The organism is Marivita lacus (genome assembly GCF_014637725.1).
Classification (GTDB): domain Bacteria; phylum Pseudomonadota; class Alphaproteobacteria; order Rhodobacterales; family Rhodobacteraceae; genus Marivita; species Marivita lacus.
This window is the reverse complement of record NZ_BMFC01000013.1, coordinates 1-98012: the sequence shown is the minus strand read 5'-3', so window position 1 is coordinate 98012 and position 98012 is coordinate 1. Positions and strand designations below refer to the sequence as shown.

At 61.8% G+C, this 98012-nt stretch carries 109 protein-coding genes and 3 pseudogenes; 57 read left to right on the top strand and 55 right to left on the bottom strand.

Features of this window, described 5'->3' with window-relative positions:
- The coding region (locus tag IEV82_RS24075) for an IS3 family transposase (RefSeq protein WP_373285222.1) at positions 1–96 on the top strand (96 nt) is incomplete at its 5' end.
- A 57-nt stretch (positions 97–153) separates the two neighbouring features.
- Here the strand turns inward: IEV82_RS24075 and IEV82_RS19130 are convergent.
- The 3 genes from IEV82_RS19130 to IEV82_RS19120 all read right to left on the bottom strand — a co-directional run bounded on the left by IEV82_RS19130 (position 154) and on the right by IEV82_RS19120 (position 3091).
- Positions 154–1815 carry a thiamine pyrophosphate-dependent enzyme gene (locus IEV82_RS19130; RefSeq protein ID WP_188483683.1) on the bottom strand — a complete coding sequence of 554 codons (1662 nt, stop codon included), beginning with the start codon at positions 1813–1815 and terminating at the stop codon, positions 154–156.
- Between the two features lie 429 nt (positions 1816–2244).
- Positions 2245–2499, bottom strand: coding sequence for a hypothetical protein (locus IEV82_RS19125; protein WP_188483682.1), 255 nt, complete (start codon positions 2497–2499; stop codon positions 2245–2247).
- A 163-nt stretch (positions 2500–2662) separates the two neighbouring features.
- The gene (locus IEV82_RS19120) at positions 2663–3091 is read right to left on the bottom strand and encodes an RrF2 family transcriptional regulator (protein WP_188483681.1); all 429 of its coding nucleotides are present in this window, start codon (positions 3089–3091) and stop codon (positions 2663–2665) included.
- Positions 3092–3172: 81 nt separating this feature from the next.
- Between IEV82_RS19120 and IEV82_RS19115 the strand changes: the two genes are divergently transcribed.
- From IEV82_RS19115 to IEV82_RS19100, 4 genes are all read left to right on the top strand, one after another.
- Entirely contained in the window at positions 3173–3328 is a 156-nt protein-coding gene (locus IEV82_RS19115) for a hypothetical protein (RefSeq protein WP_188483680.1), read from the top strand.
- A 2-nt stretch (positions 3329–3330) separates the two neighbouring features.
- Positions 3331–3732, top strand: a complete 402-nt coding sequence (locus tag IEV82_RS19110; RefSeq protein ID WP_188483687.1) for a group III truncated hemoglobin — start codon at positions 3331–3333, stop codon at positions 3730–3732.
- A gap of 254 nt (positions 3733–3986) precedes the next feature.
- Positions 3987–5138, top strand: coding sequence for a copper-containing nitrite reductase (gene nirK, locus IEV82_RS19105; protein ID WP_188483679.1), 1152 nt, complete (start codon positions 3987–3989; stop codon positions 5136–5138).
- 71 nt (positions 5139–5209) lie between these two features.
- Positions 5210–6019: a formylglycine-generating enzyme family protein gene (locus IEV82_RS19100; RefSeq protein WP_229747925.1), complete on the top strand. Its 810-nt coding sequence runs from the start codon at positions 5210–5212 to the stop codon at positions 6017–6019.
- A 24-nt stretch (positions 6020–6043) separates the two neighbouring features.
- On the opposite strand, the gene IEV82_RS19095 is transcribed toward IEV82_RS19100, so the two are convergent.
- The 3 genes from IEV82_RS19095 to IEV82_RS19085 form a co-directional block, all read right to left on the bottom strand.
- Positions 6044–6370, bottom strand: coding sequence for a hypothetical protein (locus IEV82_RS19095; protein WP_229747924.1), 327 nt, complete (start codon positions 6368–6370; stop codon positions 6044–6046).
- Positions 6371–6549: 179 nt separating this feature from the next.
- Complete coding sequence (locus tag IEV82_RS19090) at positions 6550–6708, bottom strand: CBS domain-containing protein (protein WP_188483677.1); 159 nt, start codon at positions 6706–6708, stop codon at positions 6550–6552.
- A 305-nt stretch (positions 6709–7013) separates the two neighbouring features.
- A complete protein-coding gene (locus IEV82_RS19085) occupies positions 7014–7448 on the bottom strand; it encodes a pseudoazurin (RefSeq protein ID WP_188483676.1) in 435 nt (144 codons plus the stop codon).
- A 101-nt stretch (positions 7449–7549) separates the two neighbouring features.
- Between IEV82_RS19085 and IEV82_RS19080 the strand changes: the two genes are divergently transcribed.
- On the top strand, positions 7550–8245 hold the full coding sequence (locus IEV82_RS19080) for a Crp/Fnr family transcriptional regulator (protein WP_188483675.1): 696 nt from the start codon (positions 7550–7552) through the stop codon (positions 8243–8245).
- A 3-nt stretch (positions 8246–8248) separates the two neighbouring features.
- On the opposite strand, the gene IEV82_RS19075 is transcribed toward IEV82_RS19080, so the two are convergent.
- Positions 8249–9436, bottom strand: a complete 1188-nt coding sequence (locus IEV82_RS19075; RefSeq protein ID WP_188483674.1) for an NnrS family protein — start codon at positions 9434–9436, stop codon at positions 8249–8251.
- A 165-nt stretch (positions 9437–9601) separates the two neighbouring features.
- On the opposite strand from IEV82_RS19075, the gene IEV82_RS19070 reads away from it, so the two are divergent.
- A complete protein-coding gene (locus IEV82_RS19070; RefSeq protein WP_188483673.1) occupies positions 9602–10333 on the top strand; it encodes a Crp/Fnr family transcriptional regulator in 732 nt (243 codons plus the stop codon).
- 8 nt (positions 10334–10341) lie between these two features.
- Here IEV82_RS19070 and IEV82_RS19065 read toward each other — a convergent pair whose 3' ends face one another.
- Positions 10342–10560 carry a hypothetical protein gene (locus IEV82_RS19065; RefSeq protein ID WP_188483672.1) on the bottom strand — a complete coding sequence of 73 codons (219 nt, stop codon included), beginning with the start codon at positions 10558–10560 and terminating at the stop codon, positions 10342–10344.
- 138 nt (positions 10561–10698) lie between these two features.
- On the opposite strand from IEV82_RS19065, the gene IEV82_RS19060 reads away from it, so the two are divergent.
- Genes IEV82_RS19060 through IEV82_RS19035 form a run of 6 tightly spaced genes read left to right on the top strand, consistent with a single transcriptional unit; the run spans position 10699 to position 15586 of the window.
- Positions 10699–11151 carry a c-type cytochrome gene (locus IEV82_RS19060; RefSeq protein ID WP_188483671.1) on the top strand — a complete coding sequence of 151 codons (453 nt, stop codon included), beginning with the start codon at positions 10699–10701 and terminating at the stop codon, positions 11149–11151.
- 9 nt (positions 11152–11160) lie between these two features.
- Positions 11161–12513, top strand: coding sequence for a cbb3-type cytochrome c oxidase subunit I (locus IEV82_RS19055; protein WP_188483670.1), 1353 nt, complete (start codon positions 11161–11163; stop codon positions 12511–12513).
- Positions 12510–13307, top strand: a complete 798-nt coding sequence (locus IEV82_RS19050) for a CbbQ/NirQ/NorQ/GpvN family protein (protein ID WP_188483669.1) — start codon at positions 12510–12512, stop codon at positions 13305–13307. Before IEV82_RS19055 ends, IEV82_RS19050 begins: the two co-directional genes overlap by 4 nt.
- Before the next feature lie 5 nt (positions 13308–13312).
- Complete coding sequence (locus IEV82_RS19045; RefSeq protein ID WP_188483668.1) at positions 13313–15199, top strand: nitric oxide reductase activation protein NorD; 1887 nt, start codon at positions 13313–13315, stop codon at positions 15197–15199.
- A 1-nt stretch (position 15200) separates the two neighbouring features.
- Positions 15201–15377: a hypothetical protein gene (locus tag IEV82_RS19040; RefSeq protein ID WP_188483667.1), complete on the top strand. Its 177-nt coding sequence runs from the start codon at positions 15201–15203 to the stop codon at positions 15375–15377.
- A 47-nt stretch (positions 15378–15424) separates the two neighbouring features.
- Positions 15425–15586, top strand: coding sequence for an NnrT protein (locus IEV82_RS19035; RefSeq protein ID WP_229747926.1), 162 nt, complete (start codon positions 15425–15427; stop codon positions 15584–15586).
- Between the two features lie 332 nt (positions 15587–15918).
- Here IEV82_RS19035 and IEV82_RS24065 read toward each other — a convergent pair.
- The 16 genes and pseudogenes from IEV82_RS24065 to IEV82_RS18955 all read right to left on the bottom strand — a co-directional run.
- A pseudogene (locus IEV82_RS24065) lies at positions 15919–16158 on the bottom strand (NnrU family protein); the annotation flags it as partial.
- A 313-nt stretch (positions 16159–16471) separates the two neighbouring features.
- The gene (locus IEV82_RS19025) at positions 16472–16930 is read right to left on the bottom strand and encodes a hypothetical protein (protein ID WP_188483665.1); all 459 of its coding nucleotides are present in this window, start codon (positions 16928–16930) and stop codon (positions 16472–16474) included.
- A 27-nt stretch (positions 16931–16957) separates the two neighbouring features.
- Positions 16958–18487, bottom strand: coding sequence for a pyridoxal phosphate-dependent decarboxylase family protein (locus IEV82_RS19020; protein WP_188483664.1), 1530 nt, complete (start codon positions 18485–18487; stop codon positions 16958–16960).
- A 135-nt stretch (positions 18488–18622) separates the two neighbouring features.
- Positions 18623–19687 carry a dipeptidase gene (locus IEV82_RS19015; protein WP_188483663.1) on the bottom strand — a complete coding sequence of 355 codons (1065 nt, stop codon included), beginning with the start codon at positions 19685–19687 and terminating at the stop codon, positions 18623–18625.
- Entirely contained in the window at positions 19684–20424 is a 741-nt protein-coding gene (locus IEV82_RS19010; protein ID WP_188483662.1) for a gamma-glutamylcyclotransferase, read from the bottom strand. Before IEV82_RS19010 ends, IEV82_RS19015 begins: the two co-directional genes overlap by 4 nt.
- A complete protein-coding gene (locus IEV82_RS19005; RefSeq protein ID WP_188483661.1) occupies positions 20417–20956 on the bottom strand; it encodes a GNAT family N-acetyltransferase in 540 nt (179 codons plus the stop codon). The genes IEV82_RS19010 and IEV82_RS19005 overlap by 8 nt, the downstream gene beginning before the upstream one ends.
- 1 nt (position 20957) lies before the next feature.
- Entirely contained in the window at positions 20958–21296 is a 339-nt protein-coding gene (locus IEV82_RS19000) for a cupin domain-containing protein (RefSeq protein ID WP_188483660.1), read from the bottom strand.
- A gap of 31 nt (positions 21297–21327) precedes the next feature.
- Complete coding sequence (locus IEV82_RS18995) at positions 21328–21750, bottom strand: ester cyclase (RefSeq protein ID WP_188483659.1); 423 nt, start codon at positions 21748–21750, stop codon at positions 21328–21330.
- Between the two features lie 5 nt (positions 21751–21755).
- The gene (locus tag IEV82_RS18990) at positions 21756–21905 is read right to left on the bottom strand and encodes a hypothetical protein (protein WP_188483658.1); all 150 of its coding nucleotides are present in this window, start codon (positions 21903–21905) and stop codon (positions 21756–21758) included.
- Positions 21902–22186: a hypothetical protein gene (locus IEV82_RS18985; RefSeq protein ID WP_188483657.1), complete on the bottom strand. Its 285-nt coding sequence runs from the start codon at positions 22184–22186 to the stop codon at positions 21902–21904. Before IEV82_RS18985 ends, IEV82_RS18990 begins: the two co-directional genes overlap by 4 nt.
- A 49-nt stretch (positions 22187–22235) precedes the next feature.
- Positions 22236–23042, bottom strand: a complete 807-nt coding sequence (locus tag IEV82_RS18980; RefSeq protein WP_188483656.1) for a methyltransferase domain-containing protein — start codon at positions 23040–23042, stop codon at positions 22236–22238.
- The gene (locus IEV82_RS18975) at positions 23039–23425 is read right to left on the bottom strand and encodes a nuclear transport factor 2 family protein (RefSeq protein ID WP_188483655.1); all 387 of its coding nucleotides are present in this window, start codon (positions 23423–23425) and stop codon (positions 23039–23041) included. The genes IEV82_RS18980 and IEV82_RS18975 overlap by 4 nt, the downstream gene beginning before the upstream one ends.
- Before the next feature lie 57 nt (positions 23426–23482).
- Positions 23483–23839: a YybH family protein gene (locus tag IEV82_RS18970; protein ID WP_188483654.1), complete on the bottom strand. Its 357-nt coding sequence runs from the start codon at positions 23837–23839 to the stop codon at positions 23483–23485.
- On the bottom strand, positions 23836–24267 hold the full coding sequence (locus tag IEV82_RS18965; protein ID WP_188483653.1) for a hypothetical protein: 432 nt from the start codon (positions 24265–24267) through the stop codon (positions 23836–23838). Before IEV82_RS18965 ends, IEV82_RS18970 begins: the two co-directional genes overlap by 4 nt.
- A 157-nt stretch (positions 24268–24424) precedes the next feature.
- Positions 24425–24757: a GYD domain-containing protein gene (locus tag IEV82_RS18960; RefSeq protein ID WP_188483652.1), complete on the bottom strand. Its 333-nt coding sequence runs from the start codon at positions 24755–24757 to the stop codon at positions 24425–24427.
- 122 nt (positions 24758–24879) lie between these two features.
- Positions 24880–26376, bottom strand: a complete 1497-nt coding sequence (locus tag IEV82_RS18955) for a winged helix-turn-helix domain-containing tetratricopeptide repeat protein (protein ID WP_188483651.1) — start codon at positions 26374–26376, stop codon at positions 24880–24882.
- Positions 26377–26622: 246 nt separating this feature from the next.
- On the opposite strand from IEV82_RS18955, the pseudogene istA reads away from it, so the two are divergent.
- Together istA and istB are read left to right on the top strand one after the other, a co-directional pair.
- Positions 26623–27727 (top strand): annotated as a pseudogene (istA, locus tag IEV82_RS18950) (IS21 family transposase); the annotation flags it as partial.
- A gap of 46 nt (positions 27728–27773) precedes the next feature.
- Positions 27774–28539, top strand: a pseudogene (istB, locus tag IEV82_RS18945) (IS21-like element helper ATPase IstB).
- A 279-nt stretch (positions 28540–28818) separates the two neighbouring features.
- On the opposite strand, the gene IEV82_RS18940 reads toward istB, so the two are convergent.
- From IEV82_RS18940 to IEV82_RS18930, 3 genes are read right to left on the bottom strand one after another with little or no spacing between them, the layout of a single operon-like run.
- Positions 28819–29427, bottom strand: a complete 609-nt coding sequence (locus IEV82_RS18940; protein WP_188483650.1) for a MotE family protein — start codon at positions 29425–29427, stop codon at positions 28819–28821.
- Complete coding sequence (locus tag IEV82_RS18935) at positions 29424–29783, bottom strand: hypothetical protein (protein WP_188483649.1); 360 nt, start codon at positions 29781–29783, stop codon at positions 29424–29426. The genes IEV82_RS18940 and IEV82_RS18935 overlap by 4 nt, the downstream gene beginning before the upstream one ends.
- 9 nt (positions 29784–29792) lie before the next feature.
- Positions 29793–30290 carry a flagellar basal body-associated FliL family protein gene (locus tag IEV82_RS18930; RefSeq protein ID WP_188483648.1) on the bottom strand — a complete coding sequence of 166 codons (498 nt, stop codon included), beginning with the start codon at positions 30288–30290 and terminating at the stop codon, positions 29793–29795.
- Between the two features lie 121 nt (positions 30291–30411).
- Here IEV82_RS18930 and fliF point away from each other — a divergent pair, with 121 nt between their 5' ends.
- Genes fliF through fliP form a run of 4 tightly spaced genes read left to right on the top strand, consistent with a single transcriptional unit; the run spans position 30412 to position 33636 of the window.
- Complete coding sequence (gene fliF, locus IEV82_RS18925; RefSeq protein WP_188483647.1) at positions 30412–32016, top strand: flagellar basal-body MS-ring/collar protein FliF; 1605 nt, start codon at positions 30412–30414, stop codon at positions 32014–32016.
- Complete coding sequence (locus tag IEV82_RS18920) at positions 32013–32615, top strand: FliH/SctL family protein (protein WP_188483646.1); 603 nt, start codon at positions 32013–32015, stop codon at positions 32613–32615. Before fliF ends, IEV82_RS18920 begins: the two co-directional genes overlap by 4 nt.
- The gene (locus IEV82_RS18915) at positions 32608–32904 is read left to right on the top strand and encodes a FliM/FliN family flagellar motor switch protein (protein ID WP_188483645.1); all 297 of its coding nucleotides are present in this window, start codon (positions 32608–32610) and stop codon (positions 32902–32904) included. Before IEV82_RS18920 ends, IEV82_RS18915 begins: the two co-directional genes overlap by 8 nt.
- A gap of 3 nt (positions 32905–32907) precedes the next feature.
- Positions 32908–33636, top strand: coding sequence for a flagellar type III secretion system pore protein FliP (fliP, locus tag IEV82_RS18910; RefSeq protein ID WP_188483644.1), 729 nt, complete (start codon positions 32908–32910; stop codon positions 33634–33636).
- A 2-nt stretch (positions 33637–33638) separates the two neighbouring features.
- Here fliP and IEV82_RS18905 read toward each other — a convergent pair whose 3' ends face one another.
- The 6 genes from IEV82_RS18905 to sfsA all read right to left on the bottom strand — a co-directional run bounded on the left by IEV82_RS18905 (position 33639) and on the right by sfsA (position 38910).
- A complete protein-coding gene (locus IEV82_RS18905) occupies positions 33639–34529 on the bottom strand; it encodes an extensin-like domain-containing protein (protein ID WP_188483643.1) in 891 nt (296 codons plus the stop codon).
- An 8-nt stretch (positions 34530–34537) separates the two neighbouring features.
- A complete protein-coding gene (locus IEV82_RS18900) occupies positions 34538–35449 on the bottom strand; it encodes a prephenate/arogenate dehydrogenase family protein (protein ID WP_188483642.1) in 912 nt (303 codons plus the stop codon).
- Positions 35446–36531 carry a histidinol-phosphate transaminase gene (gene hisC / locus IEV82_RS18895; protein WP_188483641.1) on the bottom strand — a complete coding sequence of 362 codons (1086 nt, stop codon included), beginning with the start codon at positions 36529–36531 and terminating at the stop codon, positions 35446–35448. Before hisC ends, IEV82_RS18900 begins: the two co-directional genes overlap by 4 nt.
- Positions 36532–36611: 80 nt before the next feature.
- On the bottom strand, positions 36612–37298 hold the full coding sequence (locus tag IEV82_RS18890) for a hypothetical protein (RefSeq protein WP_188483640.1): 687 nt from the start codon (positions 37296–37298) through the stop codon (positions 36612–36614).
- Between the two features lie 11 nt (positions 37299–37309).
- Positions 37310–38101, bottom strand: coding sequence for a type I methionyl aminopeptidase (gene map, locus IEV82_RS18885; protein WP_188483639.1), 792 nt, complete (start codon positions 38099–38101; stop codon positions 37310–37312).
- Positions 38102–38193: 92 nt separating this feature from the next.
- Positions 38194–38910, bottom strand: a complete 717-nt coding sequence (gene sfsA / locus IEV82_RS18880) for a DNA/RNA nuclease SfsA (RefSeq protein WP_188483638.1) — start codon at positions 38908–38910, stop codon at positions 38194–38196.
- Between the two features lie 46 nt (positions 38911–38956).
- Between sfsA and IEV82_RS18875 the strand changes: the two genes are divergently transcribed.
- The 4 genes from IEV82_RS18875 to IEV82_RS18860 are packed head-to-tail and all read left to right on the top strand — an operon-like array spanning position 38957 to position 41898.
- Positions 38957–39679, top strand: coding sequence for a competence/damage-inducible protein A (locus tag IEV82_RS18875; RefSeq protein ID WP_188483637.1), 723 nt, complete (start codon positions 38957–38959; stop codon positions 39677–39679).
- Positions 39676–40413: a GNAT family N-acetyltransferase gene (locus IEV82_RS18870; RefSeq protein WP_188483636.1), complete on the top strand. Its 738-nt coding sequence runs from the start codon at positions 39676–39678 to the stop codon at positions 40411–40413. The genes IEV82_RS18875 and IEV82_RS18870 overlap by 4 nt, the downstream gene beginning before the upstream one ends.
- A complete protein-coding gene (locus IEV82_RS18865) occupies positions 40410–40982 on the top strand; it encodes a peroxidase-related enzyme (protein WP_188483635.1) in 573 nt (190 codons plus the stop codon). The genes IEV82_RS18870 and IEV82_RS18865 overlap by 4 nt, the downstream gene beginning before the upstream one ends.
- The gene (locus IEV82_RS18860; RefSeq protein ID WP_188483634.1) at positions 40954–41898 is read left to right on the top strand and encodes an OmpA family protein; all 945 of its coding nucleotides are present in this window, start codon (positions 40954–40956) and stop codon (positions 41896–41898) included. The genes IEV82_RS18865 and IEV82_RS18860 overlap by 29 nt, the downstream gene beginning before the upstream one ends.
- A gap of 55 nt (positions 41899–41953) precedes the next feature.
- Here the strand turns inward: IEV82_RS18860 and IEV82_RS18855 are convergent, their stop codons facing one another.
- Positions 41954–42607, bottom strand: a complete 654-nt coding sequence (locus IEV82_RS18855; RefSeq protein ID WP_188483633.1) for a peroxiredoxin — start codon at positions 42605–42607, stop codon at positions 41954–41956.
- A 129-nt stretch (positions 42608–42736) separates the two neighbouring features.
- On the opposite strand from IEV82_RS18855, the gene IEV82_RS18850 reads away from it, so the two are divergent.
- Positions 42737–44176, top strand: coding sequence for an aldehyde dehydrogenase family protein (locus IEV82_RS18850; protein WP_188483632.1), 1440 nt, complete (start codon positions 42737–42739; stop codon positions 44174–44176).
- A 109-nt stretch (positions 44177–44285) separates the two neighbouring features.
- Here the strand turns inward: IEV82_RS18850 and IEV82_RS18845 are convergent, their stop codons facing one another.
- The 7 genes from IEV82_RS18845 to IEV82_RS18815 form a co-directional block, all read right to left on the bottom strand.
- Positions 44286–44930 (bottom strand): RluA family pseudouridine synthase, encoded by a 645-nt coding sequence (locus IEV82_RS18845; protein WP_188483631.1) that lies wholly within the window; start codon positions 44928–44930, stop codon positions 44286–44288.
- 43 nt (positions 44931–44973) lie between these two features.
- Positions 44974–47418, bottom strand: a complete 2445-nt coding sequence (locus IEV82_RS18840; protein WP_188483630.1) for a GcvT family protein — start codon at positions 47416–47418, stop codon at positions 44974–44976.
- A 105-nt stretch (positions 47419–47523) separates the two neighbouring features.
- Entirely contained in the window at positions 47524–48396 is an 873-nt protein-coding gene (locus tag IEV82_RS18835) for a homocysteine S-methyltransferase family protein (protein ID WP_188483629.1), read from the bottom strand.
- The gene (locus IEV82_RS18830; RefSeq protein WP_188483628.1) at positions 48393–50831 is read right to left on the bottom strand and encodes a GcvT family protein; all 2439 of its coding nucleotides are present in this window, start codon (positions 50829–50831) and stop codon (positions 48393–48395) included. Before IEV82_RS18830 ends, IEV82_RS18835 begins: the two co-directional genes overlap by 4 nt.
- Positions 50832–50841: 10 nt before the next feature.
- A complete protein-coding gene (locus tag IEV82_RS18825) occupies positions 50842–51465 on the bottom strand; it encodes a LysE family translocator (RefSeq protein ID WP_188483627.1) in 624 nt (207 codons plus the stop codon).
- Between the two features lie 3 nt (positions 51466–51468).
- Positions 51469–51873 (bottom strand): GFA family protein, encoded by a 405-nt coding sequence (locus IEV82_RS18820; protein ID WP_188483626.1) that lies wholly within the window; start codon positions 51871–51873, stop codon positions 51469–51471.
- Positions 51873–52445, bottom strand: a complete 573-nt coding sequence (locus tag IEV82_RS18815) for a helix-turn-helix domain-containing protein (RefSeq protein ID WP_188483625.1) — start codon at positions 52443–52445, stop codon at positions 51873–51875. The genes IEV82_RS18820 and IEV82_RS18815 overlap by 1 nt, the downstream gene beginning before the upstream one ends.
- Positions 52446–52627: 182 nt before the next feature.
- Between IEV82_RS18815 and IEV82_RS18810 the strand changes: the two genes are divergently transcribed.
- Positions 52628–53158 carry a hypothetical protein gene (locus IEV82_RS18810; RefSeq protein ID WP_188483624.1) on the top strand — a complete coding sequence of 177 codons (531 nt, stop codon included), beginning with the start codon at positions 52628–52630 and terminating at the stop codon, positions 53156–53158.
- Positions 53159–53501: 343 nt separating this feature from the next.
- Here the strand turns inward: IEV82_RS18810 and msrC are convergent, their stop codons facing one another.
- Positions 53502–53960, bottom strand: a complete 459-nt coding sequence (gene msrC, locus IEV82_RS18805; protein WP_188483623.1) for a free L-methionine (R)-S-oxide reductase MsrC — start codon at positions 53958–53960, stop codon at positions 53502–53504.
- A gap of 2 nt (positions 53961–53962) precedes the next feature.
- Positions 53963–55126, bottom strand: coding sequence for a thiolase family protein (locus tag IEV82_RS18800; protein WP_188483622.1), 1164 nt, complete (start codon positions 55124–55126; stop codon positions 53963–53965).
- 93 nt (positions 55127–55219) lie between these two features.
- Here IEV82_RS18800 and IEV82_RS18795 point away from each other — a divergent pair, with 93 nt between their 5' ends.
- From IEV82_RS18795 to IEV82_RS18785, 3 genes are all read left to right on the top strand, one after another.
- Complete coding sequence (locus tag IEV82_RS18795) at positions 55220–55558, top strand: STAS domain-containing protein (protein WP_188483621.1); 339 nt, start codon at positions 55220–55222, stop codon at positions 55556–55558.
- Positions 55539–55985: an ATP-binding protein gene (locus tag IEV82_RS18790; RefSeq protein ID WP_188483620.1), complete on the top strand. Its 447-nt coding sequence runs from the start codon at positions 55539–55541 to the stop codon at positions 55983–55985. The genes IEV82_RS18795 and IEV82_RS18790 overlap by 20 nt, the downstream gene beginning before the upstream one ends.
- A 301-nt stretch (positions 55986–56286) precedes the next feature.
- Positions 56287–57864, top strand: a complete 1578-nt coding sequence (locus IEV82_RS18785; protein ID WP_188483619.1) for a gamma-glutamyltransferase family protein — start codon at positions 56287–56289, stop codon at positions 57862–57864.
- A 57-nt stretch (positions 57865–57921) separates the two neighbouring features.
- Here IEV82_RS18785 and IEV82_RS18780 read toward each other — a convergent pair whose 3' ends face one another.
- The 3 genes from IEV82_RS18780 to IEV82_RS18770 form a co-directional block, all read right to left on the bottom strand.
- Complete coding sequence (locus tag IEV82_RS18780) at positions 57922–59292, bottom strand: glutamate--cysteine ligase (protein WP_188483618.1); 1371 nt, start codon at positions 59290–59292, stop codon at positions 57922–57924.
- A 63-nt stretch (positions 59293–59355) separates the two neighbouring features.
- Positions 59356–59886 carry a hypothetical protein gene (locus IEV82_RS18775; RefSeq protein WP_188483617.1) on the bottom strand — a complete coding sequence of 177 codons (531 nt, stop codon included), beginning with the start codon at positions 59884–59886 and terminating at the stop codon, positions 59356–59358.
- Between the two features lie 64 nt (positions 59887–59950).
- Positions 59951–60682 carry a 16S rRNA (uracil(1498)-N(3))-methyltransferase gene (locus tag IEV82_RS18770; RefSeq protein WP_188483616.1) on the bottom strand — a complete coding sequence of 244 codons (732 nt, stop codon included), beginning with the start codon at positions 60680–60682 and terminating at the stop codon, positions 59951–59953.
- A gap of 12 nt (positions 60683–60694) precedes the next feature.
- On the opposite strand from IEV82_RS18770, the gene ubiA reads away from it, so the two are divergent.
- Genes ubiA through IEV82_RS18750 form a run of 4 tightly spaced genes read left to right on the top strand, consistent with a single transcriptional unit; the run spans position 60695 to position 64345 of the window.
- Positions 60695–61660: a 4-hydroxybenzoate octaprenyltransferase gene (gene ubiA / locus IEV82_RS18765; protein ID WP_229747923.1), complete on the top strand. Its 966-nt coding sequence runs from the start codon at positions 60695–60697 to the stop codon at positions 61658–61660.
- Between the two features lie 59 nt (positions 61661–61719).
- Positions 61720–63636, top strand: a complete 1917-nt coding sequence (locus IEV82_RS18760; RefSeq protein WP_188483614.1) for an OmpA family protein — start codon at positions 61720–61722, stop codon at positions 63634–63636.
- Positions 63623–63949 carry a hypothetical protein gene (locus tag IEV82_RS18755; protein WP_188483613.1) on the top strand — a complete coding sequence of 109 codons (327 nt, stop codon included), beginning with the start codon at positions 63623–63625 and terminating at the stop codon, positions 63947–63949. The genes IEV82_RS18760 and IEV82_RS18755 overlap by 14 nt, the downstream gene beginning before the upstream one ends.
- A gap of 54 nt (positions 63950–64003) precedes the next feature.
- The gene (locus IEV82_RS18750; protein WP_188483612.1) at positions 64004–64345 is read left to right on the top strand and encodes a cupin domain-containing protein; all 342 of its coding nucleotides are present in this window, start codon (positions 64004–64006) and stop codon (positions 64343–64345) included.
- Positions 64346–64454: 109 nt separating this feature from the next.
- On the opposite strand, the gene IEV82_RS18745 is transcribed toward IEV82_RS18750, so the two are convergent.
- Positions 64455–64775, bottom strand: a complete 321-nt coding sequence (locus IEV82_RS18745) for an HNH endonuclease (RefSeq protein ID WP_188483611.1) — start codon at positions 64773–64775, stop codon at positions 64455–64457.
- A gap of 91 nt (positions 64776–64866) precedes the next feature.
- On the opposite strand from IEV82_RS18745, the gene IEV82_RS18740 reads away from it, so the two are divergent.
- The 4 genes from IEV82_RS18740 (at position 64867) to IEV82_RS18725 (ending at position 70114) form a co-directional block, all read left to right on the top strand.
- Positions 64867–66195 (top strand): mechanosensitive ion channel family protein, encoded by a 1329-nt coding sequence (locus IEV82_RS18740; protein WP_188483610.1) that lies wholly within the window; start codon positions 64867–64869, stop codon positions 66193–66195.
- Positions 66192–67373, top strand: a complete 1182-nt coding sequence (locus IEV82_RS18735) for a BaiN/RdsA family NAD(P)/FAD-dependent oxidoreductase (protein ID WP_188483609.1) — start codon at positions 66192–66194, stop codon at positions 67371–67373. The genes IEV82_RS18740 and IEV82_RS18735 overlap by 4 nt, the downstream gene beginning before the upstream one ends.
- A 66-nt stretch (positions 67374–67439) precedes the next feature.
- Positions 67440–69467 (top strand): NADPH-dependent 2,4-dienoyl-CoA reductase, encoded by a 2028-nt coding sequence (locus IEV82_RS18730; RefSeq protein ID WP_188483608.1) that lies wholly within the window; start codon positions 67440–67442, stop codon positions 69465–69467.
- Between the two features lie 86 nt (positions 69468–69553).
- Positions 69554–70114: a type 1 glutamine amidotransferase domain-containing protein gene (locus IEV82_RS18725; RefSeq protein WP_188483607.1), complete on the top strand. Its 561-nt coding sequence runs from the start codon at positions 69554–69556 to the stop codon at positions 70112–70114.
- Positions 70115–70168: 54 nt separating this feature from the next.
- On the opposite strand, the gene IEV82_RS18720 is transcribed toward IEV82_RS18725, so the two are convergent.
- On the bottom strand, positions 70169–70612 hold the full coding sequence (locus IEV82_RS18720; RefSeq protein WP_188483606.1) for a DUF4399 domain-containing protein: 444 nt from the start codon (positions 70610–70612) through the stop codon (positions 70169–70171).
- Positions 70613–70824: 212 nt separating this feature from the next.
- On the opposite strand from IEV82_RS18720, the gene IEV82_RS18715 reads away from it, so the two are divergent.
- The 7 genes from IEV82_RS18715 to lpdA all read left to right on the top strand — a co-directional run bounded on the left by IEV82_RS18715 (position 70825) and on the right by lpdA (position 79931).
- Entirely contained in the window at positions 70825–71730 is a 906-nt protein-coding gene (locus IEV82_RS18715; protein WP_188483605.1) for a LysR family transcriptional regulator, read from the top strand.
- Between the two features lie 143 nt (positions 71731–71873).
- On the top strand, positions 71874–72662 hold the full coding sequence (locus tag IEV82_RS18710) for an exodeoxyribonuclease III (RefSeq protein WP_188483604.1): 789 nt from the start codon (positions 71874–71876) through the stop codon (positions 72660–72662).
- 148 nt (positions 72663–72810) lie between these two features.
- A complete protein-coding gene (locus IEV82_RS18705) occupies positions 72811–73065 on the top strand; it encodes a DUF6356 family protein (RefSeq protein ID WP_188483603.1) in 255 nt (84 codons plus the stop codon).
- A 2-nt stretch (positions 73066–73067) separates the two neighbouring features.
- On the top strand, positions 73068–73859 hold the full coding sequence (locus tag IEV82_RS18700; RefSeq protein ID WP_188483602.1) for a class II glutamine amidotransferase: 792 nt from the start codon (positions 73068–73070) through the stop codon (positions 73857–73859).
- Between the two features lie 322 nt (positions 73860–74181).
- Positions 74182–76842, top strand: coding sequence for a pyruvate dehydrogenase (acetyl-transferring), homodimeric type (gene aceE / locus IEV82_RS18695; protein WP_188483601.1), 2661 nt, complete (start codon positions 74182–74184; stop codon positions 76840–76842).
- Positions 76843–76861: 19 nt separating this feature from the next.
- Positions 76862–78133 carry a dihydrolipoyllysine-residue acetyltransferase gene (gene aceF / locus IEV82_RS18690; RefSeq protein WP_188483600.1) on the top strand — a complete coding sequence of 424 codons (1272 nt, stop codon included), beginning with the start codon at positions 76862–76864 and terminating at the stop codon, positions 78131–78133.
- 13 nt (positions 78134–78146) lie between these two features.
- A complete protein-coding gene (lpdA, locus tag IEV82_RS18685) occupies positions 78147–79931 on the top strand; it encodes a dihydrolipoyl dehydrogenase (RefSeq protein WP_188483599.1) in 1785 nt (594 codons plus the stop codon).
- Between the two features lie 53 nt (positions 79932–79984).
- Here lpdA and IEV82_RS18680 read toward each other — a convergent pair whose 3' ends face one another.
- A complete protein-coding gene (locus tag IEV82_RS18680) occupies positions 79985–80638 on the bottom strand; it encodes a ChrR family anti-sigma-E factor (RefSeq protein ID WP_188483598.1) in 654 nt (217 codons plus the stop codon).
- Positions 80639–80645: 7 nt separating this feature from the next.
- Entirely contained in the window at positions 80646–81224 is a 579-nt protein-coding gene (locus IEV82_RS18675; protein WP_188483684.1) for a sigma-70 family RNA polymerase sigma factor, read from the bottom strand.
- Between the two features lie 192 nt (positions 81225–81416).
- On the opposite strand from IEV82_RS18675, the gene IEV82_RS18670 reads away from it, so the two are divergent.
- From IEV82_RS18670 to IEV82_RS18645, 6 genes are read left to right on the top strand one after another with little or no spacing between them, the layout of a single operon-like run.
- The gene (locus IEV82_RS18670; RefSeq protein ID WP_188483597.1) at positions 81417–82715 is read left to right on the top strand and encodes an NAD(P)/FAD-dependent oxidoreductase; all 1299 of its coding nucleotides are present in this window, start codon (positions 81417–81419) and stop codon (positions 82713–82715) included.
- Positions 82712–83467: a DUF1365 domain-containing protein gene (locus IEV82_RS18665; RefSeq protein WP_188483596.1), complete on the top strand. Its 756-nt coding sequence runs from the start codon at positions 82712–82714 to the stop codon at positions 83465–83467. The genes IEV82_RS18670 and IEV82_RS18665 overlap by 4 nt, the downstream gene beginning before the upstream one ends.
- Positions 83467–84699, top strand: a complete 1233-nt coding sequence (locus IEV82_RS18660; protein WP_188483595.1) for an MFS transporter — start codon at positions 83467–83469, stop codon at positions 84697–84699. Before IEV82_RS18665 ends, IEV82_RS18660 begins: the two co-directional genes overlap by 1 nt.
- A gap of 4 nt (positions 84700–84703) precedes the next feature.
- Entirely contained in the window at positions 84704–85270 is a 567-nt protein-coding gene (locus IEV82_RS18655; protein WP_188483594.1) for a DUF3833 family protein, read from the top strand.
- Entirely contained in the window at positions 85267–85998 is a 732-nt protein-coding gene (locus IEV82_RS18650; RefSeq protein WP_188483593.1) for an SDR family NAD(P)-dependent oxidoreductase, read from the top strand. Before IEV82_RS18655 ends, IEV82_RS18650 begins: the two co-directional genes overlap by 4 nt.
- A gap of 60 nt (positions 85999–86058) precedes the next feature.
- Entirely contained in the window at positions 86059–86376 is a 318-nt protein-coding gene (locus tag IEV82_RS18645) for a DUF3775 domain-containing protein (protein ID WP_188483592.1), read from the top strand.
- A 3-nt stretch (positions 86377–86379) separates the two neighbouring features.
- On the opposite strand, the gene IEV82_RS18640 is transcribed toward IEV82_RS18645, so the two are convergent.
- Entirely contained in the window at positions 86380–87633 is a 1254-nt protein-coding gene (locus IEV82_RS18640; RefSeq protein WP_188483591.1) for a DNA polymerase IV, read from the bottom strand.
- Positions 87634–87699: 66 nt separating this feature from the next.
- Between IEV82_RS18640 and IEV82_RS18635 the strand changes: the two genes are divergently transcribed.
- Positions 87700–88098, top strand: coding sequence for an NUDIX domain-containing protein (locus tag IEV82_RS18635; protein ID WP_188483590.1), 399 nt, complete (start codon positions 87700–87702; stop codon positions 88096–88098).
- On the opposite strand, the gene pyrF is transcribed toward IEV82_RS18635, so the two are convergent.
- A complete protein-coding gene (pyrF, locus tag IEV82_RS18630) occupies positions 88083–88799 on the bottom strand; it encodes an orotidine-5'-phosphate decarboxylase (RefSeq protein ID WP_188483589.1) in 717 nt (238 codons plus the stop codon). The genes IEV82_RS18635 and pyrF overlap by 16 nt on opposite strands.
- A 105-nt stretch (positions 88800–88904) precedes the next feature.
- On the opposite strand from pyrF, the gene IEV82_RS18625 reads away from it, so the two are divergent.
- The 4 genes from IEV82_RS18625 to IEV82_RS18610 all read left to right on the top strand — a co-directional run bounded on the left by IEV82_RS18625 (position 88905) and on the right by IEV82_RS18610 (position 93179).
- Complete coding sequence (locus IEV82_RS18625; RefSeq protein ID WP_188483588.1) at positions 88905–89324, top strand: hypothetical protein; 420 nt, start codon at positions 88905–88907, stop codon at positions 89322–89324.
- Positions 89321–89569, top strand: coding sequence for a LytR C-terminal domain-containing protein (locus IEV82_RS18620; protein WP_188483587.1), 249 nt, complete (start codon positions 89321–89323; stop codon positions 89567–89569). The genes IEV82_RS18625 and IEV82_RS18620 overlap by 4 nt, the downstream gene beginning before the upstream one ends.
- A 134-nt stretch (positions 89570–89703) precedes the next feature.
- A complete protein-coding gene (gene clpB, locus IEV82_RS18615; protein WP_188483586.1) occupies positions 89704–92319 on the top strand; it encodes an ATP-dependent chaperone ClpB in 2616 nt (871 codons plus the stop codon).
- Positions 92320–92522: 203 nt separating this feature from the next.
- Positions 92523–93179 (top strand): MT-A70 family methyltransferase, encoded by a 657-nt coding sequence (locus IEV82_RS18610; RefSeq protein ID WP_188483585.1) that lies wholly within the window; start codon positions 92523–92525, stop codon positions 93177–93179.
- 66 nt (positions 93180–93245) lie between these two features.
- Here IEV82_RS18610 and IEV82_RS18605 read toward each other — a convergent pair whose 3' ends face one another.
- The 3 genes from IEV82_RS18605 to IEV82_RS18595 all read right to left on the bottom strand — a co-directional run bounded on the left by IEV82_RS18605 (position 93246) and on the right by IEV82_RS18595 (position 95252).
- On the bottom strand, positions 93246–93980 hold the full coding sequence (locus IEV82_RS18605; RefSeq protein WP_188483584.1) for a BglII/BstYI family type II restriction endonuclease: 735 nt from the start codon (positions 93978–93980) through the stop codon (positions 93246–93248).
- A 155-nt stretch (positions 93981–94135) separates the two neighbouring features.
- Positions 94136–94621, bottom strand: coding sequence for a fasciclin domain-containing protein (locus tag IEV82_RS18600; protein ID WP_188483583.1), 486 nt, complete (start codon positions 94619–94621; stop codon positions 94136–94138).
- Positions 94622–94808: 187 nt separating this feature from the next.
- Complete coding sequence (locus IEV82_RS18595; protein ID WP_188483582.1) at positions 94809–95252, bottom strand: DUF302 domain-containing protein; 444 nt, start codon at positions 95250–95252, stop codon at positions 94809–94811.
- Between the two features lie 275 nt (positions 95253–95527).
- Here IEV82_RS18595 and rpiB point away from each other — a divergent pair, with 275 nt between their 5' ends.
- The 3 genes from rpiB to msrQ all read left to right on the top strand — a co-directional run bounded on the left by rpiB (position 95528) and on the right by msrQ (position 97627).
- Entirely contained in the window at positions 95528–95968 is a 441-nt protein-coding gene (gene rpiB, locus IEV82_RS18590) for a ribose 5-phosphate isomerase B (RefSeq protein WP_188483581.1), read from the top strand.
- 135 nt (positions 95969–96103) lie between these two features.
- A complete protein-coding gene (msrP, locus tag IEV82_RS18585; protein WP_188483580.1) occupies positions 96104–97009 on the top strand; it encodes a protein-methionine-sulfoxide reductase catalytic subunit MsrP in 906 nt (301 codons plus the stop codon).
- A 3-nt stretch (positions 97010–97012) separates the two neighbouring features.
- The gene (gene msrQ, locus IEV82_RS18580; RefSeq protein ID WP_188483579.1) at positions 97013–97627 is read left to right on the top strand and encodes a protein-methionine-sulfoxide reductase heme-binding subunit MsrQ; all 615 of its coding nucleotides are present in this window, start codon (positions 97013–97015) and stop codon (positions 97625–97627) included.
- Positions 97628–98012: the final 385 nt, after the last annotated feature.

Below are 98012 nucleotides of genomic sequence, written 5' to 3'. Positions count from 1 at the left end.
GACTACATCGAGCGCTTCTACAATCCCAGGCGACGCCATTCCAAACTGGGCTACCTAAGCCCCATGGCGTTCGAGGACCGAGCTATGCAAACCTAACCCTGTGTCCACGAAATCGGCAGCAGGCCAGAAGTTCTCTCTGCAAGCTGAAACCTCTTAAGGAGAATAGGGGACATCCGGGCGCAAGATGAGCGGCCAAGGATTTGTCTCCTCCTCCAGGTCAGCCTGCACCTCTATGAGTGTTGGGACATCCTCGGCAATAGCTCTTTCCAGAAGCGGCTCAAGCTCCGCGGGCGAACCGACACGACACCCTTTCACGCCATTCGCTTCAGCAAGCTTCACATAGTCGACACCGGGCAAGTCACTTGCGATCGTTCTGCCGGCAAAGTTTGTGATCTGATCTCGTGCAACATTGCCGTAAGACCGATTGTTGAACACGATCGCCACAACGCCTATCCCATGTTGCGCTGCCGTTGAAAGCTCGGACGCCGCAAACATGAACCCGCCATCCCCAAGGATGGCAACAACAGGTTTGTCCGGGCAACCAACCTTTGCGCCAAGCGATGTCGGATAGGCAAAGCCCAAATTTCCCTGATAGCCGGAGGTAATATACGTTCGAGGTTCGTAGACGGGCCAAGCGAAATACGAAGCATATCCTGTCTGGCACATGTCCTTCACAAGGATGCCATCCCGCGGCAACACCTTGCGGATGACATCAAGATAGGAGACCTGCGGCTGAATCTTGCTCACCAAGTTCGCGGCCCGTTCACGTGCATCTGTAATCCGCTTGCGATTACTCGATTTGGCGAAGCCTTCAGCCACAAGGGCATCCCTGATGGCCGAAGCGCCAATTGCGGAATCGCAAACGATACCGGCATCTGGCTTGAGCCTCAGCATTTCCTCCGGTTCAATGTCGATGCGGATCAGCTTTCGCGGCGCGGTAATCCGGTCGGAGGCATCCATCATTCCCCGCCACCGCATGGCCTGCATTTCGCATCTCGACCCAATGCCAATCAGGACATCTGTGTCGCCCCACAATTCATAGGCTTCCACCGAACTGACGCTGAGCGGATGATCCGCCGGGACAATGCCGCGTCCGCCACGGAACGCTGTCACCGGCGCATCAAGCATCTCCGCCAGAAAAAGCACTTCAGACCGCGCATGCTGTGCGCCTGAACCCACCATGATCATGGGGCAGTTGGCGCTTTTCAGAAGCGCAACTGCTTGAGCGATGGTCGTTGGGTTAGGAGGGTTTTCATGTGAGAACCAAGCATCCTCGCCATCAGTAACCGGCCCTTCCTGAGCCATCGTGTCCCAGCACATTTCCAATGCAACTGGACCGGGTCGCCCCGTGTTCATCCGATGGAACGCTTCATCGACCAAGTGTCTTGCTGCAGTGGCATTGGGAATGCGTTCGGCCCACTTGATGAAGGAAGCCAACGTTGCGCGCTGATCCGGGATTTCATGCAGGTGCCCGCGTCCGCGGCCCAGGAACGGAGATGGGACTTGGCCCGTTAGCAACAACAATGGCGCGTTAACAGCGACGGCCGTGCAAAGGGCAGCACCCGCATTTAGCACGCCGGGACCGGGTACAACCGAGAAGACCCCAGGCCGACCCGTTGCTCGCGCGTAGCCCATGGCCATATACGCCGCCGTTTGCTCGTGTCGGGGCCCAATAACTCGGATGGAAGTCTCGGCGTTTTTAAGCGCATCCATTAACGGGTAGGTTTGGACACCCGGCAACGCGAAGACCGTATCAACTCCATGTGCCAAAATCGCGTCAACAATTGCTTCACCACCTGTCAGCGTTCTTGTCATTTCTGTATCTCTATCGCTTTGGCTCGGTTGGATCTTTCAAATGCTGAAACCTAGACTGCCGCTATTATGTCTCACAACCGTTTCTTGCAGACCAGTGAGACGAATGTCCGAGAATTTGCCACTGTACCTTATGTACTGCTCTGCAAATGCTAGCCCATGCCAGTGCTTCCCGTCCCCAGAGGTTCAATTTCTATACAGGCTCGCAGTTGACCTCATATGCGCAATGGCGTCAGCCCCGGAGCAGTATATGACAACGTCACTGACGGCCCTCCGCTCATCGGCTTCAGGTGGCAGATTGCGGAATTTTACTCCGCCACATTCAGATCATCAGACCGTTTCAGTGGGCATTTTGTCTCCGGGATTCACATTTGAACACTTAGCCCAATTCGATCATCACTTCGCAGATCACGCAGCCGGGCGCGGCAGCAGTCATAATTCGCATGAAGGTGTTGCCCGCCGCGACTTCAACTGGAATTGTCCGGCAAAAGGAGCTGGGTCAGTACATTGCGTAGATGGCGACCATCTGTCGGGTTGCGCCTCGTCAGCCGCTCCAGTGGCGATGGCGTCGTCCATATCCTCGAGGCTAACCGCCATGCTGCCCGAATGCGTCAGAGCGCCTTCCAGGTCCGCCACCGACCCGATCTTCAGCAGCCTGACTTCGTCTTTCATCACGACATAGCGCAACCATTTGTTTCCGAGAGACCCAGTGCGGCCGCACGTTTCGGGGTAGCGTGGTTTCCCCCTTGGTCGTTGCAGTCGATCTTACATCTCTGATTTCCTTACTTATCCAAAGCTCTCCTTCTCAAATCACTGGCCTGCTTCACAAATCAAAACTTCAATCAGCCCGTCACGTTTCAAGCAATACGGCAAGTGCGCTGCGGGAGCGGGTCACGTCGGCGAGCGTGTAGCGATCCAGAGTCGCAAAGAACGCCTCTTGCGCTTGGGTCAGCGGATCGCGCAGCCCGCAGGCGGGCAGGATAAGACAGGACCTGTTGGCTCCAAAGCACTCGACAACTGGGTCACCGCGCTTCATCGCCCGGACGACCTCACCGATACTTGTCTCGTCAGCTCGGCGGGCCAGACTGAGCCCGCCGTTGCGCCCCCGCGCCGAGACTACGAAACCGTCACGCGCAAGTTGGGTTGCGACCTTGGAGAGGTGGTGTTCCGACAGCCCGAACAACGCGGCGATCACTGAGGTTGGCACGCGATCCGGCGCGCGAACCGCCAGTGTCATCAGCACGCGCAGGGCGTAATCGGTAAACTTGTCCAGTTGCATATCACAAAATTAGCATTTGCAATGCGCAATTGAAAGGTTCATATAATGCGCATTCAAAACACCTATTAAAGGAAGAAACCCATGACATTGTCCGAAGCTTTTCTCTGGCCGGGAACGAAGGTCTGTGAACATCTGGGGGTCGACCCCGAGGGCGAAGCGGGCCTCATCCGATGGATGGTCAACACGCTCGTCTACCTTATCATCAGTCTGGCCGTCGTTTGGATCGTCGTGGCGTGACCATGACGCCGCGCATTCCGGTCACAGTAGAGCAGATCGACCGGGTCGTGTCGAAGTTCTACGGGCGGGTCCGGGCGCATCCCGCACTTGGCCTGATCTTTGCCGCGCACGTCGCGGATTGGCCCGCGCATGAAGAGAAAATCGGCCGCTTCTGGCGCAATGCCCTGCTGCTCCACCACTGCTATGACGGTAACCCGATGCAGATCCACAGGACAGCCGGCAATGTCAGGGCACAGCACTTTTCTGTCTGGCTGTCCCTGTTCGACTCTGTGCTTGACGAAGAATTGCCGCCCCCTTTGGCCACGGCCTGGTCTTCACTGGCACACCGGATCGGCCGCGGGTTGAGCTATGGGCTGCCATCCGACGACGGAGAGGACGAGGTGCCGCGTCTGGGTCAGGCATAAACCGGCAAAGCCCCGGCGCTCACTCATGACGGCATGAGAATCGGGCTCGCCGCCGATGGAGAGCGCCGACCACCAAACGTGGCTTCACGCTGATCAAGCACAATGCCCCATACACCTCACGCACAATATTTCCGACCGGAGGATGGTGGCACCTTTTGCCCCCGGTTGCTCGCAACGTTGTGGTATCGCAACGACGCAGAGTGGGCCAAGGCGCAAGCATCCGGGAGAACCTGAAACCCCGGAAGGAACACCAGATGCTCACCCGACGCGCCGCACTCATGGGGGCCGCATTGGTTGCCGCCTCACCCTATGTGATCAAGACATCCGCCGCGGCCGAAGAGGTGATGGACACCTCGGACGCAGCGCCGGTCGATCTGTCCAGCATGACCCGCCGCAAGGTGAAGCTGCTGGCTCCGCCTTTCGTGCATGCCCATGAACAGGTGGCGACGGCTGCACCGGAAATCGTCGAATTCGAGATGAAGATCGTGGAGAAGGAGCTTCAGGTCGACGAGGACGCTTGGATCCGGGCGATGACCTTCAATGGTTCGGTTCCCGGTCCGATGATGGTCGTGCATGAGGGCGATTATGTGGAACTGACCCTGTTCAATCCGCCGGAAAACATGATGCAGCACAACATCGACTTTCACGCCGCAACCGGCGCGTTGGGCGGCGGGTCGCTGACGCTGGTCAATCCCGGTGAAAAGACCGTACTGCGGTTCAAAGCGACGCGACCAGGGGTGTTTGTCTATCACTGCGCACCCGGCGGTCCGATGATCCCGTGGCATGTGGTGTCGGGCATGTCTGGCTGCATCATGGTGCTGCCGCGCGACGGGCTGAAGGATCATTTGGGCGCACCCGTGTCCTATGACCGGATCTATTACATTGGCGAGAACGACTTCTACATCCCGCGCGGCGAGGATGGCACCTACATGCGGTTCGAGGATGCCGGCGAAGGCTATTCCGACATGCTGGCGGTGATGAACGGCCTGATCCCGTCGCATGTGGTGTTCAACGGCAAGGTCGGCGCGCTGACCGGACCCGACGCACTGACTGCGGAACAGGGCGAAACCGTGCTGTTCGTTCACAGTCAGGCCAACCGCGACACCCGCCCGCACCTGATCGGCGGGCATGGCGATCTTGTCTGGGAAACCGGCAAGTTCAACAACCCGCCGGAGCGGGATCTGGAAACCTGGTTCATTCGCGGTGGGTCGGCGGGGGCGGCGCTTTATACCTTCCTGCAACCGGGGGTCTATGCCTACGTCAACCACAACCTGATCGAGGCGGTCAATCTGGGTGCCACGGCGCATGTGGTGGTTGGTGGCGACTGGAACAACGACCTGATGGAACAGGTGGTTGCGCCGGTCGAATATGATGTCGCCTACGAGGGACGGACAGCCCTGCCATAGGGGAAATGGGCAAAGCGTTGCATGGCGGTTCCGGTTCCGGGGCCGCCTTTCTCCTGTCTGGAATGATCGCCATGAAATACCGGATCACCCTTGCCTCTGTCGCCCTTGTGGCTGTTGCCGGCGCAGCCCTGCTGTGGCTGCGCGCGCCCGAGCCCCTGCCCCTGCTGCAAACCGTGCAGATCGCCGCAGGACCGCAGAATTACAGGCCCGCGGGGGAATACCGGCAAGGCACGCGGATCATCGATGCCCCGATGCGCACGCAGGACGCCGCCGCGCTGGAGATCATGAAATTCCACGTCACCGAGGCAGAATACGCCCGCTGCGTTGCCCGGGTGGCCTGTGCCGCCGCGCCGACGACCGGGCGCGCCGACCTTGCGCAGACGAATATCAACCACGGCGACGCCACGGCCTATGCTGCCTGGCTTTCGGACCGCACGGGGCAGCACTGGCGTCTGCCGACCGACGCCGAATGGATGCGCGCCGCCGCCGAACGGGGCAACGACGACGGCTTTGCCGTCGACGCCAACGGCGATGACCCGTCGCGCCGCTGGATTGCCAATTATCGGCGCGAGGTGGAACTGCGGGGCGAGGCCGATCTGGTGCTGCACCCGATCGGTCATTTCGGTCAGAACACTCGGGGTGTCAGCGACATGGCGGGCAACGTCTGGGAATGGACCGCCACCTGTTTTCAGAATGGCACTCTCACGGCAGATGGTGCGGCCTTTGCAACCAGGTCGGACTATTGCGGGGTGCGGGCCGTACAGGGCAAACACCGCGCCTTCGTGATCGACTTTGTCCGCGATGCACGGGTCGGCGGGTGCGCGGCAGGGGTGCCGCCCGATTATCTGGGGTTCCGGCTGGTGCGCGACGGGGCCGGCTGAGCAATGCGTCGTGACAGCAGAGTATCAGGACAAGATACCGCGCATGTGAACGGCCCGGTCGACAATATCGTTCATGTGCTGGGACGCCCGGATCGTAAGACTGTGCTGCGTCACGTCGGGCCGGGGTGCAATCACCGCCGCCATGTCCCGCGCCGCCTGCATTTGTCGGTCCGTGCCTCCCGACAGGACCGCGATCAGCAGATTTTCCAGCGAAATTACCCTGACGCGCAAAAGCACGATTTCGGCGTGCGTCATGCCGGGCGTGTCTGCCGGTGCTTCCGGTTCGGCGGCGCGCGGGTTGCCACCCTCATTTTCCCATCGTGACAGCGCAGTCAGGCGTTGAGCTGCCACAGTGTCACATGTTTTTGAACGGGATATCAGACTGTCCTCACAAGGATTGATTTCAGGGGTGGGCAGCTTGCTCATCGATAGCCGACGCCACCGACATAACCGACCATTTGCGCCTCGGCGTCCTCGGCGTCGCCCAACAACACGCGAAACACCGCACGCGCGGTCAGCATCCCGACACGCTACTGGTCGTCATCCACCAGTGGGATGCTCTTGAGATCCCGCGCTTTTATCTTGTCGGATACATCCTGGAAGAGATCGCGCCCATGGTGAAACAGGATGTCCCTGGTCATCACCATGGACACAGGGCAATGGATGGCGGCACCGGTGCGGATGCTCATCCGCCGGACCACGTCAGTCTTGGTGACGACACACTGCAGAATGCCGTCACTGTTTCGGACCACCACAATGTCTGTCCCTCAGGTCAGCAGCCGGACGGCCTCGATCAGGCTCGCATCATCTGCGACAAGAACAAGTTGCGGCCGCGCCGCCATCGGCATGTCAAGGACAAACATTCGCTGGTCTCCTTGGCTTTGGGGTCCGGTCGGACAGGTCAATGCTCCTGATCAACCGGAGGAACCTTGGTCAGATTGTAGGAAAGGTGCCCCGACATTTCCCGGAACGCCAATCCGACCGAACGGTTGGATCACTCGACAATCTGGGCAATCAGCGGCTCGAAACGGGATTTCGCCTTGCCCCTGAATGTGGCCCCGGTGACGGCGTCCTGATTGACCGGCGCACCGGCCTGAACCAGCGCAACCATGCCCATCGTGTAATGCGGAGTGCATTTCACGGCATACAGCCCCTCTTCGGTCAGGGTCAGGACATAATCCGCGCCCATGTCGCTTTTGAATTCCTCGACACCCTCGGGCAGGAGGTCTTCGATGCCTTCGACATTGTGGCCCTTGTCGGTTGATATGAAGGTAACGGTATCGCCAACGGCAGCGGCGACAAAGGCGGGTTCGAACACCATGGCACCTTCTTCTCCCTTGTTCAGCATCTTCACGTCAAAGTTTTCGGCAAAGGCGGCGGGGGCAAGCAGGATGGTGGCAAGGCTGCCGGCGATCAGTTTCGCAAACATTGGATGTCCTTTCGAGAGACGGGAATGGTTGGTCTTGATCCCTGTTCTAGGCTAGGGTCACGAGCGGCTCGTTGTGCTGCCACAACGTCCGGAGCCTGCGCATGAACAAACTTGACGAAAGCCTGCTGAGCGATCTGCCGCCGTTCCGCAGGCTGGCACGGCCCCAGATCCGCGAGATCCTCGACCTTGCCAAACCGCTGCGCTTTGACCCCGGCGCGGCAGTGTTCACCGAGGGGATGCCGGTCGAGCGCTTCTTTCTGTTGCTCGACGGCCATATCCGCGTGATCCGCACGACGCCGGGCGGCGATCAGATCATCGCGCTGCACATCGCGGCGGGGCAGTTGTTCGGCATCGGTGCCGCGCTGGGGCGCACGACCTACCCGGCGACGGCGATGACGGCGGACGACTGCCTGGCGCTGGCTTGGCCTAACCGTTTGTGGACGGTATTCACCGAACGTTATGACGGCTTTGCGACCGAAAGCTACAAGGTGGTCGGCGAACGTGTCGGCGAAATGAACAACCGCATTGTCGAGCTGGCCACCCAGCAGGTGGAACAGCGCGTCGCCTGCGCCGTGCTGCGCTTGATCACTCAGACCGGGCGCAAGGTGGACAGCGGGATCGAGATCGGCCTGCCGATCACCCGCCAGAACATCTCCGACATGACCGGCACGACCCTGCACACCGTCAGCCGGTTGCTGAGCGCGTGGGAACGCGACGGGATCGTGTCGTCCGAGCGGCGCAAGATCACGGTGACGTCGCCGCACCGGCTGGTGCTGCTCAGCGGTGCCGATGCCTGACGCTCACCGCCCGTTCGCCTGGCGCCGCGTGGGGTTGGGCAGGCTCAGGATGGGGACAAACCGCCAGGCAAAAAGACCAAAACCGACCGTCCACAGCGCCGCCGCGATCCACAGGCCAAACGCCGTTGGGACGGCCACACGCATCAGCGCCGCAAGGGCAACGCAGGCAAAGGCCAGCGTCAGGGCGCGCCCCGCCTCGAGCGGCCGCCCGGTGTGGCCCAGCGACGCCCGCATCATCACAGCCAACGTCATGCCGCCGAATCCGCCGATGCCAAGAAGATGCAGCCCTGTCGCGACCGGCAAGATGCCCAGCGACGCCAACCCGACGGCAAACAGCCCGAGCGGCAGGAAGGCAAAGGCCAGATGTAGCATTAGCAACAACGGCGATGACCCGACCCGCCAGCCCCGCCAGCGCATGAGACGCAGGAACTGCACTGCCGCGGCCAACAGCAGGCCCCAACCGGCAAGCCGAGATTCGGGCAATGCCACCCAGGTAAGCAGCATCACCAACGTGAACGTCAGGCTTGCTGCATCGAACCGATCGAACGGCACCGGCAGCGGCCCTGGCTCGGGACCGCGCTTGACCAGCCAGTTCCGGGTGAAGCTGGGGATGATCCTCCCGCCGATCAGCAGGACCAGCATCGCGACCATGGCAAATCCCATACGTCGGCCGACATCGGCGCTGCCCTGCGACATCGCCTCTAGGTGAAATGTGATGTCCGCGGCCAGATACAGCAGCACCGGAACGACCACCTTTAGGTTGCTCCAGTTGCGCCCCGCCACGATTTCGGTTGTAATCATGACCCCGATCGCCGCCATGAACGCGCCATCAACCAGCATCACGGCGACCGGTCCCAATCCCCCAGCCCCCGCCACCGCAAAGCGCCCCGCCAGCCAGAGGAAAGCCAGCACCATCAGCGGCCAGCCCCGCGTCGGCATCCGCCCGGTCCAGTTCGGAATGGCGGTAAACAGGGAGCCCGCGATCACCGCCGAGGTATAGCTGAACAGCATTTCGTGGATGTGCCAGTCCGTCGGTGAGAATGGTCCGCCAAGGGCAACTTGCCCCGACCAGACCGCCATCCAAAGCGGCACGATCAGCACGGCGAACAGGCCCGCAGCAAGGAACAAGGGCCGGAACCCATAGCTGAACAGGGCGGGGCCAGTATAGGGTGGGTGGTTCTTTTCCGACATTCTTGTGCTCGTGTCCCTTTTGGTGCCGACCAGGAACCGGCACACTCTTCTGCGGCAGCCGAAGGGAAATCCTCCCGACACTGATCTCCGTTAACTCACCAAGCCTCACGTTGGCCTATCAAGGAAACCAACGTCGTTGTGCTGGCTCAATCTCGAAAGGTGCTGATGAAGACTCATGACGAAAGCCGACTTGGCAGGATGCCACCCTTCCTTGGCCTTGAGCCGACGCAATTGCGCGAGGCTCTTGCACTGGCCGAGCGAAAGCGCCTGCCCGCCGAGTCCGTTGTCTTTGACGAGGGGCAGCCCGCCCTGCGATTCCACCTGCTGATCTCCGGTCACATCCGTTTTGTCAGGCTGACCGCCGAAGGCGACCGGATCATCGTGCTGCACATACCGGAAAGCCAGATGTTCGGCATCGGCGTGGCGCTTGGGCAGGACACGCATCAGGTCACGGCCATGACCGCCGACGCGTGTTGCGTCCTGTCCTGGCCCAACGCCCTCTGGCCAGTATTTTGCACGAAGTATCAGGGCTTTGCCGCTGAAACCTTGCGCATCTTTGGCACACGCGCCGATGAAATGAGCAACCGCATTGTTGAATTGTCCACCAAGCTAGTGGAACAGCGGGTCGCCTGCGCGCTGCTGCGGATGATCGGTCAGTCCGGGCGCAAGGTTGCTGGCGGCATCGAGATCGACTTTCCGATCACCCGCCAGAACATCGCCGACATGACCAACACCACGTTGCACACCGTCAGCCGGTTGCTGAGCGACTGGGAACGGCGCGGGCTGGTGGCCAGTACCCGGTCCTTGATCGTCGTCACCGACCCGCACCGCCTCGTGATGATGAGCACGGCCGCAGGCGCCCGCGATGTGTATGCACCGGCTTGTCCGGCCGCATGACGCGCGTCCTATTCCGGCCCAAGCGCAACCGCCGCGCGCAGTTCGGCGCGAAAGGTCACATCGTCGAGGCTATATTCTGCGCACGCTTCGACAACCGTGTGAAACGGCGCAATCGGGCAACCGAAGCAGAACATGCGATGGGCCAGGAACACCGCCGCAGTGTCCGGCCAATGGTCGAACAGCAGCCGCAGTGGCAGGTTGGGGTCGTCCATTTTGGGGCCGCACATGGTGCCTCCGCTCCGGCCTGTATGCCGTTCGAGCACCTTGCCGCAGCTCTTTTTCCGCGTCGTTGTGCTGGAACAACGTCCGCCCGCCGACGGCGCCATAGACAGTCCTGATACGCAACAATCGCCAGGACCGACCCAATGTCAGAGATCCTCACGAAGTCACGGGCCAGGAACATATTCTATGGAGGGTCCCTGTTTTTCATCGTCGTGTTCATCGCCATGACAATCCATTCGCACCGCTATGTGGTCAACGTCTCGACCGCTGGCATGCCGCTGTCGGAAGAGGTGATCCTGGGCAAGCACGTCTGGGAACGTCACAGCTGCATCAACTGCCACACGCTGCACGGCGAAGGTGCCTATTTCGCGCCCGAGCTGGGGAACGTGATGACCCGCTGGGGCGTGCAGGACGAGCCCGAGGTCGCCTATGAGGTGCTGGATGGCTGGATGAATGCCCAGCCCAGCGGCATCGAAGGGCGCCGCCAGATGCCCCACTTCGAAATCACCGAGGAAGAAATGCGCGGTCTGTCCGAGTTCCTCCGCTGGGCCGATCAGACAGACACCCAAGGCTGGCCGCCGACGGACGCGGGCTAGGAGATACCCATGAAATATCAATCGCAAAAAGTCGCCTACGCCTATTTCCTCGTGGCGATGGGGCTGTTCGGCATCCAGGTGCTGGGCGGGCTGCTGGCGGGCTGGATCTATATCTCGCCCAACACCCTGTCCGAGCTTCTGCCGTTCAACATCATCCGCATGATCCACACCAACGCGCTGATCGTCTGGCTGCTGCTGGGCTTTTTCGGCGCCGCCTATTTCCTTGTGCCAGAGGAGGCCGAGCGCGAGATCTGGTCGGTCAAGCTGGCCTATCTGCAGCTGATCATCCTTGTGGTCGGCACGCTGGGCGCGGTCGGCGGCTATCTTGTCGGCATCCACGGCGGGCGCGAGTTTCTGGAACAACCGCTCTGGGTCAAATTCGGAATCCTTGTTGCCGCGGTGATCTTCCTGATCAACATCTCGATGACCGTGCTGGCGGGGCGCAAGACCGCGATCACCGGCGTTCTGCTGACCGGCCTGTGGCTGCTGTCGCTGCTGTGGATCTTCGCCTTCATCAACCCCGACAACCTGAGCCTCGACAAGATGTATTGGTGGTTCGTGATCCACCTGTGGGTTGAAGGAACGTGGGAACTGGTGATGGCCGCGATCCTCGCCTTCCTGATGCTGAAGCTGACCGGCGTCGACCGTGAAGTTGTTGAAAAGTGGCTTTACGTGATCGTCGCCACGGCGCTGTTTTCGGGCATTCTTGGCACCGGGCACCATTTCTACTGGATCGGTCTGCCAGGATACTGGCAATGGACCGGCTCGATCTTCTCGGCCTTCGAGGTGGTGCCGTTCTTTGCGATGATGTCCTTCGCCTTCATCATGGTCTGGAAGGGGCGGCGCAACCATCCCAACAAGGCCGCGCTTCTCTGGGCGCTCGGCTCGGCCGTCGTTGCGTTCTTCGGCGCGGGCGTCTGGGGCTTCCTGCACACCTTCCACGGGGTGAACTTCTACACCCATGGCACGCAGATCACGGCGGCCCACGGGCACCTGTCGTTCTACGGCGCCTATGTGGCGATGAACCTTGCGATCATCACCTATGCCATGCCGCTGCTGCGCGGCCGTGCGCCCTACAATCAAGTGCTGAACATGATCTCGTTCTGGCTGATGACCGGGGGCATGGCGTTCATGACCTTCGTGCTGACCTTTGCCGGGACCATCCAGACCCACATGCAGCGGATTGTCGGGGACTATTACATGGACGTTCAGGACCAGCTTGGCCTGTTCTATGTAATGCGCTTCGGCGCCGGCATCGCCGTGGTTCTGGGCGCGATCCTGTTCATCTACAGCCAGGTCGTGGTGCGTCGCGAAGTGATCGCGCCGAATACCATGCCCGAACCCGAGGGTGAGGCGCAATGAACGCGCTGGCCCCGGATCGCACCGCGCCATTTTACCGCCCGGTTGCGCAGGAGGTCGCCCTGTTCGATGCCGCTCATGCCAAGGGTCTGCCCCTGCTGCTGAAGGGGCCGACCGGGTGCGGCAAGACGCGGTTCGTCGAACACATGGCGGCCCGTCTGGGCCGCCCGCTCTATACCGTTGCCTGCCATGACGACCTGTCGGCGGCGGACCTGATTGGGCGGTACCTGCTGCGCGGCGGAGCGACGGAATGGATCGACGGCCCGCTGACCCGTGCCGTCCGCGAAGGCGCGATCTGCTACCTCGACGAGGTGATCGAGGCGCGCAAGGATGTGACCGTGGTGCTGCACCCGCTGACCGACAACCGTCGCACCCTGATGATCGACCGCACCGGAGAGGAGCTGGTGGCGCCGCCCGGCTTCATGCTGGTGGCCAGCTACAATCCCGGCTACCAGAACATCCTCAAACGGCTGAAGCCGTCTACGCGGCAGCGATTCCTGTCGATCACCTTCGGCTTTCCCGATGCCGCGACCGAAACCGCCGTGGTGGCGCGCGAAAGCGGGCTGGATGCGGCCCGCGTGGTGCCTCTGGTGCGGCTGGCCGGGCATATCCGTGCGCTGTCGGGGATGGATCTGGAAGAGGGCGTTTCGACCCGCCTGCTGATCTATGCCGCGACCCTGATCGCTGGCGAAATGCCGATCGAACAGGCTTTGCAGGCAGCTGTGGTCGAGCCGCTGACCGACGAGCCCGACGTCGCGCAGGCGCTGCGCGACGTGATCGCCAGCGTCTACGGATAACCCTCATGGCCCTGCACCCCCTCGACCTGATGGAGCCCGAAGAGACGGTTGGCAACCTTTGGCACGGCGTTGCCCTGCGTCTGGCCCCGGTTGCCGGTCACGCGGACAGCGCCGTAACGCTGGATGCCGTACGACCGAGCATTGCGCTGCTGTTCCGCGCCGTTGGTGGAAAGCCGGGCGTCGAAATCGCTGCCAGCGCCGCCACGGCGTCGCGCCACCGGCGCACGATCGGCGCGCAACTGGCCGATGCGCACATGCTGGAACATGTCGCCCGCTTCGATGGTGAAACGCTGCGCCTGCCGCCGGTGATCGACGCCTTTCCGACGGTCGGGCAGAACCGCGCCGCGTACCTGTGGCTTGCAGCCCTTGCCGCTTGTGCCACGCCCGCAGTTCCCCCCGCCGATGCGATGGCCGCCGACATTGCCCATATCGCCGCGATGGAACGGGCAACGGCCATGGCACTGTCACTCTGCCCCGGTCTGCGCGCGCGCCATGCAACCCTTTGCGCCCATGTGGTGACGGACTGGCCAGATCACGCCACGTCGCCATCCGAGCGGGACGTGGCCGCCCGCGCGCTGTCCGTTCTGTCGGGTGCGCGCTACACGGCCGAGAGTGCGTTCGTGCCAAACGCCCCGCGCGGGTACACACCTATGGTGCCCGTTCCAATCTGGATGCGGATCGATCTCGCGGACAAAGGGAGCGCCCCCAGCCCGGCCGAGGATGCCATCAGCGCGCCACCCGGTCTTGCCAGTGCCACGCGCAAGCAGGGCAACCGGCAGGACAACGAGCAGGCCAACCGCACCGACAGCTTCATCATGCACCGGTTCGAGTCGATTCTATCCTGGGTGGAAAGCATGGGCCTGAACCGCGCGACCGACGACGACGATCTGGAAAACGCCCAGAAGGCCGCCGAGGATCAGGACAGCATCACCCTCAGCCCGCATCACAAGCGCGCCGCGACCCGGCTGCGCCTGCATCTGGATCTTGCCCCGCAGGATGCCGACCACGAGCGGCTCTCGGCGCGCTTCACCTATCCTGAATGGAACCACCGCGCCCGCGCCTACATGCCCGACCACTGCATCGTGCTCGAGGCCGACGCCACCCCCGGAACAGGATTTGAACCCGACCCGCGCCTGATGACCCGCGTGCGCCGTCAGTTCGAGGCATTGCACCCCCGCCGCATCCTGCTGCCCCGGCAGGTGGACGGCGCGGAACTGGATCTTGACGCGCTGATCGCGGCGCAGGTGGCGATCCGCGCCACAGGACAGGGCAGCGACCGCATCTTCCGCGATCTGCGCCACGTCGAACGCGACCTGTCTGTGGCGATCCTTATGGATTGCTCCCGCTCGACCGAATCCGTGGTCGGCACCCGCAGCATCATCGACACCACGCGCGAGGCGCTGGTGGCGCTGGCGGGCGGCATCGACGCGGCGGGCGACCGGCTGGCGATCTGGGGCTTCTCCTCGCTCAGGCGCGATCGCGTGTTCCTGACCCGCTGCAAGGGGTTCGAGGGGCGGATGACACCCGACATCACAGCCCGCATCGGCGGGCTGAAGCCCGGCCATTACACTAGGCTCGGGGCCGCGATCCGCCATGCCTCGGCTGCGCTTGCCGCCGAAACCTCGACCCGCAAGCTGCTCTTGGTGCTGACGGATGGCAAACCCAACGACCTGGATCATTACGAGGGCACCCACGGCATCGAGGACAGCCACATGGCCGTGCGCGAGGCGCGCCGCGCCGGACAGTTGGTGCATGGAGTGATCGTAGACGCCGATGGGCAGGACTGGTTCGCGCGTATCTTCGGCCGTGCCGGGTTCACCCTGTTGCCGGATCCCGCCCGGCTGGGCCGTGCCTTGCCCGACATCTACCGTTCACTCACGCAGGAGACCTGACATGCGCTTTTTCCTCTTCCTTTTCGGCCTGTTCACACCGGTTATGACCGCCGCCGAGACGTTTCAGCGCCCGATCCCCGCGCCACAGACGGCGCAAGCCGAAATCTCTTATCTTGTCGCGTCCATCCTACTGGTGATGGCGCTTGTCGCGGTGCAACGGCTGATCGCGCGCAAGTGACCCAAGGACGCCTGACTCTGATCCTCTATCCATTCGGCTCCGGGGCGATGGCCGTCAACCTGTTCTTCGCCTCGCTGATATGGTCGTGGATCGGCTGGCCCGTGCTGACACCGTTGCAATCAGTGCTGGGGGGCGCGGTGTTGGGCATTCCCGTCACATGGCTCTTTGCCCGCCATATCCTTCGGTTAATGGCGAAGGCGGACAGTTGACGGTGCAGCGGCTTCTTCAGCGAGCCCATCAAGTCAACGGGTTCACCCCGAAGAGCAAGGGATGCAGCGAAAGAAGCGCAAGATAGAGCACCATGCCTAGGGTGAGGCGAAGGGCCGTCCCTGTCCAAGAGACCGGGGGCGGCAAGGCCGGGGCCTGACGGCGGGCGTGGTCGAGCCGGTTCCAGCTTTCGCCCATCGCACGGCGTCGACGTCAGTCTCACGAAGCCGGGACGGGCGGGATCAAAGCCAGCGTTGCGCGCGCCGCCGAAGGAAAACGATTTCGGTTGCGCAACGGCGAGTCCCAAGATCAGGCAAACCGGCAACATGGCGGCCAGAACCACATGGTTCTGCCACGTTTCCCAGCGCCAGGCCGGAACAAAGGGCGCCCGTCCTGCCGCCGTGATCAGCCAAGCAAGGACAGCGAGCGACAAAAAAGAATAGCCGAAAGAGAAGCCCGCCCGACCAAGCCGGGCCTGCAGCCATGGTCGCAGCGACTGGCGCAGAGGCACGGAATGCGTCAGGAAGAATGCCGCCAAATCCAGCGCGTATTCGCTCCATCCCGTCACGGTCATGTCGGTTTGCCGATGCGCTCCTGTCGCTCCTCGAGCCAGCGACCGCGCGTGGCTGGGAATGCCCGTATTTCCGTATTCGGTTCGACATGTCTCACCTATCGTGGATTTTGACGTCGAACGATGTGCATCTGGTTATGGAACCCGTGCGGAGCCGGTGCGCGGTGATCAAACACCTTATGTCACCACCTGCTCATATGTCGGGTAATTCGGCCCGGACTTCCTGACTTGCTGGCCGGCGATGACGGATGTCTTTGTGCTGCGGCAATCCCAATCAGAGCCAAAGCATCCGGTTCTCAACGCTGAGAACATGTCATCAGGAAAGCGAAATGGAGACGCTTCGGGCAGCAGCGGAAATGATCACGCCGACTGGCCCTCGGCGCCAGACCGTCTTTTCAGGCGAACACGTCTCGAGGCCGCGCTCAAAGCCGATGTCTGCGAGGATACCTTCGAGAAAAACAACGGGCGAAGTCTCGCATCCGTTAACGTGATCACGACGCAAAGCTGCCTCAGCGAATGCACGGATGGCTTCACCATCGACGACGTCCAATAAGTCGACACATTCATCGGGAGACTTGGCGAGCATCGCCGCAGCTTCGTCCCAATGTTTGTCGAGCGAGGTGTCGCCCCAGAGCTGGGCACGTAGCTTGACCCAACTTTCGACTTCCGAATGAGTAGCGATCCGTATTGATATTTTCGGACATTGGCCAGTTCGAGCAATGGTTGCAACCGTCGTGGAAGTGGAAGCCATCCCTGTTGAAGTGACCGGCGGCATTGTCCGCGAAGCTGTCGGACGCAGGCCTCATGCGCCTTCAGCTTTTCTTTCGTGGATAATGGGGGTTTTTTTGCCAACAGTCGAAACCGTAGCTGCCGACCGCGCCCGCTCGTGTGCAACCCCCGCTCCGGTCCGCAGGACTTCCGAAAGGAGGACCGACAGATCCTGCCGGGTTGTCCTGTGGTTGTTGATGGCAACCCTGAGACAATGGCGGCCGGCGACGGTGGTGTCGGACAGGATCGCAAAGCCTGACTCCTGGATGCGCAGCATGATCTCGGTGTTGACCTCCTTGAGGGCCACCTCATCCTTCAGACCACCGGCATAGCGAAAGCAGACGATGTTGAGGTCGACGGGAGCCACGAGTTCGAGTCGCGGATCGGCGGCGATCAGCCCCTCGAGATGGCGCGCCTGAGCGATGTTCTGGTCGATCAGACGCCCGAGCTTGGGCGCACCGTTCTCCTTCAGCGACATCCATATCTTCAGGGCCTTGAAGCCGCGGCTCAGTTCCAGCCCGTAGTCGGCCAGGAACTTTCCCGCGATCATGCCTCGGGTCTGGAGTTGGAGATACTCGCCGTGCATCTCGAACGCCTCGAAATGCCGGTCGGCGTCGCGCACCAGCACGCAGCCCGCCTCGAAGGGCGTGTGCAGCCACTTGTGCGGATCAAGGGCGACGGAATCGGCCAGCTCGATCCCCGCCACGAGGGCGCGGTTCTCCGGGGCGATCTTCAAGAAGGCGCCGATGCAGCCATCGACGTGGAAGCGAAGGCCTTCGCGCCGGCATAGGGCGGCCAGCGCTTTCAGATCGTCGGTAGCGCCCGTGTTCGTCGTGCCCGCCGTGCCGATGACGCAGACCGGCGCGACGCCCGCCGCCCGATCCTCCGCGATCGCCGCCTCGAGCGCCGACAGGTCGATGCGCTGCCGTTCGTCGGACGCGACCATGCGGAGCGACCGCGCCCCCAGGCCCAGCGTCTCCAGCGCCTTCTGGTGGCAGCTGTGGACCTGGTCGGAGGCGTAGAAGCGCAAGGGTCGGGGGATGCCCACGATGCCCTCGGCCCGCACGTCGACGCCCGCCATCATGTTGCGGGTGATGGTGTGCGCCAGGAGGTTTGCCATGGAGCCGCCGCTCGTCAGCGTGCCGCTGGCTGTCGGCGGGAACTCCATCATCTCCTTGAACCAGTCGATCACCTGCATGTCGATCATGGCCGCCGCCGTCGACCCGCCGCCGAGATTGGACCCGTCGATGGCGGCAAGGAAGTCGCCGAGCGCGCCGGTGAAGTTCCCCGAGCCCATGTACCAGCCCCAGAAGCGCGGATAGATGTTGCCCATTGCATAGGGCAGCATGTTCTCCCGCAGCTCCTCGTAGACGTCGCCCAAGGGCTGCGGTCCCGTCGGCAGGGGCGTCCGGAACCGCGCCCGCACCTCCTCGGGGATCGGCTGCCAGACATGACGCTCGCGCACTTCGTCAAGGTGACGGACGGCATCCTCGACCATGCGATGCGCAAGCTCGCGCACCTCCGTCCAGTCGGAGGGATCAAGGGTTTCTTCCTGGTTCTTCATTGCAGTCTCCTTCGTTCCTGTGATGCCGATGGCTGGCTGGCTGGCTGGCTGGCTGGCTGGCGGGCATGGTAAAGCTCCACCTGTCACACCTTGTGAAGCCTGGCGGCGGGTTTGCGATGTCGCCTCTCCCGCGCATCAGCGAAGGCAACGGTCGAGGCAGGCGAGCCAGTTGTCGCGCGCGAGTTTGCCGAGGAGCGGCGCATCGTAGCCATGCGCACCCATCGCCTCGAAGAGAAGCGGAACTCCGGTCACGTCGCCTATCAGGTCCGGCACGACGCAGCCGTCGAAATCCGAGCCGAGTCCGACGTGATCCTCGCCCGCCTCGGCGATCAGGTGGTCGAGGTGGCGAAGCATCGTGTCCCAAACCGTGCCATTATCGGCCCGGCCGTCCGCGTTCAGGTAGAAGGTCGCGAAGTTGAAGCCCACCATGCCGCGGCGCTCGCGGATCATGTGGAGCTGCCGGTCGGTCAGATTGCGCGGGCTGGCGCAGAGCGCATGCGCGTTGGAATGCGTGGCCACGAGTGGCTTGCTTGAGACGCGAGCCACGTCGTCGAACCCCTTCTCGTTCAGGTGCGACAGGTCGATCAGGATGCCGAGTTCATCGCAGAGGTGGACGAGGTTGCGGCCCTTCCCGGTGAGGCCGGGTCCCGTATCCGGCGTGCCGGGAAAGGTCATCGGTACGCCGTGACCGAAGATCGTGGGCCTGCTCCACACCGGGCCGAGCGACCGCAGGCCCATGTCGTGGAAAAGGTGGAGCGCGTCGAGGTCCGGGCCGATGGCCTCCGCCCCCTCCATGTGCATGACGCCCGCAATGATGCCTGCCTCCATGGCAGTTCGGATCTCGGACACAGAACGGCAGACGCGGAAATCCTGCGGCGCCGCCCGCTCCATCCAGTGCAGAAATCCGGCCATCGCCAATGCCTCGGGCTGGGCCTGCGTGTGCGTCATCTCGGGCGGCATGGGCAGCGCGTAGGGCGGGTCTGCCATCAGCACCTTGAAGTCCGGCGGCGGGCCATCGGACGCCGGCGGCACGAAGATCGCGAAAAGGCCGCCCGCGAAGCCCGAGGCCTTCATCCGCGCAAGGTCGAGGTGCCCCCGGCCACTGGCGCCGAGCCAGGTCTCCTCGCGCGGCGCGGGCGTCTTCATCAGCCGCAGGAGGAAGTCATTGTGGCCGTCGAAAAAGGGGACGAGGGCGGTCATGGGGCAAGCTCCTTTTCGGCAGTCGCCGCGAGATAGGTGTCCACCGCGTTCAGAAGGTCGGTGCAAGACTGGTCGACGATGCCCAGTTCGCCCAGATGTCCGACGATGCTGGCCAGGTAGTCGCGGCTGGTGCCGAGATCGCCCGCCCCGTGGGCGACGTAGCGAATCTGTTCCTCGTGGGTCAGGTCGGGGCGGACATCGGGCACGTCGTGATCGGCGAGAAAGGTCAGCACGCGGTCCTCCTCATCGCCGATCCGCGCCGGGATGAACCGGGCGAGATAGCCGGGCGCCAGCATTTCGCGCTGAAAGAGAATATCGGTCTCGGTTTCAACATCCACGGCGGCGATCCGGAAGGCCAGCCCATCGCAGCCGTCGCCCGCGTCCAGCGTCGCCATCAGGCCCGGCGCTTCCATCGTTCCGCGGCCGCCCCGATATTCAACGAGGATCAGGCGTCGGGCATGGTCCGCGACATGCGCGCGCCGCACCTCGGTGAAGCGCAGCGCCGGGTTCCACATCAGCGACCCGTAGCCGAAGACCCACAGGTCGCCCGAGTGGCCGGCCAGCGCCTCGGCGCGGATCGCTTCGCGCCGTGCTTCGGGATACACCCAGTCCCGCAGATGCGGCTCTTGCACGATGAGATGCTCGGCCCGGAAGGTCCGGAAAAGCGAGGTTTCGGGATCTGCGATCCGGTCGCGCAGTTCGGGATGGTGGACGAACGGGTCGAGCGTGTCAGGCAAGGCGGTTCTCCTTCGCGGCATCGTGGACCGGGGTCATTTCCATGCAGATGTCGACGCCCTCCACGATGCCCGGGAAATCCTTAGAACCGGGCACCTCGCGGAATCCGGCTTGGCGGTAGAGCGCCTGGGCCGAATGCAGCTTGTAGTGAGTGGACAGGCGGTAGTGGGTATATCCGGCGGCCGCTGCCTCGGTCAGGAGCATCTCCAGCATCCGTCTGCCGACGCCTTTCCCCCAGGCCTCGGGACGTACGAACATGCGCTTGATCTCCATCGTGGTCGCATCCTGACCGTAAAAGGCGACACAGCCGACCGGCGCGCCGTCAAGCTTCGCCAGAAGCAGACAGCCAGACGGCGGACCGAACCGACCTGGAAGACCTGCGAGTTCGGCGTCGAGATTCGCGAAGACGGAGTCGTTCGGGGATTTCCCGTCCTCCGCCACATGGGCTATGGCCCATGCGAAGAAGTCGCGGATCAACAGCCGAACGGCATCAAGGTCCTCGGGCGTCTTTGCGCGGGCGATATCGACAGCCATCTCAGCGTGCCTTCAACGGATAGCGGTCTGCCTCTGCGAAGACGTCGACCACGATCGTGCCGGCGCGTATCCGCGCGCCGTGCTCGACACCCGCAGGGATGTCGTAGCTGTCACCGGGTCGATAGGCCCGCGTCTCGCCACCGATGGTGAAGACGATCTCCCCCGCGATCACAGTACCCCATTGGGGCCCGTGCGCGTGGGGCGGAAGGTCCATGTCCTTGTGGAAGCGGAAGAAGGCCACCAGCCCCGCATCCGAGCAAACGGCATGGGAGGTGACCACATCCTCGGGAAACGGTACATCGAGGGCGGGCATGGCATCGAAGAAGGTGGGAAAGCGCATCAGGTATCCCCTGTTTCATGGCCGACGGGTCTCATTCGACCAACCCGAGTTGCCGTGCGATGGTGGCGCTGTCGTAATAATCACGACCCTCGACCACCTTGCCGTTCTCTACGCGCATGACAGAGCAATAGCGGACCTCCATCCGGCGCCCGGAGGGCGGGAAATTCTCGAGGCCCGAGTGAAGGTTTCCGAACTGGGTGCCGCGATTGAGGAACTCGCCCCCCCAGCCGTCGGGTCCATTGCCACCGGTAAGGACATTGACGACCTTGACCTCTCCATCCGGGAAAGCGGCCCGCCAGCGCTGATAGTCCATTCGATAGTCGTCGGGGCCGATCTGCGCCTCGTCACGCGCCACATCCTCGAACCGGCAGTTCGGCGCGATGATGGCAGCACCACGGTCGGGATCGCGCAAGTCCCAGGCTTCGTGAAACTGCCGGACACTCTTTTGGATCATGTTCATTAGGTCTCCTTCGGGATTGGGTCGCCGGGTTGCGATGGCAGTTGCACGATTGCCAGGCGCACGTCTTCGTCCCCGAGCACGGTCGTCGTGTGGCCCGACCCGGCCACGTCCTCCATCCGCCAGATCGCGCCTGCGCCAAACTCCCTCACCGCGCCATCGCCCGCATCGACCCGAAGACGGCCCGACAGGCAAAACGCGACCTGCCGGCGCGGTGAGGGATGCCGCGCGCCACCCATCCAGCGGGAAGCACGAGGTAGCGAACACCCGTCGCCGGCTCAGTGTCAGAAACCGGCATTGGAGGCGCGGGCGGGGCGAAACCGCCGGAGCGGAGGGAAACATGCAGGTCCGAAAAGTGCGAAATGCCGTCCGCGCCCTCCGTCAGGTGCAGGATCGGCATGGCATTGGCCATGTGCCTTGTGGCGTTTGTCATGCGTCATTCTCCGCGCAAAGGCTGCCGCACATCCTATGGCAAGGCATCCTCATCTCTCAGCTTTCACGGCGATCATCGTCACAAAGGGCAGGAAGCCGTAAAGCGTCCCGGCCTCGGCACGGCGGTGATATTCAGCCTCGAGCGCATCGGCGAGCGGCTGGCCGATCACGCCTTCGGTCACGAAGCGCGCAGCCGCCATCCTGACCCAGACGAGGTTACCAATTCCGTCCGTAACGACGCGTATTGCGGTATCGAAATGCGCGACCGTCAACCCGGCAGCACGAGCCAGCGGCTTGAGCTTGCCCGTCAGCCAGGCATCCGTCACAGATCCGGCCACGAAAGCCCGGGCACAGGAGTCCAGCGGATCGCCGGGCGCAAGGCCCAGTGCGGCCTTCGAGAAATCTGCATCGCAGACCACCAGTGTGCCGCCTAGGCGCAGGATGCGCGTGGCCTCCATGACAAGCGGAGACGGATCGGCCACATGCGACAGCACAGTGTGCAGGATGGCGATGTCGGCGCTGCCATCGGCGAGATCGAGCGCCGCTCCGTCACCATTCCGGAACTTTAGGTTGGGATGGTCGCCAGCCAGCGACCAGGCTTTGCCGGTCAAGGCGGCGGACGGCTCCACACCGAGCACATTGGCGCGCCCGAAGCGGTCGGCGATGCGCCGGGTCACACCGCCGGTCCCGCAACCGATATCGACGATCAGGCCGCCGTCGGGCGGCGCAAGCCGGTCGAGAAAACCGTCGATCACGGGCAACATGGAGGGGTCCGCCGCGCGCACTTCAAGCGCGGTTGCGATGATCTCGATGAACTCCGGGGACGCCGCGTCGACATTTGCGAAGGGGTCGCTCATCCCGCCACCTGCCGGGCGTAATCCTCGGCGTCGAACCAGCCTCTCGAGGCGGCGACTTTGCCATCGGCGTCCGCATCCCATTCTTCCCAGCCTGCTATCCGCACCGGGTTGCGCGTTTCGGCATGGTGGCCGGTGAAGGTCCACAGAAAGGCAACGTGATCGCCCGCGATGCGCACCCCGTCACAGGTCAGGTTCAAGTCGGGCACATCAGCGAAAAATCCTTCGGCCATGGCCTGAACGCGCGCGCGCCCCTCCCAGGGCGTGCCCCGGTTGATGACGATGCCGCCCGTCTCGGCGTAGAATGACGCAACTGCTTCGGCCGAACCGCTATTCCAGGCAGCGGTATAGGCGGTCGCCGTGGCGGCGATACTGTCGGTTGGCATGCGTCTCACCCTTTGCTTGTTGGATCTCGCATCCGGCGCGGTTGACGGGTGCAGCATTCAGATCTGTTCTTCGTTCAGGCTGCACGCCTTGCAGAGCCAGCCGGTGCCTGCGCTTCGGTCGAGGACGGCCAGCGTGGTGCCCGTACCGGTATCGCCTTCGGAGAACCTGGCAAGTATCCAGGCAAGGTCGCCCGAGCCGCCGAAAGACAGGATGTCGAAGCGTTTTGCCGTGGCCGTCCGGGTCCAGTCCCGATGCAGGATCTCGATCTCGGCCCGCCCGTGGGCAGGGGGCGCGAAGGGCGAGTGCAGCATAGCATCTTCGCTGAACATCCTGGCACAAGCGGCGGCATCGCCGACCGCATAGGACCGTGCCATGTGTTCAAGCCACCCATGCAACTCGTCTTCGAGCGTCATGTCATGGCACCTTCCTGCAATTCAGCAAATGGATCTCCTTCCCAGTCGCCTTGGCTGTGAAGCGCGCGCAGGCGGGTGAAGGACGAGTGGTCGAACATCAAGCCTGCGCGGTTCTGCTCCATCCGGGCGCGGTGGCGTCCGTCCTGATAGGCCGCTTCGAGCATCGCCTCGGCTTCGGCCAGGCAGGGTATCGCCGCGCCCTGATCAGCAAGCATCGCCTCGGCCTCCGCTCGACGATCCCAGATCCCCAACCCGCCCCAGATCTCCGAGGTCAGGGTCGTAAGCGCATCCGCGCCGGGCACGTGCTGCGGGCAGAACCGCCAGACCGACGCGCCCCCTACCGGGGAAAAGCTGTTGTCCCGAGCGGCGATCGGCGCGGCAAAGCGCACCCGGTGCAGCGTGATCCAGTCGTGATCCTGTTCGTTCATGCCTTCACCTTTAGAAACACCGCTGGTCACCGGCTCCTTGGGGCGATCCGGCGACAAGGTGCGCGCCAGCCTGCGGCCCGCGCTGGATCTGTCGAAGCGCCGCCGCCCGAACCGGTCGAGTGCTTAGGCTCTCTTGATCGGCGCCGACTGGAACAAGCTACCCGTGCGGCGGCTTGTATGCACCGGTGACCTCTCCGGCCTTCTTAAGGGCTGCCATCGCCTCGGACGAAGTCATCAGCTTTGTCGTTGCCGAGGCCGAGACCGTGCCCGCCGAGCCGACGGCCGCAGCGCCCGCCATCATGAACATGTCGTCCGGGCCTTCAATCAGGCAGACAACGTCGTACTGTCCAAACGCAAAGAACAGGTGATGCAGCTTGCCGCCAAGCGCCTCGACAAGCTTGCGCGCAGCCGCTTCGCGGTCGCTCGGGTCGGCGACCATCGCCTTGATGGCATCGCCGGAATAAGCCAACTGGTATAGGTAGAATGGCATTGTGTTTTCTCCCCCATGGCGGGCTCCGGCGTGATGCCATCCCGTCCTCTGTGAGGGTGGCGCGACCGGGGCAATGGCGTCACCCAGTGCGGCTAAAAAGATATAAATCGGAGGCGCCGCAGCTACCTGAGCATCTTGGCCGCGTCGGCCGGGCTGAGGCCCGCGGCGATGCGGAAGAAGGTGTGCGCACGCGCCAGGTAGTCGGGGTTAGAGGAGAGCCAGCGGCCCGCAAGGCGCGCCTCGACGAGGGTCGGCGCGATCTCGGCGACCCGTGCGAAGGCCACCTCGGCCCGATCGATGCGCCCCGCGCCGACCCAGGCGATTGCGGCGAGGATCAGGGGCGTGGCGCTTCCCACGGCCTCCGCCAGCGCCGCCTCCGCCGCCTGTGCGGCCGCGTCGTAGTTGCGCACGGCGAATTGCGAGAAGCCAAGTGCGGCGAGGAGAGAGCCGCGTGAGGGATCGCGCGGAGAGCGGCGCAGCGCGGCCTCGGCCAGCGGCACACCGCGTTCGGCATCACCATGGAAACCCTCGTAGAGGCCAAGCCACGCCAGCGTTACCGCGCAGTTCGGGTTCATCTCATGCGCCTGGCGAAGCTCGGGCAGGCCCACCTCGGCATCCTGGTTCATGAAGTGCAGAAGCGCCCTGAGCCGCCTTGCATGGTGGTCGGTCGGATCTGCGGCGATGGCCTTGGTGGCCGCATCGATGCCTCCGGCGAGCGTGTCGGGCACGCAGGGTGTCGTGGCGTGATAAATGTTCCACCACGCGACCCAGGCCAGAACGCGCCAGGAGAGGCCCGAGGTCGGATCGAGGTCCAGCGCTTGCCGGGCAAGCTCCGCTGCCTTTTCGCGCGGGACGGGATCGTAGGCCATGTCGCCGGCCGAGACCATGGACCAGCCCCGCAGCGCTATGCCATGCGCGGTCAGGTCCTCGGGCGCGGCGGTGCGGATGCGCTCGGCCTCGGCCCGGTCGATCTGCGGAGCGAGACAGGTCACGATGGCCTGCGCCACCCGAGCCTGCGTGTCGAAATGCCCGACAAGGTCGCGGTCGAAGACCTCGGCCCAGACATGCCGTCCGGTGTGGGCGTCGATCAGCTGTGCGGTGACGCGCACACGTTCGGCCGTGGCGCGGACGCTGCCTTCGACGATGTACCGGACGCCCAGTTCGCGCGAAATGACCCTGAGATCGCGCGGCATGGCCCGGTAGATGAAGGCCGAGTTGCGCGCCACAACGAAGAGGTCGCGGAACCGGGACAGTTCGGTCGTGATATCCTCGACAAAGCCGTCGGCGAGCCAGGACATCGTGGGATCTCCGCCGAGATCCGCGAATGGCAACACGACAACCGAGGGCCGGTCGGGAAGGCTCAGAGCCAGTGGACCGGTCGATGCGACTTCCAGCGCGAAACGCAGGCCGCGTCCCGGCACCGTGACGATCGCACCCACCCCCAAAAGCCGTCGAAGATTGGCGACCTGGACGTTCAGGTTGTTCTCGCCGACAACGGTATCCGGCCAGACCGCCGCCATGATCTCGTCCCGTCCGACGACGCGGTCCCGGCAGGTGATCAGAAGATCGAGAAGATCAAAGGCGCGCGCTCCGATGGCGATGTCTTCGTCGCCCCGCACGAGGCGCCTTGCGCGCCGCTGAAACGTAAATTCTGTGAAACGAACGCTGTCCATCAGCAGGTCGGGATGTCCTTTTGTAAATTTTTATCAGAGGAGGAAAGGATTGTCTCGTTTTCTCGGGATGTCCGCAGGAGTGTTGATTTGCACCCGGAACTGAGCCGGTAAGGCGGATAATTTTCACTGAGAACTGAGCCATGTGAACCTACCCCCAAAGCAGAAAGCAGCGGGGGGGACGCAGTAATCCACATGGGACTTTTGAACATCATCCATCGGATGCATAACCGGCAGAAGCTGTCGATCCGCGAGATCGCGCGGCTGACAGGCGAGTTGCGGAAGACAGTGACCAAACATCTGGCGGCGAACACCATCGAGCCAAAATTCGCGACGCCGGAACTGGCGAGCAAGCTTGATCCCTTTGCCGAGAAGCTGGCGGGTTGGCGGAAGACTGAAGCCGGAAAGCTGCGTAAACAGCGACGCACAGTGAAGCAGTTGCACGCCGATCTTGTGGCGCTTGCCTTCACCGGGTCTTATGCCCGGGTGGCGGCTTTTTCACGATCGTGGCGGGCAGATCGGCAACGTGAACAGCAGACGACGGGGCGCGGGACCTTTGTGCCGCTGCATTTTGATCCTGGCGAAGCCTTCCAGTTTGACTGGAGCGAAGACTTCGCGGTTCTGGGTGGCGAGCGCACGAAGTTGCAGATGGCGCATATCAAGCTGTCGCACAGCCGGGCCTTTCTGATGCGTGCCTATCCGTTTCAGACGCATGAGATGCTGTTCGATGCCCACTGGCACGCGTTCCGGGTCTTTGGTGGTGTGCCTGCGCGGGGCATTTACGATAACATGAAGACGGCGGTGGATCGTGTCGGCCGCGGCAAGGAGTGACAGATCAACATGCGCTTCCTCGCGATGACGAACCACTATGTCTATGAGCCCGACTTCTGCAATCCGGCGGCCGGATGGGAGAAGGGCCAAGTCGAGAAGAACGTTCGCGATGCCCGCCATCAGATGCTGCAAGGTATGACGGACTTTCCAGACCTCGCTGCGCTGAATGCTTGGTTAGCAGCGTTTGCTGTGCAAGCCCGGTGGTGATCGCGAGATGGTGGATATTCTCGCCCTCGTCTTGCACCACGACGAACAAGCGGTGCTCACCGCGGTCGAATTGTCGCTGTCCGAGGGCGTGCCGACCAAAACCCATGTGCTGAACCTGCTGCACCGGCTGGTCGACGGCAAGATGATCGACGGACCGCCACTGGATACGCCGCAGGCACTGGCCCTGCGCAGCGAACCCAAGGCCAATGTCGAACACAATGATGGTTTCCGGACCCAGATCGCCGGAGGCCACCATGCGTCATTACCCCGCCGCCGGTGCCATCGTCATCATGCTGCGCAGCCTCAAAATGTATGGCATGGCGTCGTGCTGAAAGCATGCCTCCGGCGTGACCCGTCACCGATCTGATCGAGCAAGGAGCGCCGGCCTTTGAAGCTGTCATCCCGATCCTGTCGCAACTTCTCAAGGCCGAATTGGCCGAACGCGAGGTCCGGTCGATCGCTTATCACATGAAGCCGGCCCGTTTCCCGGCCTACAAGGACATCTCCGGATTCGACTTCGCCCCCAGCGAGATCAACGAAGCCACTGTCAGGACTCTGCACCGCTGCGAGTTCATGGACGGTGCCCAAAACGTCGTCCTGATCGGCGGCCCGGGCACCGGCAAAACTCATATCGCAACGGCACTCGGCATCCAGGCTATCCAGCACCACCGCCGGAAGGTTCGCTTCTTCTCGACCATCGAACTGGTCAACATCCTCGAACAGGAAAAGATCAAGGGCAAGGCCGGGCAGATCGCGGAAGCCATGACCAAGCTCGACCTCGTGATCCTGGACAAGCTGTGTTACCTGCCGTTCAGCGCGTCAGGCGCGGCGCTGCTCTTCCACCTGCTCAGCAAACTTTACGAGCGCACAAGCGTGGTGATCACCTCCAACCTCAGTTTCAGCGCATGGGCCACAGTCTTCAGTGATGCCAAGATGACAACCGCCTTGCTTGATCGCCTGACCCACCGCTGTCACATTCTTGAAACCGGAAACGACAGCTTCCGCTTCAAAGCAAGCTCAGCTGCGGCATCTGCTGCAAAGAAGAAAACAACATATGGCTTGACCCCAGCATGAACCGAAACCACATAATCAAAGGTGGCTCACTTCTCGGTGAAAAAAGGCTCAGTTCTGAGTGAAAATCAACAGCCTTGGCGGAGAAGCGTGCTGCGATAGAGGCGAACCCTGAACTTCGCGTTCTCCATGAGAAACAGTAAAGTGCGCGGTCATCAAGGCCCACCGTGCAGAGTTTTCTGTGCGGTCGATGTATGATGTGCTTGCTGTGCATTTCAGCGACTTCTAGTCAGAAAGTCTCCCGGTCTGCGCTCGCCTATGTTTTTTCTGGCTCCGCAAACATCAGTCAAGTGGAATGCTTGCATTGCGACCGGCCAGTTCAACGCTGATCTCGTAGGCCTTTTCGGGGGTCATTCCAGCCATGATCCTCGCAGCACTGTCCGACGCCATTCTCCCAAGGAAACCTGCGGCAAAGGTCGCATCCATCTGCTCGAACAGCGCCGCAGCCTGTTTTGGCTTCATATTGGCGTAGACCGCCGTTAACTGAGATAGATCGTCTTCTGCCGCCTCTGCAGCACGCGAGATCGTTTCGCGCAGGCTTTTTTCGGCCTCTTCGAGCAAGACCAATTCCGCGTCAATCGCGTCTTCGGCTGCAGCGAGGGTGGCTTCGCGTTCGCTGATTTCCGCTTCGCGTTCTATCAGCCGCGCCTCGCGGTTTCTGATCGCCTCAAATGCGGCGTTCAGGTCATCTGGACGCGCCAAATCCATGGAGGTTGCTTGGGAAGTGTCGGTTGTTTTGTCCGGTGCCACACCCTCGCTGGCGATGACTTGACCCGCCTCGGTCACCAGTCGCAGACCCGCCGACAAAACCAGAAATGCGCCGATGATAGCCAAGGTGCCTGTGCGCGAGCGACCTTTGCGGATTGTGCATTCCTCTTGAACGCGTGTCATCCTGCACCTCCGGCATGCCGGGAAAACACAGGACCGGTTGTTGCGGGAGGCGCGTCGAGCCTTGGGCTATTGGGCGGCAGATCATGTAAAGAGGCGACCATCAGTTCCAGACGCTTCGCCGCGTCTTCCGCACGGCGGGTCAGGTCCTCAAGGCTGTCGCTCGAGTGAATTGCAGTCTTCTGTGCATTTTGCAGGGCCGTTTGCAGATCGGTTACCTGAACCGACAGCACCGCAACAGCCGCACCAACACCATTTTCAAGGTCCGTAAACCGGGTCAGCCTACGGGAAAGGACAAAGCAATAGAGCCCCGCTCCAAGCGCTCCGGCGACAAGCAAGACATCTGCTACAAATTCCATTTCAGGTCCTCAATTCAGAATGAATTCTGTCACAAGAAGACTGTTGGCCTTACCGAGGCCGACAACCATGACGATGCGGCGAAAGAGTTGCAGCCTTATCCTGAACAGTGCTCCCGCGCCTTCGATATCTTCGATGGTCAAGGCGCGGAGATACCCGTTCAGGACGTCCTGTATTCGCGGCATCAGAAACATAACCTCGTCCTCGTAACCAGTCGGCACCTCGATCAATCCGGTAAAGCGCAGATGCTCATTCCTTGCCCCGGGTGGCAACGTGACGATGAGCGTCGGGATTTCAACGAACGCGACGTCGGGTGCAACCGTGGGCGCACCATGTGACTTGGCCTTGTCAGTTCCAGCGTGACTCAAGGATACCAACCCGCTGGATATAGAAAAAAATCCCAATCCCGCCCCTGCAAGACACAGAACGACTGACAGAAAAAAGCCGAGTTTCGGCGATTTCCGCGTGCCTTCGCCGCTGTCTTCTTCTGATGGGTCAACCGATGCCATGACAGTTCCGTCCCTTGATTCCGGGATTGTTTTAGCCTGCACGCACTAACCGATTGTTAACACGAACGCGCAATAACGGGGGCATCGACGAAACAGGATGTTTTGAATTCGGAGGATTTCGGTGCAGCACATATTTCCGGTATGGCGAGGACTGTCCAATGCGCGAAAGGCGATCGTGGTCGGATCGACGGTCGCCATATTTCTGGCCGTCTTGGGCATGTCGCGGCTTGTGGCCCAGCCTCGCATGACGCTTTTGTACGCTGGGCTTGACGCGGCTTCAGCAGGCGAGGTCGTTCAATCCCTGCAGCAGAAGGGCGTTCCGTTCGAGGTTCAAGGCACATCCATTCTCGTGTCTGCCGCGACTCGTGATCAATTGCGTCTGACGCTTGCGACAGAAGGTCTGCCGGCCTCGTCCGGTCAAGGGTACGAACTGTTGGATACATTGTCGGGCTTCGGTACCACATCGCAGATGTTCGATGCAGCTTACCTGCGCGCGAAAGAGGGTGAACTGGCGCGAACAATCGTGTCATCCCCCGAGATCCTCTCGGCTCGGGTCCATATCGCCACTGGAAGTGAAAATGCGTTTCGCAGCGACCTTGCTCCAAGCGCCTCTGTGCACGTCACCGCGCGTTCGGGCGCAATCGACCCGGCTCAGGCACAAGCGATACGCCACCTCGTTGCCTCCGCGGTGGCGGGTCTTGTGCCGCAGGATGTTGCTTTGGTCGATGCCCAACTAGGCCTGTTGTCGGACGACGCTGACATGACCAGCACGGCGCGCGACCAAGACCGCAGCGACCTGTTGCGCGACCGGGTTCTGCGGCTACTCGAAGCTCGGGTAGGGCGCGGCAATGCGGTTGTGGAGGTCAGCATCGATTCGATCACCGAAACCGAATCGATCACGGAGCGTCGCTTTGATCCGGAAAGCCGCTTTGTCATAAGTTCCGACAGCGAAGAGCGCTCGGAACAATCCGAAAACGCTGGCTCTGGCGCTGTCACGGTCGCGTCCAACCTGCCCGATGGCGATGCGGCGGGAACCGAAACCGAGACGCGCCAGACCGCCGAAACACGTGAGCGTCTGAATTTTGAAGTGTCACAGACAACGCGGGAAATCCTTAAGGCACCGGGCGCCATCAAGCGGCTGACCGTCGCGGTCATGGTCAACGGGACACTCCAGACGGATGCCAAGGGCGCTGCTTCGTTTGTGCCGGTGCCTGAGGCGGAGCTTTCCGCACTCAGGGATTTGGTGGCGTCGGCGGTCGGCTACGATGAAAGCCGTGGGGACGTGATCACCCTCAAATCCCTCTCGTTCGAGCCCCTGGAAACCATCGGGTCGCTGCCCGCGGAACCGCGTCTGTTTACTGGTCAGCTCGACATGATGAGCCTTCTGCAGCTCGGGGTGCTGGCCGTGGTTGCGCTCATTTTAGGTGTTTTCGTGATCCGCCCTTTGCTCCTGCCTCGACGGCAGACAGCGACGATGCCCGCCTTGATGACACCGTCCTTCGCGTCTGAACAGGCGGGAGACCTACCAGTACTGAGCGGCACGATTGAACCTGACATGGGCAACAATGGCCTCCCGATGCTCTCTGACCGTGGCGCTCAGCCGGACGCTCTGAGCACCGAAGACGCTGTTGCACGGTTGAAGAACCTGATCGAGGAACGGCGCAGTGAGACGGTCGAAGTATTGCGCAGCTGGCTGGATGATCCAAGACCAGGAGACGCGAGATGACCTCCCTTTCTGCATATTTGGAGGATTTCGGCACACCCGCCCTGGCCAACGCGGCCCACTCCGTTTCGGATGAAACTCTGGAAACCGAACGGTTGGAATCCTTCGACAAGGGGTATCGCGCGGGTTGGGACGACGCGATCAAGGCCAAGACCGATGAAGGCACCCAGCTGGCCGATGGGGTGGTTCAAAACCTTCAGGATTTGTCATTCACCTACCATGATGTTCACGCACAGATCTTGTCCAATATCAGCCCGCTATTTGATGAAATCCTGAACAAGATTCTGCCCTCTCTGGCCCGAGAAACGCTCGGTGCCCATGTCGCCGACCAGCTGACCCGCATCGCCCGGGATATGGGGCCGGTCCAGATCGAGATCGCTGTCGCTCCGGGGTCTGCGGAACGTGTGTCCCAACTGGTGAACGGTGCCGCGACCAGCCTGCCGATCAAGGTGGTCGAAGCCGCGGCCGTTCCCGAAGGCCGTGCGGATATGCGGCTTGGGCGCAAGGAACTGTCAGTGGACCTTTCGGATGTGACGGCCCAGATCACGAAGGCGGTGCACGCAGTGCTTCATGACCAGACGGAGATGCGTGCCCATGGATAGCTCGACCCAAACCCCCGACGCCCGCAAGACCGATGCGGCCTTCACCCATGTTCCGATTGAAATCACGGTCTCGGTCGGGCGCGCGCGACCGCTTGTACGGGATTTGCTGCGCCTTGAGGAGGGGTCTGTCCTGATCCTCGACAAGCGGGTCGAGGACATGGTCGAGCTCTATGTCGGGGATCGCCTGATCGGATTAGGGGTACTCGAGATCGCGGAGACCGGTGAGCAGCAGGGCCAGCTTTGCGTTAGGCTGGTCGATGTGAACGATCTTGGCGCATCCGGCGTCTAGGAGATGAGACGTGTTGTCCTCATCGCGGTATTGATCCTTTTTGCTGCGGTGACCGGCGCATCGGCCCAGAACCTGTCGCTGGATTTTGGTGATGGCGGTTCGATCACTGCCACGACCTTGCAATTGATCGCACTGATCACCGTTTTGAGCATTGCGCCTGGGATCGTGGTCACGGTGACCTGTTTTCCCTTCATAGTGACAGTGCTGTCGATCTTGCGACTAGGCATCGGATTGCAGCAATCACCACCGAACATGCTGATCATCAGCATCGCCCTCTTCCTGACATTCTTCGTGATGGAACCGGTTCTGATTGATTCTTGGGAGCAGGGAATACGACCGCTTCTGGACGAAGAAATCGGTGTTGAAGAAGGGTTCCGACTTGGGTTCGAGCCATTTCGCATCTTCATGGCAGCTCAGATCGATCCCAAGACTTTTGAGACGATGGCCAGGATTAGGTCTGATCTTTATCTTGCGGAACCCAGTCCCGAGACGCCGCTGTCGGTGCTGATCTCGACCTTCCTGCTGTCCGAACTGTCGCGGGCATTTCAGGTTGGATTCCTGATTTTCCTGCCGTTTCTCATCATAGACCTGGTGGTCGCCGCCGTGCTTATGTCGATGGGCATGATGATGGTGCCCCCTGCGATCGTGTCGCTTCCGTTCAAACTGGCCTTCTTTGTCGTTGCGAATGGCTGGGCGCTGGTCGCTGAAAGCCTTGTCAGGTCGTACCAATAGCCTTAGCGGCAGAACGCACCGCCGCGATGGCGGGCACTATCGAAATGGAAGTGATCCTTGTGGAAACGATCCGAGTCCGGGCCTAGCACAGTGCCGAAAATTCCGCAGGCGCGCTGCTGCATGATGCGAAGCATTGAGCCGGTATCGCGCCGGTTCCAATCCTGCAAGAGAGTAATCTCGGACCCGTCGCGCAGACGAAACCCGGAGATGTCGATGGCTCGGCCCTTGCCATGTTCGCTGATCTTTGCGCCGGGCTGATTGTTCCGCGTACGGCAGGCGTAATGCGCTGCGACCCTGATCTGCGCCACGCCGCCGCCGGTAGTTCCGATGGCGGGCTTCATTCCCTTGTCGACCCAAGTTTTGAGCGCCTTGGCGGTAGGACAATCAATCATCGCCTCCTGGCTTAGAGGAATACCTGACACGGACCGCACACGCACTGCGTCCTGAACTCCGCAGGCCGACAGACGGCCCGGAACAAAGCCAACCGTTTCGCCTTGAATGTCGGGATCGCCGCAGATGGCCCCCCTCGCGCGGGCGTTGCGCTGTGCCATGACCCTTTGAACCATCCTGTCAGGTCGCAGGGTCGGGCGGATCGACAGCCCGGTCGCTTGCGGGGAGACGGCGGCAAAGGTGCGCGCACCAAGGTCATCCTGGCTTGCGAGCGCGCGCTGAAACCCCGGATCGGCTTCCTGCTCGAACTGTCGCGTCAATTGGCGGACAAGCGTTGCTTCGTGCAGGTCTGGGCGCATCACTGGTCGGATGTCACCAGGAGAGGCTACCGCCGCCGCGGTCGGGATTGCGCGGGCCACCGGGCGCAAAGACGTGTCGGGCGCGGCCATCGCCACTTTTGCCATGATGATCCACACACACACCAGAACGCTCGTTACACGCATCAATCGCCCTATCCAGATCGTCCAAAGTTCGGAGCCGCGGTATCCTGCCCCGCTTCGATGATGCCCCGCCGGATTGCGCGGGTTCGGGTAAAGTACTCGTGCAGGAGCGCACCGTCACCCTGCCGGATCGCGCGCTGCAGGGCAAACAGTTCTTCTGTGAACCGGCCGAGAATTTCCAGCGTGGCGTCCTTGTTCGTCAGGAACACGTCGCGCCACATGGTCGGGTCGGATGCGGCGATGCGGGTGAAGTCGCGGAAGCCGGCGGCAGAATACTTGATCACCTCGCTGTCGGTGACACGCCGCAGATCATCGGCAACGCCGACCATCGTGTAGGCGATCAGGTGGGGGCAATGCGACGTGACCGCAAGTACCAGGTCGTGATGATCGGCATCCATGACATCGACGTTCGACCCGAGCCCGCGCCAGAACCGAGACAACGTCTCGACCGCCTCGGGTTCGCTGCCCTCTGGAGGGACTATCAGGCACCAGCGGTTGTCGAACAGCGTCGCAAAACCCGATTCGGGACCGGAATGCTCGGTGCCCGCCAAAGGATGCGCAGGCACGAAATGGACGCCTTCGGGGATGACGGGTGCCACATCCGCAATCACTTGCGCCTTGACCGACCCGACATCGGTGACGGTCGCGCCTGGTTTGAGGTAGGGCGCGATATCGGCGGCAAGCTGACCCATCACACCCACGGGTACGGCCAGAACGACAAGATCGGAATCCTGCACCGCGTCGGAAAGCGTGTCGCAGACCGTGTCGCACAAACCGATGCGGCGTGCGGTGTCGCGGGTTTCGACACTGCGCGCATAGCCTGTGACATGCCCAGCCAGACCGCTGCGTTTCATCGACCAGAACATCGAAGACGCGATCAGCCCCAGTCCGATCAGAGCAACCCGGTCATAGATCGGGGTCATCGCGCGCCCGCCTTGAACTGTCCAACGGCATGGGCTACCCGGCGGCAGCTTGCTTCGTCACCGACGGTGATGCGCAAGGCGAAGGGCAGGTTGTACGATCCGACCTGCCGAACGATCAGGCCCTGCTTTTGAAGGTAAAGATTGCAGGCTTCCGCTTCGGCCGTATCTGCAAACCTTGCAAGGACAAAATTCGCCATAGATGTGTCCGAAGGGACGCCATGTTCGGCCAGAGCTTCGGCCAGCCATGTGCGCAGACGGGTGTTTTCAAGGCGGCATTTTTCGACATAGGCGGTATCGCGCACGGCCACTTCGGCAGCGGCCAAAGCAGTTCCCGACAGGTTGAACGGTCCGCGAATGCGGTTGAGCACGTCGATGATTTCTTGCGGTCCATAACCCCAGCCGATGCGCAGCCCACCGAGGCCGTAAATCTTGGAGAAGGTGCGGGTCATCACGACATTGGTGCGCGCCCGGACAAGACCGGCGCCGCCATCATAGCCATCGACGAATTCGGCATAGGCTCCGTCGAGCACCAGCAGGGTCTGCGGTGGCAGGTTTTCGGCAAGGCGTTCCACCTCGGCCAGTCCGATCATCGTGCCGGTCGGGTTGTTGGGGTTGGCGATGAACACCAGCTTGGTCTTGTCGGTGCAGGCTGCAAGGATCGCGTCCACATCGGTGACGCGGTCCTGTTCGGGCACTTCCACCGGGGTCGCGCCAGCAGCCAGCGCTCCGATCTTGTAAAGCGCGAATCCGTGTTCGGTGTGGATCACCTCGTCGCCCGGCCCGGCATAGGCCTGGCAGAGAAAGGTGAGGATCTCGTCCGAGCCGACACCGCAGATGATCTGATCCGCGTTCAAGCCGTAAACCTCGGCAATGGCACCGCGCAGCGCGGCGTGGTCAGTCGACGGATAGCGATGCAGTTCGTGCACCGAACGCCGCACAGCTTCCTGCGCGGCGGGGCTTGGCCCGAACGGGTTTTCGTTCGAGCTGAGTTTCACCACGTTGGATACGCCGTCGACATGCGATTTCCCGCCGACATACAGCGCAATATCCATGATTCCGGGTTGTGGGGTGATCTTCGTCATCTGAGCCTCCGCTATGGCACAGGGTTTAGCTGTGCGAGCGAGCAAGGGAAAGCGACAAACCATCCCAGTCGTCCAGAGCTTCAGGGGTGTGTCCGTGTGACGATACAAGCGAGAAGAGAGTCGTAGAGGCTGGGTGGACCTTCGTAATCAGGCCCGCGGGGCAGGTCGATCACATGCACGTCCGCTGCCCCGATCAACTCTGGCGAAACATCCGCTGCCATGGTGAGAAATGAAAAACCGGTGTCGGCCCCGAACAGCTTGCTCCCCAGTGCCGTGATCGTCCCATGCCGGTCGAGCGTCAGTTGGAAGCTCGCCCACGGCGTGACGTTGTGCACGGTATCCGGCAGGTTGGGTTGGATGTTCGACCAGACGAGATGGGTGCGACCCGGATAGTCGGGTGCGAGAAAAGGCGCGGCCTGATGGGTCAGCTTGTTGATCAGGCTTATTTTCTGTGCCGGATCGTCAAAGCTTCGGGCAATGTCCTGTTCGTGGTAAAAGCACACGCCGGGAAGCTGATTGTGAAACAGAAGCACATCCCATTCGACACGAAACCCGGACACATCCTGAAGCGCGCTCAAAAGCGTGCCATTCACCGCGTGACGCAGGATGGCTTCCGTGCCCGCCAGTGACACGATGTTCCAATCGAACAGCGTTCTGACGAAGTGATGTTCAGTGCCGGGGTTGCGTGACTGGAAATGATCGAATTGAAAGCGGTTTATGCAGCTGCAGCCGATGGTCAGAACACGGGTCGGATGCGCGGTCAGCAAGGTCGCTGTTCTCAGTCCGTGTATGTCGGATGAAACAGCCCCGCCGGGGAGAGCGTGAACACCTCGCACCCGTCCGAGGTGACCCCGATGGAGTGTTCGAACTGCGCGGACAGCGATTTGTCCCGCGTGACCGCGGTCCAGTCATCGGCCAGCACCTTGGTTTCCGGGCGGCCAAGGTTCACCATTGGCTCGATGGTAAAGAACATGCCTTCTTCAAGGCGCGGGCCGGTGCCGGGGCGTCCGTAATGCAGCACGTTGGGCGGAGCGTGGAACACGCGCCCCAACCCGTGGCCACAGAAATCGCGCACCACGGACATGCGGTTCGCCTCGACAAACGTCTGGATCGCATGGCCGATATCGCCGAAGGTGTTGCCGGGTCTCGCCGCTTCGATACCCTTGAACAGCGCGTCATGCGTGACCTGGATCAGCCGCTCTGCCTTGCGGCTCAGCTTGCCTGCGACGTACATACGGCTTGTGTCACCGAACCAGCCATCGACGATCACGGTCACGTCGATATTGAGGATGTCACCCTCCTTGAGCATCTTTTCACCGGGAATGCCATGACACACGACATGGTTCACGCTGATGCAGCTGGCGTGCTGATAGCCCTTGTACCCGATGGTCGCCGATGTGGCCCCAGCCGCTTCGACCCGGGCCTGAATGAAATCGTCCAGCGCGGCGGTGGTCTGTCCGACAAACACATGTTCGGCCACCTCGTCGAGGATACGCGCGGCCAGCTCTCCGGCATGACGCATGCCAGCGAAATCCGCCGCATCATGGATACGGATGCCTTCGCGCGTCATGCGACCATCATGGTTATTGTTCACAAGGGCACTCCAGTAGGTCTCAAATGGGGTTTTAGCTCCCTGCGCAGGATTTTGCCAGTGGCGCGACGTCAGGTCCGGATCGGGGCTTCCATTCGGACCGGTTTGCCCAATTCCACCGCCTCGGGCGTGATCTTGCAATCGAGCGCGAGAGTTTCAACGCCGGCATCAGTGGCGGTGGCCCAGGCCCGCGCGTAGATCGGGTCGATGTCATGAGCGAGGGTCATGCGGTCGCAATCGGTCCGCTGCACAAGATAGAGCATCACGGCCCGGTGACCCAGTGCAACCATCTGGGCGAGGTCGTTCAGGTGTTTCGTCCCGCGCGCTGTCACGCTGTCGGGAAATTCCGCGAGCCCGGTTTGGCGGGACAGGGTGACGGATTTCACCTCGACATAGGTGTCGGGATGCCCGTCGCGGGACAGCAGGAAATCGATCCGGCTCTTCTGACCATAGGGCACTTCGGCGCGCAGGGTGTCGAACCCTGTCAGCCCGGGAACGGCGCGGGCCTCGAGCGCCGTGCGCAACATGCGATTCGGAACGGCCGTATCGACGCCTGTGAAGTGCCCGTTTTCGTGCTCGACCAGACGCCAGCCGAATTTCAGCTTTTTCTTCGGATCTTCGTTCGGTTCCAGCCAGACGCGCATCCCCGGCTCCGCCAGTCCCATCATTGATCCGGGATTGGCGCAATGCGCGGTGATCTCCTGCCCGTCGGCCAAGGTGACATCCGCCAGAAAGCGTTTGTACCGTCGGATCAGCGTGCCGGGAACAAGAGGGGTTTGAAAGCGCATAAGCCCCGCTTATACCTGAGAAAACGAAGGATCAAGGAGGCAGCACATGCCCAATCCAACCGCTTCCATGCTGGTGATCGGCGACGAGATCCTGTCGGGCCGGACGCGTGACGCCAACATGCACCATCTTGCGCAGGAACTGACCAAGGTCGGCATCAATCTGTGCGAAGTCCGGATCGTCAGCGACGACCGCGATGCCATCGTGTCGGCTCTGAACGCCCTGCGCGCGGCGCATGACACCGTGATCACCTCGGGTGGCATCGGTCCGACCCATGACGACATCACCGCCGATTGCGTGGCGGCGGCCTTTGACGTGCCGATCGACGTGCGCGAAGACGCGCGCGCGCTGCTGCAGGCGCATTACGACAGCCGCGGGATGGAGTTCAACGACGCCCGCCAGCGGATGGCCCGTATTCCCGAAGGTGCCAGGTTGATCGAAAATCCGGTGTCGATCGCGCCGGGGTTCAGCATCGGCAACGTGCATGTCATGGCCGGGGTACCGTCGGTGTTTCAGGCGATGGTCGCCAGCGTGATCCCGACCCTGACCGGAGGCGCGCCGATCCTGTCGCAAACCTTGCGGGTGGATCGCGGTGAAGGTGACATTGCCGGGCCGCTTGGCCAGATCGCCGCAGATTTCCCGGACCTCTCCATCGGGTCCTATCCGTTCCAGCACAATGGCGCCTACGGATCGAACATCGTGGTGCGCGGCAGCGACGGTGCCCGGGTGGATCACGCGATGGCCCGGCTGGTCGACCTGTTTCCTGCATGACCCCCACCGTCCAGACGCTCTACGCCGTGACAGAGGCCACCTGGCCACCAGCCGACCGCACGCCTGCGGGTCCGTGGATGTTGCGGAACGGGGCAGGGGGCGGCAAGCGGGTGAGCGCGGCAACCGCCGAAGCCGACTGGACCGACGACGATCTGGCAGCCGCCGAAACCGCAATGCGCATGCTGGGACAAGACGCGCTGTTCATGATCCGTGAGGGCGAAGAGGCGCTGGATACAGCGCTGGCCGCACGGGGATACCAGGTGATCGACCCGGTCAACCTCTGGCTCTGTCCGGTCGATCATCTGACCGATGTCCAAGTCCCCCGCGTCACGGCCTTTGCGATCTGGGAACCGCTGGCCATCATGCGCGACATCTGGGCGGCAGGTGGCATCGGCGCTGACCGCATCGCGGTGATGGACCGCGCCGAGGTGCCGAAAACGGGTATCCTCGGGCGGATCACCGACAAACCCGCAGGCACCGCCTATTGTGCGATCCATGACGGCATCGCGATGGTGCATGCGCTGGAAATCCCGCCTGCGCATCGCCGCAAGGGCATGGGTGTCTGGCTCATGCGGCAAGCCGCCCATTGGGCCAAGGCAAACGGTGCCGACTGGATGAGCGTCCTGTGCACGCAGCGGAATGTCGGGGCAAACGGCCTCTACGCTTCCCTCGGGATGCAGATTGTGGGACGATACCACTACCGCATCCTGCCCAAGACAAGCGAACCCGAATGACCAAAGACACTCTTCCCACGGCGCTCAACCTGCCGATGGTCGACCCGCTTCCCCCGGAAACGCAGAAATATTTCGACGTGTGCCAGGACAAGCTGGGCATGATCCCGAACGTGCTCAGGGCCTATGCCTTCGACATCGACAAGCTCAATACGTTTACCGCGCTCTATAACGACCTGATGCTGGCGAACAGCGGGCTGACCAAGCTGGAACGCGAGATGATCGCGGTTGTCGTCAGTTCGATCAACAAGTGCTTCTACTGCCTGACCGCGCATGGTGCAGCGGTGCGCGCCTTGTCGGGGGATCCCCAGCTGGGTGAAATGCTGGTGATGAACTGGCGTGTTGCGGATCTGCCACACCGCCACCGCGCGATGCTGGCCTTTGCAGAAAAGATCACCAAATCCAGCGCCGAAATCGCCGAATTCGACCGCGAAGCGCTGCGCGATGCCGGGTTCAGTGACCGTGACATCTGGGACATCGCGAATGTGGCGGCGTTTTTCAACATGACCAACCGTGTGGCCAGTGCCACGGATATGCGGCCCAATGACGAGTATCACGCGCAGGCGCGCTGAACTTCGCGGGCTCTGGCTGTTCGGGTGTGTCTTTGCTGCACCCGTGATGGCGCTGGATATGGCCCTTCCCACCGGCGCGCGCGAAACCGTGTCGCGCACCTCGCCTGCTGGCAGCTACGACCTGCCCATCGGCAGCTGGACCGAAGCGGCGGGCATTCCTGTGGCCAACCTCGAAGGCGAGGTGCGACGCAAGGCGTGGCGCATTTCTGGTGCCGGGCTTACCACCGGACAGGTGCTTCGCCCGCTGCGCGAACAGCTCGTGTCGGACGGATTTGACATCATCTTCGACTGCAGCGCCCAGAGCTGTGGTGGGTTCGACTTCCGCTTTGGGACCGAGGTGCTGCGCGCGCCCAACATGTATGTCGACTTGTCGGATTACCGGTTCCTCTCGGCGAAATCGGCCGATGCCAGCCAAGCGCTCAGCCTGTTGGTGAGTCGCGATGGCGATGCGCTCTTTGTGCAACTGATCGAGGTCGGACCACCCGGACGGACGGGCGTTTCGGTTTCGCAAGCGGCGTCAGCGCCGATCCCCGAAGATGCAGGTGACGTCGTGGCGCAACTGGAACGCACCGGCCATGTCGTGCTCGCCGATCTGGATTTCGCCAGCGGCGCGGTATCGCTGGGCGATGGCCCGGTGCAGTCGCTGGATGCGGTGGTGGCCTACCTGACCGCCAACCCGACCCGGCAGATCACCTTTGTCGGTCATACCGACGCGACCGGATCGCTCGAGGCCAATGTCGCGCTGTCCCGCCGCCGCGCGCAGGCCGCGCAGGCCTATGTGGTCGCGCGCGGTGTGCCCGCGTCGCAGGTGGCCGCCGACGGGGTCGGCTTCCTGTCCCCCCGCGCCACGAACCTCACCGCACCGGGGCGCGAGGCCAATCGCCGGGTCGAAGCGGTGCTGATCTCGGTGCAATGAAAAAGGCCGGAGGAGTGATCCCCCGGCCCATGTTCAAACACCCGTTCCGCTGGATTTACAGGGGCAGCTTGGCCGTACGCAGATAAGGCAGGATCGTATTGATCTGGCCGTACTTGGCAATCGCATCCGCGTCGTTCACCGCCACGGGTATGATGACGTCCTCACCCACGGTCCAGTTCGCGGGCATCGCGACGTTCTCCCGCGCCGAGGTCTGCAGCGCATCCAGCGCGCGCAGGACTTCGGCAAAATTGCGCCCCACGGTCATTGGATAGGTCATCGACAGCTTCAGCTTCTTGTCCGGCCCGATGATGAACACCACGCGCACCGTCGCGCTGTCGGCAGGTGTGCGGCCATCGGGCAGCGCATATTCAGCAGGCAGCATGTCGAACGCCTTGGCAACGGTCAGGTCTTCATCCGCGATGATCGGGAACCCGGCCTTGCAGCCAGCGGTCGCCTCGATATCGGCCTTCCACCGCTTGTGGTCTTCGACACCGTCAACCGAAATGCCCATCACCTTGGTGCCGCGTCTGTCCCATTCATCGGCCAGCTGCGCCACGGCGCCGAACTCGGTCGTGCAGACGGGGGTAAAATCCTTTGGGTGAGAGAACAGGATGGCCCAGCTTTCGCCGATCCAGTCATGCAGGCTGAGTGTGCCCTGATCGGTGTCCACGGTCAGGTCGGGGATTACATCATTGATACGCAGGCCCATATTTGCCTCCTTCTCGGGGTTGATCTTGCCTTGCTACATAGGGGGCATGGGCAGCCGTTACACCCCCTTGCGAGCTGATGGCCGGGGTGACACAGTGTCCGCTGCAATGCTCTGAAGGGAGACAATCACATGATCGAGAAACGCCAGTTCTACATCAACGGGGCATGGGTCGATGCGGTCGATGGCCGGGATTACCACGTCATTGATCCGTCGACCGAAGACCCCTGCGCCGTGATCTCGCTGGGCGGTCAGGCCGATACCGATGCCGCCGTTGCCGCCGCCAAATCCGCCTTCCCGGCTTGGATGGCGACCCCGCCCGCCGAGCGGATCGCGCTGGTCGAGAAACTGCTCGAGATCTACAAATCCCGCGGCGAGGAAATGGCTCAGGCCATAAGCGTCGAGATGGGCGCGCCCATCGACATGTCCCGTTCCAGCCAGGTCGGTGCAGGCACGTGGCACCTGCAGAATTTCATCGATGCCGCCAAGGGCTTCGAATTCGACCGCCCGCTGAACGATCACAGCCCAAAGGACCGCATCCTCTACGAAGCAGTGGGTGTCTGCGCGCTGATCACCCCGTGGAACTGGCCAATGAACCAGGTCACGCTCAAGGTGGGGGCTGCGGCGATCGCGGGCTGCACCATGGTGCTGAAGCCGTCGGAGGAAAGCCCGCTCGACGCGATGCTCTTTGCCGAGATGATGCACGAGGCCGGGTTTCCTCCGGGTGTATTCAACCTTGTGAATGGCGATGGCGCAGGTGTCGGATCGCAACTCTCCGCACATGAAGATATCGACATGGTCAGCTTCACCGGCTCCAGCCGCGCGGGCAAGCTGATCTCCAAATCCGCCGCCGACACGCTCAAGCGCGTGCATCTGGAACTGGGCGGCAAGGGCGCCAACCTGATTTTCGCCGATGCCGATGAAAAGGCGGTCAAGCGCAGTGTGATGCACATGATGCAGAACACCGGCCAGTCCTGCAACGCTCCCTCGCGCATGATGGTCGAAGCGCCGATCTACGACCGCGTGGTCGAAGAGGCGGGCGAGATCGCGTCCAAGGTCAGTGTCGGCCCCGCATCCGCCGAAGGCCGCCATATCGGCCCGGTGGTCAACGCCACGCAATGGCAGAAAATCCAGGACCTGATCCAGCAAGGTATCGACGAAGGCGCGCGGCTTGTCACCGGCGGTCTTGGTCGCCCCGAAGGTCTCAACAAGGGCTTCTACGTCCGGCCCACCGTTTTTGCGGATGTGACCAATGACATGACCATCGCCCGCGAGGAAATCTTTGGCCCGGTCCTGTCGATCATGAAGTTCGACACCGAGGAAGACGCGGTGCGCATCGCCAATGACACGGTCTACGGCCTGACCAACTACGTCCAGAGCGAAGACGGCGCGCGCCGCAACCGTCTGGCGCGCCAATTGCGCTCGGGCATGGTGGAAATGAACGGGGTGGGACGTTCCGCCGGGTCGCCCTTCGGCGGCATGAAGCAATCCGGCAACGGGCGCGAAGGCGGCGTCTGGGGCATCGAGGACTTCCTCGAAGTCAAGGCCGTGTCCGGCTGGGCCGCCGAATAGGACCACCGAGGGCAGGGGGCACAGGTCCCCTGCTTCTTCTTGTTTCAAATACTCAAAAAATCCGCAGCCGCAGGCTGCGCCGGTCGGACGCGCCAGCGTCCGATGCCATTCAGAATGGCGCCTTGACCCGAAATTTCATGCCAGCCCCGCCATCGGGATGGCGCAGGCGCAATTCCTCTGCATGCAGCATCATCCTCGGATACTGTTCCGCCGTCTCGGACGCATAAAGCGGATCGCCCAGGATCGGATGTCCCAGCGACAGCATATGCACGCGCAACTGGTGGCTGCGTCCGGTCAGCGGATAAAGCTGCACCCGGCTTTCCACATCCGAGGCTTTCATCACCCGCCAATCCGTCACCGCCGGTTTGCCGTTCTCGGGATCCACCATCTGCAAGGGCCGGTTCGGCCAGTCCACGATCAGCGGGAGATCGACCGTGCCGGTCTTCGGCTCCATCCGTCCGGCCACGCGGGCCAGATACGTTTTCTTTGTCTGCCGTTTCTCGAATTGCAGCCCGAGATGGCGCTGGGCATGCGGCGTCAGTGCAAAGACCATCACACCCGATGTGTCACGGTCCAGCCTGTGCACGAGCAGAACCTGCGGATAGGCAATCTCGAGCCGGGCGATCAGGCAATCTGCCAATTCCGGAGTCTTGCCCGGAACCGACAACAGGCCCGCAGGCTTGTTCACGATCAGGATCTGGTGATCCTCGTGCAGCACGTCCAGCGGCGTATCGGGTGGGGTATATTCGGTCATACCCCCGCTCTACGCAGCTTGACGCGCAGGGACAAGGACCCGGTTACGCCTTCACCCGCTCGGACGCCGGATCATACATGGGCTTCAGCGACGCCTCCGCCCGCACCCGCGTGCCCGCCACGTCGATCTCGTAGCTCGATGCCAGAACCTGCTCCGCGCTTTCCCCGGCGCAGGGCACGTATCCCATGCCGATCGCACCGCCCAAATAATGGCCATAGGCACCCGAACTCAGATAGCCCACGATCTGCCCATCCCGCAGGATCGGCTCGTGATGATACAGAAGCGGCTCGGGATCGGTCAGGCGGAACTGCATCAGACGCGTTTGCAAACCCGTCTCGCGCTTTTGCAAAACCGCATCGCGCCCGATGAACTCCGGCTTCGCGGTTTTCACGGCAAAGCCAAGCCCGGCTTCCAGAACGTGATCCTCGCAGGTGATGTCATGGCCGAAATGCCGGAACGCCTTTTCGATCCGGCAGGTGTCCATGGCGTGCATCCCGCAAAGCGTCAGGCCGTGCTCCTGCCCCGCCTCCCAAAGCGTCTCAAAGGCATGCCCCGCCTGATCGGCAGAAATGTAGATCTCCCATCCGAGTTCCCCGACATAGGACACCCGGTGCACCCGCGCGGTGCCAAGACCGATCTCGATGTCCTGCGCCGTGCCAAAGGGGTTGGCGTCGTTCGAGAAATCATCCGGCGATACCGCCTGCATGATCTTGCGTGCATTCGGCCCCATCACCGCCAACACGCCTTCGCCCGCCGTCACATCGGTGATCACCACGCGCCTGTCGTCCACATGGCGCTGCAACCACGTCTGATCGGCAGCCCGTGTCGCGGCGGGGGTGACCACGAGAAAACAGGTCTCCGACAGGCGCGTGACGGTCACATCCGCCTCGATCCCGCCACGTGTGTTCAGGAACTGCGCATAGACGATCTTGCCCACCGGGACCGACATGTCGGCACCGCAGACATGGTTCAGGAATGCCTCGGCCTCTGGCCCTTCGACCCGCAGCTTGCCGAAGGACGACATGTCGTACATGCCGACATTCTCGCGGATCGCTCTGTGTTCACGCGCGATGTTGTCAAAGAAATTCTGCCGCTTCCAGCTATAGGCATATTCCGGCGTCTGGCCTTCGGAGGCGTACCAGTTGGCGCGTTCCCAACCTGCGATTTCGCCCATCACCGCACCGCGTTCCAGAAGCTGCTGATGGAACGGCGTGCGCCGCACACCCCGCGCTGTGGCCTTCTGGCGATAGGGGTAATGGTCGGCGTAAAGCAGGCCCAAAGTCTCGGTCACACGCTCTTTCAGATAGCGGCGGTTGCGCTGGAACGGTTGTGCGCGGGCGATGTCCACGTCGCCCAGATCGAACGGCTTCGCGCCGTCCTCCATCCATTGCGCCAGCGCCATGCCCGCGCCGCCTGCCGACTGGATGCCGATGGAGTTGAACCCGGCAGCGACCCAGACATTGTCCATCTCGCGCGCCTGCCCGAGATAATAGGCATTGTCCGGGGTAAAGCTTTCCGGCCCGTTGAAGAACGTGTGAATCCCCGCCTCCGCCAGCATCGGCATGCGGTTCACAGCCGCCTCCAGGATCGGCTCGAAATGGTCGAAATCCTCGGGCAGCTGGTCGAATTCGAAACTTTCCGGGATGCCGCCCAGGGCCCAGGGTTTCGAGACAGGCTCGAACGCGCCCAGCATCATTTTCCCTGCGTCTTCCTTGTAATAGGCGCATTCATCCGGCACCCGCAGCACTGGCAAGGCCTCCAATCCGGGGATCGGTTCGGACACGATGTAGAAATGCTCGCAGGCTTGCAGAGGCACATTGACCCCCAGCATCTGCCCCACCTCGCGGCCCCACATGCCTGCGCAGTTCACGACATGATCGCAGGTGATCGTGCCGCTGCTGCCGTCTTCCGACGCCCAATCCACAGAGGTGATCCGCCGACCGTCGCGCGTGACCTTGGTGGCTTTTGTGCGTTCCACAATCTGCGCCCCGCGTTGACGCGCACCCTTGGCCATCGCCAGCGCGATATTGGCCGGATCGCCTTGCCCGTCGCTGGGCAGGTAGACGCCGCCCACAACATCGCTGGTGTTCAGATGCGGGTACTTGGCCTTGATCTCGGCGGTGTCGACTTCCTCGACCGGGACACCAAAAGCCCGCGCCATCGCAGCAGAGCGACGCAACTCTTCGTGCCGTTCTTGGGTGAGAGCGACCGAGATCGATCCGACCTGACGGAACCCGGTGGCAACGCCGGTTTCCGCTTCGATCGTGGAATAAAGATCAGCGGTGTATTTCGCGAGCTTGGTCATGTTCGACGAAGCCCGTAACTGCCCGATCAGACCTGCGGCATGCCATGTCGTGCCCGAGGTCAACTGCTTGCGCTCCAGCAGCACCACATCCGTCCAGCCCAGCTTGGTCAGATGATAGGCGACAGAACAGCCGACGACACCACCACCGATGATGACGGCGCGGGCATGGTTGGGCAGGGTCATGGATGATCTCCTAAAAGATGGGCCAAGATGTGCGATGCCGCACCGTCTGGCAAAGCGGGCGTTTGCGAATTACGAAAGAGAAGAGGCAGGCGCGCGCATGCTGGATCAGGTCTCGGCAAACCGCCGGGCAAGCTCGGCGATATGGGCCGGACCCGTCTCGCAGCACCCGCCAAGGATCGTCGCTCCGTGATCGACCCAGATCGCGGCCTGATCGGCGTAAGCCTCGGGCCCCATATCACGCCGCGCGCTGAGCGCATCGACCGTGGGCTTGTCCTTCAGGAACTCCTTGGTGATCGTCGTGAACGCGTTGGCATAGGCTCCCACCGGTTTGCCGGTGGCCTTGAGGATGTCGATCGCCTGAGGCATCGCCTCAGGCGCGGAGCAATTGGCAAGCAGCGCAGCCGCGCCGGTGGACAGCGCCACGGCATCGGCCAAGGGCTCTCCGGACCGCAGGCGTGTGCCATCGGCGTCATCCACGGTGAAGGCGATCCAGACCGGTTTGCCATGGCCCAACGCGCCTTCAAGCGCCGCGCGGGTCTGCGCGATCGAGGCCACGGTTTCGATCAGCAGCAGGTCGCAGTCGGGCGCCAGCAGCCCCGCCACTTCGGCAAAAAGTTGAACCGCGTTGTCATGCGGCGGCTGGACATCCGCGCGGTAGGACGCGCCCAGCGGTCCGATGCTGCCCGCAATGCGGCCTGATCCATGCGCATCCCGCGCGGCCAGCGCCATGTCGAGCGCGGTGCGGTGCAGAGCTTCGAACCGGTCTTCCAAACCGGTGCCCGCCAGCCGGTCCCGGTGGATGGCATAGGTGTTCGTGGTGGCGATACCTGCGCCTGCCGCGAAGTAATCGGCATGTATCTCCTGCACCAGATGCGGCATGTCGATCATGACCTGCGTCGCCCAGAGCGGAGTTGGTGTAGCGCCGGAGCGGTGGACAAGTTCCTGACCCATTCCACCGTCCAGAATCGTGATCGTCATGCGCGCAGCCTTTCGTTTTGCGGATCCCAAAGGGGTTCATCCTTCCGGACCACCGCCTTGCGCATTTCGCCGTAGATGTCGACCTCGAGTTCCGTGCCCGGCACCGCCAGATCGGCGCGCAGCATTCCCAGTGCGATGGAGGCACCGACCCGGTAACCCCAGTCGCCGGAGGTGGTTTCACCGACAACCTTGCCGTCATGCCAGAGCGTCGACATGTAGGGGGCATCATGGTCACCCGCATCGACCAACAGTGTGACAAAGCGCTTGGTCACGCCCTGCTGTTTCTCGCTCAGAAGGGCGGCCTTGCCGGGGAAATCCTGTGGCTTGTCGAGCTTGACGAACCGGTCCAGCCCGCCTTGCAGCAGGGTGTAATCGGTGGACAGATCGCCCTTCCATGCGCGGTAGCCCTTTTCGATGCGCAGCGCATTGAGGGCGTACATGCCAAAGGGTTTCGCCCCGGCGTCCAGAATGGCATCGTAGATCGCGGGCGCATCATTGGTCAGGCAATGCACTTCCCAGCCCAGTTCCCCGGCGAAGGACACCCGCAAGAGCACGCAAGGCGCGCCGCAGACCTCCGCTTCCTGATAGGACAGCCAAGGCAGGGTCAGATCGGCACCTGTGAGCGGGGCCAGCATATCGCGCGCCTTGGGGCCTGTGACGAGGAAACATTCGTATTTCGTCGTGCGATCATGGATCGTGACGCCCTCGGGCAGGTCGCGCATCAGCACATCACGGTCGTGCCACTGCGCCACAGCGGCGGTGATGAGCCAGATCGCCTCGTCGCTTTGCGGGATCACCGACATCTCGGTCAGGATACGGCCGCGATCGTCGGGGAAATAGGCCAGACCAACGCGCCCCGGTTTCGGCAGGGCCGAACAGGTGAGCGCATCGACATGGTCGCGCGCGCCGGGCCCTTCGACCGAGAGGCGGGTGAAGCCGGAAATGGCGATCACGCCTGCCGTGTCGCGCACCGCTTCGCATTCTTCCTTTATGCGCTGCTGCCACGGACCTGATCGCGCCCATGTCTGGGTGCTTTCCTCGGAGGTGTCGTCGCCCGGTTGTGCAAACCAGTTGGCGCGTTCCCAGCCATTGTAGGCGCCCATCACGCCGCCATCTGCAATGATCCGATCATGCACCGCCGACAGCTTCTTGTCGCGCCCCGCAGGCCAGGCATGGCGCGGGAAATGCATCGCGTATTCGTGGCCGTAAACCTCGATGGCCTTCTGGGTGCAGTAATCCTGGTCGGTGTAATCGGTGTAGCGGCGTGGATCGACCGCCCACATGTCCCATTCTGTCTGGCCTTCCGTGACCCATTCGGCCAGCACCTTGCCCGCGCCACCGCCCTGGGTGATGCCGAAGGTGAACACGCAGGCCTCGAAGGCGTTGGGCACACCGGGCATCGGGCCAAGCAGGGGCAGACCGTCGGGAGCATAAGGGATCGGGCCGTTGATCACCCGGCCCACACCGGAGGCACCAAGGATCGGCACGCGGGCCATCGCGTCCTCGATATACCATTCGAGCCGTTCCAGATCGTCGGGATAAAGCTGAAAGCTGAAATCGTCGGGCATGGGGTCGTCGGGCGTCACCCAATGCGCCTTGCAGTTACGTTCGTACGGTCCAAGGTTCAGACCGTATTTTTCCTGCCGCAGGTAATAGCTTGAATCCACGTCCCGCAGCAGCGGCAGCTTGCCGTTCTCCTTTGACCACGCCTCAAGCTCGGCCACCGGTTCGGTCAGGAAATACTGATGGCTCATCACCGCCATCGGCACGGTGCGCCCGCCATAAGGCTTGAACCATTCCCCGACCTGCTGGGCGTAGTAGCCCGCCGCGTTGACCACCTTTTCGCAGGTGATGTCGCCCTTGTCGGTGTGCACGATCCAGTCGTCGCCGGTGCGGGTCACGCCCGTGGCGGGGCAGAAGCGTTCGATCTTCGCCCCCATCTGGCGCGCGCCCTTGGCCAGAGCCTGTGTCAGTTGCGCGGGGTCGATATCGCCATCGTCAGGATCATAGAGACCCCCGGCAAGGTCGTGGGTTTCGATGAACGGATAGCGCTGCTTGATATCCGCGACGGACATCATCTCGAGGTCCAGACCCTGATACCGCCCCATCGCGCGGGCGCGTTCGAACTCCTGCATCCGTTCCCTGGTATGGCCCAGACGGATCGACCCGGTGACGTGGTAGTTCATCGGGTAATCGACCTCGTCCGCGAGGGTCCGGTAAAGCGACAGCGAATAGCGCTGCATGTTCATCACCGCCCAGCTGGTGCTGAAGGACGGGCAGTTCCCTGCGGCATGCCATGTGGACCCGGCGGTCAGCTCGTTTTTCTCCAACAGCACGCAGTCCCATCCCGCCTTGGCGATGTGATAGGCACAGGACGCGCCAACGACACCCCCGCCGATGATGACGACGCGGGTGGAGGTCGGGAAATCGGACATGGAAGTCTCCTCAGTTCCAGGCAAGGCGCAGCGCGAGCCCGCCAAAGACGATTGCGGACAGTTTGCCCAACCAGCCGGACGCGCGCTTGATGCGGGCCGCGGCCAGACCGGCAAAGCCACCCAGCACGCAGTAGACGGCCAGTTCCCCGACAGCGAGCAGCGTGCCGAGGATCAGGATCTGCTGCCAGACCGGGCCGATGGCGGGATTGGCGAATTGGGGCAGGAAGGCCAGCACGAAGAGGCCCACCTTTGGGTTTAGAATGTTGGTCAGAAACCCCCGGCGAAACGCGCGCCATGTGTCGCTGCGGCCCTCGCGCTGGGTTGTGTCGGACGTGTCGGTCCAGCTGTGCCAGGCCAACCAGAGCAGGTAGGCCGCGCCCGCGTAGCGCAGCGCGTCATAGGCGATGGGATAGGTGAGCAACAGCACGGCAAGACCTGCCGCCGCGATCACCACGTGACCCATGACGCCCAGCCCGATCCCCACTGCCGCCGCCATCCCCGACCGCGCACCGCCGCGCATGCCGCTGGCCAGCGTGAACATCATGTCGGCACCGGGAGTGACGTACAGCACAAATGCCGCGCCCATGAAGGTCACGTAAGTCCAAAGCGGGATCGCAAGGGCAAGGTCCAACATCGCTCAATCCTCTCGCTGCGGGTCGTTCGGGTTGATGTCGTAATAGTCGCCCTTGCTGCCCGTGTGGATATGACCGCGCAGGGTCAATCCGGTCGGCCCGTCGATGGACCCGGTCGAGAAACAGATGAACGGATCATCCTCGTGATCCCAGAACAGCGCCGATCCGCAGGTCGGACAGAACCCGCGCCGGGCTTTTTCCGAAGATTGAAACCAGCGCACGTCGCCCGTGATCTCGAGATGTCCGTCAGGAACGAAAGACGATGCCCAGACATGGCCAGATTGCTTGCGGCATTGCATGCAATGGCAGGCTGCTGGCGCACCGGCTGCACCATGGGCGGTATAGGTGACCGCGCCGCAAAGGCAGCTTCCTGTCAGGGCAACCGGGCCAGAGGGATTTACGTCGCTCATCAATACACCGGAGGCGCGATGACCCAGATCGCCACGGCGGGCGCGTCATAGGGATTGATCCACTCGAACGGCTCGGCCTTGATCCGGAAGCTGTCGCCCGGCGTCAGGGTAAAGCGTCGGTCGCTGATGATCAGGTCAAGCTTGCCTGACAGGAGATAGCCCACCTCCTGCGTTGGACGGGTCACAACCTCGCCGATGCGGGAATGCGGCTGGAAGGTGGAATGCACCACTTCGAAATCATCCGACAGATCGGGCGACAGCAGTTCCTCGATCAGCCCCGAAGCGCCGCTGCCGATCGGCCGTCGCGCACCCGCGCGCACCACGTATCCCGCCTCTTCTGCAACCGTCTGAGGCGTGCCGAACAGCAACGACACCGGCACATCGAACAGTTTGGCGATGCGACGCAGATCGGTGATCGACGGTTCGGACAGGTCACGCTCGATCTGGCTGACCCAGCCGACCGACCGCCCCAACCGATCCGCGATATCCTGCAAGGTCAGCCCACGCGCCTTGCGCAGCGCCCGAAGGTCAGCCCCCAACGTCTTGCTGTGAAGAACCGGATCGTGCTGCACGACTCGCCCATGAAATTTCTGCTTGGAATTTCATGGCATGGTTTCGTGAAATTTCAAACGAAATTTTCATATGGGAAAGTTTGCAAACTTGCCAGATTCCGTAAAGTGCGGTATCGTATGACCTTTAGAGAAAATTTTTTTCAATTGGAGTTGTTATGTCCACAGAACCGTTTTCGTTTTCGATGATGCCCGCAGAACCGTTTTCGTTTCTCAGCCAGCCGACCGACCAGAAATGCGGGTTCGAAAGAATCCACTTTTTCACGTTCCGCCGATCCGTAACCCCGAATTCGGATGGAACGATTTTCGGAGAGCTCACCCTCGGAAACAAGACCTGGCCAACAATCGAGCGTGGAAATGGCTACACCTTTGTTCGAAAGGGCACTTACAGGCTTGTCGTCGATTACAAGAATACCGATCGCAAAGGCGGTGTTAAGGTCAAATGCCTGCGGTTCAATCACGAGGGCATCCGGACACACCTTGTTCACGACGCTTTGAATGACAACGCCTTTACGCTCGCAGGATGCATTGCTCCCGGAATGAGCAAGACAGAGAACGGCATCAAGGACTCGATCAAGGCGATGAACGAGATTTGGGACGCGGTCGGCGGATGGGAAGACGGCAAGGTCTGTTCGATCTTCGTTGAAAACAACGTCATTGGTGACGAAACAGCTGCCAACTGGATCGCACGCCGCAAGAGAGCGGGAAAATATTAGGAAGGTGTGTCACCGTCTGTTTTTTGAATGGACACCACCGGACATTCCCGACCCGCCGCACCGAACGACGCATCCGGAATTGTGAAAGCACGGATCAAGGAATCTCGGCAAAGGTCTCGCGCAGGATATCGGCACCCGCTTGCCCGAAGGAACAATTTCCCGACCCTGTCTGTTGAGTGAGAAGATCAAACAACGTCAGGAGTGTCCAATGAACAGCATCATCTACATCGTCGGTCTCGTCGTGATCGTCATCGCCATCCTGTCCTTCATCGGGCTGGCGTGACGGTTTTCACTCAACCAGTTCAAGGGGTTCTCCCGACATGGTCCGGGACTTGAACGCAGGTCAAAGCACTTGTGCGAAACTGTGCTTCAGGATCGCATCCAGCGCATCGGCATCCGCTTGCGTGAACGCATCCGGCAGATCGCTGTCTATATCGAACACGCCCAGCAGGCGCCCCTTGCCGTTCCACACCGGCAGGACCAGTTCCGACCGTGTCGAGGACGCACAGGCGATATGGCCGGGAAAAGCATCCACATCCGGGACCAATTGCACCTCGCCGGTCCGCGCCGCGGCACCGCAGACCCCGCGTGAAAACGGGATTGTCAGACAGCCGTGACCGCCTTGGTACGGCCCGATCTTGAGCATTTTCGGCCCGGCCACCCGGTAAAACCCCGTCCAGTCGAAACGCTCATCGGCGTGATGCACCTCGCAGGCAACGGTGGCCATCAGGCTGACCGGATCGGTCTCGCCCGCCGTCAGCGCGGCGATGGTCTTGGCAAGCGTCGGGTAGTCCACACCCATGATCACAGACGCTCGATCGCGATGGCGGTGCCTTCGCCGCCACCGATGCAGATCGCCGCGATCCCACGCCTGAGCCCGCGCTTTTCGAGCGCATTGAGCAGCGTGACCATGATGCGCGCGCCGGATGCGCCGATGGGATGACCCAGCGCACAGGCACCGCCATTGACGTTCACGATGTCGCGCGAGAGACCCATTTCGTGCATGAAGGCCATCGAAACCACCGCAAACGCCTCGTTCACCTCCCAGAGATCCACATCCTCCTTGGACCAGCCGATCTGGTCGAGAAGCTTTTGCGCCGCGGGCACAGGCGCGGTGGTGAAGAGGCCGGGGGCCTGCGCATGGCTGGCATGACCGACGATCCGGGCGCGGGCGCGGTCACCGGCGGCCTCTGCCGTGGTCAGGATCAGCGCCGCGGCACCGTCCGAGATGGACGAGCTGTTGGCGGGTGTCACTGTTCCATCCTTGCGAAACGCAGGCCTGAGCGTCGGGATCTTGTCGGGGCGTACCGTGCCGGGCTGTTCGTCTTCATGCACCGTCACGTCGCCCTTGCGGGTGGCAAAAGTGACCGGTGTGATCTCCGCGTCGAATGCACCGGATTTCTGGGCCTCCAGCGCGTTGGACAGCGACCGCAGCGCGTAGTCGTCCTGCGCCTCGCGGGTGAACTGGTACGCTTCGGCGCAGTCCTCGGCAAAGGTGCCCATCAAACGGCCTTTGTCATAGGCGTCTTCCAACCCGTCAAGGAACATGTGGTCAATCACTTGCCCATGCCCGAGACGAGCACCACCGCGCATCTTGGGCAGCAGGTAGGGCGCGTTGGTCATGGATTCCATGCCACCCGCAACAATTGTGGTCGCGCGACCAAGGGCGATGGCGTCGAACGCCATCATCGCGGCTTTCATGCCCGACCCGCACATCTTGTTGAGGGTCGTGGCAGGCACGTCTTCGCCCAGACCGGCGGCAAAGCCCGCCTGCCGTGCGGGAGCTTGGCCCTGCCCGGCAGGCAGCACGCAGCCCATCAGCACCTCGTCAACGTCGGGAGCGCCCGCCTGTTGCAATGCGGCGCGGATCGCGCTGCCCCCGAGATCAACCGCCGAGGCGTCGGAAAACGCGCCCTGAAAGCCTCCCATCGCGGTGCGCGCGGCACCTGTGATCACGACCTCTGCCATGTGATGTCCTCCCGGTTCCGAGTGTTCGGCCTTGCATACCGGATGGTAAGGATTGGCGTCTAGGGTGTCCGGCACATCAATTGTCGAGGCTCCATGGAACTGATCGTCGAACATCACGCCGCTGCCACTCTTATCCGCGTCAACGCAACGCGTATCGACGCGCCCACCGCTCTCCAGTTCAAGGAGGAGATGAGGTCGCTGACCACCCGCGGGGACGGGCGATACATTCTCGATCTGCAACAGGTCATCTTTATCGATTCCAGCGGGCTGGGTGCGGTTGTCGCATCGATGAAACAGCTCCGCCCCGGCCAGACGCTGGAACTGGCGGCGCTGCAACCGATCGTGGACAAGGTGTTTCGCCTCACCCGGATGGACACGATCTTCACGATCCATGCCGATGCGGATCAGGCCATTGCCCCCGGCAAGACCTGAACGGTCCTGTCTTCTTGCCCTCTGTGTTCCCGCGCTGGACGGGCTGACGCCCGATCTCTTGCAACAGGTGGATCACACGCTGGCGCAGTGCGACGCCGCGTCCCTGCGCGACGATGTGCAGATCGTGCTGGCCGAAGCGATCAACAACATCGTTGAACATGCCTATGCCGGTCCGGATTTCGGCGCAGTGGCGCTGCGTGTGACTTTGACCAAAACCAGCCTGTGCCTTCATCTGACAGATTGGGGGCATCCGTTTCGCGACAACGCGAATCCAGACGGGCAGGTGCCCGATCCCCAAGACCGGAGCGAAGGCGGCTATGGCTGGTTTTTGATTCGCGCCCTCGCCTCGAGGACAAGATACACGCGCAAAGCTGGCCGGAACCGTCTTTGTCTGCTCTTTCGCATCCCCGGAACGCATCCTGGCTGACACGGTTTCGTCATGTTTCCCGCAATTGTCCACGCACCGGAAATAGTCATGAAATTAAAGGATATTTTACCCTGATTTATGGAAACGCTGACAAGAAATGGCCGCAATCGCTCCGAATTGTGGCCTTGGTTCAAGGTGAAAACATAAGGGTAGCTGCACAAAGCTTCACCTCGGCGTCGTACCATTAACAGCCCCCACCCAGTGTGCGACGTCGAGGTAACTGTTTCCCCCCTCCCATCATCTGATTGACCTCCCCCGGCGTCTGCCTATTTTGGCCCGCAAAAGGGAAGGGACAGAACCTATGCGCGATTTTCAAATGCCGGGCCGGTCTGCGGTGCTGGCAACAAACGGGATGTGTGCGACGTCGCACCCGCTCGCGGCACAAGCGGCCATCGATATTCTCAAGCGCGGGGGCAACGCCGTTGACGCCGCCATCGCGGGTGCGGTGATCCTCGGCCAGGCCGAACCGGCGATGACCGGGATCGGCGGCGATTGCTTTGCGCTGATCTCGCCTGCGGGTGGCGATGACGTGATCGCGATCAATGGATCGGGCCGCGCACCGGCCGCCGCGACAGCCGACGACCTCCGCAGCAAGGGCGCGACGACAGTGCCGCTCTACGGTCCCGAAGCGGTGACCGTTCCCGGAGCCATCGACGCGTTCTGCACCATGTCCGAACAATGGGGCCGTCTTGGCATCGCCGACAGCCTTGCCCCGGCCATCGACTACATGGAAAACGGGCTGCCCGTGGCGGACCGGGTCGCGTGGGACTGGAACAACAACGCCCACCTGCTGCAAGGCCATGCTCAGTCGCATTTCCTCGTGCAGGGATCGGCCCCCAAGCGCGGGCAGGTGTTCCAGCTTCCGGGCAATGCCGAGGTGCTGCGCCGCATCGCCAAGGACGGCCGTGACGGGTTCTACAAGGGCGAAGTGGCCGAAGACATGCTGGCCACGCTCAACGCTTTGGGCGGCAAGCACACCGAGGCCGATTTCGCCAATACGGCGACCACGACGGGCGCACCCATCAGCGGCACGTACCAAGGGCGCGAATTGCTCGAACATGCCCCGAACGGGCAGGGCGCAACGGCCATCCTGCTGCTCAACATCCTGTCGCAGTTCGACATCGCGTCGCTTGATCCGTTCGGAGCCGAACGCGCGCATATCGAGGCCGAGGCGACCAAGCTGGCTTATGATGCCCGCAACCGGTTCGTGGCCGATCCCGACCACATGACCAAGCTGGATCACATGCTGTCGATGGACACCGCGCAAAGGCTGGCAGCGCTGATCGACCCGAAAAAAGCGATGGCCGGTCCAGCCGCCCTGAGCGAGGCGGTGCACAAGGACACGATCTACATCACGGTCGTCGACAAGGACCGCACGGTCGTGTCGTTGATCTATTCGATCTTCCACAGCTTCGGATCCGGCCTCGCCTCCGAGAAATTCGGCGTCCTGTTCCAAAACCGTGGTGCGGGCTTTACCCTGCAAGAGGGGCACGCGAACGAATATGGCGGCGGCAAGCGGCCCATGCACACGATCATTCCGGGGATGCTGCGCGATTCCGGTCGCGTGTCGGTGCCGTTCGGTGTGATGGGCGGGCAGTACCAGGCCTGCGGTCACGCGCGGGCTGTCACCAACTTGACGGATTTCGGGCTCACCCCGCAGGCGGCGCTGGATGCACCGCGCTGCTTCGCCGAGAACGGCAAGCTGATGGTGGAACGTGGCTATTCCGACACCGTGCGTGCGGAGCTGGCTGACATGGGACACGTCGTGGAAACACCCGAGGTGGCCATTGGCGGCGCTCAGGCGATCATGATCCACGATCACGGCGTTCTTGAAGGCGCGTCCGATCCCCGCAAGGACGGCTGCGCCATCGGGTACTGACCAGGTTGCGAAATCGAGATTGAAAAAGCCGCTGCAAGGCGGCTTTTTTCTTGGACGTCAGTAGCTGTATTCGCCGTAAATCCGCGTCAGATCGCCGTTCCAATCACCTTTGTAATGGTCGATCAGCTCATCGGCGAGGGTCTTGCCGGTCTCCACGCTGTCTTTCAGCGCATTGAGGAAATGTGTCTCGTCCGGCACAAGCCCGCCCGCTCCGGGACGTGCGCGCGCAACAAGACCCGCCTCGGAAATCTTGAGCGTCTCGCGCGCCAGATCCAGCATGTCGATGCCGTTGACCTTGGCGTGCAGCCCGTCGACCGACGCCGCCACGCGCAGGGCCTCGCGGGTTTCGGCATCCCAATCCTTGACCAGATCCCAGGCCGCATCCAGCGCCGACTGATCATAGGTCAGGCCGACCCAGAACGCGGGCAGCGCACAAAGCCGCCGCCACGGGCCGCCATCGGCTCCGCGCATCTCGATGTATTTCTTGACCCGCGCCTCGGGAAAGATCGTCGTCAGGTGATCGGCCCAATCCGACAGCGTCGGGATTTCACCCGGCATCGCAGGCAGTTCGCCCTTCAGGAAGTCGCGAAACGACTGCCCCAGCGCGTTGTGGTAGACCCCGTCGCGGTAGACGAAATACATCGGCACATCGAGCGCGTACTGTACCCAGGCCTCGAATCCGAAACCCTCTTCGAAGACGAAGGGCAGCATCCCCGTGCGCGCATCATCCAGATGCCGCCACACGCGCCCCCGCCAGCTCTTGTGGCCGTTCAGCTTGCCCTCGAAAAACGGTGACGTGGCGAACAGCGCATTGGCCACCGGCTGCAACGCCAGCGCCACGCGCATCTTTTGCACCATGTCCGCCTCGGACGAGAAGTCGAGGTTCACCTGAACCGTACAGGTGCGCCGCATCATGGTGGTGCCGGCGGTGCCGACCTTTTCCATGTAGCTGTCCATCAGCTTGTAGCGCCCCTTGGGCATAAGCGGCATGTCCTCATGCTGCCAGATCGGCGCAGCGCCCAGACCGATGAAGCCGACGCCGATCTTGTCGGAAATGTCCTTCACGTCGCGCAGGTGATCGTTCACCTCGTCGCAGGTCTGGTGGATCGTCTCGAGCGGTGCGCCGGACAGTTCCAACTGGCCACCCGGTTCGAGAGAGATGTTCGCGCCGTCCTTGACCAGCCCGATCAGGTTGCCGCCTTCGGTGACCGGCTCCCAGCCATGCGCGTCACGCAGCCCTTCGAGCACGGCAAGGATCGACCGTTGGCCCTCATAGGGCAGCGGGCGCAGCGTGTCCTTGCAATAGCCGAATTTCTCGTGCTCGGTGCCGATGCGCCAATCGTCCTTGGGCTTGCAGCCCTCGGCAAGATACTGCGCCAGCTGGCCCTCGTTTTCGATGGGCCCACCGCCGGACTGGGGAATGGACATGGCGCGTCTCCGGTCTGTCTGCTCGTAAATCGCGGTCAGCCTTGGGCTGATTTCTTCGGGCTGTCAATGCAGGCGCGTGATGCGTTTCTCAAGGTCTGGTCTGCGCCAAAGCACAATTGGCACGGTGCCCTCGTGTTTCAAGGTCGAGGCGACGCGCCCGGGGCTCAGGCCGGGCAGGCTGGCGAAGGTGTCGAACAGCACATCCGCGCCCTCGGCATTGACCGGAATGTGCAAGGCCGGGCCATGTTCGTGGGTGATGACCCAATGGCGCGGATGTTCGGTGGGATCGAGGCTCAGCGAGGTGATCGCGTCCAGATCGACCAAGCCGCCATTCAGCGGTCCGAAATAGCCGATCCGCCGTTCGACCACCTGCACCACGCCCGGCCCACCGCCGCCGACACGGGCGCGACCGCGCTGCAACCCGGCAAAGAACAGCGCAGCACCCAGGAAAAGCGCAAGATACCCGATCCAGGACAGCAGTCCCGGCGTCAGGCCAAAGCTCCAGTACAGCCCCAGCAAAAGGACCGCAGCCCCGACCAGCGCCTCGCGCCAGCGCAGGATGGCTGCGCGCACTTCAGGCCGGACAAAGCTCATCGGGGTTCACCGCGCGCGCTGCATCCGTCGACGGATGCATGATTTTCGGTTGACCGAAAATCCGTCATGCCCAGTCCCCCAACGTGCTCTGCCAAAGCGTCAGCGCCGCCACCGCCGCCGTATCGGCACGCAGGATGCGGGGGCCGAGGCTGATCGGCGTGGCATGCTCCATACCTCGCAACCGTGTCCGTTCGCCCTCTGAAAACCCGCCTTCCGGCCCGATCAGAATCGCCCACGGTCCCGGCGCATCGGGCAATCGTCCGCTCTCTCCGGCCAGCGTTTCGTCGCAAAACGCGATACGGCGTGTGGCATCCCAAGTGTCCAGCAGGCGATCCAGCCGTGTCAGGTCGGTCACCTCTGGCACGAAGACGCCACCGCATTGCTCTGCCGCCTCAATCGCGTGCGCCTGCAACCGGTCCTGCCGAATGCGCTCGGAATTGGTGTGTGCCGTCTGCACCGGCACGATGCGGCGCGCGCCCATCTCGACGGCCTTTTCGACAATGAAATCCGTGCGCGCCTTCTTGATCGGGGCGAACAGCAGCCACAGGTCCGGCGGCACCGTCTGGGTCTGTGACTGCTCGCGGCACACCAATATGCCCCCGCGCTTGCCCGCCTCCGCGACAACGGCCTGCCATTCGCCGTCATGCCCGTTGAACAGCGCCACGGGATCACCCACACCCATCCGCATCACGCCGAACAGGTAATGCGCCTGCTCCCGCGTCAGAGGAACCGGTTGTACCGCCCCAAGCGGCTGCTCTACAAAAAGCCTGACTTTTGCACGCGTCTTCGAACTCATGGAGCAACACATATGCCCGGCCCGCAGATTTCACCAGACCAGAGCGGTCAGGTCGCAGATGCCGTCACGGGCAATTGGGTCGACAGCCATGCCCCCGCATGGACGCGCCCCTATCTGCGGCTGAGCCGGGCAGACCGGCCCATCGGCACATGGCTGCTCTATCTGCCCTGTGTATGGGGAACGCTGCTGGCGATGTTCCACACCGGCGAGATGCGGATCTTCGATGCGTGGATCATCCTTGGCTGCGGCATCGGGGCGTTCCTGATGCGCGGCGCGGGCTGCACGTGGAACGACATCACCGACCGCGACATCGACGGCTCGGTCGCCCGCACCGCGTCACGGCCGATTCCCTCTGGTCAGGTCACGGTGAAACAGGCGCTGGCCTGGGCCGTGATCCAGTCGCTCGTGGCGTTCCTCATCCTGATCACCTTTCCGCTGCAGGCGATCCTGCTCGGGATCATCGCGCTTGTGCCGGTGGCGATCTACCCGTTCGCCAAGCGGTTCACATGGTGGCCGCAGGTGTTTCTGGGCATCGCCTTCAACTGGGGCGCGCTGCTGGCGTGGACGGCCCATACCGGGCAACTCCAGTGGCCTGCCGTGGCTCTTTATCTGGCGGGCATGGCGTGGACCCTTTTCTACGACACGATCTATGCACATCAGGACAAGGAAGACGACGCCCTGATCGGCGTGAAATCCACCGCCCGTCTGTTCGGCGAACAGACCCCCAGATATCTGGCCTGGTTCCTTGTCCTGACCGTGGCGCTGATGGGCTTTGCGATCATCCTCGCCGCGCCGAGGGGCGAGATCCTTGCGCTGGTGATCGCGCTGGGCGGGCCTTGGGCGATGGGTTGGCACATGATGTGGCAGATGCGGCGGTTGAAGCTCGACGACATGGACCGCCTGCTCTCGCTTTTCCGATCCAACCGGGATGCGGGTCTGCTCCCTGTGCTGTTTTTCGCCACTGCGCTTTTCGCGTGATTGCACTCGGGGGCGCTGCGGCGTATCGCTTTGCCAATTGTAACTGACGCGGAACGCGGATGCGCCTGTCTTCTGTCTTTATCCTTTTCTGTGCCTTTGCGTTTGCAGCGATTCTGAGCGTCGCAACTGCGTGGGTGGCCGCCGAGGCTGTCGAGGAAAGCTCTGAACGGGCCATTCGTACCGAACTCGACCGTGATGCACTGACATGGGCCGACGTGGACACCAACGGATTGCTGGTCTTCCTGATCGGCACCGCCCCCACCGAGGCCGCCCGCTTCCAGGCGCTCAGCGCGGCGGGACGGGTGGTCGATTCCGCACGCGTCATCGACCAGATCGACATCGTCGACAGCGAGGGCATCGTGCCCCCACGCTTTTCGGTCGAGATCCTGCGCAACGACAGCGGGTTGTCGATGATCGGACTGCTGCCCGCCGCCGTGGACCGCGATCAACTGATCGAGGACATCAGGCGCGCCGTGCCCGATGCGCCCCTGTCCGACCTTCTGGAAATCGCGGATTACCCGATGCCCGACGGGTTGGAAGAGGCGCTGAGCTATGCCGTTTCCGTACTGCGCGTGCTGGATCGGTCGAAAATCTCGATCGAGGCGGGTCGCGTCACCATCAAGGGTGCTGCCGAAAACGAGGATGCCCGCCGCCGGGTCGAGGCTGATCTTGCCCGCCGCGCCGATGGCAACCTTCGGCTGGCGCTCGACATCACGGCACCGCGCCCCGTGATTTCCCCGTTCACCTTGCGCTTCATCAAGGATGCCGAAGGCGTGCGCTTTGACGCCTGCGCGGCCCCGACCGAAGACGACCGCGCCGAGATCCTCAAGGCCGCCTCTGCCGCAGGACTTGAAGGCAAGCTGGAATGCCGGCTGGGCCTTGGCACGCCGACGAACGATTGGGGCATGGCCAGCGCGATGGGCATTCGCGCCATCGACGGCCTCGGCGGCGGCAGCATCACCTTTGCCGACGCCGATGTGACGCTCTTTGCGCTCGAAGGCACGGACCAGAGCCTGTTTGACCGCATCGTCGGCGAGCTCGAGACGGACCTGCCGGATGTCTTCGTGGTGAACGCCACCCTGCCGACACCGCCTGAAGCCGCGCCCCAAGGCATTCCCGAATTTACCGTCACCCGCAGCCCCGAAGGCAATGTGCAGCTGCGTGGACGCATCAACAGCGAAATCGCGCGCCAGACCGCAGACAGCTTTGCCCGCGCCGCGTTCGGATCGACCACCGTCCGCACCACCGCGCGGGTCGACGAAACCCTGCCTGCGAACTGGTCGAGCCGCGTTCTGGCCGGACTCGAGGCATTGTCGCGCCTGTCCAACGGTGCTGTGACGGTCACACCGGACGCGCTGACGATCATCGGCAACACCGGAAACCAGAATGCCAGCTCGGAAATCGCGGGTCTTCTGGCTGACAAGCTGGGCGAAAGCGAATTGTTCGAAATCGACATCACCTACCAGGAAAAGCTCGATCCGCTTCTGGGCATCCCCACACCCGCCGAATGCGAGGCGCAGATCGTCGAGATCATCGGTGACCGCAAGATCACGTTCGAGCCGGGATCGGCCACGCTTGACGCCGCAACACGGGACATCATGGATGAAATCGCCGAACTGTTGCAGCTTTGCGGGGACATTCCTCTCGTGATCGCGGGCCACACCGACAGTCAGGGGCGCGAGGAAATGAACCAGCAGCTCAGTCAGGACCGCGCGCAAGCCGTGGTTGACGCGCTGCGCGAGCGTCGCGTTCTGACCGCCAGCTACGAAGTCCGCGGCTATGGCGAAGAACAACCCATCGCCACCAACGACACCGAAGAGGGCCGCGAGGCCAACCGCCGCATCGAATTCAAACTGCGTCAACCCGAACCCGTGGAAGAGACGGAAACAACGCTGGAAACCATTGAAGAATCCGCGCCAACAGACGAAACATCACAAACTGACGGCGCAGAGGAACCCAGCGATGGACAGAACTGAATTTGTCATCACGACAGCGATCATTCTTTTCGTGGCGTTCTGTCTGGGGTGGTTTGCCAATTGGCTCGTGCACCGCTTCACCCGTGTGAGTCAGGCCGACATGGATCAGCTTGAACGCATGAGCCAGGAATTGCACGAGGCCGAGGAAACCCGCGATCAGGCGATCACGTATCTTCAGCAGCGCGAAGCCGAACTGACCAACCAGCTGGCCCAGACCGAGGCCGAACTCGCCGCCGCGATGGAAGGTCTGCGTGATGCCCGCCACGAGGCCGAGGAAATGCGCGTCTACATGGAGCGCATGAGCGCCAGTTAATCCGGAACATCCCCGCGCCATCACGGCCGGCGCAGACCTGAACCGAGGGACCAGATGTCAGAGACATTTCTCCGCATGACCGCAACCGGTCCCGCCGAACACGATCAGCCGCCCGCTGACCGCATCCTGTCTGGCGCGCCGCAATTCACCACATGGAACATCGAAGAGGCCGATGGTCTCTACTGCGGGACATGGCAGGCGACACCGGGCAAGTGGATCATCCGTTACGACGAATGGGAATACTGCCGCATTCTCGAAGGTCATTCGATCATCACCCAGCACGGCGGCGAGGCGTTCGAGCTTCGGGCAGGCGACAGTTTCATCCTGCGTCCGGGCTTTTCTGGCACATGGGAGGTCGTGGAAACCACGACCAAGGAATACGTCATCCGCCTGTGATCGCGGGGTCCTGCTCAAAACCTTAAGAAAACCTTAATAAGACCGGTTCGGACCCAATGTTTCGCGTGCGAAACAATAGGGGTCACAATCTGACCTATCTCTGGCTGACCTATCTCTTCCGCTTGCGGGATCGCTGTTTGCGCAGGCTGCTGCGCCCCCGCGCGTGAAACTCTGGCGGACGCTTGGCGACCCACTGGAAAAACGTGGCAAGATGCGGATGATCGCGCAGCGCTTCGGGCGTGTTGTACTCCCGCGCCAGTTCCGCTTCGGTCAGGGTTGCGTGGATCTCCTGATGGCAGATGTGGTGCACAAGCACCGTCGGCCCGCCCTTGCCGCCCTTCAGCTTCGGAATCAGGTGATGCTGACTCTGCTTCACGCTCGGCGGAATCGGGCGCAGGCAAAGGGGGCAGGTCGGGTCAGGTTCGGTCACCAAGATATGTCTCCGACGCGTCAGGCTTGTGAAAGGGTGCGGTGCAGGGCAATTAGCTGCGGTGTAATGGTGCTTTTTCAAGGGAATCGTCATGGACTGGGATTTGTCGGCGCAACCGCCCATCGTTCAGAAAATGGCGGATATCGCGCTGCAAGGCTACGAGATCGCCCTTGGCTGGCTCCTGTCCCCTGCGGCATGGACGCAATTCGCGCTGCTGATCGTGGCTTACCTCGCAGCGGTGGTTCTGGCGCGGCGGATTCGTCCGACCCTGCTTCGCCTGTTCACGCCTCCTGCCGACAGCGCGTCTTTTCTGGCCCGGATGCGGCGGTGGCTGCTGCTGACGGTTCCTCTGCTCTTGCCGGTGCTGGCCTACGTGTTCGCGGCCATCGGCGAGCAGGTCACCCGCAGCGCGTTCGGCACCGGCACGGTGATCGCCTTTGGCAAGGGTCTGTTCCTCTTCCTTGCTGCGCGTATCCTCGTGCGGGACATCCTGACCGATCCGTTCCTGAAACTGCTGGGGCGCTACGTATTGCTGCCGGTGGTGGCGCTTTACGCAGTCGGGCTGCTTGACCCGCTGACCGAGCGCTTGAACGCCACGATGATTTCGCTGGGAAACATTTCCTTCTCGGTGATGACCTTGCTGCGCGGAGTGATCGTGGGTGCACTCCTGTTCTGGTTCGGGCGCTGGTCGAATGACCAGTCCGCCGCCTATATCAGCAAGCAGGAAGAGATGCGGCCCGCCACACGGCAGCTTGCAGCCAAAGCGGCGGAACTTCTGATCTTCGGTTTCGCCTTCATACTCTTGATGAACATCCTCGGAGTGCCGCTCACTTCGCTGGCGGTGCTGGGTGGTGCGATTGGTGTGGGTCTTGGTTTCGGTCTGCAAAAGATCGCATCGAACTACATCTCCGGGGTGATCCTGCTGCTCGAAGGGCAGGCGACCGTTGGCGATTATGTCGAACTGGACAGCGGGCAGGCGGGCACCATCGTCAAGACAACGGCCCGCGCGATGATCCTCGAAACCTTCGATGGCCGCTGGATCGTCGTGCCCAACGAGGATTTCATCACGACGCGGATCATCAACTATTCCGATCAGGGCAGCGCCAACCGTCTCGAAGTGGCGTTCTCGGTCAGCTATGACACCGACATCAACCTGATCCCCGACATCGTGGCAAAGGCGGTCGCAACCCATCCCGGCGTGCTGAGCAAGCCCGAGGAACCGGATGTCGAATTGCGCGGCTTTGGTGACAGCGGCATCGACTTCTGTGTCGAGTTCTGGGTCAGTGGGATCGATGACGGCAAGAACAAATACGCCTCTGACGTGTTGTTCCTGATCTGGAACGTCCTCAAGGAGCACAATATCGAAATCCCCTATCCCCACCGCGTTGTCGAGCTGCGCAACGCACCCGCGGCAGAGTGACCGACGCGCTGGTCATCGGTGGCGGGCCTGCGGGCCTGATGGCGGCTGAGGCACTGTTGGCAGGTGGTCGAGCGGTCACGCTGGTCGAGGCGAAACCGTCTATTGGCCGCAAGTTCCTGATGGCGGGCAAGTCGGGGTTGAACCTGACAAAGATGCAGGCTTTCGGGCCGTTTCTGGCATCGTACGGCGAAGGGCTGCACCCGACCATGCGCGCCTGCCTCAAGGCGTTTGGGCCGGATGAGGTCAAGGCGTGGACCGAAGCTTTGGGACAGACGACCTTTGCCGGATCGACCGGGCGGCTGTTTCCACATGCGATGAAGGCATCGCCGCTTCTGCGCGCTTGGCTGGCGCGGCTCGACGCTTTGGGGCTGGAACGGCACACGCGCTGGCGCTGGGTCGATTGGGAAAGCAACATTCACCATTTCGACACGCCCGAGGGCACGCGGGTGCTGACGCCCCGTGTGACGGTCTTTGCGCTGGGCGGCGCAAGCTGGGCGCGGTTGGGATCGGACGGGCACTGGGCGCCCCGTTTCGCAGCGAACGGCATCGAGGTCGCGCCATTCCAGCCGTCGAATGTCGGGCTGCAGGTCGACTGGTCCGAACACATGACCGGGCAGTTCGGTCAGCCGATCAAATCTGTCGAATGGCATGCGGGTGACCTGACATCGCGCGGAGAGGCGATCCTGTCCAAACAGGGGCTTGAGGGTGGTGGCATTTACACGCTGGCCCCTGCGCTGCGCGGTCACGGGGCAACGCTCACAGTGGATCTGCTGCCCGATCTGTCCGTCGAAGAGGTGCAAAAGCGCCTGCCCGAAACCGCCAAGAAAGGCATGGCGAAACTCCTGCGCAACACGCTCAAGCTGCCCCCCGTCAAGATCGCGCTCTGGAACGAGTTTACGCAAGGCACGCCCATTCCGTTCGATCAGCTTGCCGCACGGTTGAAGGCGCTTCCCATCCACCATTCTGGCCTCCGTCCAATGGACGAAGCGATCTCGACCGCAGGGGGTGTGTCATTCGACGCGTTGGACGACACCCTGATGCTCAAGGACCGTCCCGGCACCTTTTGCGCCGGTGAGATGCTGGATTGGGACGCACCTACGGGCGGTTATCTGCTGACCGCGTGTTTCGCGACGGGGCTTTTGGCCGGGCGTCATGCGGCCGGGTATGACAGGCCGTGACGTGACGTTGGGGCGTGACACGTCAACTTCGTGCGTGTCAGGTGACGCCAACAGAGGAGTCCTGCCATGACCACATACAAGCATATGCTGGCCCCGCTCGACCTTGGGTTCACGACGCTCAAGAACCGCGTGCTGATGGGGTCGATGCACACCAACCTCGAAGAAACAGGCGACTGGAACCGGGTGGCCGAGTTCTATGCCACCCGCGCGCGGGGCGGGGTGGCGTTGATGGTGACGGGCGGCATGGCACCGAATCGCGAGGGCGGCGTGTTTCCCGGCGCGTCGGGGCTGTTCACCGATCAGGACATTGCCAACCACCGGATGGTCACGGACCGGGTGCATGACGCAGGCGGCAAGATCGCGATGCAGATCCTGCATGCCGGGCGCTATGCCTATGGGAAAGAATGCGTTGCTCCGTCTGCGATCAAATCCCCTATCTCTCCGTTTCCGCCAATCGAGTTGGACGAGGACGGGATCGAAAAGCAGATCAGCGATATCGTGACCGCTGCGAAACGCGCGCAGGAGGCCGGGTATGACGGGGTCGAGGTGATGGGATCGGAGGGGTATTTCCTCAACCAGTTTCTTGTCACCCATACCAACAAGCGTACGGATCGCTGGGGTGGATCGTACGAGAACCGGATGCGTCTGCCCGTCGAGGTGGTGCGCCGCGTGCGCGCAGCGGTGGGGCCTGAGTTCATCGTCATCTACCGGCTGTCGATGATCGACCTCGTGCCGAACGGGTCGACCCACGAAGAGGTCGTGCAGCTTGCTCAGGAAATCGAAAAAGCGGGGGCCACGATCATCAACACCGGCATCGGCTGGCACGAGGCGCGTATTCCGACGATTGCCACCTCCGTGCCGCGCGCGGCGTTTGCTTGGGTGACGAAAAAGCTGATGGGCAAGGTGGGGATTCCGATCATCACGTCGAACCGGATCAACACGCCCGAGGTGGCCGAGCAGGTGCTGGCCGATGGGTGCGCCGACATGGTCAGCATGGCGCGGCCATTCTTGGCCGATCCGGATTTCGTGGCCAAGGCGGCTGCAGGCAAGGCGGCGCAGATTGCGCCCTGCATCGCGTGCAACCAGGCCTGTCTGGATCACACGTTCCAGATGAAAATCTCGTCCTGTCTCGTGAACCCGAAAGCGTGTTTCGAGACCGAGCTGCTTGTTGAACAAACCGATAACCCCAAGCGCGTTGCGGTGGTGGGCGCGGGGCCTGCGGGCCTGTCGGCGGCGATCACGGCGGCAGAGCGGGGTCATGACGTGACGCTGTTCGACAAGGCCGAAGAGATCGGCGGGCAGTTGAACATGGCCAAGCAGATCCCAGGCAAGGAAGAGTTCTGGGGCTTTGTCGAGTGGTACCGGACGATGCTGGATGAAACCGGGGTCACGGTTGTTCTGGGCAAGGCGGTCACGGCAGATGATCTGACGGGCTTTGACGACGTCATTGTCGCAACAGGCGTTCTGCCGCGTGATCCGCAGATCGACGGTCAGGACGGGCCGAACGTTTTGGGCTATGTCGATGTGTTGCGGGGCAAGGCGCCGGTTGGCAAACGGGTTGCGGTGATCGGGGCCGGCGGGATCGGGTTCGACGTGTCGGAATTCCTTGTGCATGAGGGCGAAAGCCCGACCGAGAACCTGCCCGAGTGGATGAAGGAGTGGGGTGTCACCGATCCGGCGGAGGCGCGGTCTGGTCTGTCGCCCGATGGCGCGCAGCCCAGCCCGCCGGCGCGTCAGGTGACGATGCTGCAGCGCAAGGCGGAAAAGCCTGGCAAGCGGCTGGGCAAGACGACCGGCTGGATTCATCGCATGAGCCTGACGATGAAGGATGTGCAGATGAAGGCAGGGGTGAATTACGAACGCATCGACGCCGAGGGGCTACACATCTCCTACGGCGAGGCCCGCGAACGGCCCGAATTGATCGCCTGCGATACCGTTGTCCTCTGCGCCGGGCAGGTGTCGGAACGGTCGCTTGCCGATGCGTTGGAGGCGCGGGGCGTGGCCTGTCACATCATCGGTGGTGCGGATGTGGCGGCGGAACTGGATGCCAAGCGGGCAATCGATCAGGGCACGCGATTGGCAGCGAGGCTCTAGGGAACGTGTTGGCGGGCGATGCGTTGAATGATCAGACGGCGGGGCATCATGCCCCGCTTGGACATTCAACACATCAGGAGGCCTACATGCCTGCAATCAATGACGCGAAGATCCTGCTCATCTCGACCCATGGGTTTGAACAATCCGAACTGGAATTTCCACGCGATCAACTGCGCGCCAAAGGCGCCACGGTGCATGTCGCAACGCTGGATGGCAAGGCGATCAAGGGTTGGGAAGGCAGCGATTGGGGGCGAGAGGCCGATGCGGACGCGAAGATCGCGGATGTCTCAGCCGATGATTACGACGCGCTTGTGATCCCCGGTGGACAGATCAACCCCGATCTGCTGCGCGTGGACAAGGACGTGCTGGAACTGGTGCGGGTGTTTCACGATCAGGGCAAGACGATTGCCGCCGTGTGCCACGCGCCTTGGGTTCTGATTGAGGCCGGTATCCTGAAGGGGCGCGACGCCACGTCCTACCATTCGATCAAGACCGACGTGAAGAACGCCGGTGCGAACTGGAAGGACGAAGAGGTTGTCGTCGATCAGGCGATCGTCACAAGCCGTCAGCCGGACGACCTCAAGGCGTTTGTCGGCAAGATCGTGGAAGAGATCGAAGAGGGCAAGCATCTGCGCAAGGCTGCCTAAGGCACATCGCTCAATGCCAAGATGGAAAGCCGGGCCTGTGCGCCCGGCTTTTTGTTATTCGGTGACGGTGATCGTGATAAGATCGCTGACCACGGGTGGGTTGTGGGGCACGTGGAACTGATCCCCGAGAACCAGTTGGATCGTATGATCGCCCGGTGGCAGATCAAGTGTGGTTTGGGTCTGGCCGCCGCCGAAATGCAGGTGGTTTTCATCGCTCGGTATACCGTTCTGGGCGATTTCCGCATCTCCCTCTGCCTCGCCGAAGGCAGGGCGGTTGAGGTATATGTGATGATGACCGGTGCTTTCCTTTTCGACACCAGCCGGGGCGACGCCCATGCCGCTCAGGCCGAAGATGATGGTGACCGGTGACTGGACGGACGCTCCGTCCTGCAGGTTGACGACGTAGAGTTGTGTGCCTTCGACGGACGGTGTGTCGGCGGCGAATGCGGCAGTGAAGGCTGACACGGCCAGGGCCGCGCCGAAAATAAGGTGATTCATAATAGTCCTCCCAATAAGGCAGTCGCGCTGCCTGGCAGGAAAGGTAGGCCATCGTGTCGCATCGCCCAGTCCGGAGCATCGCGTCGGGCCGCTTTGAGGCTGTTTCCGTGACAAGGACATTGTCCAAGAAAACCCAGATATTGTCGGCAGAACGCCCAAGTCGCGCCTGATTTGACGGACATACCCAATCCAAAGAAACACGAGGAATATGTATGGACCGTCTTACCGAAATGGAGGCCTTTGCCACGGTTGTGGATCAGGGTGGCTTTACCGACGCGGCCAAGAAGATGGGAATTTCGAAATCCGCTGTCTCGAAGCATGTGTCCTCCCTTGAGGCCCGGCTTGGTGCGCGGCTCTTGAACCGGACGACGCGCCGTGTGAGTCCGACCGAGATCGGTCTTGCCTATTACGACCGCGCGCGCCGGGTTCTGAACGATGCAGGTGAGGCGGATGCGCTGGTCACGTCGATGCAGTCCGCGCCTTCGGGCCTGTTGCGGATCAGCGTGGCGACCGATTTCGGGGTCAACCACCTCTCGCCGGTTCTGGGTGAATTCCTGACAGACTTCCCGGACATCACGGTGAACATGGTTCTGAACAACCGCTATGTAGAACTGATTTCCGAAGGGTTCGACATGGCGGTGCGCATCGGAGAGCTGGAGGACAGCACGCTGCGCGCCCGCAAACTGACCGAGACCACCAAGCGCATGATTGCGGCACCGGGGTATTTCGACAAATACGGTCGCCCGCGGCGAATCGACGATCTCAACGAGCACAAGCTCTTGCACTATTCGAACCAGTCCAGCGGCAACGTCTGGAAGGTGACCGCGCCTTCGGGTGAAAAACGCCAGATTCGCACCGCTGGTTGGTTGTCGGTGAATGACGGTCAGTCGCTGCTCAACGCCTGCGTGGCGGGTCTGGGCATCGCTTACCTGCCGTCGTTTCTTTATGCCGACGCGATGGAAAAAGGTCTGGTCGAGGATGCGATGCCCGACCTGCCGATCGACACGCAGGGCATTTATGCCGTCTACCCGCCGGGCCGGTTCACCCAGCCCAAGGTGCGCGCCTTCATCGATTTCCTGGTACACCAGTTCGCCGACAAGGGTCCGAAAGACTGGTAATACGTCCCCCCTCGTCTGTTCGCAGACCACCTTGACGCCCCGGACGCCATAGCCGGGGCGTTTTTTCGTGTCGGTTTCCGGGTTGCGACCGGATGAATGCAGGGGCAGTGTCTGGCGACCTTACCCCCTGCCGGAGCGCTGACATGTCCTTTACCCTTGCCACCTGGAACATCAATTCGGTCCGCCTGCGCGAAGGGTTGGTGGCAAAGCTGATGGCCGAGGAAGGGCCGGATGTGCTGTGTCTGCAGGAGTGCAAGAGCCCGGTCGACAAGATCCCGCTCGAGCAGTTCGAGGCGCTGGGCTACGGCCACATGGTTGCGCGGGGGCAGAAGGGGTATAACGGCGTTGCCATCCTGTCGAAGCTGCCGATCGAGGATTTGGGCGACAAGGATTTCGCCAATCTCGGCCATGCGCGCCATGTTGCCGGGCGGTTGGAGAACGGGGTCACGATCCACAATTTCTACGTACCAGCAGGGGGCGATGTGCCGGACCGCGCGGTGAACGAGAAATTCGGTCAGAAGCTCGATTACCTGACAGAGATGCGCGACTGGTTTCACAGCGAACGGCCCGAGAAGGCGATTCTTGTCGGTGATCTGAACATCGCCCCGCGCGAGGATGATGTCTGGTCACACAAACAATTGCTCAAGGTGGTGAGCCACACACCCATCGAGGTCGAGCATTTCGGCGAGACGCAGGATGCGGGCGGTTGGGTCGATGTCACGCGGCAGGATATCCCCGATGGGCTGCTGTATTCCTGGTGGAGCTACCGTGCTCCGGATTGGGATGCGGCCGACAAGGGGCGGCGGCTGGACCATGTGTGGGCGACGCCGGATATTTCGAACGCCGCGCATTCCAGCCGGGTTCTGCGCGCGGCGCGCGGATGGGAACAGCCCAGCGACCATGCGCCGGTCTTTGCAACGTTTGATCTGTGATGGGTGTCAGGCGTGAGATAATTTCTCACGTTCTTGGATGAATCCGTGAATTTTTCCCAAGAACGGTGACTGGAGGCCTCGTATTTGGGAAACACGCTTTGTGCGGGTCTGGCATTCTGTGGTCAGGCATCGAAACAAGGAGCATGCAATGGCGATTCAAGACACGGAACAGGACGCGCGGCCGGGCTTTCTGCGCGGGTTCATCGACCATCCCGCCAGTGTGAACGAAACCTACCTGCAACATGCGGGCTTTGCTTTTGGGTTCTCGGCGCGGCTGTTCCTTGCGGCCTGCGCCGCGCTTGTCCATGCCGTGATTCCCCCGCTTTTCGAAACCACGGCCAGCCGGATGATCCGCAAGTTGCACGCGCGGATCGAAGCGCGACACAGTCCTTCCGGGCACTGACGATGTGCCGACTTGCCGCCTATCTCGGACCGGCGGTTCCAATCGCGCATGTGGTTGTTGACCCGGCGCATTCGCTTCTGGAGCAGAGCCAGCACGCCAACGAAGCCAAGCTGGCCGTGCAGGGCGATGGATTCGGGTTTGCATGGTATGACGAGGGCGCGGGTCCTGGGCTTTATCGGGATGTCCTGCCGGCCTGGTCGGATGGCAACCTGCTCAGCCTGTGCAAGATGATCCGATCGCCGCTGTTTCTTGCGCATGTCAGGGCATCCACGACCGGCGAGACCACGCGCCTGAATTGCCATCCCTTCGCGCATCGGCGCTGGTCGTTCATGCACAATGGCCAGGTGCCGGATATCGACCGTATCCGCCGCACGCTGGAAGCGTTGTTGCCGGATGACCTGTACCTCGCGCGGCGGGGAACGACGGATTCCGAATTGATCTTTCTGCTGTTGATGGCGCATGGGCTTGAGGATGATCCCGCCGAGGCGGTGCGTGCGGTGGTTGCGCTGCTGAAGGCGCATAGCTGCTACGGGCATGGGTGTGATGCCGCAGTGCGACTGACCTGCTTGATGTCCGATGGCGAGTCGATCCATGCGTTCCGCCACTCCAGCGATGCGTATGCGCCCAGCCTCTATGCGGCGGAAACGCGGGAGGGTGGCTGGATTCTGGCCTCCGAACCGCTTGACCCCGAAACATTGACATGGACGGCGCTTGCGCCCGACATGCTGGTGACCCTGTCCAAGGGCACCTTTGCGCAGACGCCCCTGGCGTTGCCCGTGGCCCACGCCGCCTAGGCGGTTCGGCCGAACCTCCAGCTGACATTACGGTGAAAACGGGCTCTTGCGGGCCCGTGCATTTCTGCTGGCATGCGCAGCGTCAGGATGCCATCGTGACGGGATATGGGGATGTTTTGATAGTGTCTGCGCGACGCGCATTTTTGTTTAGTTTTAAACCATATTGCCATGCACCTGCTGCATGGATGATATGCCGTGACCTTACTGCCTCGGTGGAACCGGGCATGCTAGGAGCGCGTTACGTGGTTAGGCGAAGTTGCGGCCAAGCAATTTGTTTAACGATAAACTAATGGCCCCAGGCCAGACCAAGGGAAGAGGGATTATGAAAGACAGCCCGAATGATATTGACCCGGTCGAATCCCAGGAATGGCAAGACGCGATAGAAGACGTGATCCTTCGGGATGGCGCGGATCGTGCGCATTTCCTGCTCGACAAGGCAGTTCAACAGGCGCGCGCCGCTGGCGCAAAGCTGCCGTTTTCAGCGAACACACCATACCAGAACACGATTGCGCCGGATGACGAGGTCGACATCCCGGGCGACACGGAAATGGAATGGCGCATCCGCACCATCAACCGTTGGAACGCGATGGCGACCGTGGTCAAGCGCAACAAGGTCAGCAGCGAATATGGCGGACATATCGCGTCCTTCGCGTCGTCCGCCGCGCTTTATGATATCGGTCTCAACCATTTCTGGCGGGCGAAATCGGCCATTCATGGCGGTGACCTGGTGTTCTTTCAGGGTCACGTGATCCCCGGCATTTATGCGCGGTCCTTCATGGAAGGGCGCATCAGTGTCGAACAGCTCGAGAATTTCCGCTCCGAAGTGGCGGGCGACGGTCTGAGTTCCTATCCCCACCCGTGGTTGATGCCGGATTACTGGCAGTTCCCGACCGTTTCGATGGGCCTCGGGCCGTTGATGGCGATCTACCAGGCGCGGTTCATGAAATACATGCACAATCGTGGCCATATCGACATGGCCGACCGCAAGGTGTGGTGTTTCCTCGGCGATGGCGAGATGGACGAACCCGAAAGCCGTGGCGCCATCGACCTTGCCTCGCGCGAAGGTCTTGATAACCTGATCTTTGTCGTCAACTGCAACCTCCAACGTCTTGACGGCCCGGTGCGGGGCAATGGCAAGATCGTTCAGGAACTCGAGGGTGATTTCCGCGGTGCCGGCTGGGACGTGATCAAGCTGCTTTGGGGGCGTGGCTGGGATGAATTGCTGGAGCGCGACACCTCGGGCAAGCTGCGCCTGTTGATGGATGAAACCGTCGATGGCGACTATCAGACATTCAAATCCAAGAATGGCGCCTATATCCGCGAGCATTTCTTTGGCAAGTACCCGGAGACTGCCGCGCTGGTCGAAGACTGGACGGACGATCAGATCTGGGCGCTGCGCCGGGGCGGGCATGACCCCAAGAAAGTGTATAACGCTTTCCTGCGGGCCAGCAAAGCCAAGGGCACTCCGACCTGTCTGCTGGTCAAGACGGTCAAGGGCTATGGCATGGGCACGGCTGGGGAAGGCCAGAACACCACGCACCAGCAGAAGAAGATGCAGTTCGACCAGCTCAAGGCGATGCGGGACCGCTTCCAGATTCCGGTGACGGATCAAGAGCTGGAAAAGGACGTGCCGTTTGTCAGCCTGAACAATGCGCAGAAGGCGTACCTCGCGGATCGGCGCAAGGAATTGGGCGGGTCTTTCCCGGTTCGGCATTGGCGCGATGCGGCCAAGCTGGAAATCCCGGCGCTGGAGCAGTTCAAGGGTCAACTTGAATCGACGGGCGACCGCGAGATTTCGACGACGATGGCGTTTGTCCGCATCCTGACCACGCTTTTGCGGGACAAGAAGGTCGGCAAGTACGTCGTGCCGATCGTGCCGGACGAAAGCCGCACCTTCGGGATGGAGGGCCTGTTCCGGTCGGTCGGGATCTACAATCCGCTGGGGCAGAACTATACCCCGGAGGATAAAGACCAGATGATGTTCTACAAGGAGAGCCTTGACGGTCAGGTTCTTCAGGAAGGCATCAACGAAGCGGGTGCAATGGCGGACTGGATCGCGGCGGCAACGTCGTATTCCAACCATGGCGTGCCAATGATCCCGTTCTTCATCTACTACTCGATGTTCGGCTTCCAGCGGATCGGCGATCTGTGCTGGGCGGCGGGCGACAGCCGGGCGCGGGGCTTCATGCTGGGCGGAACTGCCGGGCGGACCACGCTGAACGGCGAAGGGTTGCAGCACGAGGATGGGCATTCGCACATCCTGGCAAGCACCATTCCGAACTGTATCAGCTATGATCCGACCTTCAGCTACGAGGTCGCGGTGATCGTGCAGAACGGTTTGCAGCGGATGTTTGTCGATCAGGAGGACGTGTATTTCTACCTGACCCTGATGAACGAGAACTACCACCATCCCGAAATGCCGATGGGCTCGGAAGAGGGCATCATCAAGGGCCTCTACCGGATGCACAAGACAGCGAAACCCGGCAAGAAGCACGTCAACCTGATGGGGTCGGGAACGATCCTTGTTCAGGCGCTCAAGGCGGCCGAAATGCTCAAGGAGGATTTCGGCGTGACTTCGGACATCTGGTCGGCCACGTCGCTGAACGAGCTGGCCCGCGACGGTCAGGACTGCGCGCGGCACAACCGTCTGAACCCGCTGGCCGAGCCGAAGGTGCCTTATGTGACGCAGCAGCTTGAGGGGGCAAAGGGTCCGATCATCGCGGCGACCGACTACATGAAGAACTTCGCCGAACAGATCCGGGCCTTTGTGCCGGGTCGGTTCACGGTTCTGGGCACCGATGGCTATGGCCGGTCGGACAGCCGCGTGAACCTGCGCCGGTTCTTCGAGGTGGACGCGAACCACATCGCCGCTGCAGCCATGGTCGATCTCTACCGCGAGGGTGCGGTGACCGAGAAAGATCTGAAATCAGCCCTGAGCAAATACGACATCGACGGCGAAAAGCCGAACCCGCGTCTGGTGTGAGCGGGAGGAGAACAAGATTATGACAACCGAAGTAAAAGTACCGGATATTGGTGATTTCAACGACGTGCCGGTCGTGACCGTTCTGGTCAGCGTGGGCGACACGATTGCGGTGGAAGACCCGATTGTTGAGTTGGAATCCGACAAGGCGACGATGGAGGTTCCCTCATCGACTGCCGGCGTCGTGAAAGAGATCAGGGTCAGCGAAGGCGACAGGGTGTCCGAAGGATCGGTCATCCTGATCGTTGAAGCCGATGATTCCAAGGGTGCAGCCAAGGAAGAGCCCAAAGCCGAGAAGAAGGACGACGCCAAGGAAGAGCCCAAGCAAAGCGCTCCGGCCTCTGCGCCTGCGTCGGCCCCTGCCAAGACCGATGCCGGGTTCGGCAAGGTTCATGCGTCGCCATCCGTGCGGGCTTATGCGCGCAGGGTCGAGGTGGATCTGAACAACGTCAACGGGTCGGGCCGCAAGGGCCGTATCCTGCGCGAGGACGTTGAAAAGGCGCTCAAGTCACAGGTTGCGCCTGCGTCTGCCGGTGGTGGCGCTGTGCAAGGTGGCATGGGCATTCCGCCGATCCCGGCCGTGGATTTCTCCAAGTTCGGGCCCATCGAAGAAGTGGAGATGTCCCGGATCAAGAAGATCTCCGGGCCTGCGCTGCACCGGTCATGGCTCAACATTCCGCATGTCACGCATAATGACGAGGCGGACATCACCGATCTGGACAATTACCGCAAGGAAATGGACACGATGGCCAAGGACAACGGCTATCGCGTGACGCTTCTGTCCTTTGTGATCAAGGCGTCGGTCTCGGCTCTCAAGGAACATTGGGAGTTCAACAGCTCGATCCATCCCGACGGTGACAAGCTGATCAAGAAGGATTTCTACAATATCGGCTTTGCAGCGGACACGCCGAACGGTTTGATGGTTCCGGTGATCAAGGACGCGGATCGCAAGGGTCTGGTCGACATTTCCAAGGAATTGATGGACCTGTCGAAAGCCGCGCGCGAGGGCAACCTCAAGTCCAAGGACATGCAGGGCGCGACTTTCACGATCTCGTCGCTGGGCGGCATCGGGGGCACCAGCTTTACCCCGATCGTCAACGCGCCCGAGGTGGCCATTCTTGGGCTGACGCGGTCCAAGATGGCACCGGTCTGGAATGGATCAGAATTCGTGCCGCGCCTGATGCAGCCGCTGTCGTTGTCTTACGATCACCGTGCCGTCGATGGGGCCTTGGCCGCGCGCTTCTGCGTGACGCTCAAGAACCTGCTTGGCGATATGCGCAAGTTGATGTGGTAAGGGAGGCGATCTGATGGATATCAAGGTACCCGATATCGGGGATTTCAAAGACGTGCCCGTTGTCACCATTCTGGTCAGCGTGGGCGACACGGTCAGCGAAGAAGACCCGCTGCTCGAACTGGAATCCGACAAGGCGACGATGGAAGTTCCATCGCCGGCCGCAGGCAAGATTACCGAGATCAAGGTCAAGGAAGGCGATACTGTCTCTCAGGGTGACGTGATCATGGTGTTCGAAGGCGCGGATGCCGAAGACACGACAGCGAAAGACGCAGTCGGTCAGGGAGGCGAGGTCAAGGGCGGCTATGGTGGCCGTGGGTCGCCGCCGCAGTCCGACGCACCGCAAAAGGTCGAAGCGACGGGCACCGCGTCAGGCAAGGGTGATGTACATGCCGAAGTGGTCGTTCTGGGCTCCGGCCCCGGCGGTTACACGGCAGCGTTCCGCGCGGCGGATCTGGGCAAGAAAGTTGTCCTGATCGAAAAGTATCCGTCTCTGGGCGGTGTCTGCCTCAACGTGGGCTGTATCCCGTCCAAGGCGCTGCTGCATGTGGCCAAGGTGATCACCGAGGCCGAGGAGATGGCATCGCACGGGATCAGTTTCGGCAAGCCGAAGATCGACCTCGATGAATTGCGCGACTTCAAGAACGGTGTTGTCGGGCAGTTGACCGGGGGGCTGAGCGGTCTGGCCAAAGGGCGCAAGGTTCAGGTCGTGCAGGGCTACGGGACGTTTACCGGCCCGAACATGATCGAAGTGGTCGGCGACGACGGCAAGACCAATGTCAGCTTTGATCAATGCATCATCGCCGCCGGGTCCGAGCCCGTGAACCTGCCCTTCATCCCGCAGGATGACGAGCGGGTGATCGACAGCACGGGTGCGCTGGAACTCAAGGACATTCCCAAGCGGATGCTGGTCCTTGGGGGCGGGATCATCGGTCTGGAAATGGCCTGCGTCTATGATGCGCTGGGGTCCAAGATCTCGGTCGTCGAATTCATGGACCAGCTGATGCCGGGGGCCGACAAGGACATCGTGAAACCGCTGCACAAGCGGATTGAAGGCCGGTACGAGAACATCTGGCTCAAGACGAAGGTCACGAATGTCGAGGCTTTGAAAAAGGGCATCAAGGTCACGTTCGAGAACGACAAGGGCGAGACCTTTGATGATACGTTCGACAAGGTGTTGGTGGCCGTGGGGCGCAAGCCGAATGGCAAGCTGATCGACGCGGAAAAGGCCGGGGTTGCGGTGGATGAGCGCGGTTTCATCGCCGTGGACAAGCAGCAGCGCACCGGTGTGTCGCATATCTTTGCCATCGGTGACGTGGTTGGCCAGCCGATGCTGGCGCACAAGGCGGTGCATGAAGGCAAGGTCGCGGCAGAGGTTTGTGCGGGTCACAATCGTTTCTTTGATGCGCAGTTGATCCCGTCGGTCGCCTATACCGATCCCGAAGTGGCGTGGTGCGGTGTGACCGAGACGCAAGCCAAGGCGCAGGGGATCAAGTACGAAAAGGGCGTGTTCCCTTGGGCGGCGTCTGGGCGGTCCTTGGCGAACGGGCGGAACGAGGGGATCACAAAGCTGCTCTTTGATCCCGAGGATGACCGCGTGATCGGGGCCTGTATCGTCGGCACCAATGCGGGCGATCTGATCTCGGAAGTGGTGCTGGCCATCGAGATGGGCGCGGATGCGGTGGACCTTGGTCACACGATCCACCCGCACCCGACCCTGTCGGAAACGGTGAACTTTGCCGCCGAGATGTTCGAAGGCACGATCACAGATCTGATGCCGCCGAAGAAGAAAAAGGCGTAAGCGAAAAAAGGGGGCCGATTGGCCCCCTTAATCATCGCAGTGTCGGTTTGCTTTTATATTCCAAGGAACGGCTGCGCGATGCGCGGCACCAAGCCCTTGAACTTCAGCGGTGCGTCGGTGACCGCAAGGCAGATGCAATCTTCGGAGATATCGGCCACCGGAGTGTGGTTGAGATCCTCGGTTGCGACTTCGATATCGCCGCGTCCGAAATACCCGCCGTCGTCCTGGAACGCGCCCTTGAGCACCAGCGTCAGTTCAAGCCCCTGATGGCCGTGATCCGGGATTGCAATGCCTGCGGGGATGTAGAGCAGACGCGCCGTCGCGTCGCGCGATGTCGGCAGGATCGCCTGTTTCACGCCCATACCGGCGGACCGCCAACGAACGCTTTCAAGCCCACCGCCTACGTAATCGCGCAGGGGCGCGGGCAGGACATCATCCTTTGCCGCGTCGGTTTCGGGCTTGGTATGCGTCTGCGTGTTCTGCGCGTGGATCATGTCAAGCACCGCGTTCAGGCTGGTCTTCGACATGTCGGAACTGTCGCAGGTGTCGAGCACCGCACCACCGATGGCATCGTAACTTCCAAGCGCCGCCCGACATTCATCGCAGAGCGAGATATGGGTCGCGACGATCAGGTTGACGGCCTCGGGCAGGTCACCTGCCGAGTAGGCCATCAGAAGGTCGTCTGTAAGATGATGTTTTACGGTCATGTCAGTGTCACTTCATCGAATGGCGCAGTCGCTCCAGCGCCAATCTAATACGGGATTTGATCGTGCCCAGCGGCAGACCCGTCTGATCAGCGATTTCGCTGTGAGACAGTTCTCCATAATAGGCCTTTTCGATCAATTCTCTTTGTTTCTCGGGCAGATCGCGCAAAGCACGACCCAGTTGCTCGCTCTCCTGTTGCAATCCGACCACATCGGCCTGATCAGGTTCTGCTTCCGGTCCCCAAGGCAGCTCCTCGGGTTCGGGGCGACGCTGTTTGCGCAGCACGTCGATTTTCTTGTTCCGGGCAATGGTGAAAATCCATGTCGATGGACTTGCCCGCGTCGCATCATACAGATGCGCCTTGTTCCACACCGTCACGAGCACTTCTTGCGCGCATTCCTCGGCAAGCGCAGAATCCATGCCGGTTCGCATCAGGAATGACTTCACACGCGGTCCGAAATGCCCGAACACCCGTATGAATGCCGCTTCATCCCGCGTATCGCGAACTGCGACAAGGTCGTCCACGAAGGGTACGACGGTGTTTGTTGTTCCTTTAGTCAAAGTCTCGGTTCCGTCCGCGGCTGCCATGCTGGAGTCGCGTATTTTTATCCCATTAGCAACGGGAGAGAACTGGTACTGCGACGTAAGCATGTTTGTCGTGAACATGTAATGGTTACGGCTCGGGCACAGGTTCGGATCAAAGATTATTTTCGTTTTCTTTTCATCCGCTGGGGCAGGTAGACCGTAAACAAAACTAGACAATCATCGAAAGAGACCCCTATGCCGTTTGAAGCCCGTGCCAGCGCCCCCAAGAAAATTGCCGTGATTGGCGCAGGGATTTCAGGGATGGGGGCAGCGCATATGCTGTCCGAAGACCACCATGTGACCTTGTATGAAGCCGAGCCCAGACTGGGGGGGCACGCGCGCACCATCGTCGCGGGCAAGAATGGCGATCAGCCTGTCGATACCGGGTTCATCGTGTTCAACTACGCCAACTATCCGCATCTTGCGCGCCTTTTCAAATCGCTCGACGTGCCGGTGACGAAAAGCAGCATGAGCTTTGGGGCGAGCCTTGATGGCGGGCGCATCGAATACGCGCTGGCGTCGCTGGGGTCGATCTTTGCTCAGAAGAAGAACCTGCTGAACCCCAAGTTCCTGCGAATGCTGAAGGACATCACCACCTTCAACAAGCGCGCGCTGGACGCCACGCGGGATCGTAGCCTCAGCCTTGGGGCGTTCCTCGAGCAGCTTGGCACCGGTGAGTGGTTCCGCGAATACTACCTCCTTCCGCTGACCGGCGCGATCTGGTCGACGCCGACGGAACGGGTGATGGATTTCCCGGCGCATGCGCTGGTCCAGTTCATGGAGAACCACGCGCTGCTTTCCCATTCGGGCCAGCATCAGTGGTATACCGTGCAGGGGGGCTCGATCGAATATGTGCGTCGCCTGGAGGCGTCGATGAAGGCGCGCGGCGTGACCCTGCGCCTTGGTGCGCCGATCGACGCGGTGCGCCGTGATGTCACGAGCGTCGACATCAAGGCCAAAGGTGGCGAATGGGAAACCTATGACGAGGTGGTCTTTGCGACCCATTCCGACGACACGCTGCGCCTGCTGTCGGATGCGAGCCCGCTTGAAAAGCGCGCGCTGGGTGCGATCACCTATCAACCCAACCGGATCGTTCTGCACGCCGATGCCAGCATCATGCCGAAAAAGCGGATCTGCTGGTCGTCGTGGAACTATACCGAAAGCGCTGCGAAAGACCTCAACACCATTGATCTGACTTATTGGATGAACAGCCTTCAGCCGATCCCGGAAAGCGATCCGCATTTCGTGACGCTCAACACGACCCGCCCGATCCGCGAAGACCTGATCTATGATGAATGTACGCTGCGCCACCCCGTATATGACCTCGATGCGCTGGCTGCGCAGGACACTGTGCGGGACATGAATGGCACGAACCGGACATGGTTCTGCGGTGCCTGGATGAAGAACGGCTTTCATGAGGACGGCCTTGGCAGCGCGGTTGATGTGGTGGACGCCATCCGGGCGCGCAACGCGGTTGCGGTGGCGGCTGAATGAAGGCTGTCGATCATATCGTCGGCCACACCTATCACGGTCGCAAGGGCAATACGGGAAACGCCTTTCGGTACTCCATCGACTACGTGATGGTGGATGCCGAGGCCAAGCCGAAGACGCCGTGGCTGTTTTCCCGCAACAAGGGCAACGTGGCAAGCCTGCTCGACAGCGACCACGGTGGAGCGCCGGGTCAGGGCCGTGGGGCTGTCTGGGCCCGCGAGGTTCTGGACGCGCATCAGGTTCGGGCGGTCGGTCCGCTTCTGCTTCTGGCGCAACCGCGATTCCTTGGGCATGTGTTCAACCCGGTATCGTTCTGGCTGGCGCACGACGAAAAGGACAAGCTTGTTGCGGTGATCGCAGAGGTGTCGAACACCTTTGGTGACCGCCATTCCTACCTGTGTCGCAAGCCGGACAATTCGGCAATCAGCGCGTCGGACCGGGTGCAGGCGACCAAGATTTTCTATGTCTCGCCGTTTCAGCCGGTCGAAGGCGGATACGAGTTCCGCTTTGACATCCGCCCCGACAGGATCGGGATCTGGATCGACTATTCGCAGGCCGAAGGCGGGCTGATTGCCACTCTGACCGGACCGCGCAAACCCATCAGCAACGCGTCGATCCTGCGGTCGCTGCTGCGCCGTCCGTTCGGGTCGCGCCGGGTTCTGGCGCTGATCCATTGGCAGGCGCTGAAACTTTGGTGGAAAGGCTCGCGTTATCGCACGCGGCCGGAACCGCCCTTGGAAGAAGTCAGCCAGTAATGAGCGCTGATCGGCAGAACCTTGGTGGATACGCCATTTTCGCGGCGGTCCTCGCGGCAGCGGGTTTGCCAATCTATATCCATGCGCCCAAGTTTTATGTCGATGAATATGGCGTCAGCCTTGCCGCGCTGGGGTCGGTTCTTTTCGGGCTGCGGCTGCTCGACGTCGTGCAGGACCCGCTGCTGGGGAAGCTGGCCGTCGCCGTGCGCCGCTTTCAGGGCGTCGCGGTCGGTGTGACGCTGGCGATCATGGGCGCCGCGATGCTGGGCCTGTTCGCGGTCACACCGCCGACCAACCCGATCCTGTGGTTCGCGGTGATGCTGACGCTGGTCTTTTCGGCGTTCAGCTTTCTGACCATCAACTTTTATGCGCGCGGGGTGAAGAAGGCCAGGACGCTGGGCGGCGACACGGGCTATCTCACGGTGGCCCGCTGGCGCGAAACCGGCGCGTTGCTGGGGGTGTGCGTGGCGTCGGTGATGCCATCGGTCTTTCTGGCCCTCGCGTGGCCCGAATTCGTGGCCTATGCCGCCGTCTTTGCGCTGGCCTGCCTGATCGCCGGGATCGCGATGCACAACGAATGGCGCGGCGCGACGACCGAGCCTTCGGCGGGGTTCGGTATTGTCCTCAAGGACCAGATCTCGCGTCGGCTGCTGCTGATCGCCTTGGTGAACGCCGCGCCGGTTGCCGTGAGTTCGACGCTGTTCCTGTTCTTCGTGGAAAGCCGTCTGGATGCGCCGGGCTGGGAAGGACCGCTGTTGCTGCTGTTCTTCGTGGCCGCCGCTGCGGCTGCCCCTTTGTGGGGAGCTTTGGCCGAACGTGTGGGCGCAAAGCCCGCGCTTTTGGCGGCGATGGTGCTGGCGATCATCGCCTTCAGCTTTGCCATGATGCTGGGCAGTGGCGACACGGTCTGGTTCGCGATCATCTGCCTGGCCTCGGGGGCTGCGGTCGGTGCGGATCTGACGCTGTTGCCCGCCGTGTTCGCGCGGCGCATGGAAACCGTCGCGCCCGAAGGGTCCGAGGGGTTCGCGCTTTGGGGCTTCGTCTCCAAGCTCACGCTCGCCTTTGCGGCCATCGCGTTGCTGCCCATCCTCGAGGCCAGCGGCTTTGTCTCGGGCGCCGAGAACAGCGATGTGGCGCTGACGACTTTGACTTTGCTCTACGCAGGAGTGCCCTGCGCTTTGAAACTGGTGGCGATCGGCCTTTTGATCGCAACACCGATTGGAAAGGAATGACGTCATGGAGACAGTCTTTCTTATATTTCTCGGAGCAAGCCTCATGCTCAGCCTTGGATATCTCAAGAACAGGTACCTTGGGTTCTACGGCCAATCCCCGTCCGACTATGCCGATGCGCGGGGAGAGGCGTTCGACCTTCGGACCCATCTGAACGGGCCAATTGTCTGCGAAGGGGTGATCTACGGCCCAACCGGTCGCGTCACATCGCGCTTTGTCGGCGACTTCGATGCGGTCTGGACCGGCAACAAAGGGGTCATGACGGAACGGTTCGTCTATGACAGTGGCGATGAAGTGCTGCGTGAATGGAACCTGACACTGGGCAATGACGGCCATATTCGCGCCACCGCGTCGGATGTCGTGGGCGAGGGACAGGGGATTCAAAGCGGCCCGACGGTGCGGCTCAAGTACAAGTACAAGCTGCCGGAAAATCAGGGTGGGCACGTGCTGGACACAACAGACTGGATGTATCTTGCGCCGAATGGAACGATCGTGAACCGCAGCCAGTTTCGCAAATACGGAATCAAGGTGGCCGAACTGGTGGCCACCATGCGCAGGAAGGAAACGGCGTGATCGACTGGGCAGGTAAACGGTATTGGTTGGTCGGGGCAAGCGAAGGCCTCGGCGAAGCTCTGGCGCAGAAGATGAGTGCGGCAGGCGTTCACCTGATTTTGTCTGCCCGAAGCGAGGACAAGCTGCATGAATTGGCTGGTCGCCTGCCGGGAAAGGCCGATGTTGTTCCGGTCGATGTGTCTGACACGGACTCGGTCAAGGCCGCGGCAGAGGCGGTTGGCGACATCGACGGCGTGGTACAGCTTGCCGGTGTCTACTGGCCGTTCGGGGCCAAGGATTGGGACATGGATCAGGCCATCGCCATGGCCGACATCAACTTTACAGGTGCCATGCGTCTGATGGGGGCTGTCGTTCCGAAATTCGTGGAACGCGATGCGGGGCATATCGTGCTGACCGGATCACTGTCCGGCTTTCGTGGCTTGCCTGCCGCCGCTGCCTATACCTCGTCCAAGGCGGGGGTCATGACGCTGGCGGAATCGCTTTATGCGGACCTGCACAGGACAAATGTGCGCGTGCAGTTGATCAATCCGGGCTTCGTCAAGACACGGCTGACCGACAAGAACGATTTCAAGATGCCGTTCATCATGGAACCTGAACAAGCCGCCCAAGAGTTTTTCGAACACATGAACAGCAGCGCGTTCAAGCGCAGCTTTCCGACGCTGTTTTCATGGGTTTTCCGGGGCAGCCAGTTTCTGCCGGACTGGCTCTACTACCGGCTGTTTGCGTAAGATCAAAGTCAAAGATGCCTGTGTCGTCCATGTTTGAATCACCGGCATGGGAGATTCGACATGGAACATATCACTGCAAACAAGGTGGCCGCAGTCATTGTTATGGCGCGCGAACTGAACCGCGCCGAAGGCGAGATGCGCGGCTTCATCGACCGCATGACCGAAGAAGAGCAGGCGGAACTGGTCACGATCATGTGGATCGGGCGTGGTGCGTTCGAGGTCGAGGAGTGGGACGAGGCCTTCGAGACCGCGTTGAACGAAGCCACCACGCCCACCGCAGATTACCTGATCGGCACGCCGCATCTGTCGGATCATCTCGAGTCCGGTCTGGAAGCGTTGGGCATTTCTGCGGTGGACGAAGAAAACCAGTTGATGTGAGCCTCAGCGCAGGGCGCGGCCCTTGAGGATCGCGTCAGGTCCGAATTTTTCCCGGATCGCATCGGTCGCCCGTTCGGCTTGCGCACGTTTTGTGCCTTGCGGGTCCAGGAGGTCTCCAGAGACATCCGCACCCTCCGCCGGGCTGAGATCGCTGATCCCGGTGCCCAAAAGGCGATAGGGGCCCTGATCTCCGACCTGATCGAACAGCGCCCGCGCGGTACGGTAAATGCGGTCTGCGATCTGAGTCGGATCGCTCAGGGACACGCGTTTGGTGATCAGCGTGAAGTTCGACCGCTTGAGCTTGAGCGTCACCACCCGCCCGGCCAGTGACTTGGCCTTGGCACGATCCGACACCTTTTCGCACATGCGCCACAGATGCCCGTCCAGCAGATCGGGATCGTTGGTGTCGTCATGAAACGTGGTTTCGTTCGAGATGGATTTCATTGGGCTGTGCGCCGAAACGCGCCTTAGGTCCTGCCCGCGTGCAAGATGCCAGAGGCGGTGGCCCATGCTGCCGAACCGCTGCGTGAGGTCGTTCATCTCCCAGCGCAGCAGATCGTCGAAGGTGCGGATGCCCGCGCGGTCCAATGAGTCCTGAGTGGCGGCACCGACGCCCCAGATCAGCCGCACGGGTTTGGGTCGCAGGAAGGCTTGGGTTTCGGCGGCACCGATCACTGAAAAGCCGCGCGGCTTGTCCAGATCCGACGCGATCTTGGCAAGAAACTTGTTGTGGCTCAGGCCGATGGACCCGGTGAGGCCCAGTTCGTCACGCATCCGTTTGACCAGCCGCGCGAGCATCACCGCAGGTGGATGGCCGTGCAGGCGTGCAGTTCCCGTCAGGTCGATGAACGCCTCGTCCAGCGACAGGGGTTCGATTGCGGGTGTCAGTTCCTCCATCAATTGCCGGATCGCGCGGGAGGCGTCGACATAGGCGTCCATCCGCGGTGTCACGATCACCGCATCGGGGCAAAGCTGCAGTGCCTTGAACATCGGCATGGCGGACCGGACGCCCCTGATCCGCGCGACATAGCAGGCGGTCGACACCACGCCGCGCCGTCCGCCGCCGATGATCACAGGTTTGTCCGCCAGATCGGGATTGTCGCGCTTTTCGACCGAAGCGTAGAACGCATCGCAATCCATATGCGCGATGCTGAGGTCATAAAGCTCTGGATGAGCAATCACGCGGGGGCTGCGGCATGCGGGGCAGCGCGCACCGGCATCGAATTCGGTCAGACAATCGCGGCAAAGGGCGGGCATGGGGTGGCTATCCGAAGGGGTGTCTTGAGGATACACCCGGCGCGGGACAGACAAAAGGGTTGGATCATGCAGGATTTTGGAGGTGCAAAGCTGATCCTGTTCATAGGGGATAGGATCGTTGTGCTGCGCCGGGATGACAGGCCGGACATCCCGTGGCCCGGACGGCTCGATCTGCCGGGCGGCGGGCGTGACGGTTCCGAGACAGCAGAGGCCTGCGTGCTGCGCGAAACCTTCGAGGAAGTCGGCCTCTCGCTGGAGGAGCGTGATCTTGTCTGGTGCGACCGGTTCAACGCGGGCGTGTTCTTTGCGGTGCATCTGCCGGAGGACGCGGAAGCGCGGATCGTGTTTGGCTCAGAGGGGCAGGGATGGGAGTTGATCGACCCAGCCGAATACATCTGTCACCCCGAGGCGATCCCGCATTTTGCTGAAATGGTCCAACGCTACTTGGATCAGGCGTTGGGCTGACACGCTTGGGGTGATTGCATCTCTGCCACGATGGCCCGTGCCGCGGCGCGTGGATCAGCAGCTTTCCAGACCGGGCGCCCGACGACGATATGATCGACGCCGTTCTTGACCGCGTTGGCCGGCGTCGCGACTCGCTTCTGATCGCCCAGATCGGCCCCTGCCGGGCGCACACCCGGTGTGACGATCAACCGGCCTGCCGCCTCGGGCAGGGCGCGGATCAGCGCGGCTTCGTTGGGCGATGAGATCACGCCGTCTGCTCCCGCAGCAAAAGCGCGACCAGCGCGTTCGACCACGAGGTCGGGAAGCGCGCCATCCCGGATCAGGGCGTCGTCCAGATCGCTGCGCTCCAGCGAGGTCAGGATTGTGACAGCGAGGATCTTGAGGTCTGTGCCCGAGGCACCTTCCTTGGCGGCGCGGACCACGTAGGGGTCGCCATGCACGGTCAGGAAATCCAGATCGAACTGCGCCAACCCGCGCACGGCGGCTTCGACCGTGGCCCCGATGTCGAACAGCTTCATGTCGAGGAAAATGCGCTTGCCGTGCTCTCGCTTGAGTTCGTCGGCCAAGGCCAGCCCGCCGCCCGTGAGCATGCCCAGACCGATCTTGTAGAACGACACCGTGTCACCCAGCTTGGCGGCAAGTTCCAGCCCGGCCACTGCGTTCGGCACGTCCAAAGCGACAATCAGGCGGTCATCGGACATATCAGGGCTCTCCTGTGAATGGTGCCCCCGTCTTACAAGCGTGCGGCGACGCGTCAAGGAACAACCCAAATCGCCGCGGGTTGAGTCCCCGATAACGGAGGACCCATGACACAGAACACCGAAGACTCTGGCGCAAAGACCATGGCACGCCCAATCGCCCTTATCGCCGTCATCGCGGCGATCATGGCGTTTGTCGTCTGGCAATTTGGTCCGGTCGCCTATTCGACGACGAACCCCTATCCCGACGATCTGACCCAGAACCCGACCGGTGCCGGCAGCAATCCGGACGATGTGGGAACCGTTCTGGAAGACGAGGCGAACGTCCCGGTAGAGCGCGTTCCGAGCGATATCCTCGACGGCAGTGCCGATGCCACGGACCTGACCGGCATTCAGGACCCCGTTCCGGACAACACGGTTGCTGACGAGGGCCGACGCTTGCTTGACGCCGACGAGTTGGTTTCCCCGGAAAACGGGACCGTCAACAACGAGACAGGCATGGCAGAAACGACGGAGGACTCGCAATGAGACGGTATCTTTACGCAATGATCCCGATTGGATTCATCCTGCTGGTCGCCGCGATGGTGTGGATCGGTCGCCCGACAGGCGGGCCGGTCGCGCCGGAATCGCAGCAGATCGACACAAGCCCGCTGGACACAAGCGAGTCGCCCGAGCCACAGACAGATGAAGTGGTCGATCCGGACACCGACAGCGCAGGCGTGCCTTCGCCGTCCGGGCCTGAATATCGCGACAATGAAACTGTTATCGACTAGGGGTCGGGCTTGGTGATCACGACCTCTTGAACGGGGTGCCGCGTGCCCCCATTTCCTATTTCGAAGGCCCAGTATGGGACGTGCCGAAGTCGGGCGTCCTGGCAGACGGGGTGCTTAACAAGAAGGAGAGAACCATGAACTTGGAGAAGTTCACGGAACGGTCGCGCGGTTTCATCCAGGCGGCCCAGACGATTGCGATGCGGGAAAGCCATCAACGGCTGGCGCCCGAACACATCCTCAAGGCATTGATGGACGATGCGCAGGGGTTGGCCTCCAACCTCATTCAACGCGCGGGCGGTGCGCCGCAGCGGGTCGTACAGGCGTTGGATGGCAAGCTTGCCAAGATTCCCAAGGTGTCGGGCGATGCGGGGCAGGTCTATCTGGACAGCGCGACGGGCAAGGTGCTCGACGAGGCGGAAAAGATCGCCAAGAAAGCCGGGGACAGTTTTGTTCCGGTGGAGCGCATCCTCATGGCGCTTGCCATGGTCAAGAGCCCTGCGAAAGAGGCGCTTGAGGCCGGTGCGGTGAATGCGCAGGATTTGAATTCCGCGATCAACGACATCCGCAAGGGGCGTACCGCCGACAGCGCAAGCGCCGAGGATCAGTACGAAGCGCTCAAGAAATTCACGCTGGATCTGACCGAACGGGCCCGCGAGGGCAAGATTGACCCGATCATCGGTCGGGACGATGAAATCCGCCGGGCGATGCAGGTGCTCAGCCGCCGGACCAAGAACAACCCGGTTCTGATCGGGGAACCCGGCGTGGGCAAGACCGCGATTGCCGAAGGTCTGGCGCTGCGCATCATCAATGGTGACGTTCCTGAATCCCTGCGCAACAAGCGGCTTCTGGCGCTCGACATGGGCGCGTTGATCGCCGGTGCGAAATATCGCGGTGAATTCGAGGAGCGGCTGAAAGGCATCCTGTCCGAAGTGACCTCTGCTGCGGGCGAAATCATCCTGTTCATCGACGAGATGCACACGCTTGTGGGCGCGGGCAAGGCCGATGGCGCGATGGATGCGTCGAACCTGCTCAAGCCTGCGCTGGCGCGGGGCGAATTGCATTGCGTGGGTGCCACGACGCTGGATGAATACCGCAAGCATGTCGAGAAAGACGCGGCCCTGGCCCGTCGCTTCCAGCCTGTGTTGGTTCAGGAACCGACGGTCGAGGACACGATTTCGATCCTGCGGGGCATCAAGGAAAAGTACGAGCTTCACCACGGTGTGCGGATTTCCGACTCTGCGTTGGTGGCGGCGGCGACACTGTCGCATCGCTACATCACAGACCGGTTCCTGCCGGACAAGGCCATCGATCTGATGGACGAGGCGGCCGCGCGGCTGCGGATGGAAGTGGACAGCAAGCCAGAAGAGCTGGACGCGCTGGACCGAGACATCCTGCAAAAGCAGATCGAGGTCGAGGCGCTGCGTTCCGAGGATGACCAGGCGTCGAAAGATCGGCTTGAGAAGCTGGAACGGGATCTTGCCGACCTGCAAGAGAAATCGTCCGAGATGACAGCCAAGTGGCAGGCGGAGCGTGACAAGCTGGCCTCGGCACGGGATGTCAAGGAGCAGCTGGACCGCGCGCGGGCAGAGCTTGAAATCGCCAAGCGCGAAGGCAACCTCGCCAAGGCAGGTGAGCTGTCTTACGGCGTGATTCCACAGTTGGAAAAGCAGTTGGCCGCGTCAGAGAGTTCGGACGACGATGTCATGGTCGAAGAGGCCGTGCGCCCCGAACAGATCGCAGGCGTGGTCGAACGCTGGACCGGGATTCCGACGTCAAAGATGCTCGAAGGTGAACGCGACAAGCTGTTGCGTATGGAAGACGGACTGCACAAGCGCGTCATCGGTCAGGATCAGGCGGTCAAGGCCATTGCCAACGCGGTGCGCCGGGCACGGGCCGGTCTCAACGACGAGAACCGTCCCTTGGGCAGTTTCCTGTTCCTCGGGCCGACCGGCGTGGGCAAGACCGAACTGACTAAGGCGGTGGCCGAGTTCCTGTTCGACGACGATAACGCCATGGTGCGGATCGACATGTCGGAGTTCATGGAGAAACACTCCGTCTCCCGCCTGATCGGCGCACCTCCGGGCTATGTCGGTTATGACGAAGGTGGCGTTCTGACCGAAGCCGTGCGGCGGCGCCCGTATCAGGTGGTGCTGTTCGACGAGGTCGAAAAGGCGCATCCGGACGTGTTCAACGTGCTGCTTCAGGTGCTCGATGACGGTGTGTTGACCGATGGTCAGGGTCGGACGGTCGACTTCAAGCAGACGCTGATCGTGCTGACCTCGAACCTTGGGTCGCAGGCGCTGTCTCAACTGCCGGACGGGGCCGATGGCGCACAGGCCAAGCGCGACGTGATGGACGCGGTGCGGGCGCATTTCCGTCCCGAGTTCCTGAACCGTCTGGACGAGACTGTCATCTTCGACCGGCTCAAGCGCGAGGACATGCACGGAATCGTGGATATCCAGATGTCGCGGCTGCTCAAGCGGCTTGCGGCGCGCAAGATCGACCTGCAGCTGGACGATGCCGCGCGCAAGTGGCTGGCCGAGGAAGGCTACGATCCGGTCTTCGGCGCGCGGCCCTTGAAGCGGGTGATCCAGCGCGCGCTTCAAGATCCGCTGGCCGAGATGCTCTTGGCGGGGGATGTCGCCGATGGGGACCTGGTTCCGGTCACGGCAGGCGCCGAAGGGTTGATCATCGGGGATCGCGTCGCGGCTTCAAATCGGCCGCGCCCGGATGATGCCGTTGTGCATTGAAGCTTGAGCCTTTGATCTTGGGAATGGCGGGGGTGACCCCGCCTTTTTCGACTTTGCCTGTTGCGGGTTTGCAAACTCCGTCATGCGGTTTGCAAAGTTTTAAGGCACAGGCGTCATGCTGACCGTCTGCGACGCGCGATCTTTGTTTGCCCGATACCAAATATTGAATTAGACAAGAACGAACCCACAACAAGAGGTGAGTCATGACAGCTGCGGACGATCTGCGCAAATTCCTGGGCGACGACCGCTTTGCGACTGTCATGGCAGACCCGCCATGGCGGTTCCAGAACCGGACAGGCAAGGTCGCGCCCGAACACAAGCGTCTTGCGCGATACCCCACGATGGAGCTGGAAGAGATCTGTGCACTGCCCGTGGCCCGTCATCTCGAGGACCGGGCACATTGTTATCTCTGGGTGCCCAATGCGCTCTTGCCCGATGGGTTGCAGGTGCTGAACGCCTGGGGCTTTGAGTACAAGTCGAACATCATCTGGGAAAAGGTGCGCAAGGATGGCGGGCCGGACGGGCGCGGTGTCGGGTTCTATTTTCGGAACGTGACGGAAATCCTGCTGTTCGGAGTTCGGGGCAAGGATGTGCGCACCCTGGGACCGGGGCGGAGCCAGGTGAATTATATCGAAGCCGATGAGCCTGATGGTGACGTGCTCAAGACGCGAAAGCGCGAGCACAGCCGCAAACCTGATGAGCAGTACAAGATCATCGAAAGCTGTTCCTGGGGGCCATATCTTGAATTGTTCGGCCGCGGTGTCCGGGATGGCTGGACGGTTTGGGGCAATCAGGCCAGCGACGATTACAAGCCGACCTGGAAGACCTACAAGCACAATTCCGGTGTTGCGGCAGAGTAACTCCGGCGGGCGATGTCGTTTCGATTGATCGAAACGCGATGACGCACCATCGAGCCAGCGCAACTGTCACTCTTGAATGATTGACGCGGACAATCCGATCAGCAGCAAAGGGCAGGGATTGCCGACACCCCGGTCGATCCGGTCCTTCAGCTTTTGCCAATGCGTTGTGGCGGCGCCGAACTTGTCGCTGACGAACTGCTTGGAAAAGGCATGGGCAAAGGGAAGGCCCTGATTCATCAGCCGTTGCACCTTGTCGCGCTGGCGCCGGGTCCGATCCTTCATGCCGAAGGCCTCGACCATCTCTGCCTCGTCGTGAAAGCCGTGTTTTTCGATGCAGCGCAGGATCAACCCGTGCATGTCGTCCTGAAGACTCGCGCCGCGTGTGATCAGGATCCCCACGGAAATCGCTGATTGCGCATGCAGGCGCTGGAAGTTCTCCAGATCGCGGTCGAAAAAGGGATCCTTGTTGTTCCACTCGATCTCGAGCGCGACCTTGCCAAGCGTCGTTCTGCGGACATGGTCGATCTCGTGGCTGTGGGACACGGTTTCCCGCCCATCGACGATCAGCCTGAAGTCGAACGTATGTTTGGGCCAGTGATCTTCATAGAGGCGTTTGCGCAGCCGTTGAGTCGACAGTGCCTCACCACCACCGGAACCGATGAGTTCCTCCGCTGGGATGCTGAGGTCCAGCAGCGCGGATTCCAGTTCGCCCGAAATGTCCGGAAAATCGACCGACAGGATCGCACCCGCATGGTTGCGGGTTTCGACATCAAATCCAGTGTGGCGCAATTGTTCGAACATGCGCGCATGTTTAAGCGTTTGGCAGGGCGCCTCAAGGGGCGTTTGATGGGCATCGGCAGGGTTTGCAAAGTTGGATCGACGGTTTGCAAATTGCGTCTGCGCAAGAAAAAGGGCGGTCCGAAGACCGCCCCTTTTTAGAGTCGTGAAGCCTGGCTTCAGCCTTCCGGCAGCATCACGGTGTCGATCACGTGGATCACACCGTTGGAGGCTTCGATGTCAGCCGTGGTTACGGTCGCGCCTTCAACCATCACGCCAGTGTCGAGGTCGATGGTCACGGTCGCGCCCTGAACGGTTTCGGCTTCCATGTCGTCCATGAGGTCGGTCGACATGACTTTGCCCGGAACGACGTGATAGGTCAGGATCGAAACCAGCTGGTCCTTGTTTTCCGGCAACAGCAGGTTTTCGACGGTGCCTTCCGGCAGAGCGGCGAAGGCTGCGTCGGTCGGAGCGAACACTGTGAACGGGCCTTCGCCCTTCAGTGTTTCGACCAGGCCAGCGGCCTGAACGGCAGCGACGAGTGTCTCGAACGAACCAGCTTCGATTGCTGTGTCGACGATATCCTTGGAGTGACCTTCGGCGAATGCGGTGCTGGCCAGCATGGATGCGGCAGCTGTGAGGGCGAGTGTTGTCTTACGAAACATAAGTGTCGTCCTTTTTGTAATGCGTTCTGATGCGTCTTGCACATCTAAGGTTTCAACGCGCGCCAACCGCATTTGGATCAGCGGGGGAATCCGCCGATGTCGCTTGACGAAAGGGATCCGCCGACTAAGCCGCAAGCCTTTGCTATTTCAAGTGAAATTCTTGTGATCCCGCGTCATGAACCCGTTATCAATCGAACCCGATCGCGGCCCTCGCAAGGTCGTCCAGAAGCGCCTCTACGGATTTCATCGCACCCTCGGGAAAGGTGCGAAAGCCGATCGTCGTGACCTCGGGTGTTTCGGGGCGGACCATGACAAATATGTCGTATGGGCAGAACAGGATGTTCATCGGATCAGCCTCCATCACCTCGCGGGACAGCTTGGCAGAGCAAAAGCTGTAGATGTCGGCATCGAGGAACAGCGTGACATCCGATCCGACATCGCCCCTGGTGCGTTCGAGCATGTCGCCGGTGTGGCTGACATGGTCGATGACCAGCCCGGCGTCGAGGATCGCGTTCTCGAGCCCGAAGGTGACATCGTCGAAGGATTGATCGCTGTCGTAGGTGATCATGTCGGCAGCCAAGACCGGGGATGCCGCGAGTGTCAGGGCGAATATGGCGAGCAGGCGTTTCATGGGGGATCCTTTTGTGGCAATCCGTGCCGTAAGCTGGGGACGTTGGGGCAGTCTAACGTGATCCCTGTTTTAGATGCAACGAATTGAATGTGACCGTCTGGCGAGTTCGACCATTCATGCGATGGCCGTCGGCTCCGGACTCCTGGTCGCTGCGCCTTGAGTGCCCTGATTGACCATCATTTCGCGGCGTCGCCTGTCGCAGCCTGCAGGAATTGACGATGGCGTCGGTATCTGGTTCACAGCAATCACCCTTTCGAGCAACAGGACCCGTGGACATGACCGACGCGACACGCATTGTACTTTCCAGCGATCACGCTGCCATCGGCCTCCGGCAGGCGATTGCACAGCACATTGCCGCGCAGGGCTGGGATGTCGTCGATATCGGCCCCACCACACCCGAAAGCACGCATTACCCAAAGCACGGCAAGGCCGCAGCGGAGCGGGTGGCATCGGGTGACTGCCAGTTGGGGATCATCCTGTGCGGCACCGGGCAGGGCATCATGATGGCGGCGAACAAGGTCACGGGCATCCGCTGCGGTGTCTGTTCCGACACGTTCTCGGCGCGGATGATCCGGCAGCACAACGATGCGAACATGCTGTCGATCGGGGCGCGGGTTGTCGGTGAGGGGCTTGCGCTGGATATCGTAGATGCGTTTCTCGGTGCCGCGTTCGAGGGTGGCCGCCACGCGACACGGGTCGAGATGATCGAAGGCTAGGCTGCGCGAGGCGCACCCGGGAGTGTGCGCCGCCTGCACAGGTTTCAGGCCCATTACGCAGACGTGAGACAAGTTGGTTTGGTGATGTGACGCGCTGCCTCTATATCCTCAATGGACAAGGACAAAGAGGACAGCATGGCGCATCGTTGGAAAAACACCCTGACCGCAGAAGACGTGACCCCGTATTCTGCCTTTCTGAACCGTCGGCAATTGATGGCTGGTCTTGCCGCTGGTGGCATCGCCGGCGCGGTGCCCAAGGGTGCCCTTGCCCAGGAGTCGCTCGAGCCGAACACCTGGGAAGAGATCACCAACTATTGCAACTACTACGAGTTTGGCACCGGCAAGGAAGATCCGGCGCGCTATGCGCAGGCCCTGACCATTGATCCGTGGACAGTGCGGATCGACGGGCTTGTCGACAAACCCGGCGATTACAGCTTTGCCGACATCATGTCCCAGATGACCGTCGAGGAACGCATCTACCGCTTCCGCTGTGTCGAGGCGTGGTCGATGGTCATCCCTTGGAACGGGTTTGAACTGGCGGACCTCTTGAACTGGGTCGGGGTGCAATCCGGCGCGAAATACGTCGCCTTCGAGACAGCCCTGCGCCCGGACGAGATGCCCGGCGTGTCGCGCCCTGTGCTGGACTGGCCCTATGTCGAAGGCCTGCGCCTTGACGAGGCGATGCACCCGCTCACCATGATGGCAACCGGCATCTACGGCCGCGACATCCTCAAGCAGAACGGCGCACCGCTGCGTCTGGTGGTGCCGTGGAAATACGGGTTCAAGTCGATCAAGTCGATCGTCCGCATCTCGCTGGTCGAGGACGAGCCTCCCGCAAGCTGGAATGTCGCCAATCCGCGCGAATACGGATTTTACAGCAACGTGAATCCCGAAGTGGATCACCCGCGCTGGTCGCAGGCCACGGAGCGTCTGATCGGCAGCGGCATCTTCGCCACGCGCCAGCCGACGCTGATGTTCAACGGGTATGCCGATGAGGTGGCCAGCCTCTATGACGGCATGGACCTTCGGATCTCGTTCTAGGCCGTGGTCGACTATCTCAACGCTGCGCTGCGTCGCGTCCCTGCGTGGGTGCTGTATATACTGGCTCCCATGCCGGTTCTCGTCATCTTCTATCTTGGCCTCACCGGCGCGCTTGGCATCGACCCCGCCAAGCGCATCGAGCATGAATTGGGCCTTTGGAGCCTCTGGCTGCTGATCGCGGGGCTTGCGGTCACGCCGCTGCGCCGTTGGGTGGGTCTGAACCTGCTCAAGTTCCGCAGGGCGATAGGCGTCATCACCTTCTTCTATCTGCTCGCACATCTCCTGACATGGCTGGTGCTCGATGTGCAGTTCCAGAATGTCTGGGCAGACATCGTCAAGCGCTGGTACATCACCGTCGGGATGGCTGCGTTTGTCCTGATGCTGCCGCTGGCACTGACCTCGAACAACTGGAGCCTGCGGTGGCTGGGGCCGGGCACGTGGCGCAAGCTCCATACGCTGGTCTATCCCATCGCGATTCTCGGCGCGCTGCATTTCTTGTTGTTGGTAAAGGGCTTTCAATGGGAACCGATCCTCTACGCTGCGGTCATTGCAGTGCTTCTGCTGAGCCGTGTGCGCCCCGAACGTCTGCGCAGTTTCAGGCTGTTGCGGCAGGCATGAACAGCAGGTCTTGCGTGTTCATATCGGTGCCTCACTAAATCTGGTTGCGGGCTTTCACGAATTGCGCAGGGTGGATGGAGCGCGACCGATTATTGCGCCAAAACGCTGTTTTCATGGAGAAAACGAACCCAAAGAAAAATCTGCAAAGCGCGTGTTTTTTCGCTTGCGGAGTTTGGTGACTAACCGTAGAACCCCCTTCACCGGCGCTGCTGAGGCGGACGCGGGGGCATCGGAAGGGTTGGCGGGCTGAGGTTCGGATGGTCTGGAAGGTGGATAATTCAGGGGTAAATGAGGGCGGCGCGCCGGTTAGTTAGGGCGCACTGGTCTGGTTGTTTGTCTTCTGGGTTGCTCTTTGACATTGCTAATATCTGAAGAGATATGCGGG

What these genes read in the sequence shown, in the direction of transcription:
- IEV82_RS19130 (WP_188483683.1), bottom strand. Translation starts at nt 1,815, where the DNA reads ATGACAAGAACGCTGACAGGTGGTGAAGCAATTGTTGACGCGATTTTG.
- IEV82_RS19120 (WP_188483681.1), bottom strand. Translation starts at nt 3,091, where the DNA reads ATGCAACTGGACAAGTTTACCGATTACGCCCTGCGCGTGCTGATGACA.
- IEV82_RS19115 (WP_188483680.1), top strand. Translation starts at nt 3,173, where the DNA reads ATGACATTGTCCGAAGCTTTTCTCTGGCCGGGAACGAAGGTCTGTGAA.
- IEV82_RS19110 (WP_188483687.1), top strand. Translation starts at nt 3,331, where the DNA reads ATGACGCCGCGCATTCCGGTCACAGTAGAGCAGATCGACCGGGTCGTG.
- nirK (WP_188483679.1), top strand. Translation starts at nt 3,987, where the DNA reads ATGCTCACCCGACGCGCCGCACTCATGGGGGCCGCATTGGTTGCCGCC.
- IEV82_RS19100 (WP_229747925.1), top strand. Translation starts at nt 5,210, where the DNA reads ATGAAATACCGGATCACCCTTGCCTCTGTCGCCCTTGTGGCTGTTGCC.
- IEV82_RS19090 (WP_188483677.1), bottom strand. Translation starts at nt 6,708, where the DNA reads ATGAGCATCCGCACCGGTGCCGCCATCCATTGCCCTGTGTCCATGGTG.
- IEV82_RS19085 (WP_188483676.1), bottom strand. Translation starts at nt 7,448, where the DNA reads ATGTTTGCGAAACTGATCGCCGGCAGCCTTGCCACCATCCTGCTTGCC.
- IEV82_RS19080 (WP_188483675.1), top strand. Translation starts at nt 7,550, where the DNA reads ATGAACAAACTTGACGAAAGCCTGCTGAGCGATCTGCCGCCGTTCCGC.
- IEV82_RS19075 (WP_188483674.1), bottom strand. Translation starts at nt 9,436, where the DNA reads ATGTCGGAAAAGAACCACCCACCCTATACTGGCCCCGCCCTGTTCAGC.
- IEV82_RS19070 (WP_188483673.1), top strand. Translation starts at nt 9,602, where the DNA reads ATGAAGACTCATGACGAAAGCCGACTTGGCAGGATGCCACCCTTCCTT.
- IEV82_RS19065 (WP_188483672.1), bottom strand. Translation starts at nt 10,560, where the DNA reads ATGTGCGGCCCCAAAATGGACGACCCCAACCTGCCACTGCGGCTGCTG.
- IEV82_RS19060 (WP_188483671.1), top strand. Translation starts at nt 10,699, where the DNA reads ATGTCAGAGATCCTCACGAAGTCACGGGCCAGGAACATATTCTATGGA.
- IEV82_RS19055 (WP_188483670.1), top strand. Translation starts at nt 11,161, where the DNA reads ATGAAATATCAATCGCAAAAAGTCGCCTACGCCTATTTCCTCGTGGCG.
- IEV82_RS19050 (WP_188483669.1), top strand. Translation starts at nt 12,510, where the DNA reads ATGAACGCGCTGGCCCCGGATCGCACCGCGCCATTTTACCGCCCGGTT.
- IEV82_RS19045 (WP_188483668.1), top strand. Translation starts at nt 13,313, where the DNA reads ATGGCCCTGCACCCCCTCGACCTGATGGAGCCCGAAGAGACGGTTGGC.
- IEV82_RS19040 (WP_188483667.1), top strand. Translation starts at nt 15,201, where the DNA reads ATGCGCTTTTTCCTCTTCCTTTTCGGCCTGTTCACACCGGTTATGACC.
- IEV82_RS19035 (WP_229747926.1), top strand. Translation starts at nt 15,425, where the DNA reads ATGGCCGTCAACCTGTTCTTCGCCTCGCTGATATGGTCGTGGATCGGC.
- IEV82_RS19025 (WP_188483665.1), bottom strand. Translation starts at nt 16,930, where the DNA reads ATGCCGCCGGTCACTTCAACAGGGATGGCTTCCACTTCCACGACGGTT.
- IEV82_RS19020 (WP_188483664.1), bottom strand. Translation starts at nt 18,487, where the DNA reads ATGAAGAACCAGGAAGAAACCCTTGATCCCTCCGACTGGACGGAGGTG.
- IEV82_RS19015 (WP_188483663.1), bottom strand. Translation starts at nt 19,687, where the DNA reads ATGACCGCCCTCGTCCCCTTTTTCGACGGCCACAATGACTTCCTCCTG.
- IEV82_RS19005 (WP_188483661.1), bottom strand. Translation starts at nt 20,956, where the DNA reads ATGGCTGTCGATATCGCCCGCGCAAAGACGCCCGAGGACCTTGATGCC.
- IEV82_RS19000 (WP_188483660.1), bottom strand. Translation starts at nt 21,296, where the DNA reads ATGCGCTTTCCCACCTTCTTCGATGCCATGCCCGCCCTCGATGTACCG.
- IEV82_RS18995 (WP_188483659.1), bottom strand. Translation starts at nt 21,750, where the DNA reads ATGATCCAAAAGAGTGTCCGGCAGTTTCACGAAGCCTGGGACTTGCGC.
- IEV82_RS18985 (WP_188483657.1), bottom strand. Translation starts at nt 22,186, where the DNA reads ATGACAAACGCCACAAGGCACATGGCCAATGCCATGCCGATCCTGCAC.
- IEV82_RS18980 (WP_188483656.1), bottom strand. Translation starts at nt 23,042, where the DNA reads ATGAGCGACCCCTTCGCAAATGTCGACGCGGCGTCCCCGGAGTTCATC.
- IEV82_RS18975 (WP_188483655.1), bottom strand. Translation starts at nt 23,425, where the DNA reads ATGCCAACCGACAGTATCGCCGCCACGGCGACCGCCTATACCGCTGCC.
- IEV82_RS18970 (WP_188483654.1), bottom strand. Translation starts at nt 23,839, where the DNA reads ATGACGCTCGAAGACGAGTTGCATGGGTGGCTTGAACACATGGCACGG.
- IEV82_RS18965 (WP_188483653.1), bottom strand. Translation starts at nt 24,267, where the DNA reads ATGAACGAACAGGATCACGACTGGATCACGCTGCACCGGGTGCGCTTT.
- IEV82_RS18960 (WP_188483652.1), bottom strand. Translation starts at nt 24,757, where the DNA reads ATGCCATTCTACCTATACCAGTTGGCTTATTCCGGCGATGCCATCAAG.
- IEV82_RS18940 (WP_188483650.1), bottom strand. Translation starts at nt 29,427, where the DNA reads ATGACACGCGTTCAAGAGGAATGCACAATCCGCAAAGGTCGCTCGCGC.
- IEV82_RS18935 (WP_188483649.1), bottom strand. Translation starts at nt 29,783, where the DNA reads ATGGAATTTGTAGCAGATGTCTTGCTTGTCGCCGGAGCGCTTGGAGCG.
- IEV82_RS18930 (WP_188483648.1), bottom strand. Translation starts at nt 30,290, where the DNA reads ATGGCATCGGTTGACCCATCAGAAGAAGACAGCGGCGAAGGCACGCGG.
- IEV82_RS18920 (WP_188483646.1), top strand. Translation starts at nt 32,013, where the DNA reads ATGACCTCCCTTTCTGCATATTTGGAGGATTTCGGCACACCCGCCCTG.
- IEV82_RS18915 (WP_188483645.1), top strand. Translation starts at nt 32,608, where the DNA reads ATGGATAGCTCGACCCAAACCCCCGACGCCCGCAAGACCGATGCGGCC.
- fliP (WP_188483644.1), top strand. Translation starts at nt 32,908, where the DNA reads ATGAGACGTGTTGTCCTCATCGCGGTATTGATCCTTTTTGCTGCGGTG.
- IEV82_RS18905 (WP_188483643.1), bottom strand. Translation starts at nt 34,529, where the DNA reads ATGCGTGTAACGAGCGTTCTGGTGTGTGTGTGGATCATCATGGCAAAA.
- IEV82_RS18900 (WP_188483642.1), bottom strand. Translation starts at nt 35,449, where the DNA reads ATGACCCCGATCTATGACCGGGTTGCTCTGATCGGACTGGGGCTGATC.
- hisC (WP_188483641.1), bottom strand. Translation starts at nt 36,531, where the DNA reads ATGACGAAGATCACCCCACAACCCGGAATCATGGATATTGCGCTGTAT.
- map (WP_188483639.1), bottom strand. Translation starts at nt 38,101, where the DNA reads ATGACGCGCGAAGGCATCCGTATCCATGATGCGGCGGATTTCGCTGGC.
- sfsA (WP_188483638.1), bottom strand. Translation starts at nt 38,910, where the DNA reads ATGCGCTTTCAAACCCCTCTTGTTCCCGGCACGCTGATCCGACGGTAC.
- IEV82_RS18875 (WP_188483637.1), top strand. Translation starts at nt 38,957, where the DNA reads ATGCCCAATCCAACCGCTTCCATGCTGGTGATCGGCGACGAGATCCTG.
- IEV82_RS18870 (WP_188483636.1), top strand. Translation starts at nt 39,676, where the DNA reads ATGACCCCCACCGTCCAGACGCTCTACGCCGTGACAGAGGCCACCTGG.
- IEV82_RS18865 (WP_188483635.1), top strand. Translation starts at nt 40,410, where the DNA reads ATGACCAAAGACACTCTTCCCACGGCGCTCAACCTGCCGATGGTCGAC.
- IEV82_RS18860 (WP_188483634.1), top strand. Translation starts at nt 40,954, where the DNA reads ATGACGAGTATCACGCGCAGGCGCGCTGAACTTCGCGGGCTCTGGCTG.
- IEV82_RS18855 (WP_188483633.1), bottom strand. Translation starts at nt 42,607, where the DNA reads ATGGGCCTGCGTATCAATGATGTAATCCCCGACCTGACCGTGGACACC.
- IEV82_RS18850 (WP_188483632.1), top strand. Translation starts at nt 42,737, where the DNA reads ATGATCGAGAAACGCCAGTTCTACATCAACGGGGCATGGGTCGATGCG.
- IEV82_RS18845 (WP_188483631.1), bottom strand. Translation starts at nt 44,930, where the DNA reads ATGACCGAATATACCCCACCCGATACGCCGCTGGACGTGCTGCACGAG.
- IEV82_RS18840 (WP_188483630.1), bottom strand. Translation starts at nt 47,418, where the DNA reads ATGACCCTGCCCAACCATGCCCGCGCCGTCATCATCGGTGGTGGTGTC.
- IEV82_RS18835 (WP_188483629.1), bottom strand. Translation starts at nt 48,396, where the DNA reads ATGACGATCACGATTCTGGACGGTGGAATGGGTCAGGAACTTGTCCAC.
- IEV82_RS18830 (WP_188483628.1), bottom strand. Translation starts at nt 50,831, where the DNA reads ATGTCCGATTTCCCGACCTCCACCCGCGTCGTCATCATCGGCGGGGGT.
- IEV82_RS18825 (WP_188483627.1), bottom strand. Translation starts at nt 51,465, where the DNA reads ATGTTGGACCTTGCCCTTGCGATCCCGCTTTGGACTTACGTGACCTTC.
- IEV82_RS18820 (WP_188483626.1), bottom strand. Translation starts at nt 51,873, where the DNA reads ATGAGCGACGTAAATCCCTCTGGCCCGGTTGCCCTGACAGGAAGCTGC.
- IEV82_RS18810 (WP_188483624.1), top strand. Translation starts at nt 52,628, where the DNA reads ATGATGCCCGCAGAACCGTTTTCGTTTCTCAGCCAGCCGACCGACCAG.
- msrC (WP_188483623.1), bottom strand. Translation starts at nt 53,960, where the DNA reads ATGGGTGTGGACTACCCGACGCTTGCCAAGACCATCGCCGCGCTGACG.
- IEV82_RS18800 (WP_188483622.1), bottom strand. Translation starts at nt 55,126, where the DNA reads ATGGCAGAGGTCGTGATCACAGGTGCCGCGCGCACCGCGATGGGAGGC.
- IEV82_RS18795 (WP_188483621.1), top strand. Translation starts at nt 55,220, where the DNA reads ATGGAACTGATCGTCGAACATCACGCCGCTGCCACTCTTATCCGCGTC.
- IEV82_RS18785 (WP_188483619.1), top strand. Translation starts at nt 56,287, where the DNA reads ATGCGCGATTTTCAAATGCCGGGCCGGTCTGCGGTGCTGGCAACAAAC.
- IEV82_RS18780 (WP_188483618.1), bottom strand. Translation starts at nt 59,292, where the DNA reads ATGTCCATTCCCCAGTCCGGCGGTGGGCCCATCGAAAACGAGGGCCAG.
- IEV82_RS18775 (WP_188483617.1), bottom strand. Translation starts at nt 59,886, where the DNA reads ATGAGCTTTGTCCGGCCTGAAGTGCGCGCAGCCATCCTGCGCTGGCGC.
- IEV82_RS18770 (WP_188483616.1), bottom strand. Translation starts at nt 60,682, where the DNA reads ATGAGTTCGAAGACGCGTGCAAAAGTCAGGCTTTTTGTAGAGCAGCCG.
- ubiA (WP_229747923.1), top strand. Translation starts at nt 60,695, where the DNA reads ATGCCCGGCCCGCAGATTTCACCAGACCAGAGCGGTCAGGTCGCAGAT.
- IEV82_RS18760 (WP_188483614.1), top strand. Translation starts at nt 61,720, where the DNA reads ATGCGCCTGTCTTCTGTCTTTATCCTTTTCTGTGCCTTTGCGTTTGCA.
- IEV82_RS18755 (WP_188483613.1), top strand. Translation starts at nt 63,623, where the DNA reads ATGGACAGAACTGAATTTGTCATCACGACAGCGATCATTCTTTTCGTG.
- IEV82_RS18750 (WP_188483612.1), top strand. Translation starts at nt 64,004, where the DNA reads ATGTCAGAGACATTTCTCCGCATGACCGCAACCGGTCCCGCCGAACAC.
- IEV82_RS18740 (WP_188483610.1), top strand. Translation starts at nt 64,867, where the DNA reads ATGGACTGGGATTTGTCGGCGCAACCGCCCATCGTTCAGAAAATGGCG.
- IEV82_RS18730 (WP_188483608.1), top strand. Translation starts at nt 67,440, where the DNA reads ATGACCACATACAAGCATATGCTGGCCCCGCTCGACCTTGGGTTCACG.
- IEV82_RS18725 (WP_188483607.1), top strand. Translation starts at nt 69,554, where the DNA reads ATGCCTGCAATCAATGACGCGAAGATCCTGCTCATCTCGACCCATGGG.
- IEV82_RS18720 (WP_188483606.1), bottom strand. Translation starts at nt 70,612, where the DNA reads ATGAATCACCTTATTTTCGGCGCGGCCCTGGCCGTGTCAGCCTTCACT.
- IEV82_RS18715 (WP_188483605.1), top strand. Translation starts at nt 70,825, where the DNA reads ATGGACCGTCTTACCGAAATGGAGGCCTTTGCCACGGTTGTGGATCAG.
- IEV82_RS18710 (WP_188483604.1), top strand. Translation starts at nt 71,874, where the DNA reads ATGTCCTTTACCCTTGCCACCTGGAACATCAATTCGGTCCGCCTGCGC.
- IEV82_RS18705 (WP_188483603.1), top strand. Translation starts at nt 72,811, where the DNA reads ATGGCGATTCAAGACACGGAACAGGACGCGCGGCCGGGCTTTCTGCGC.
- IEV82_RS18700 (WP_188483602.1), top strand. Translation starts at nt 73,068, where the DNA reads ATGTGCCGACTTGCCGCCTATCTCGGACCGGCGGTTCCAATCGCGCAT.
- aceE (WP_188483601.1), top strand. Translation starts at nt 74,182, where the DNA reads ATGAAAGACAGCCCGAATGATATTGACCCGGTCGAATCCCAGGAATGG.
- aceF (WP_188483600.1), top strand. Translation starts at nt 76,862, where the DNA reads ATGACAACCGAAGTAAAAGTACCGGATATTGGTGATTTCAACGACGTG.
- lpdA (WP_188483599.1), top strand. Translation starts at nt 78,147, where the DNA reads ATGGATATCAAGGTACCCGATATCGGGGATTTCAAAGACGTGCCCGTT.
- IEV82_RS18680 (WP_188483598.1), bottom strand. Translation starts at nt 80,638, where the DNA reads ATGACCGTAAAACATCATCTTACAGACGACCTTCTGATGGCCTACTCG.
- IEV82_RS18675 (WP_188483684.1), bottom strand. Translation starts at nt 81,224, where the DNA reads ATGGCAGCCGCGGACGGAACCGAGACTTTGACTAAAGGAACAACAAAC.
- IEV82_RS18670 (WP_188483597.1), top strand. Translation starts at nt 81,417, where the DNA reads ATGCCGTTTGAAGCCCGTGCCAGCGCCCCCAAGAAAATTGCCGTGATT.
- IEV82_RS18665 (WP_188483596.1), top strand. Translation starts at nt 82,712, where the DNA reads ATGAAGGCTGTCGATCATATCGTCGGCCACACCTATCACGGTCGCAAG.
- IEV82_RS18660 (WP_188483595.1), top strand. Translation starts at nt 83,467, where the DNA reads ATGAGCGCTGATCGGCAGAACCTTGGTGGATACGCCATTTTCGCGGCG.
- IEV82_RS18655 (WP_188483594.1), top strand. Translation starts at nt 84,704, where the DNA reads ATGGAGACAGTCTTTCTTATATTTCTCGGAGCAAGCCTCATGCTCAGC.
- IEV82_RS18645 (WP_188483592.1), top strand. Translation starts at nt 86,059, where the DNA reads ATGGAACATATCACTGCAAACAAGGTGGCCGCAGTCATTGTTATGGCG.
- IEV82_RS18640 (WP_188483591.1), bottom strand. Translation starts at nt 87,633, where the DNA reads ATGCCCGCCCTTTGCCGCGATTGTCTGACCGAATTCGATGCCGGTGCG.
- IEV82_RS18635 (WP_188483590.1), top strand. Translation starts at nt 87,700, where the DNA reads ATGCAGGATTTTGGAGGTGCAAAGCTGATCCTGTTCATAGGGGATAGG.
- pyrF (WP_188483589.1), bottom strand. Translation starts at nt 88,799, where the DNA reads ATGTCCGATGACCGCCTGATTGTCGCTTTGGACGTGCCGAACGCAGTG.
- IEV82_RS18625 (WP_188483588.1), top strand. Translation starts at nt 88,905, where the DNA reads ATGACACAGAACACCGAAGACTCTGGCGCAAAGACCATGGCACGCCCA.
- IEV82_RS18620 (WP_188483587.1), top strand. Translation starts at nt 89,321, where the DNA reads ATGAGACGGTATCTTTACGCAATGATCCCGATTGGATTCATCCTGCTG.
- clpB (WP_188483586.1), top strand. Translation starts at nt 89,704, where the DNA reads ATGAACTTGGAGAAGTTCACGGAACGGTCGCGCGGTTTCATCCAGGCG.
- IEV82_RS18610 (WP_188483585.1), top strand. Translation starts at nt 92,523, where the DNA reads ATGACAGCTGCGGACGATCTGCGCAAATTCCTGGGCGACGACCGCTTT.
- IEV82_RS18605 (WP_188483584.1), bottom strand. Translation starts at nt 93,980, where the DNA reads ATGTTCGAACAATTGCGCCACACTGGATTTGATGTCGAAACCCGCAAC.
- IEV82_RS18600 (WP_188483583.1), bottom strand. Translation starts at nt 94,621, where the DNA reads ATGTTTCGTAAGACAACACTCGCCCTCACAGCTGCCGCATCCATGCTG.
- IEV82_RS18595 (WP_188483582.1), bottom strand. Translation starts at nt 95,252, where the DNA reads ATGAAACGCCTGCTCGCCATATTCGCCCTGACACTCGCGGCATCCCCG.
- rpiB (WP_188483581.1), top strand. Translation starts at nt 95,528, where the DNA reads ATGACCGACGCGACACGCATTGTACTTTCCAGCGATCACGCTGCCATC.
- msrP (WP_188483580.1), top strand. Translation starts at nt 96,104, where the DNA reads ATGGCGCATCGTTGGAAAAACACCCTGACCGCAGAAGACGTGACCCCG.